Origin of the sequence: Prauserella isguenensis, assembly GCF_014191605.1 — a bacterium.
GTDB classification, from domain to species: domain Bacteria; phylum Actinomycetota; class Actinomycetes; order Mycobacteriales; family Pseudonocardiaceae; genus Prauserella; species Prauserella isguenensis.
The window spans coordinates 633,656-748,998 of sequence record NZ_JACHWU010000001.1; the positions used below are offsets into that span (position 1 = coordinate 633,656).

The following is a 115,343-nucleotide window of genomic DNA, read 5'->3' on the forward strand; positions in this document are numbered from 1 at the left end:
GCACGCGCATGCGCGGGTCGAGCGAACCCATCGGGTCCTGGAACACGATCTGCAACCGGCGTCGCAGGAATCCGAGGTCGCGGTCGCGGCGGTCGTCGACGCGCGTGCCGTCGAACGTGATCGTGCCGGCGGTGGGCCGGTCGAGCGCTGCGAGCAGTCTGACCAGAGTGGACTTTCCGGAACCGGATTCGCCGACGATGCCGAGCTTGCCGCCACGCGGCACGTCGAGTGACACGCCACGCAGCGCGTGCACGCCGCCGCGATACGTCCGTGCGAGGTCGCGCACCGCGACGATCGGGCCGTCGCCGACGGCGACGTCACCGGCGGCGCTGTCTGCTGTGGACGTCACAGTGCGGCCTCCAGGAGTCGTCGGGTGTAGTCGTGTGCGGGCGCCGACAACACGTCCGTGACGAGGCCCTCCTCGACGAGGCGACCGTCCCGGCACACCAGCACGCGTTCGCACACCGACGCGATCACGGCGAGGTCGTGGGTGATGAACAGCAGTGCACTGCCGCGGTCACGCACGCCTTCGGCGATGAGGTCGAGCACCTGCGCCTGCACCGTCACGTCGAGCGCCGTGGTGGGTTCGTCGCAGATCAGCAGCGACGGGTCGTTGGCGAGCGCGATCGTGAGCAGCACCCGTTGCCGCTGGCCTCCGGAGAGTTCGTGAGGGTAAGCACGTGCCGTCCGCTCGGGCAGGCCGACGCGGTCGAGCAGTTCCCGGGCGCGTTCGGCCGCCCTGCGACGGGACGTGCCGTGGATCGTGAGGGTCTCGGCGACCTGCCTGCCGATGCGCATCGCCGGGTTGAGCGCGGTCATCGGCTCCTGGAACACCATGCCGAGGTCCTTGCCGCGTAGCCGCGAGAGGTCGCGTTCCGGGGCTCCGAGGAGTTCGCGTCCGCGCAACGTCACCGATCCCGACGGTGACATCCCGTCGGGTAGCAAGCCCATGATCGCCGACGCGGTCAGGGACTTGCCCGAGCCGGACGCGCCGATCAGCCCGACCCGCTCCCCGGGCGCGATGTGGAACGACACGTCGTCGACCAGGGTCACGTCGCCGTTCGCGATGCTCAGCCCGTCGACGTTCAGCAGCTCGTCACGTTCGGGTTCACGGTGCAGCCCTTGATCGAGGGAAGAACCGGAGCTGTCAACGCCCCCAAGGTGCCCCTGGGGGTGGACGGGTTCGCTCATCGGCGGGCCTCCAGGCGCGGGTCGAAACGGTCGCGGAGGCCGTCGCCGAGCAGGTTGAAACCGAGCACGACCGCGGCGATCGCCAGGCCCGGAACGAGCGCCAGCCGCACGTCGACGGCCAGCAGTTCCTGCGATTCCTGCAACATCCGCCCCCATGACGGCGTCGGCGGCGCGGTGCCGAACCCGAGGAACGACAACGCCGCCTCGGCGAGTACCGCCATCGCGAACGACACCGACGACTGCACCACGACCATGCCCGAGATGTTCGGCAGGACGTGCCGCCAGGCGATCCAGGACCGCGACCGGCCACCGGCCCGGGCGGCGAGCGTGTACTCCCGTGAGAGCACCTGCATCGTGCCCGCCCGCGCCACCCGCGCGAACGCAGGCACGGTCGCCACTCCGATCGCGATCATCGCCGTCAACGTGCTCGCCCCGTAGACGGCGGCGAGCATGATCGCCAGCAGCAGCGCGGGGAACGCCAGCACAAGATCGCTGGTGCGCATGACGAACTCGCCGAGCCACCGCGGCCCCATCGCCGCCAGCACCCCCAGCGGCACCCCGACCACGGCGGCCACGCCCACGGCGACGATCCCGACGTACAGCGTCGTCTGCGCACCGACCATGAGCTGACTGAAGACGTCGCGGCCGAACTTGTCGGTGCCGAGCAGGTGGTCCGACGTCGGGCCGAGCAGCCGCACGCTCGCGTCGACGGCCTGCGGATCGAGCGGAGTCCACACGAACGACACGAGGGCCGTCACCACGACCAGCCCCACGAGTGACCCACCGACGACGAGGTTTCCGCGCATCACGACCTCCGCAGCCGGGGATCGAGCACTGTGTAGAGCACGTCGACCAGGAAGTTCACGAGCAGCACGCCGACGACGAGCACCAGCACGATGCTCTGCACCGCCAGCAGGTCCCGTGCCGCCACCGAGTCGAGCAGCATGCTGCCCAGCCCCGGCAGGACGAACACGCGCTCGATCACCACAGCGCCGACGAGCAACGTCGCCAGCTGCACCCCGAGGACCGTCACCACCGGTACCGCGGCGTTCCGCAACCCGTGCCGCACGAGCGCCGGGTACGGCCGCAGCCCCTTCGCCCGTGCGGTGCGCAGGAAGTCCTCCCGCTGCACGTCGAGCACCGCCGACCGCACGTACCGCGTCAGCACAGCTCCCTGCACCAGACCCAGCGAGACCGCGGGCAGGATCAGCCCCCGCAGCCAGGCGCCGAGGTCGTAGGCGGGAGGTGTCCAACCGCCCGACGGCAGCCAGCCCAGCTGCACCGAGAACACCTGCACCAGGATGATCGCCGCCAGGAACGCCGGCACCGCCACGCCGACCTGCGCCGCTGCCGACACTCCGACGCCGCTCGGCTTGCGGTGCCGCACTGCGGCGACGATCCCCAACGGCACGGCGATCAGTACCGCGACGAGCATCCCCGCGCCGACCAGCCACAGGGTCACGCCCAGCCGGTCGACGAGTTGCGGCCCGATCGGTTCCTTCGTCACGTACGACGTGCCGAAGTCGCCGGTCAGCAGTCCGCCCATCCAGTCGAGATACTGCGTCACCAGTGGCCGGTCCAGGCCGAACTGCTGCCGCGTCTGTTCGACGAGTTCCGGCGTCGCGTTCACCCCGAGCGCGACCTGCGCCGGATCGCCGGGCAGCACCGCCATGAACGCGAACACCACGACCGACGCGACGAACCCGCTCGCCACGAAGATCACCAGCCTGCGGGCGATCGCCGCAGCAGGCCCCGCACCCGCCGCGAGCCGTTCGGCGGTCGTCATGACGACCCCTGCCGCCGGAGCCCTGTGAGGTCGAACGCCTCGCTCACCTGGTTGGCCTGCAGCCCGCGGACCTCGTTCTTCGCGACGACGATGTTCGGGAACAGGAACAGCCAGTTGGCGGCGGCGTCGTCGGACAACGTCCTGGCGACCTCGCGCATATCGGAGATGTACTCCCGTGGCGGCGCGGTGTCGGCCTCCGAGAGTAGGCGCTGCACTCGGCGGCTGTCGTAGCCCCAGTAGAACTCGGGATCGCCGAACGTCGTGATGTCCTGCGGTTCGACGTGCTGGACGATCGACATGTCGTAGTCGCCGTCGGTGAAGACCTGCTGCAGCCACACCGCGGGGAAGTCGAGCGGTTCGATGTCGACGGTCACACCGATCTTCTTCAGGTGCGATGCGATGACCTGGGCCGACGACACGGCGTACGGCAGGTTGGCGATCCGCAGGTTCAACCGCAGCGACTCGTGTCCGGCCTCGCGCAACAACCTGCGGGCGCGCTCCGGGTCGTACGGGTACTCGCCGGAGAGGTCCTCGAACCACGGGTCCGTGGGCGGAACCATGCTGCCGATCAGCTTCCCTCGCCCACCCCATGCGGCCTCGAGCAGCGCCTTCCGGTCGATGGCGTACGTCAACGCCTTCCGCACCCGCACGTCGTCGAGCGGCGCACGGCGGTTGTTGTAGGCGAGCACGACCTCACCGTTCGTCGTGCCCTGCAGCACGCGGAAGCGGTTGTCGGCCTCGAACTGCGGCACCGAATCGGGCGCGGTCACCCCGGAGATGACGTCGATGCCGCCGGAGAGCAGTGCGTTGTTCAGCGCGGTCGCGTCGGCGTAGTACTTGAGCACGACCGTGCCGTAGTCGGGTTCGGGTCGAGGATCGCCGGGCCGGCTGTACTCCGGGTTGCGGGTGAGCACGACCGAATCGCCGCGGCGCCTGCTCTCGACGTCGTACGGACCGGTGCCGACGGGATCGTTCGCGAGGTCGGACACACCGTTCGGGTCGAACATCGCGCCGATCCGGGTCGTCATGGCACGCAGCCACGAGTTGCTCGGTCTGCTCAGCACCACGCGGGCGTGGTGCTCGCCGACCACCTCGACGCGGTCGACGACGTCCATTCCGGACTTCAGCGAAATGGTCCAGTCCCGCTGCACCCGCTCGATGGAGAACTTGACGTCCGAGGCGGTGAACGGCTCGCCGTTGCTGAACGTCGCGTTGTCACGCAGGTGGAAGTCGTACACCGTCCGGTCGTCGCTGATGTCCCACGACTCGGCGAGGCCCTCGGTGATCCGACCGTCGGAGTCGATCTTCACCAGCGTCTCGTAGACGTTGTAGAGCAGCGCCTGCGGAATCGCGGCACCGTCGGTGGTGGTGAAGTCGAAGTTCTGCGGCTCCGCGGTGAACCCGACGGCGAGCGTCGAAGGGCCACCCGCCACCATCGCCGTCGATCCGGCGGTGCAACCGGCCAGGGCGAGGGGCGCGGCCAACACCGCGGCGGACACCAGCGCCGAGAGCGCCGACGGCCGTGTCGACATCCGTCACCGCCTCCCGACCGCTCCGGAGAACCCGATCAGCAGGTGACAGTGGCACCGCGAAGATCAACGGTCAAGAGGGTCGACCACCCAGCGCAGCCGACAGGTCCCGCCACAGGTCCTCGGGGTCTTCGAGGCCGACACTCAGCCGTAACAGGCCCGGCGCCACGTGCGAGTCGCCCGGCAGGTGGGCGCGCCGTTCGACGGTGCTCTCGACCCCGCCGAGGCTCGTCGCATTATGAATGAGTTTCAAGTTCGCGCAGAGGTGTTCGGCGGCGTCGCCGTCGGCGAGGTCGAACGAGAGCATCGCGCCCTTCCCCGGGTAGCGCACCCGCTCGACGGTCGGGTTCCCGCCGAGCCGTTCGGCCAGCACCGCCGCGGTCTTCGACGCCTCGGCCAGCCGCACCCCGAGCGTGCGCAACCCACGCAGCGCCAGCCACGCCTCGAGTGCACCGGGTGTCGTGCCCGTCCGCGTGCGCGCCTCGCGCAGCGAGGTCGACAACTCGTCACGGCCGGTCACCGCCACGCCGAGGAGCAGGTCGCTGTGTCCGCCGATGAACTTGGTGACGCTGTGTACGACCACGTCGGCACCCAGACCGAGGGGCTGTTGACCGATCGGGGTGGCGAACGTGTTGTCGACGACCGTCAGCGGCGTGGCGTCACTCGAACGGGCGGCGTCCAGGATCGTGGCGAGGTCCATGACGTCGAGCGTCGGGTTGGTGGGCGATTCGAGCCACAGGACGTCGACCTCTCCCGCCGCGGCCACCCACGCATCGGTGTCGGTGGGTTCGATGCGCCGGACCGAGAGCCTGCCCTGCTGGTGGGCGTGGTCGAAGGCGCTGCGCGTCCCGGCGTAGCTGTAGACGGGCACGGCGATCGTCGCGCCCACGGGCAGGAGGGCGAGCACGGCCGTGACGGTGGCCATGCCGGAGGCGTAGGCCGTTGCGGTGCCGCCTTCGAGTGCACCGACGGCCTCCTCGAACGCCGCCCACGTGGGAGTGCCGACCTCGCGCGAGTACTCGAGGCCGAGAGCACTGGCCGACACGAGGGGGACGTTGGCCGGACTGCCGTCACCGGCGTCGGGGCGGCCGGCGAGGATGGCGCGAGTGCGCGGGGACCACGAATCGTTCACGCGGCCAACCGTAGCCGTGCCCACTGCGTGCGTCCCGTCAACGAGATCAACGCGATGTCGCATCTCCCCGGTGGCACGTGGATTCGCAACACGGTCCCCGGAACCCGCAACACGGTCCCCGGAATGCACAACACGGCGTCGTGAAGCATGACGAGGATCAAAAAAACGAAGGCGCCCCAGCGATGAGCGTGGGGCGCCTTCGATCGAGTGCGCGAGGTGGGAGTTGAACCCACACGTCCTTTCGGACACACGGACCTGAACCGTGCGCGTCTGCCATTCCGCCACTCGCGCGAGTGCCTCTCTGCGGCAGCACCAATAGCCTAGCAGGCCGTTTCAGGGGCTTTCACCGGCCCCGGTGTCATGGGCGCCAAACCCAGATACGATCGATGGACGAGGGGCGTTCACCAGGGAGGAGGTTGTCCGGATTGGGTCGTGTTCAGCGTTTTGACCGGCGCCTCGAAAGTCTGGTGGGCAACACCTTCGCCCGGATGTTCGGTGGCAACGTCGTCACGGAGGAAGTGGCGCACAGTCTGGAGCGCGAGAGTGAGGACAACGTTCGTGAGCTCGCGGGCGGGCGGAAGCTCGCTCCGAACCACTACATCGTCTCCTTGGGTGCTGCAGATCACGATCGGATGGCGGGCGATGAGCAGCGGGTCACCGGATTGCTGGCGGATGCCGTCTCACAGCATCTGTCCGAACACGGTTGGGACACCTATGGTGACGTCGTAGTTTCGCTAGAGCGCAACGAAGCGCTGCATACTGGACAGTTCAAGACCCGCTCGACCGTTGATCCCGACGTCACCGCAGCATTTGATGGCGACGGTCAAGCACGGCCGGCACGAACCAGCGACGCAGGAGACCGAGCAATGAGCCAGCCCGGCGGCTACGGCCAGTACGACCAGGGTGACCCGTACGGCCAGGGCCAGTACGGATACGGACAGGGACAGCCCGGCTACGACCAGTACGGCCAGGACCCGTACGGCCAGGGTTACGGCCAGCCCGGGTACGACCAGTACGGCCAGCAGGGCTACGACCAGGGCTACGGTCAGCCCGGCTACGACCAGTACGGCCAGGACCCCTATGCCCAGGGTTACGGCCAGCCCGGCGGCTACGACCCCGGTTACGGCCAGCCCGGCTACGACCAGGGTTACGGCCAGCCGCCGCAGCAGGACCCGTACGGCCAGGGTTACGGCCAGCCCGGCGGCTACGACCCCGGTTACGGCCAGCCCGGTTACGGCCAGCCCCCGCAGGACCCGTACGGCCAGCCTCCCGGCGGTTACGACCAGGGCTACGCGGCCCCGCCGAGCCCTCCCGGCGGCTACCCGGCGCAGGCCCCGCCCCCGCAGTCGGACCCGTACGGCCAGCCCGCACAGGACCCGTACGGCCAGCCCGGTTTCGGCGCGCCCGGCGCACCCGGTGCACCGGCGGGCGCCCCGCCGCGGCCGCTGGCGGCGTCGCTGCAGCTCGACGACGGTTCCAACCGGAACTACTCCCTCAAGCAGGGCAGCAACGTCGTGGGCCGCGGCCAGGACGCCGACTTCCGTCTCCCGGACACGGGTGTGTCGCGTCGCCACCTGGAGATCACGTGGGACGGCCAGAGCGCCACGCTCGCCGACATCGGTTCGACGAACGGCTCGACGGTCAACGGCACGCCGGTCCAGACCTGGCAGCTGGCCGACGGTGACGTGATCCGCGTGGGTCACTCGTCGCTGGTTTTCCGGACCCAGGGCTGAGCGAATCCGGGTTTCGGCCGGACCTGGGGCTGCGGAACCCGGATTTTTCGGCAATCCCGCATGGGCGCCGCGTGCTGGTCACGCATAATGGCGGCCATGTGGGGGCCTGCGGCGTGTTCGCCGTGGGGCGAGCGCGAAAAGGCGGGAGCTGACACAACAGGTGCCGGAGCTGGTCGTACAACTCACCAGAGCAGGGTTTCTGCTCTTGCTGTGGCTGTTCGTGTTCGCCGCGCTGCGCGTGGTGCGTTCGGATCTCTACGCGGCGTCCGGCCTGCGGGTGAACCTCCCCAGTCTGCGCCGCGGCAAGGACAAGAAACGCCCACGTGCAGGCGGACGCGGCGGCGGGAAGATGCCGCGGCAGCTCGTCGTCACGCAGGGTGCCCTGTCCGGCACGCGCATCGCACTCGACGGCAAGCCGATCATGATCGGCCGTGCCGACGACTCCACTCTGGTGCTCGACGACGACTACGCGTCGACGCGCCACGCTCGCATCTCCCTACGCGGAGACGAGTGGTACGTGGAAGACCTGGGCTCGACGAACGGCACCTACCTCGACCGGGCTAAGGTCACTGCACCCCTCCGAGTCCCGCTCGGCGTCCCCATCCGGATCGGCAAGACGGTGATCGAGCTTCGCCCATGACTCTCGTCCTTCGCTACGCGGCACGCAGTGACCGCGGCCTGGTGCGATCCAACAACCAGGACTCGGTATATGCCGGCCCCCGCCTGTTGGCGCTGGCCGACGGTATGGGCGGCCACGCCGCCGGTGAGGTGGCCAGCAAGGTCGTCATCGCGTCGTTGGCTCCGCTCGACGACGACGAACCCGGTGACGACCTGGTCAGCCAGCTCCGTGACGCCACCATCCAGGGCAATCAGGCCATCGCCGAACTGGTGTCGAACGACCCCGAGCTCGACGGCATGGGTACGACGCTCACGGCGGCGTTGTTCTCGGGATCGAAGCTCGGCATGGTCCACGTCGGCGATTCGCGTGCGTACATGCTGCGCGGCGGGCAGTTCTCACAGATCACGCGCGACGACAGCTTCGTCAACGAGCTGATCGAGCAGGGACGGATCACCGAGGAGGAGGCGGCGACGCATCCGCAGCGTTCACTCCTGCTCAAGGCGCTGACCGGCAGCGAGGTCGAACCGAGCCTGACGGTGCGTGAGGCTCGCGCGGGCGACCGGTACCTGTTCTGTTCGGACGGACTGTCGGGCATGGTCAGCAACGAGACGCTGGCCGAGGCGATGCAGATCCCGGACCCGCAGGAGTGCGCCGACCGGATGATCGAGCTGGCGCTCAAGGGCGGCGGTACGGACAACGTCACGGTGATCATCGCCGACGTCGTGGACGTCGACTACGGCGAGAACGCCCCGATCGTGGGTGGCGCCGCGGGCGACGGCACCGACGAGGGCCCGCAGGGCGACTCCCCGGCGGCGCGGGCGCGTGCGCTCACGGCTCCGCAGCAGCAGGCGTCCCCGGCGCAGCAGGCCGAAACGGGCCCGCCGCCGGAGGATCCGAAGGCGAAGCGGCGCAAGCGCATCCGCCTACTCGTCGGCATCGGGCTCGCGATCGTGCTGCTCGCGGCCGCGGCGATCACGACGCGGTACTTCGTGATGAGCCAGTACTACGTCGGGGTCGGGTCGAACAACGAGGTCGTCATCTACCAGGGCATTCCCGGCAGCGTGCTCGGTCTGGACCTGCACGAGGAGGCCGAGGGGTCGTGTCCCCCGTCCTCGACGCTGTGCGAGCCGCTGCGTCTGCAGGACCTGCAGCAGGACGCGCGCTCGGCAGTGTCGAACTCGGTCAAGCGCGACGACCTGGCGTCGGCGCGGGAGTACATCGACACGCTGCGCCGCAACAACATGCTGGAGATCTGCGACGACCAGCAGGAGCAGCCGCAGGGCGGCGGCATCATCGGCGGCATCGGTGACGGCGAGCGGCAGCAGAACGACAACGGCGGCACCGGCGGCACCGGCGACTCCGGGCAGGACCGGCGGAACCAGAACGACTCGGCATCGGGTGAAGCCACCACGCAGGCGGGACAGGACCAGCAGCCGGGGGTGGACTGCCGTCCGGCGCCCGGCTCGGGCGGTAACTGATGGCCGCGGCCGCAGGCAACCAGAGCGCGGTCGGGCAGCAGTACACCACGAACCCCCCTCGTGAGCTGCCGAAACGCCGCGGCACGGAGCTGATGCTGCTGGCGTTCGCGGCCGTGATCGTCACGACGGCGTTCGTGTTGGTGCAGATCAACCAGGAACAGTCACTGTCGTGGTCGATCCTCTGGTACGGCGGCGCCTACCTGGCGATCTTCAGTGCGGCACACGTGGCGGTGCGGCGCTGGGCGCCGTACGCGGATCCGCTGATCCTGCCGTGCGTGGCGCTGCTCAACGGACTCGGGCTGGTGGCGATCTACCGGCTCGATCTCGCGGAGGCCGAACGCGCGCGTTCCCTGGGCGAGGAATTCGCGGGCAGCGCGCCGCGGCAGGTGCTGTACACGGTGGTGGCGCTGGCGCTGTTCCTCGCGGTGCTGCGCGTCATCAAGGACCACCGCACGCTCACCAGCTACGCCTACACGGCAGGCTTGGCGGGCCTCATCCTCCTGGCGCTGCCCGCGATGCTCCCGGCGTCGTTGTCGGAGGTCAACGGCGCGAAGGTGTGGCTGCGGCTACCGGGCTTCTCCATCCAACCGGGCGAGTTCGCCAAGATCCTGTTGATGATCTTCTTCGCGTCGTTCCTCGTCGCGAAACGGGATCTGTTCATGACGGCGGGCAAACGGATCCTGGGCGTCGAACTGCCGCGCGCGCGGGACCTGGGGCCGATCATCATCGCTGCCGTGGTGTGCCTCGGCATCCTCGTGTTCGAGCGTGACCTCGGCACCGCGCTGCTCTTCTTCGGCATCACGCTGATGATGTTGTACGTCGCCACCGAGCGCGCGATCTGGGTCGTCGTCGGGCTGAGCATGTTCCTGGTGGGCGCGTTCATCGCCTATCAGCTCTTCACCCACGTGCAGCAGCGTGTCACCAACTGGATCGACCCGCTGGCGACCTACGACGACCCGGGCGGCGGTTACCAGATCGCGCAGGGACTGTTCGGGCTCGGTACCGGCGGCGTGTTCGGTACCGGACTGGGTGCGGGCAGGCCGGAGATGGTGCCGGAGGCGCACACCGACTTCATCAGTGCGGCGCTCGGCGAGGAGATCGGGTTCGTCGGCCTCGCCGCCGTGCTGCTGTTGTACCTGCTGCTGGCGATGCGCGGGATGCGCAGTGCGCTGGCGGTGCGCGACACGTTCGGCAAACTGCTGGGCGGTGGCCTGTCCTTCGCGATCGTCATGCAGGTGTTCGTCATCGTCGGCGGGGTCACGAAGCTCATCCCGATGACGGGTGTGACCACGCCGTTCCTGTCCGCGGGCGGGTCGTCGTTGCTCGCGAACTACATCCTGGTGGCGCTGTTGCTGCGCATCTCGGACACGGCCCGCAGGCCCATTCAGCAGAAGCCGAGTGGTGAGGCTCCGCCGAAGCAGCTGGCGCCGATCGCCGAGGCGCACACCGTGATGGTGCAGCGCCCGCCGCAGACGCCGGCCGAGGGCGGCCCTGCGTTGTCGGCTTCGGGAGGCCAACAGGGGCCGGGCCAACCCGCGCCGGGACAGCAGAACGCGGGACAGCAGAACCCGGGGCATCAGGCGGCAGGCCACCAGCCGGTGCCTCCCGCACCGGGCGGGCAGCAGTCTCCGGGCCAGGCCCGCGGGGGGCGGCAGACTCCGCCGCAGACCGCGCAACCCGCCTCGGACGGGCCACTGCCGTCAGGCCCGTCACAGACGGGCCCGCAACAGGCGGAGCCGTCGGCAGCGGCCGAGGAGCCCGCCTGGCCGACCGAGGACAGCACCGACGAACCGAACCGGCCGAAGGGGGATGACGCGACGTGAACACTCCCCTGCGCAAGGTCGGCATGGTCATGCTGGCCATGCTGACCCTGCTGCTGGCCAACACCACGTACGTCCAGGTGATCCGGGGCGACGACTACGCATCCGATTCGCGTAACTCGCGGGTGCTCTACGAGGAGTACTCCCGCGAGCGCGGCAAGATCGTCTCCGACGAGGCGGGGCAGGTACTGGCGGGCGTCGAACCGTCGAACGACAACTTCAACTTCCGGCGCACCTACCGCAACGGGCCGATGTACGCGCCCGTGACCGGCTATTACTCGATCATGTACGGCGCGGGCGGCATGGAGAACGCCGAGGACGCCTTCCTCAACGGCTCCGATCCGCGGTTGTTCGTGCGCAGACTGTCGGACATGGTCACCGGCCGCGACCCGCGCGGCGGCAATGTGCGGCTGACGATCAAGCCCGCGGTGCAGAAGGCCGCGTACCAGGCGATGACGGAGAACGGCTACACCGGCTCGGTCGTGGCGATGGACCCGAAGACCGGCCACATCCTCGGCATGGTGTCGACGCCGTCGTACGACCCCAACCGGTTGGCCTCCCACGACGGTGACAAGCAGCAGCAGGCATGGCAGGAGTACAGCGAGGCCGACGGCAACCCGATGCTGAACCGGGCCGTGCGCGAGACGTACCCGCCCGGGTCGACGTTCAAGATCGTCACGACGGCCGCGGCGCTCGAGGACGGGATGGCGCCGGACGCTGGCGTCACCTCCGACTCCGAGGTCACACTCCCGCACACGAGCACCCAGCTGGAGAACTACGGCGGGGCCACGTGTCCCGGCAACACCCTCAAGGACGCGCTGAAGTACTCGTGCAACACGGCGTTCGCGGAGATCGCGGGCGATCTCGGTCCTGAGAAGCTCCGCGCGACGGCGGCGAACTTCGGCATCGGCGAGGACGACATGCGGATCCCGCTCGGTGTCGTGCCGTCGAGCCTCGGCGAGTTGGAGAGCCCGGCCGCGCTGTACCAGAGCGGCATCGGCCAGCGGGACGTGCGGCTGACGCCGTTGCAGGACGCGCTGCTCGCGGCGACGGTCGCCAACGACGGCATGGCGATGAAGCCGAACCTGGTCAAGGCACGGTTGGCCCCGGACTTGTCGACCATCGAGGACATCGCCCCCGAGGAGCTCACCGGCGAACCGGCCATGTCGGCCGAATCGGCCGAGGCGCTGACGCAGATGATGATCCAGTCCGAGGAGAACACCGGCGGCGGTGGCAAGGACCCGGAGCTGAAGATCGCCTCGAAGACGGGTACCGCAGAGCACGGCTCCGACCCGAAGAACACCCCGCCGCACGCTTGGTACACGGCGTTCGCGCCGCACGACGACCCGAAGATCGCCGTCGCGGTGATCGTCGAGTCGGGCGGCAACCGCGGGCTGGCGGCCACCGGTGGGACGGTCGCCGCCGAGATCGCCAGGGCCACCATGTCCGCAGGGCTCGGGGGTGGCTAGATGCTGTCGACCGGACAACTGATCGCGGAGCGCTACCGCCTCACCAGCCAGATCGCCGTCGGCGGGATGGGCGAGGTGTGGGAGGCCAGTGACACACGTCTGGACCGGCCGGTGGCGGTGAAGATCCTCAAGGCCGAGTTGTCCGGCAACGCCGAGTTCCTGCACCGCTTCCGCGCCGAGGCGAAGACGACCGCGTCGCTGAACCACCAGAACATCGCCGCGGTGCACGACTACGGCGAGACCGAGGCCGGCGAGTCGGCCATCGCGTTCCTGGTCATGGAAATGGTGGAGGGTGAGCCGCTCGCGGAGATCGTGCAGCGCGAGGGCCGGATCTCGGCCGAGCGCACACTCGACATCCTCGAGCAGGCGGGCCATGCGTTGCAGGCCGCGCACGAGCGCGGGTTGGTGCACCGCGACGTCAAGCCGGGCAACATCATGGTCACGCCCGCGGGCGCGGTGAAGCTCACGGACTTCGGCATCGCGAAGGCCGCCGATTCGGCACCCGTGACGCGCAACGGCATGGTGATGGGCACCGCCCACTACATCGCCCCGGAACAGGCGCTCGGGCAGGACGCCGAGCCGGGCAGCGACGTCTACTCGCTCGCGGTGTGCGGGTACGAGTGCCTCGCTGGTCGCAGGCCGTTCCTGTCGGAGAACGCGGTGACGGTGGCGATGATGCACATCCGCGACGCGCCGCCGCCGTTGCCGCCGGACGTACCTCCCGCCGCGCGTGCCGTGATCGAAGCCACACTCGTGAAGGATCCGCGGCAGCGCTACGCCACCGGTGGCGAGTTCGCCGCCGCGGTCGCCGCGGTGAAGGCGGGACATCCGCTGCCGAGGCCGTCCGGGATGGCCGGCTACGGCACGGCGACAGGCCAGGTCACACAGGCCGGACAGCCGGTAAATCAGCCACAGCCGAATACGGTGGGGCAGGGTTCCCACCCGTCGATGCAGCCGGTGTCACCGGTCTCACCGGCTCAGAGTGGCGTCATGGGTTCCCACGGGGCCGCGTCCCACGGCATGACGCCGCCGGGCGTGGGCGCGCCGGGGGCTCACCAGCGACAGCGGCCCGCCGGGATGTGGATACTTCTCACGTTGGCCGCCGTGCTGGTCGTGGCCGTCGTCGCGGCGCTGCTGATCGTGCTGCTCGGGCAGGGTTCCGATCCGCCACCGGGACAGGTCGGCGACCAGCCGCCTCCGACCGGGGGTAACTGGTCGCAGGCGTCGGGCGACAACGGTGACGACGGGGTCATCGGCGGCGCAACCGGCGTGACCATCGCCGGTGAAACGACAACCGGTTCCGACGGCATCGCCGGGGCCCTGGACGAGAACGCAGAAGGCATGACGGGCACACCGTGGACGAAGTGGGACGGCACCGAGCAATGAGCGCACCGAGAATGCTCTCCAACCGCTACGAGCTTGGCGACACGCTCGGCTACGGCGGCATGTCCGAGGTCCACCACGCCCACGACGTCCGGCTCGGCCGCGAGGTGGCCGTCAAGATCCTGCGTGCCGACCTCGCCCGCGACCCCCAGTTCCAGGAACGGTTCCGCCGCGAGGCGCAGAACGCGGCCGCCCTGAACCACCCGGCCATCGTCGCCGTGTACGACACGGGTGAGGCCGACACCGAGTACGGCCCGCTGCCCTACATCGTCATGGAGTACGTCGAGGGCAGGACCCTGCGGGACATCGTCAAGACCGAGGGTCCGATGCCGGAGCAGCGGGCCATGGAGGTCATGGCGGACGTGTCCGCGGCACTCGACTTCTCGCACCGCCACGGCATCGTGCACCGCGACGTCAAGCCCGCGAACGTGATGATCACGCGGGGCGGTGCCGTCAAGGTGATGGACTTCGGCATCGCGCGCGCCGTCCACGACGGCCAGGCCGCGATGACGCAGACGGCCGCCGTCATCGGCACGGCGCAGTACCTGTCGCCGGAGCAGGCGCGCGGCGAGCGGGTCGACGCCCGCAGCGACGTCTACGCGGCGGGCTGTGTGCTGTACGAGCTGGTGACGGGCGACCCGCCGTTCACGGGTGACTCGCCGGTGGCGGTGGCGTACCAGCACGTTCGGGAGGACCCGAAACCGCCGTCGGCGATGAACCCGGAGGTCTCGCCCGAGCTCGACGCCGTGGTGCTGAAGGCGCTCGCGAAGGGTGCCGACAACCGCTACCAGTCGGCCGCGGAGATGCGCTCCGACCTGGTGCGCACGCTCACCGGGCAGCGCCCGTCGGCGCCGATGGTGATGTCCGACGAGGAACGCACCCAGGTGATGGGCGCGCCTGCGGGCGAACCGGACGGGAACTACGACGACGCCGACTACGCCCAGCCGTACGACGACGAGTACGAGCGCAGACGTCGTCGCCGGAAGGGCTGGCTCATCGCGCTGCTCGTGCTGCTCGGCGTGGGTCTCGTGGCGTTCGCCGCGTGGCTGGCGGGCGTGTTCGACAGCAACTCGACGACCGAACGGGCCGTGCCCGACGTCGTCGGGCAGCAGACCGCGGTGGCGACCGAGCGGCTCAGCAACGCAGGCTTCACCAACGTGCAGCAGGAAGAGGTCATCTGCCGCGCCCAGGCCGGCCGGAACGATCCGAACGCGTGCACCCCGGACCAGCGGGGAACGGTGCTGGCCGTGTCGCCGTCCGAGGGTACGCGGATGGACGTGACGAAACAGCTGACGCTGCAGGTGGGTGTCAAGCCGTCGCAGGTGCGGGTGCCCGACCTGCAGGGCCTGGACCAGGGCGAGGCCGAGCAGGCGCTGAAGGACGCCGGGCTGTCGCTCGACCAGGACGTGAACTACGAGGAGGTCGACGACTCGTCGGCCGTGGACACGGTCATCGGCCAGAACCCGGCCGCCCACCACGAGGTCGAATCGGGCACGAGCGTGACTATCACGCTGGGCAAGGCGCCCGAGAAGATCTCTGTCGAGAACATGCAGGGCAAGAAGTTCGCCGAGGCGAAGGCGAGGCTCGAGCAGCTCGGCTTCACGGTGTCGCGCACCACCACTGACAGCGAGCAGCCCCAGGGCACGGTGATCAGCCAGACGCCGAACGCGGGCGAGTTCGAACGCGGCCACACGATCCAGCTGACGGTGTCCAACGGCGCCAACCAGCAGATGGAAATGCCGGATCTGACCGGCAAGACGTACCAGCAGGCCGTGCAGGCGCTCAAGGACGCGGGCTGGAAGGGCGGCCAGCCGAGCCGGGTCGCGGACCCCGGCGCCGACGACGAGGAGGTCGGCAAGGTCACCAACAGCAGCCCGGCGCCGGGTGAGGCGATCACGAAGGGCCAGCCGGTGACGCTGTACATCGGCGCCGAGGAAGGCGAGTCCTCACCGCCGTCCAGTGGCGAGAACGGCGGCGGCGGTGACGACGACGGCGGGATCTTCGACCCGCCTGGTAACGGCCCCTGATCCCACCGCGATGAGCCGCGACGGCCGCGCCGCCCTGCCGGGTGGCGCGGCCGTTCTCGTGTGCGGCCGTTCTCGTGTGCGGGGCGTGACGCGTGAGCGGGCGTCCCGTGGGTCAGGCGGCTGCCTGCTGCAGGGACCGGGTGGCCTGTTCGAGGCTGTCGACGGTCGCGGGCGCCGTGGGGTGGCCCGCCGCTGCCATCCAGTTCGCGAGCATGCGGTGCCCGCCCTGCGTCAGGACGGATTCCGGGTGGAACTGGACGCCTTCGAGCGGCAGCTGCCGGTGCCGCATGCCCATGACGACGCCGGACTCGGTGCGGCCGGTGACCTCGAAGGTGTCGGGGATCGTCTCGGGCAGCACGGTCAGCGAGTGGTAGCGCGTGGCGGTGAACGGTGCGGGCAGACCCGCGAGCACGCCCACGCCGCTGTGCTGCACCTGGCTGGTCTTGCCGTGCAGCAGTTCGGGCGCGCGGTCCACGGTCGCGCCCCAGGCGACGCCGAGGGCCTGGTGGCCGAGGCACACGCCGAGCATCGGCACGCCGTCGGTGGCGCACCGGTTGATCACGTCGATGCTGCGGCCCGCGCGTTCGGGCGTGCCCGGGCCGGGCGAGACGAGCACGCCGTCGAACTGCGGAACCGTGTCCGGGTCGACGACGTCGCTCCGCCACACCTCGGGCTCGGCGCCGAGCTGCGCCAGGTACTGCACGAGGTTGTAGACGAAGCTGTCGTAGTTGTCGACGACCAGTACACGCATGACCGCAGGATACCGACCGAACCCCCTACTGCACCGAGACGTCGTTGAACGGCAGCATCGGCTCGAGCCACGGGAAGACGACGAACATCAGCAGCGCAACGACGGCCGCGACGAGCACGAGCGCCTCGACCGCGCGCAGGGCCACCGGTCCGGGCAGGTGGCGCCAGATCCAGCCGTACATGTCACGCCTCCCCGATCTCGGCCAGCAGGTCGTCGTAGCCGGTGCCCTGGGCCTTCTTGTACTGGTTCGTCAGCACCCCGTGGATGATCATGCGCTCGGCGTCGGAGAACTGCGGGTGGCACGTGGTGAGCGTGAGCAGCGACGCCTGCGACGCCTTCGGCAGCGGGTTGCGGGCCTTGTACGGCACGGGCGAGACGGCGTCGCCGCGGCTCGGCAGCACGATGCGCCTGCCGAACGTCTCGTCGTAGGCGTGCTGCTTGTCCTGCAGCGGGGCGACGTTGGCGCACCGCTGCTGCGTGCCCTTGCCCTCGGCCCAGCCGTCGACCTCGCCGGCCATGGGAAGCACGCGGTAGACGTAGAAGCTGTCGCCGGTCTCGATGACCACCGGGTCGCACGAGTTCAGCAGGTCCAGGTCGTTGAACGGGGCACCCTTGCCGACGCGGTGGCCGGCGACGCCCATGTTGCCGGGCTGCCCGGGCATGGCGGTGTCCTTGTAGTGCCCCGGGCCGATCTCCAGCGCCTTCGGGCCGACGCCCTCCTGGACGGTGAAGCTCCAGTCGACGCCGAACGTGGGGATGTACATGCGGGCGAACGCCTGGCCGTCGGCCGGATCGACGTGGAGCTGCCGCTCGTCCTGCGGCGCGTCGCGCCAGGCCTGCTCCAGCTGAGTGCTGGCCTCGCTCTGGAGCCTGCCGGACTTCCAGTTCGTGACGTACAGCTCGTAGACCACGAACAGCAACAGTACGAGACCGAGCGTGATGAGCAGTTCGCCGAAACCGCGGACCGCGGCGCGCACCTTGCCGCCGCGGGGACGCGGCGGTGCCGGCGGTCGGTCCGCGGTCCTCGCCGGGGGCGATTCCGCGCCTGCCGCACGGATCTGCGTGGTCTGCGGGTCCTCGTCGGACGTCGACAAGGGGGCTCCTCTCGCCCATGACTCCTGCCCGTGGTCGCGCGCGCCGGGCCTTCACGCGCAGCGTCGCCCCGACACGGTGTGCCGGGCTTCCCGCGGGCTCCTCAGTACTGCTTCGGACGCCTGGGCGCTTACGTTAACGTGTCTGGGTGACGGTGACTAAGGCACCGACACGCGTTTCGATTCGCAGAGTACGAGGGACATCAATGCCCAAGTCCAAGGTCCGCAAGAAGACGGCGTACACCCCGCCGGCCGACCGGAGAACTCCGGTCAAGGTCGCGGCGGCCGGTCCGTCGCCGCTTCCGTACAAGATCGTCATGTTCGGGTTGATGCTGCTGGGCCTGGCCTGGCTGGTCGTCAACTACCTCGCGGGCGACAAGATCCCCTTCATGTTGGAGCTGGGCAACTGGAACTTCGCGATCGGGTTCGCCCTGATGATCAGTGGCCTGCTCATGACGATGAAATGGCGTTGAGCCGATCGGCGGATCGGCTCGCTTCCGCCGCAGGACACCGGATTACACCGGTGTGATTGATCCCCACTGTGGACGCCCCTGTGGATAACTCAACTCTCAGTTGGTCGACGCATCCGGGGCTGGTGGCGATCGGCTGGGTGCTCGCCGTGGGGGCGGCTGCCGGCGCGCTCAGCGCCTCGACAGCCGCCGACCGGCCGGGCACGGTGCTGTTCGGCCTCGGAGCGGCGGCGATGGCGCTAGCGGCCGCGTACGGCACGTTCGTCCGGCCGCGGCTGACGGCCGACACCGCGGGCCTGCGGGTCCGCAGCCTCGGCGGCACCAGGCCGCTGGCCTGGCACGAGGTCCGGATCCGCCTCACGACGGTCCGCAGGATGGGCCGGGACGCGACCGCGCTGGAGATCGAACCCCTGTCGCCCGGACACCGTTCGCCCGAGACGCCCGCCGACGGCGACGCCGAACCGGACGAGGGCACCGGGCTCGTGGTCCTGGGCTGGCTGGAACTGGGTGTCGACCCTCGCGACGTCCACGACGACCTGACTGCCCTGCAGGCTCGAAGCTCAGGTCCCGGCGAGGACCGACAGGTCGGCGACTGACCGGCCGCTCGGCCACGCGCCGCGCAGCCGAGCGGCGGCGACGCGGGTGCCGGACATCAGACGTTGGTGCCCATGCACACCGCCGGGTAACTGCGGCAGATGTCGGCCGCGATCGTGGAGTCGCGGTAGATGATCAGGCCGACGCACGCGGCGGCCAGTAGCCCCACCATCGTGACCTGGTAGGCCGTACGGTCCTTCTTCGGGCCGTACAGCATCGCCACCATCACCAACGCGCCCGCTACCAGTCCGCCGAGGTGACCGAGCAGCGAGATGCCGGGGATGGTCACGGTCAGGACGAGGTTGATCGCGATGATGCCGATCGCGCCGCCGGGGTTGAGTTTCAGCCGCAGGACGGCGACGAGCAGCGCGCCCATCAGGCCGTACACGGCACCGGAGGCGCCTGCCGTTCCGACGTTCACGTCGCCGAGCAGGAACACGGCCGTCGACCCGCCGAGCAGCGACACGAGGTAGAGCGCGAGGAAACGGACCTTGCCGAGCAGCAGCTCGAGGTCCTTGCCGAGGATCCACAGCGCGAGCATGTTCATCGCGAGGTGGAGCAGGCCGTAGTGCAGGAAGCCCGAGGCGAGCAGCCGGAGCCACTCGCCGTGGACGTGGATGCCCAGCGGCCACAGCGAACCGCCGTCGAGCAGCGCCGAGTTCTGGTTGTTCATCGGGTCGCCCGCCTGCGCGGCGGTGACGACGTAGAACAGCACGTTGACCGCGATCAGCAGCGGCGTGACGACGGCCTTCGACGACACGCGCGCCCCGGCGACCGTGCGGTCGCCGGGGCGGAGCGGCTGTGGTCGGCGCTGCTGGGCACGTGCGGCTTCGACACAGTCGATGCACTGGTAACCGACGGATGCTTCGCGCAAGCAGTCCGGGCAGGCCGGACGGCCGCATCGCACGCAGCTCAAACCCGTCGGCTTGCTCGGATGCCACCAGCATCCGGGCCGGGCCCCGCCCTCGGCCCTGGCCGGTTCGTGGTCGGGCGGATACGGAGGCTGAGTCACTGCACGTGCCGAGGAGAGATCAGGAGCGTTCGATCTCGACCGACTCGATGACGATGTCCTCGAGCGGCTTGTCGGCCGGGCCGGTGGCGACGCGGCCGATCTCGTCGACGACGGCGCGCGACGAGTCGTCGGCGACCTCACCGAAGATCGTGTGCTTGAAGTTCAGGTGCGGCGTCGGCGCGACCGTGATGAAGAACTGGCTGCCGTTGGTGCCCGGTCCGGCGTTCGCCATGGCCAGCAGGTACGGCCGGTTGAACTGGAGCTCCGGGTGGAACTCGTCGTCGAACTTGTACCCCGGACCGCCGCGACCGGTGCCCGTCGGGTCACCGCCCTGCAGCATGAAGCCCTCGATCACCCGGTGGAAGATGGCGCCGTCGTAGAACGGACCGCTCTTCTCGCCCTTCGCGTTCGGCTGCGTGTACTCCTTCGTGCCCTCGGCGAGACCGACGAAGTTCGCGACCGTCTTCGGGGCGTGATCAGGGAAAAGGTTGATGGCGATGTCGCCACGGTTGGTGTGCAGAGTGGCCTTGAACTTGGTACCGACCACGCTCTCGTTGCTCTCAGTCACACGAATCATCGTGCCATCCCGGGCATAATCCGACGGTAAGGGGCAGGATGGCGGGTAGTGTGACACGCAGACAACCAACGAATAACGAGGTGGAGGCGATGACTCGAACCGCGGAGGCGGGTGAGTCCGTGAAGGACCGGCTGACCGACGGCACCGACGAGGTCGTGAAGTCCTCGCGACGCGCCCAGAAGAAGCTGGCCACGCAGGCCAAGAAGGCCAGCAAAGAGGTCTCCAAGAGCGCCAAGAAGGCCAAGCAGGTCGCCGACGATCGCCGCGGCGAGCTGACGGAACCGACGCGGAAGGCCAAGAAGGCCGCCGTGAAGGCCGCGAAGGCTGCGGGCGAGTCGAAGCGTCGTGCCAAGAAGGACTTCAAGATGGCCAAGAAGGACTTCAAGGTGGCGATGAAGGAGGCGAAGGGCGCTGCCGCCGGTGCGGAGACCGGCGAGAAGAAGAAGCGCAAGAAGCTTCCGATCGTGCTGGCCATCGCCGTCATCGCCGGTGTGGCGTACGCGCTGCGGCCGAAGCCGGAGGCCCCGGTGGCGCCGGCCCCGCCGCAGAGCACCGACAACCCGGAGACGGGTGCAGCGGCGAGCCACAACGGCCAGACGAGCGCGAAGCCTCAGTCGAAGCAGGTCTGACGGCCACCGCCACGCAGCGACGCCCGAGCGCAGCCCGGATCCCGATGACGGACACGGCCGAGCGTCGCAGAACCGAACACAGCGAAAGGGCGACCTCCCCGCATCGGGAGGTCGCCCTTTCGCGTGTGGTCGCCCGGGTCAGCCCGTGTACTTCTGGATGAGCGCGCCGAGCCGCGGCAGCGCCTCCACGACGTTCTCCTTGCCCTTCGGGCGGAGCTTCTCGTAGACCTTCTTGATGGAGTCACGCGAGGACTGCTCGGCGCGCGAGTCGGTGACCGACAGGAGCGCGTCGGCGGCCTCGTCACTCCGCGTGGGCAGGTAGGCGCCGAAGTCGCCGCCGCCGCTGGCCTTGAAGTCGGCGAAGATGGGCTCGAGCGCCGCGACGAAATCGTCGAGCAGGCTGTCCACAGCGGAACCGATGATGCCCGGCTTGATCTTCTTGACGGCGCCGTAGCCGGTCTTGATGACCGTGCCGGACACACCGCTCTTGTCGTCGACCTCCTGGTCGATGAGCGTGGTCAGGTCGGTGACGACGTCCGGACGACGGGTCGAGTCGAGCAGAGCTTCCTTGAGGGTGTCAGCCACGAGATCTTCCTTTGTCACTTCGAAATTCGGAGGGGGACCCGCGCAGAGCCGAACGGTCGATCGTCACCTGATCAGGGGAATCGGCGATTCTTGATCAACGCTGGGTGGTCTGCACGTGTGGCGCAACCCTAGTACACGGGTGTTTTCGTACTCACGTCGTGGCCCGTTCTCCGTCGTCGACCGATCACTCTGTGCGAGGAAGCCGAGGGACGACGGTGCAGAGGCGGTGGTCAGGCGGTGGTCAGGCGGTGGTCACAGCCCGAGCGTGGCGATGATGTCGCTCGCAACGGTCCTGGCCTTGACGCTCTGCGACTGGTTCGTCGTGACTACGACGGCCGTGCCCTGTTTCGCGACGGCGTAGACGGCGCCGTCGCGGTCGGCGAGGTAGCCGCCGCTCCAACCCGCGGGCTGTTCGGTGGGGTTGGACGTGTCGACGGGGGCGGCGCGGTCGACGATGCCCGTGGCGACGTCGGGCGCCCCGGTGAACACCTGCGTGGTCAGCTGCACCTCACCGTCAGGGCGGTAGAAGAAGCACGTCGGGTGCGGCTTCTCGGTGGAGGTGCGGACTTCGCTGACGCCCTGACCGTTGGCGCGTTCCGCCTCGGCTGTGGGCAGGTAGGGGCAGGCGTCGACGACCTGGGCCGGTTTCGGCTCGGGCGGCAGCTTCGGCTCGGGCTTGGTGCGTGTGACGGTACGGGTCTGTGGTTCCGCGGTGGTTCCGTCGTCGCCGCCGGGTTCCGGGATGTCGCAGCCGGCGAGCGTGACCGCCACGGCCGCGATGCCTGCGCAGGTACCGAACGCGAGAGGTCGTCGCATGGCGACCGAGTCAACCAGAAACCCGTTCCCGGCAGCCGGTGCACCCGAACGTGTCGGCCGGTGCGCATGGCCGGTTCACGCGTGGGCGGGCACTCTGGCGCCGAGGCCGGAACAACGGCCTCGGAAGTGACGACACGAGGTCGACGACATGCGAGGCGGCGACATGACTGGCGACGACGACGTCCGGGGCGGCCGGGCGACGACGGACGACGGACTCGCACTGCGGGTGGCCGAGCTCGTCGACGGCGTGGTGGTCGACGACGTCATCGGCTGTTACCTGCACGGCTCGTCGGTGCTGGGCGGCCTGCGGCCTGCCAGCGATCTCGACGTGCTGGCGGTGACGCGGCGCAGGCTCGACGACGACCGACGACGGGAACTGACACGCGGGCTGCTCGGGATGTCCGGCATCGGTGACGGATTGCGGCCGGTGGAGCTGATGGTGGTGGTCCGCAGCGACGTGGCGCCCGGTGACGCGGGTAGCGGTGGGGCGGTCGACGACACGGCCGGTCCTACGTCGGCATCGAGCGGCACGTCGCGGAGCGACGCCGAGGACAACGGTGCGACGCGAGAGGGTGACCAGCGGCGGTTCCCGCCGGTGGTCGACTACCTGTACGGCGAATGGCTCCGCGAGCGCTACGAAGCCGGTTACGTGCCGATGCCGGAGCCGATGGCGGATCTGGTGTTGGCGGTGGCCTCGGCGCTGGCGGGGAACCGGACGTTGGCGGGGCCGCCGCCCGGGGAGGTGCTGGCGCCGGTCACGCACGCGGACGTGGTCCGCGCGAGCCTGGCTGGCCTCGACGACGTACTGGCCGAGGTCGACACCGACACGCGGAACGCGATCCTGACGGTGGCGCGCGCGTGGGCCACGGTCGAGACGGGCGAGATCCTGCCGAAGGACGCGGCGGCGGCGTGGGCTGCGCAGCGGTTGCCGGAGGAGTACCGGGCGGTGACCGAGCACGCGCGGGCGCTGTACCTCGGCAGCGAGTACGCCGACGAGGTGTGGCCCGCCCACGTGCTGGCCCGGGTCCACGGTTGCGTCGACTGGATGGCGCAGGCGGCGCGACGATCGTGAAGCCCGGTGCCGGCGGACGGTATCGGGCTTGTCGGTAGGCGGTGTCGGCGGCGGTATCGGGCAGTGTCGGCCTCGGGGAGGCCCGCGCAGTGACGAGAATCGGACCACGACGTCATCGAGTGCGCGGGTCTTGGGGTCCTGCGTCGCCGGGTAGCCGACACCACAGGGACGCTCGGCACCGCAGACCGCCGCAGAGCCGGGCAGTAAGCACACCGCACCTCGGGCCGGGAGTTTGAATGCCGAACACACCCGTGGACGATCTGGACGTCAGCCTGCAGGCCGTGGGCGACGTCGTCGCCCGTATCCGCTCCGACCAGTGGCAGGGCGTGACGCCGTGCAGCGCGTGGTCGGTGCGCGACGTGACGAACCATCTCGCGCTGGGCAGCAGGCTGTTCGCCGGGCTGCTGACGGGCAGGCCCGGCCATCCGCTCGATCCCGGTTACGCCGACGCGCTCGGTGACGACCCAGCGGGCGCCTACCGCGCGTACGCCACCGACGTCGTCACCGCGTTCCGCAGGCCGGGCGCGCTGGAGCAGGTCATCGAGGCGCCCGTCGGCGCGATCCCCGGCATCGCCGCGGTGCAGCTGCGAACCGTCGAAGACCTGGTGCACGGCTGGGACCTCGCCGTCGCCACCGGCCAGTACGTCGACTACCCCGACGACATCGTCGAGCGCGCCCTCGGCTTCACCCGTGAACAGCTGGCAGGCCTGGGCGGCGGCGACGACGGCCCGTTCGGCCCGGCACAGCCGTATCCCGACGACGCACCGCCGATCGACCGCCTCGTCGCGCTCCTCGGCCGCCGCCCGCCCGGCTGACCCCGGGCAGGGTTACGCCTCGCCCGTGACCGTCAGGCTCACGCCGTCGGCCAGGCGGTACGGCGCAGGCGCCACCAGGTCACCCACGACGCGCCGCAGCCGGGACACCTCGGCCCGCGCCGTCACGGCGTGCCCGTCGTCGCCGAACAGTCCACGCCCGAGCACGGCCGCGTCGACGCCGGCCGGGCCCGCGCGGGCGATCAGCGCCAGAACCTGCGCCTGCCGCCTCGTCAGTCCCGCCGACCACGACCCGTCGCCCCCGTGCACCCGCACCACGGGGTCGCCGGACAGGTCGAGTTCGGCCTGCATCGGGCCGCGTTCCCTGCGCGGGCGCAGCAGCCAGCCCTCGCCCAGTCGTTCCGGGGTGCACAGCCCGAGGCCCGCGACCGCCAACGGCAGTCCCTCGCGCGGCACCGCCACCCGAGGACCGGCCGCGATGCCGGACCGCACCGCGACCCACCCGTCGTCGTCGACGACCAGCAGCGGTTCGCCCACGCCGCCGAGTACGGGTTCGGCGGTGCGGCGCAGCCGTTCCAGCCGCTGTTCGTGCACCCGCCACAACCCCGACTCGGCCAGTCGCACCGACGTCTCCACGAGCGCACCGATCGCCGGATGCAACGTCAGAGCCGGGCCGCTGATGTCCACCACGCCCGCCAGTTCGCCCGTCACCGGCGAATGAACCGGCGCGGCGCAGCAGTACCAGGGGTGCTGCGCGGACTCGAAGTGCTCGGCCGCCAGCAGCTGCACCGGTGCCGCCTCCACGAGCGCGGTGCCGACCGCGTTGGTGCCCACCGTTGCCTCGGTCCAGCGGGCACCCTCGGCGAACCCCAGCGCGTCCGCGTACGCCCGCACCCGGGAGGCACCGTCCCGCCACAGGATCACCCCGTCGGCGTCGGTCACCACCACCAGGAACGGCGACGTCTCCGCGGCCCGGCTCAGCAGCTGCCGCAGCTCACCGATCACCGGCTCCAGTCCCGACCGGCGCCTGCGCAGCTCCAGGTCGGGCAACGGCACCATCGCGCGCGGCGACCCCGACACGTCCAGCCCCAGGTCGAGCATGCGCGACCACGACCGCTCCACCACACCACGCGGGCGGACGGGCGGGCGCGAACCGGTGAGGACCGCCTCGTGCACCCGCTGCATCACCCGCGCGTGCTCGGACAGGTCGGCCGGCAGCTCCGACAACGCCATCTCACCGACCACGACTGCACCTCCCGACGACGCTTCCCGCCGGCCCCGGCGCGTGCAACGCGACGCAACGCTGGCCCGACCGGCAACTCTGCGCGGATCGTGTATCCCACATCACACGATGAACCACGTTGCCGCAAGGGAGGGCCCTCCGATGACGCAGACCCTCGGTTCGCCGCAGACCGACTCGCTGCCGAGCCCGCAGCGCAAGGCCGAGAACTGGCTGACCGGATTCGCCGACGCACTGGCCGCGCGCGACATTCCCCGCGCGGCGAGCATGTTCGCGGCGACCAGTTACTGGCGCGACCTCATCGCGTTCACCTGGAACATCACCACCACGGAGAATCCGGACGGCGTGGCGCGGCGACTCGAGGCCACCCTCGGCGACGTCGACCCTGCGAACTTCGCGCTCGAGGAACCGCCGGAGGAGGCCGACGGCGTCATCACGGCGTGGTTCACCTTCGAGACCGCCATCGGGAGGGGACGCGGCCTGGCCCGGCTCGTCGAGGAGGACCACGAGACGAAGGCGTGGACGTTCCTCACCACGATGTACGAGCTCAAGGGCCACGAGGAGCCGCGGGGCACGCACCGTCCGATGGGCGCCGAGCACGGCATCAACCCCGACCGCATGACGTGGGCCGAGAAGCGGGCCCAGGAAGAGGCCGAGCTCGGCACCACCGTGCAGCCGTACGTGCTGGTCATCGGCGGCGGGCAGGGCGGCATCGCGCTCGGCGCGCGGCTCCGGCAACTCGACGTGCCCGCGTTGGTGATCGACAACCATCCGCGGCCCGGCGACCAGTGGCGCGGCCGGTACAAGTCGCTGTGCCTGCACGACCCGGTCTGGTACGACCACCTGCCGTACCTGAAGTTCCCGGACAACTGGCCGGTGTTCGCGCCGAAGGACAAGATCGCCGACTGGCTCGAGTCGTACGTCAAGATCATGGAGGTGCCCTACTGGGGCTCCACCACGGCGACCTCGGCGAACTACGACCCGGCCACGAAGGAGTGGACGGTCGAGGTCGACCGCGACGGTGAACGCATGACGCTGCACCCGAAGCAGGTCGTGCTCGCCACGGGCATGTCGGGCAAACCGAACGTGCCGCAGCTGCCGGGGCAGGAGGTGTTCCGCGGCGAGCAGCACCACTCCTCGCAGCACCCCGGGCCGGACGCCTACGCGGGCAAGCGCGTCGTCGTGATCGGCAGCAACAACTCCGCGTTCGACATCTGCGGCGCGCTGTGGGAGTACGGCGCCGACGTGACGATGGTGCAGCGCTCGTCCACGCACATCGTGAAGAGCGAGAGCCTGATGGAGATCGGCATGGGCGACCTGTACTCGGAACGGGCGCTGGCCGCGGGCGTGACCACCGAGAAGGCCGACATGATCTTCGCGTCGCTGCCGTACCGGATCATGCACGAGTTCCAGATCCCGCTGTACGAGAAGATGAAGGAGCGCGACGCCGAGTTCTACGAACGGCTCGAACGCGCCGGGTTCTGGCTCGACTTCGGCGAGGACGAGTCCGGCCTGTTCCTCAAGTACCTGCGCCGCGGCTCGGGTTACTACATCGACGTCGGCGCGGCAGATCTCGTCGCGGGCGGCGAGGTCGAACTCGCCCATGGGCAGGTCGAACGGCTCACCGAGGACTCCGTCGTGCTGGCCGACGGCACCGAACTGCCCGCCGACCTCGTCGTGTACGCCACGGGCTACGGATCGATGAACGGCTGGGCCGCCGACCTCATGGGCCAGGAGGTCGCCGACAAGGTCGGCAAGGTGTGGGGCCTCGGCTCGGACACCGCCAAGGACCCCGGCCCGTGGGAGGGCGAGGAGCGCAACATGTGGAAGCCCACGCAGCAGGAGGCCCTGTGGTTCCACGGCGGCAACCTGCACCAGTCCCGGCACTACTCGCTGTACCTGGCGTTGCAGCTCAAGGCCCGGCACGTCGGCATCCCCACGCCCGTGCACGAACTCGCCGAGGTGAACCACCTGAGCTGAAACGACCGGTCACCGGAGAAAAGCCCCGGGGCACCCTGGTTGCGTCCACCGCAGTCAGGGTGCCCCCGGGGGTCGTGGGCGGGCACCGGGTGGCCCCGGGACGAGGGGGCCCGGGGCCACCCGGCGTGCCTGCCCGCACACCACTGCCTCCCTGGCACGCCCGCCGTCGGCCGGATGGTCGATGATGGAGGTGACACCGGCGAGGTGAGGGAGTGAACGTGGTGGCGGCCGAACCGAACGAGCAGCCGGACGACACCGGCCCCGTCGACGTCGAGCGCACGGAGACCGGTGGTGCCGACGAGGCGGCCCCCGGCCGGGACCCCGCAGCCGGTGCGCTCGACCCAGACGCCGAGTCGCCCGACGACCGCATCCGTCGTCGCGTGGGCCGCATCCGGTGGCTCACGCTGTTGAGCGGCGCACTGTCGGTGCTGCTGGCCATGGCGGCCGCGGTGCCGACGACCGACCGGCTGCTGTGGACGTTGCTGATCGTCACGTCGCTGCAGTTCGCGTTCGTCGCGCCCGCGTCGCTGGTGCTGGCCGAGCCGAAACGGTGGGCTCGCACCGTCCTGCTCGTCGCGCTGCCCGTGAGCGCCGTCATGTGGGTCGTCGCGCTGACACAGACGGCCTGGCTGCTGCTGCCGGGCAACATGCTGCTCGTACTCGCCTTCGTGCCGCTGCGCGACGCCGAGATCGGCGACTTCTTCCGCCGCCACGACCGCTCCCTCGCCGACATCCGCGCGGGCCGCTGACAGCCGCCTGCGGAGGACACGCACGGCTTTCACACGGCGGCTACGTCCGTCGCCGCATCATGACCTCACGGCCCCATCCCCGCACCGTGTCGAGCCCGCGCGGCCGCGTTCGCGCTGCTGCACGCCCGGGTTCGCGACGGGTCCGCCCCGGGTGAGGACCTGCGGCGGCCCTGAACTCGGCGCCTGCCAACATGGAACCGGCCGCAGGCGGCCGTTCCCGGCCCGCACGAAGGAGCCGCCGGTTCGCACGACGGAGCCGGCCGGACGAAGGAGAGAGTGTGACGACATCGCCGCAGCGCGCGGGCAAGGCCCCGGCGTGGACCAGCTACGGCATCGACGTGGTGCGCGGCGCGCTGATCGGCACCGCCGAAACGGTTCCCGGGGTCAGCGGCGGCACGGTCGCGCTCGTCACGAAGGTGTACGACACGGCGATCGCCTCGGCGGGACACCTCATCTCCGGCGTCGTCCGCACGGTGTCGGACCTGCCGCGCGGCAAGGGCATGGGACGGGCGGCCGAGGAGTTCCGCTCGGTCGCCTGGCGGACGATCATCCCGCTGCTGGCGGGCATGTTCGCCGCGCTGCTGATCATGGCCAGCCTCATGGAGGTGTGGGTCGAGGAGCACCCGGTGCAGACGCGGGCGCTGTTCTTCGGCATGGTGCTGGCCTCGCTGTGGGTGCCGTACTCGATGTCGAAGACGGCACCGGCGAAGGACTCCTCGGGCGGCCACACGCCGTGGACGTGGAAGGACGGGCTGGCGGCACTCGTCACGGCCGTCGTCGTGTACGTGCTCGTCAGTCTGCCGCCCGGTGACCTCGAAGCCACGGCACCGGTGATCATCCTGTCGGCGGCGGTGGCGATCTGCGCACTGGTGCTGCCCGGCCTGTCCGGCTCGTTCCTGCTGCTCACGATCGGCCTCTACCAGCCGACGCTCAGTGCGGTGAACGATCGCGACCTCGCCTACCTCGGCCTGTTCGCGCTCGGCGCCGTGATCGGCCTCGGGTCGATCGTCAAGGTGCTGCAGTGGCTGCTGGAGCACCGCAAGCGCATCACGCTCGTCGTCCTGACCGGCCTCATGGCGGGCAGCCTCCGCGCACTGTGGCCGTGGCAGACCGACGACCGCGGACTCCTCGCGCCCGGCGACCACCTCGGCATGGCGATCACGCTGGGCCTCGTCGGCTTCGGCGTGGTCGTCGCCGTGATGGTGGTCGAGGCGCGCATGACGCCTAAGCAGGAGACCTCCCCGGCGGCGTGACCGGCTCGTCCGGCCATTCGGTACTGGCCGTCGGTGTCGCGGAACTCGACGGCTGGGTCCGCGCCCGCACCGCGCATTACGACGCGTCGTTCGTGTCGTCCGACCCCGCGTTCGCGCACGCACACATCACGCTGCTCGCGCCGTGGCTGGCCGAACCCACACGGGCCGACCTCGACGTCGTCGCCCGCATCGCCACGGAGACTCCCGCGTTCGACACCGTGCTCGGGCGGATCGAGACGTTCCCGGACGGGCTCATCCACCTGCGCGCCGACCCCGACCGGCCGCTGCGCGTCCTGACCCGCGCCCTCACCGCGGCGTTCCCGTGGTGCCCGCCGTACGGCGGCGAGTTCGGAAACGTGGTGCCGCACCTGACGCTCGACCGCGTGGCCGACGGCATCACGCCGGACACCGTCGCCGCGGACCTGGCCGGCGTGTTGCCGGTGCGGCTCCGCGTCGACCGGATCGACCTGCAGTGGTGGGAGAACGACAATTGCCATGTGCGCGAGTCGTGGAAGTTGCGCTGACCGGCGGGAGGTGACCGGCGTGGGCTATGCCGAGCGACGGGTCGACATCCCGCGTGCCGGCGCGGTGCTCCGACCGGCCGTGGCGGCGGGCCGCACCGGATCCGGGTGACCTGCGACTGGCCGCCTCGCTCGACCGGGCCGCGCGTACGGGAGCGGCGGCGGCACGGCCGTTTCGTACAAGCGACGGCCGGGCACAGGTGCCATCGTCGGTGCATGGGTATCGACCAGGCGCGCACGTTCCTCACGGCGCACGGGCGGCAACTCGACCGGCGACGATTGGATGCGCTCACGGGGGCGGGCGACGGCCACGCGGTCCTCGCCGCGCTGGAGGCGTACCGGAACGCAGACGGCGGTTACGGCTGGGGCATCGAACCGGACCTGCGTGCGCCCGAGAGCCAGCCCGCCGGTGCACTGCACGCGCTGGAGGCGATGGCCGACGCCGAACCCGTGACCACTGCCCGGGCCGTCGAACTGCTGGACTGGCTCACCTCGGTGACCCTGCCCGACGGCGGGTTGCCGTTCGCGCTCCCGGTCGCCGACGCGACCGGCTGCGCACCGTTCTGGACGCAGGCCGACCCGCGGGCGTCGTCGTTGCAGATCACCGCGGCGGTCGCGGCGCAGGCACACCGGCTCGCGGCGTTCGACGCCGACGCGGCCACCCACCCGTGGCTCACGCGCGCCACCGAGTACTGCTTCGCCCGGATCCGCGACCTCGACGAGCGTCCGTTCGCGTACGTCCTGTCGTTCGCGGTGCAGCTGGTCGACGCGGCCGCCGACACCCGCCCCGAGGCTCCGGCACTGCTGGACCACCTGGCGACGTTCGTCCCCGCCGACGGTGCCGTTCCGGTGGAGGGCGGGGCCGAGGGCGAGACGCTGTACCTGTTGGACCTCGCCCCTCGACCGGGACGCCCCGTGCGGAAACTCGTCAGCGAGACGGCCGTTGCCACTGACCTCGACCGTGTCGCACACGGACAACGGGCCGACGGCGGCTGGACCGTCGACTTCGACAGCTACTCCCCCGCCGCGGCGCTCGAATGGCGCGGCTACACGACGGTCGGCAACACCGCGATCCTGCTACGCCACAACCTGTGGTGAGACCAACCTGTGGTGAGACGTGCCTGTGGTGAGACCGGTCTTTGGCGAGCACGGCCTTCGGTGAGAACGACTACGACATGCGCTCAAAACAAAAAATCGGCAAGGAGCCCCATCTCCCTGCCGTGCCCAATTTATAGCACACCCTCCCCCTTGCGGCAAGACCCGGCATCGGGAGCACAATTCTCCGGTCGAAACGGATCGAATCCGCAGGGGGAATTGCAGAAATGAATGATGTCGTACTGGGCTTGACCGAGGTCGGCCTCGAGGACGCCGGCCTCGTCGGGGGAAAGGGAGCCCAGCTGGGGGAACTGTCACGACTCGAGGGAGTCGACGTTCCCGCCGGATTCTGCGTGACCACGAGCGTTTTTCGCCGGGTCCTGGCCACAGCGCCGTCCTTGGACGAGAAGCTCGACCGGATCTCACGACTGGATCCCGGCGACCGCGAAACGATTCGCAGCCTCGCCGAGGAGATCAGGAACGTCATCGAAGGCGTTACCGTTCCCGGCGACGTCGCCGAGGCGGTCACCGCTCGGGTCGACGCCGGCACCGCCTACGCCGTCCGTTCCAGTGCCACGGCCGAAGACCTGCCGACGGCATCGTTCGCGGGCCAGCAGGACACGTATCTGAACGTCGGCGCCGCCGACGTCCTGCACCACGTCCGCAGGTGCTGGGCCTCGCTGTTCACCGAACGTGCCGTGACCTACCGGCTGCGGAACGGATTCGGCCGCCCCAGCGCCGATCCCAGCGCCGACCACGACGGCATCGGCATGGCCGTCGTCGTGCAGCGGATGGCCTCCCCGGACGCGTCGGGAATCATGTTCACCGCCGCGCCCACCACCGGGGATCGGACGATCACCGCCATCGCGGCGAATCTCGGCCTCGGCGAAACCGTTGTGGGCGGAATGGACGACTCCGACTCGTTCATCGTGCGCAGCGGGGAGGTCGTCGACTCGACGATCGTCGGGAAAAGGTCGGCCGTTCGCGCGGCACCGGGCGGCGGAACTGCGGAGGTCGACATCCCGCCGCAGCAGCGGCGCCTGCCGTCACTGACCGACGAGCAGGCCGTGCGACTCGACGAGCTGGGCAGCCGGATCGAGGCGCATTTCGGCAGGCCGCAGGACATCGAGTGGTGCCGCACCGGCGACGAGTTCCTGATCGTCCAAAGCAGACCGATCACGACCGTGTTCCCGATCCCCGAGGCGGCCGACGACCGCAATCGCGTCTACGTCTCGGTCGGTCACCAGCAGATGATGACCGACGCCATGAAGCCGCTCGGACTGTCGGTGTGGCTGCTGACCACGCCCGCACCGATGGTCCACGCGGGCGGCAGGCTGTTCGTCGACGTCACCGAGCGCCTGGCCTCCCCCGCGACGCGCGACGGTCTGCTCGGCGCACTGGGCGGTTCCGACCCGTTGATCGGCGATGCACTCCGCACGGTCGCCGACCGCGACGGGTTCCTCACCCCTCCCGCCGACCCGAGCTCGCAGCCCGCGCCACCACCGTCGACCGCGAGCGCCGCGGAGGCGATCGAACCGGACCCGTCGATCCCGGAGAAGCTGATCGCACGCCACGAGGAATCGCTCGCCGCCACGAAACGGCGGGTACCGGCGGTGTCCGGACCGGAACTGTTCGACGCGATCCTCGAGGATCTGCAGGAACTGAGGCAGATCATGTTCGATCCCGACAGCCACCGGGTGATCATGGCTGTGACGGAGGCGGTGTCCTGGCTGGACGAGCGGCTGCCCGAATGGCTGGGCGAACATGGTCTCACGGACGCACTGACGCAGTCGGCACCGAACAACGTGACCTCGGAGATGGGCCTGGCGCTGCTGGATGTGGCCGACGCGATCCGCCCGCATCCGGAGGCGATCGCCGTCCTGAACGACACCGGCGGCGACGAGTTCCTCGAACGGCTCGCGACCGTACCCGGCGGCGAGGAAGCGCGCCGGGCCATTCGGTCCTATCTGGACAACTACGGCATGCGGTGCGTCGGCGAGATCGACATCACCACGCCGCGGTGGAGCGAACGGCCGTCGGCGCTCGCGCCGGTGATCCTCGGCAACATCGCGGGATTCGAACCGGGAGAGGCACGGCGGCGGTTCGAACACGGCAAGCAGGAGGCGCAGCGGACGAAACGCGACGTGCTCGACCGGCTCCGGGCCCTGCCGGACGGCGACCGCAAGGCCGCGGAGACCGAGCGGATGATCGACGTCCTCCGCACGTTCATCGGCTACCGCGAGTACCCGAAGTACGGCATGGTCTGCCGCTACTTCGTGTACAAGCAGGCGTTGTTGGCCGAAGCCGACCGGCTCGTGACCGCAGGGGCGCTGACCGACCGCGAGGACGTCTTCTTCCTGACGTTCGACGAGTTCCGCGAGCTCGCCCGCACGCGGCGGGCCGACCACGACGTCATCGCCCGGCGTAAGACGGAGTTCGAGGCGTATCGGACGCTGACGCCGCCGCGGGTGCTCACCTCGGACGGCGAGGCCGTGGAGGGGTCGTACCGACGCGAGGACCTGCCCGAGCGTGCGATGGCGGGGTTGCCGGTGTCGCGGGGCACGGTCGAGGGACGCGCCCGGGTCGTACTGGACCTGGCCGACGCCGATCTGCAGGAGGGCGACATCCTCGTCACCGCCTACACCGATCCGAGCTGGTCACCGCTGTTCGTGTCGGCGGCAGGCCTGGTGACGGAGGTCGGCGGCCAGCTGACGCACGGCGCCGTGATCGCCCGCGAGTACGGTCTGCCCGCGGTCGTGGGTGTGGAATACGCGACGCGGCTGCTCGTCGACGGCGCGCGTATCCGCGTCGACGGCACCCACGGCTACGTCGAAGTCCTCGACTAGACCGGCGCCTCGGCCGGTCCGCGTCACCGCGGCAGGACGTCGGAGTCGAGCCAGGCGGTGAAGAACCGGTCCAGTGAGCGGCCCGCATGCCGGGCCGCCAGTGCGGTGAACTCGGCGGTCGTCACGGTCGAGTGCCGGTGGGTGCTCGTCCAGTCGCGCAGCAGTGCGAAGAACGTGTCGTCGCCGAGTTCACCGCGCAACGCGTGCAGCGTGAGCGCGCCGCCCTTGTAGACGCGCTCCGAGAACATCTCCGAGATGCCGGGGTCGGCGATACGCGGTCCGCTCCCCTGCTGCGCCGGGGCTCCGCGCCACCGGCGGGCCAGCGTGTCGGCGGATTCGCCGCCGGAGCTCTCGGACCAGAGCCACTCGGCGTACGTGGCGAAGCCCTCGTTGAGCCAGATGTGCCGCCAGTCGGCGACCGTGAGGCTGTTGCCGAACCACTGGTGCGCGAACTCGTGCACGACGAGTCGTTCGTGGGTGCGCCGCCCGTCGACGTGCCCGGCTCCGAACACGGCCATGCCCTGGGCTTCGATGGGGTCGTCGAGTTCGTCGTCGGTGACCACGACCGCGTAGTCGCCGAACGGGTACGGGCCGAACCACCCTTCGAGGGCGGTGCGCATGTCCGGCTGCCTGCCGAAGTCGACGAGCGCGTTCTCGCGCAGCCGCGTGGGGACGAACAGCCGGGCGCCGCCGAGGTCGACGTCGTCGTAGTATCCGATTTGGACGCTCACGAGGTACGGTGCCGTCGGTTCGGCCCGTTCGAACACCCACCTGACCGTGCTCGCCGATCTGCGCCGGTCGACGAGACCGCCCGTGGCGACGACGGTGTACGGCGCGGGGACCTTCAACGCGAGGCGGTAGGTCGCCTTGTCCGCCGGGTGGTCGTTGCACGGGAACCACGTCGGCGCGCCGATCGGCTGGCTCGCCACGAGTGCGCCCTCGGTGAGCTCGTCCCAGCCGACGTCGCCCCACTCCGGTGACGACAGCGGCTCCGGGTTTCCCGCGTAGCGCACCTCGACCGTGAACTCCGCGCCCTCGGCGATCGACCGCGCGGGTTTGACCCGCAGCTTGTGACCGCGGTGCGTGTACCGGGCGTTCGTGCCCGACACCTGTACGCGGCTCAGCTTGTAGTCGGTGAAGTCGAGCGTGAACGCCGACAGCGGCTGCGTGGCGACGGCGGTGATGCGGGCGGTGCCGGACAGCCGGTTGGCGACGGGGCGGTACTCGAGGTCGAGGTCGTAGTGACGTACCCGGTAGCCGCCGTTGCCGTGGGCGGGCAGGTAGGAGTCGCCGGAGCGGTCGGCTCCGGGTTCGGGCTGCGCCGTCACGTGTGCCCCCACCCGGTTTCGTCACCCGACCGGCGCTCCTCGCCCCACGCCGCGATCGGATTGCCCTGCCAACGGGAGTCGGCGGGCACTGTGTCGCCTCGCGTGACGAGCGATCCGGGGCCCACGGTCGTACGGTCGCCGATGCCGCCGCCGGGCAGCACGATGCCGTGCGGGCCGAGCGTCGCGCCCTCGCCGAACTCGACGGTGTCCATGCTCATGACCCGATCATGGAACAGGTGTGTCTGGACGACGCACCCGCGATTCACCGTGGCGCCGTCACCGATGCGGATGAGGTCCGACTCGGGCAGCCAGTACGTCTCGACCCACGTTCCCCTGCCGATCCGCGCGCCCATCGTGCGCAGCCACGCGGGCAGCAGCGGCGTTCCTCCGACGCCGCCGACGAACCACGGCACGGCGAGCGTCTCGACGAACGCGTCCGCCAGCTCGGCGCGCCACACGAAAGCACTCCACAGTGGACGTTCGGTCGCCCGGAACCGGCCGACCAGCGACCACTTCGCCACGGTCGAGACGGCCGCGGCCGCGACGCCCGCGACGAGCAGCACGACCCCAGAGGACAGTGCGGCCACCCACAGGCCGTACGCCGACCACACGGCCAGCAGCGCGGCGACGACCAGCACCGACAGCGCCACCGAGCACATCACCGGAACGACCCGGCACAGTTCGACGGCCGCGCGCGCCGCCTTGAGCCTGCGCGGCGGGTCGAACGTGCGGCTGGTGTCCCCGCTCTCGACGGCGCGGCGCAACGGCATCGGCGGCATGCCGAGCCAGGACGAGCCCTTCTTCGCCTTCTTCGGGGTCGAGGAGAGCACGCCGACGAGCCCCCGTTTGGGAACGGACCGGCCGGGCGCGGTGATGCCCGAGTTGCCGAGGAACGCCTGCTTGCCGATGCGCGCGGGCGCGACGTGCAGCCAGCCGTTCCCGAGTTCGTACGCGGCGACCATGGTGTCGTCGGCGAGGAACGCGCCGTCGGCGATCTTGGTCATCTTCGGCACCGCGAGCACGGTCGAGGCCTCGACTCCGCTGCCGACCTTCGCGCCGAGCAGCCTCAGCCACACGGGTGTCAGCAGGCTGGCGTACAGCGGGAACAGTGCGGAGCGCGCGGCGTCCATGAGCCGCTCCGTGGCCCACACCTGCCACGCGAGCCTGCTGTGCACGGGGTGGAAACCCTCGCGCAGGCCGATGCCGAGGGCGCGCACGCCCACCAGCACGAGCGCGGCGTACGTGCCCAGGTATGAGAGGGCCGCGACGGGTGTCAGCGCGAGCATCGGGCCGAGCGCCGCGGCGAGTCCGGACGCCGACGCGGCCGCCGAGCCGAGGACCGCGACCGCGGGCAACGCCGCGGCGGCGGGCAGCATGCCGAGCACGAACGAGGCGACGTCGTAAGCCAGCGACCAGCGCCGCTTCCGGGGTGCCGAATTCGAGGGCCAGCGCAACGCGCCCTTCGGATCGCCGGTCGCGGGCGAACCGGCCCAGCGCCTGCCCGCGGGCACGGCGCCGCGCACCGTCGCACCGGCGGCCACCTCGGCGCCCTTGCCGATGCGCGCGCCGGGGAACAACGTGCTCCGCGCAGCCACGCGCGCGCCTGCGCCGATGCGGATCTTGCCGATGTGGACGAGGTCGCCCTCGACCCAGTGACCGGACAGGTCGGTCTCGGGTTCGACGGCGGCTCCGCGGCCCAGTTTGAGCATCCCGGTGACGGGCGGCGGGGCGTGCAGATCGACGTCCGCGCCGATCTTGGCGCCGAGCAGGCGTGCGTAGTGGGTCATCCACGATGCACCGGCGACCTCGGTGGCACCCGTGACGTCGGCGAGCCGTTCGGCCGTCCACAACCGCAGGTGTACCCGGCCGCCGCGCGGGTACCGACCGGGCCGCAGGCCGCGAAGCAGCAGCCGGGCGCCCGCCGCAGACACCGCGATGCGGCCCGCGGGGCTGAACAGCACGAGCCACGCCGCGGCGAGCGCCCACCACGGCACCGTGGGGGCCCACGCGACTCCCGCGAACACGCCGAGGGCCGTCGACAGCGCGGCCGCGATGGTCGTCCACCGGAGTCCGACGACCGTCAGCAGCGGCAGCAGCACGAGGCTCTGCACCAGGCCGGTCGACGCGGGCACCGGCGAGACCCGGCGGCGACGGGTGGGCGTGCCGTCGAGGCCGTCGAGCTTCTCGGCCAGGTCGCCGAGCCGGGGATGGGTGTACACGTCGCTGACCGACACCTCGGGATACCGGGTGCGGACGCGCGAGACGAGTTGCGCCGCGGTGAGGCTGCCGCCGCCGCAGGTGAAGAAGTCCGCCTTCGCGTCGCCGACGCTCACGCCGAGAATCGAGGCCCACTCCTCGGCCAGCCACTGTTCGGTCTCAGACAGGCCGTCGTCGGCGCCGGCCACCGAGCCGGCGGGCAGCGGCCACGGCAGCGCTGCGCGGTCGACCTTGCCGGAGGTGCGCACCGGCAGGTCGTCGACCACGGCGAGCAGCGGCACCAGCGCGGCGGGCAACTGTTCCCGCAGGCGTGCGACGGCGGCGTCGGTGTCGAATCCGCTCGCCTCGCCGTCGGCCGGCAACACGTAGCCGACGAGGACCTGGTTGCCCGCGTCCGTCCTGCGCACGGCGGCCGCGGCGCCCGCGACACCGGGCAGCGACTGCAACGCGCCGTCCACCTCCCCGAGTTCGATGCGCCTGCCACCGAGTTTGACCTGCTCGTCGGCCCTGCCGAGGAAGACGAGCCCCTCGGGATCGGCGCGCACCAGGTCGCCGCTGCGGTAGGCGCGTTCCCAGCCGAGCGACGGCAGTGGGGCGAACTTCTCGGCGTCCTTGCCCTCGTCGAGGTAGCGCGCGAGGCCGACGCCGCCGATCACGAGTTCGCCGGTGGAGCCCATCGGCACGGGTTCGCCGTCGTCGCCGACCACGGCGAGCTGCCAGCCGTGCAGCGGCAGCCCGATGCGCACCTGGCCCTCGGCGGACAGCTGCGACCCGCAGGCGACGACGGTGGCCTCGGTCGGCCCGTAGGTGTTCCACGCCTCCCGTCCTTCGACGGCGACGCGTGCCGCCAGTTCGGGCGGGCACGCCTCCCCGCCGAAGATGAGCAGCCGGATGTCCTCCAGCGCTTCGGCCGGCCACAGCGCGGCGAGCGTCGGCACGGTGGACACGGCGGAGATGCGGCGTTCGAGCAGCCACGGCCCGAGGTCGACGCCGGTGCGCACGAGGTCACGCGGCGCCGGAACGAGGCAGGCGCCGTGCCGCCACGCGAGCCACATCTCCTCGCAGGAGGCGTCGAACGCCACCGACAGGCCCGCCAGCACGCGGTCGCCGGGCCCGAGCGGTTCGTCGGTGAGGAACAGCTGCGCCTCGGCGTCGACGAACGCCGCCGCGCTGCCGTGGCTGACGGCGACACCCTTGGGCTTGCCGGTCGACCCGGACGTGAAGATGATCCACGCGTCGTCGTCCGGCGATGGCGTGCCGTGCATGCCCCGCGGCTCGCCGACCCGCTCGACCGCACCGCCGTCCCGCAGGACCACGCTCACCTCGGCCTCGCCGAACACGAGCTCGGCACGTTCCTGCGGGTCGTCGATGTCGACCGGGACGTAGGCGGCGCCGGCCGCGAGCGTGCCCAGGATCGCCACGTACAGCTCGGCCGTGCCCGAGGAGATGCGGATGCCGACGCGGTCACCGACGCCGACACCTTCGGCGGCCAGCTTCGCCCGCACGGTGTCGATCTCCGCGGCGAGGCCGCGGTAGGTCAGGACGGTGGAGCCGTCGTCGACGGCGGGTGCGTCCTTGTGCCGCGCGATGGTGTCGTCGAGGACGTCGAGCAGGGTCCGGATCGTCGGCGCGGGCCCGGTGCGGAACACGGCCCGGGCGGCGGGATCGGGGGCGGGCGTCGGTCCGGCAGGTCTGTCGATCGCGATCGTCACAAGCCCTCACAGGCGCTATCCGGGCCAGCTCCGGGTGAGACGGCCGAGAACGACCGATCAGCATACCCAGCATGAACAGCAGGTATCGGAGCGGTGTAGACAGGATCACACGACCGGGGAACCCACCCGCGCGTCACTCCGCCAGCCGGTGAACCACGATCGCACCCCCGTAGGGGGCCGGTCAGCCGTCGTCGCCCGGCGGGCGGCCGTCGGGCCACACGCACGGTGACGACGCGCCGAGCGACAGGCTGCCGTCCTTGCTCTGCTGCACCGACATGCGGAACGCGTCCCCCTCGTGCTCGACGGAGACGAACCTGTCGTCGGCCGACCGCTCGTCCGCCAGCACCCGGAAGCCGCCGGACGTCCAGTGGCCGTGGAGCGTGTCGACGACCTCGGCATTGCGTTCGGCCGGGACCTTGTCGAGCCAGTACGTCCTGCCGACCTGGTAGCGCCCGCGCGGACCGTTGTCGTCGGGGTCGGTGCACTCGAGCTCGTCGTCGCGTTGCAGGGTCAGCTCGGGTGTGACGGGGAGAGCGTCGACGGCGCTGTCGATGTGCTCCTGCGCCCGCTGACGCGCCTGTTCGATCGTCAAGGTGCCCACCGGCTGCCTGCCTTCCGTTCCGCCACCGTCCGTGCCGCTGTCGTTCGCGCCGCTGCCGTCCGTGTCACTGTCCGACCCGCCTGCGCCGCAGCCCGCCAGCAACAGCGCCGCCGCCGTCACGGCGAGCAGCGTGCGCCGTGACCGCCGACGCCCGGGTTCCCTCGTCATGGACTCATGATGACGGTGACTCGCCGACCACGATGCGCCCCAGGTTGCGCAACGGTGTGGAGTTCTCGTCCCAGTACTCCGAATGGGCGTCCGGCGAGGTTCCGTACCACGAATCCGTGCCCTCGCCCGCGTCGAACACCTCGGCGCCGAAGTCCTCGTTGATGGGCTGGTTGTCGTGGATGAACGGCGGCGTGTTGCGGATGATGTCGTTCTCGGCCGTCCCTGCGTAGACGTTGGCGTCGTCGGGCAGGTCGAGTTCGGACACGTGGTCGGCGCCCACACCGGGACTGCCGATGAACACGGCGTTGTCGACGTCGAGGTGCCCGCCCTGCGCCGAGTGTCCGACCACGGTGGACCCGTAGCTGTGGCCGATGAGCGTGTTGGTCGACGGCTGTCCCTCGTGGGTCGCACGCAGACCGTCCTGAAAGGACCGAAGGTCGCCTGCGGCGTCCTCGGCGTAGCCGGCCCGCGTCGCCTCGTTCAGATCCTGCGGTGCGTCGTAGCCGACCCACGTGATCGCCGCGTTGCGGCTGCCGCGGTCGGTCTGCGCCGCCTGGTCGAGGAGCGCGTCGGCCCTGTCCAACTCGCCGCCGATGTTCGACAGGTTGGCTCCCGTTCCGGGAACCGACGTGACGACGTTGTCGGCGGTGTCGGGGTTTCCGGTGGCGACGACGCCGCGGCCGTTGCCGTCGGTGGCGAAGTCGAGCAGGTACGCCTGCGGCCGGGTTCCGGTCGGTTCCCGTTCGAGCCGCTCCTGGATGGGTTCGAGACCGTTCAACGTGCGGTCGATCTCCTCGAGCTCGGTCGCCTCCTCCGAATACTTCGCAGGGCCGAGCTCCTCCAGTTCGTCGCGACGTCCGGTCAGGTGCGTGTACTCCTCGGCGAACCGGAGGCGGTTGGCCCGGTCGCGGTCCTCCGCCGGAATCCCGTCCATCCCGCCGATCACGTCGCCGTGCGTGTAGACGGCCGATTCCTGTTCGGTAGGGCTGAGTCCGTCCCACCACTCCTTGACCTCGGCGGGCGAGGCGTCGCTCGGAATGTCGCTCGGGGTGATGACGTGGTCCGCGCCGGTGGCTTCGAGTTCCAGTCCCGCCGCTTCCGGTGTCGCCTTGGTCAACGCCGACACCGCGGTCCGGTCGGCCTCGTTGACGGCGCTGAGCGCGCGGGAGATCTTCCCGGTCAGTTCGTCCGCGAGGTCCGATGCCGCCTGCTTCTCGTCGTCGCTGCGCATGTCGCCGGGTCCGCCGGGAATCGCGCGGACGGTGCCGTCGGTCTGCACGCGCAGGTGCCCGGACGATTCGACGGTCTCGACCACACCGTTGACCGTTTTCTGCGCATCGGAGACGGCGTCGGACAAGGTGCGCAACGCCGGCGGGATCTTCTCCATGTACTCGGCGGCCGTGGCGTAGCCTCCCCGCACATCGGTGACGTGCGACCGTGCCGTGTCGGCGGCCTCGCCGCTCCACCCCTCGAGCGAACGCGCCGCCGACCCGAGGTCGGAATCGGTGGACGACAGCTCGCCCGCCAGTCGCGACCACTTGTTCGCGAGGTTGTCGAAGGCGTCCGGTTCCGCCGCCCGCAGTTGTTCGTACGAGACCACGTCACGCCTCCGAATGCAGCTCGGGGAGCGTGTCGAGGACCGCATCCTCCATCCGCCCGTAGCCGTCGGCCGCATCGCGCAGCAGTTCTCCCGCGACCGCGGTGCGCTTGTTCAGATCGTCGACGTGGTACTCCCACAACGTGGCGAGGCTTCCCGCCTTGCCCGCGGCCGCGAATCCGTCGTTGTCCTCGGCGTGGACCGCTGCCGAGCCGCTGAACTCCGCGACCGCCTCACCGGCACCGTCTGCGAGCGAAACGAACGTATCGCCGGTGCTGACGAGCGTGTCGGGGTCGACGTCGTAACCGCTCACCTCGGACCTTTCGCCGATGGGGTGGATCGAGGCGAAACGTACCGAACCGGACGTCGTCGCGTGACCGCTTTCCGTGAACACCCGGCCACGACAAGATGAGCGGTGCGGTCGGTGACGGCGCTCGTGCCCCCAGGGCACCGTGGCGGGCGTTCAACGCCCCGGATGTTCCCTTCGCCTCTTTCCCTTCGCCTCTGGTCCCTTCGTCTCCGGTCCCTTCGCCTCTGGTCCCTTCGCATCGACTCGGGCGTCCGCAGGTCGCCGGCAGGGCCTACTCGTGGCCGGCAGGGCCTACACTTCGGCGAACCCACCGCCAGGGCAGGAGGTTCCGATGCCGAGATTCGACTCGCGCATCCCCGAGGCCGGTGAGTCCGCGGGCGACCGTTTCCGGCGGTGGGTGTTCGCGCGGCACGCGCATCCGGTGAGCGCGTGGTCGCGGTGGGCCACGACGCCGTTGCTGGTCCTGCCGCTGTGGTCACGCCGGTGGCGGCACGCGGTTCCGATCGCGGCGTGGATGGCGGTCAACCCGGTCATGACGCCCCCGGTGCGCTCCGATCGGTCGTTCGCGACGCGCGCGATCCTCGGCGAGGAGCAGTGGCTGGCCGATCCGGCCCAGGACGCGCTTTCGGGCGCTCTCAACGTCGTCGGCTCCGCAGGTCTGGCCGTCGCGGCGCTGGGCGCGTGGACGAAACGTCCGGTGCCGACGGCCGCCGGGCTCGCGTGGTCCATGACCGTGACCATGCTGAGCTGGCGCCGCTACGCCGAACTCCACGACCGGCGAGCCGGGCAGCACGGCTGACGCCCGTTCAGTCCTGCGGCCCGTCCGCCGTTCCGCCTCGGGGGCGTACCGCATGCCTCGACATGAGGGATACACGGTTGAAGGCGTTGATGGTGATGGCCGCCCAGGTCACCAGCGAGACCTCGTCGTCGTTCAGGGTCGAGCGGACTCGCGCATAGGTGTGGTCGTCGGGCCGCTGCTGAGCGACCAGGGTCACCGCTTCGGTCAGTTCCAACGCAGCCTGCTCACGCGAGGTGAACAGGTCGGTGTCGCGCCAGCCGGGAAGCACGGCCAACCGCTGAGCGGTCTCACCCGCCTCCAAGGCGAGGTGGGTGTGCCGGTCCAGGCAGAAGGTGCACGCGTTGAGCTGAGAAGCCCGGACATTGACCAGTTCCAGCAGGATGATGTCCAGGCCGATCTCGCGGGCCCGGCTGCGGATCTCCGTCGCCGTCGCGGTCAGCGCCTTGAACACGGACGGGGTCTGCTTGTCGATGAATACCCTGTCGGACATCGCTCACCCGGTCCGCTCGCGCACCGCGGCCAGCGCGTCGGTGGTGACCTTGTCGACAACGTCGTCGACCTCGTGGTGGCGTTCGAGGTACTTCTTCACGAACGGGCACACCGGCACGATGCGCAGACCCGCATCGCGGGTATCGGCCAATGCCCGGCCGATCAGCGTGCTGCCCAGGCCCATTCCACCGAAGTTCTCACCGATCTCCGTGTGGTAGAAGATTCGCTGCCCGCCGCGGTCGACGTATGCGGTGAACCCCGCCGACTGCTCGCCGACGCTGATCTCGTAACGGTCTCGTTCGCTGGCCTGGGCGACTTCCGCCGCAGCGGCATTGTCGGACATGGTTTCCCTTCGACGTGATGTCGTCCGGTCGGGTCGAAGGATACGGGCTCGGTGAAGGGGCTGTCCGAATGCTGGTCGGCCAGGCGCGACACGGACCACCGGTACGCGAAAAAGGGCTCGTGCACTCGATGAGCACGAGCCCTTTTCGGCTGTGGAGCTGAGGGGAATCGAACCCCTGACCTCTGCCTTGCAAAAGCAGCGCTCTACCAATTGAGCTACAGCCCCTGGGGCCGCGAACCGTACCGTTCGCGAACGCCGGTGTCAGTTCTGGCCGGCTCCGGTGCTCGCCGGAGTGCTGCCGTTGAGGGAAGCACCGTTGACGTGCGTGTCGACCGGAGCGGTGGCCTCGCGCCACAGGTCCGCCTCGGCCTTCGCGTCCTTGTTGCGCTTGATGACGAAGAATACGCCACCCGCGACCACGGCGAACGCCAACAGCTTCTTCACGGCCGAAGCCTCCCTCTGGCACGAACTGACCCTGCCGACCCGATGCTACTGCACCCCGAGACAGCCGGTTTACGCGGTCCGGCCGCGCGGGCACCCGACGGGTGGAGCGGCCACGGGGCGGCACCGTCCCGGCCGTGGACGTAGGCACGAGAGGCACAGGAGGTTCACATGAACCAGAGGGACGAACAGCAGGAAGGCCTCAAGGGTGCCGTCGAGGACATGAAGGGCCGCGTGAAGCAGGCCGCCGGCTCCTTGCTCGGCCACGACTCGATGCAGCAGGAAGGCAACGCGCAGCAGGAGAAGGCCGAGGCCCAGCGCGAGGTCGCCGAGAAGGAAGCGCAGGCCAAGGACGCCGAGCGCAAGGCGACGGAGTCGCAGGTCAGGGAACGCTCCCAGCAGGAGTGACGCCATACGAGATCGCGGATGGTTCCACGTGGAACCATCCGCGATCTTGTGCGCGCACCCCGGGCCGGCGCAAACGAGACGACCCTCGTAAGGCTGAGCGGGTATTCGACATCTGACGAGCGCCTCTTGCGCAAGCAATTCCGGACATCTATTGTCCAGGTTGTGCGGATGAACGAGGGAGTCGAATGGGCGGTACACAGCTGCCTCAACCTGGCGTGGATAGGTGAACGCACCGTGCCCACGGCCAGGCTCGCGGCGTTCTACGAGCTGCCCGCGGCGTACCTCAACAAGCAGTTGCAGGCATTGGCTCGTGCCGACGTCCTCGCGTCCGTGTCAGGACCACGCGGGGGCTTCCGACTCGCGCGGCCACCCGAGAAGATCACGTTGATGGACGTCGTCGCCGCGATCGACGGCGACGAACCGGCGTTCCGCTGCACCGAGATCCGCCAACGAGGCAGCGCGAGCGACCCCGCCACCTACAGCAAGCCGTGCGCCATCGACGCCGCGATGCGCAAGGCCGAACTCGCTTGGCGGCGCGAACTCGCCGGGCAGACGGTCGCCGACGTCATGGCAACCGTCGAACGCTCGAACCCCGGCGTACCCGACAAGGTGCGCCGCTGGTTCGACGACACCCGCTGACACCACGAACCCACGACAGCGCGAGTCCCCGAACAGCCCACGTCCACAGCACCGCACCTCCACGGCACCACGCTCCACAGCGCCGCGCGTCCACAGCGCCGCGAAATCGACGACCCGGGCTGGTCACGCTGACTCACGCCACTATTCCGGATATTGAACGTCCAGAAAAGGAGTACCGATGCAGGGACGACTCGAGGGTCTGCAGTCCGCCGCCGCAGGCGGGTTCAAAGCCATGTACGCGATGGAGAAGTTCCTCGCCGACAGCGACGTGCCCCAGGGCTTGCTGCACCTGCTGAAGCTGCGCGTCAGCCAGATCAACGGCTGCGGCTTCTGCGTCGACATGCACGCCCGCGAGGCCGCCACCGACGGCGAGAGCACCGAACGCATCAACGGAGTGGCCGCGTTCCGCGAGATGCCTTACTTCACCGACGCCGAACGTGGCGCGCTGGAACTCGCCGAGGCGGCGACCCGGATCGCCGACAACCCGCACGGTGTGCCCGACGACGTGTGGAACGCCGCCCGTGACCACTACGACGACTCACAGCTCGCCGCGCTGATCATGGCCGTCGCGGCGATCAACGCCTGGAACCGCATCAGCGTCACCAACCGCACCGTCGCGGGCACCTTCGCCCGCTAGACCATCCGCGGGGCTTCGCCTGTCGGCCGTCAGTCGTCGACTCCGCCGTCGAGCCAGATGCACGGGGACGACGCGCCGAGCGACAGATCACCCTCGATGCTCTGGGTGACCGACATGCGGAACGCGTCGCCGCTGTGCTGCACGGACACGAACCGGTCGGCGGCGTCGCGATGGTCGGCGAGCACGCGGAAGTCGTGGGATGTCCAGTGCTCGACGAGCGCGTCGACGACCTCGGCGTTCCGGTCGCCGGGAAGGTCGTCGAGCCAGTACGTCTTGCCGACCTCGTAACGACCGCGCGGCCCGCGATCCTTCGGGTCGCCGCATTCGAGCGCGTCGTCGCGCTGCAGCGTCAGCGTGGGCTGCACGGGCAGCGCGGCGACGGCGCGGTCGATGTGTTCCTGCGCCCGCGTGCGAGCCTCGTCGTGGGTCAACGTCCGCATGGCCTGTGCCCCTTCTCCGGCCGTGGGGCGGCGCCGTGCGTCACAACGGCCCCCTGCCCAGGATGATCGCCGCGAAGTTGCGCAGCGAATCGGAATCCTTGTTCCAGTACTGCGAATGCGCCTCTGCGGACAGGCCCGCGGTGAACCACTCGCCGTCGGCTCCGGGGTCGGATTCGAACACGGTCGCGCCGAACTCGTCGTCGACCGGCTGCGGCCCGTGGACGAAATCGGGCGTCAAGCGGATGACGTCGTTCTCGGCCGTGGTGGCGAAGACGCGGCATTTCGCCGGGAGCTGCAACTGGGAGACGTGGTCCACCCCGACCCCCGGACTGCCGACGAACACGACCGCGTCGACGTCGAGCAGCGCCTCGGACGCGGCGTGGCCGACCACGGTGGAACCGTAGCTGTAGCCGATGACGGAGTTGTAGGAACGCTCCCCCTCGCGGGTAACCCGTAGACCGTCCTGAAAGGACAGCAGCAGCTCGCCGCCGACGACGGCTCGGTCGTCGCTCGCCGATTCGAGCAGGCCCTGCGGCGCGTCGTAACCGAGCCACGTGATCGTCGAGGTGGTGCTGCGACGCGACAGCTGATTGACGCGGTCGACGATCGCGTCGGTCTGGTCGAGCTCGCCGCGCACGGTTGTGAGGTTCGTCCCGGTGCCCTGCACGTTCGTCACGACGTGGTCCGCCGTGTCGGGATTGCCCGTCGCAATGATCGCGCGGCCCCTCCCCTCGAGGGAGAACCCGAGGAGATACGCCCGGGGTCGCGTGCGGGTCGCTTCACCGTCGATGTACCGCGTGATCGCGTCCATGGCCCGCACTACGGCGTCACGATCGTCGGAACCGTCGTCGGAGTCCTGCTGTTCGGCGGTGATCGCGGCGTACTCGGCGTCGAAGCACAGCCGGTTGGCGCGATCGCGGTCGACGACGGGAACCCCGTCGAGCCCACCGATCTCGGCCGGATGGCCGGTGATCGCGGCGTCGCGTTCGTCAGCCGACAAACCCCGCCACCAGTGGGCGACCTCGCCGGGGGACCCGTCCGCGGGGATTCCGTCGACCGGATCGGCCCTGCCACCCGACTCGACCGCCACTGCCGCCTCCACGATTCCCGCCGCCCGCCCGACAACGCCCTCGGCAGCGTAACGCCCCGCCGGCCGTCACCACGCCTCCGTTCGCGGGGAATTCACCGCTCCCTCGCACCGCCCAACCCGCGGTTCACACCGCCTTCCAGTGACGCTCCAGTGCGTCGACGAACGGGTCGGCGAACTCGTCCGGGAAGAACAGCCGCCCCTCGGGTATTTCGACGATCTCGGTCGCGCCGGGGATCAGTCGCTGCAGCCAGTGCGCCCACTCGAGGCCGAAGAAGACGTCGGCGGTGCCCCACACGAGCAGCGTCGGCACCTCGCACGCTTCGAGCTGTGGCCGGACACGGCCGAGTAGCTGCGGCGTCATCGACCGCAGCAGCCGCTCCATGAACCGCACCGCATCGCGGCTGGTGACGATCGGCGTCAGGTAGTCCACGACGACGTCGTCCGGCAGTCGCGCGGGATTCCGGTAGCCGACCCCGAGGATCCGCTTGGCCAGCGCGGGCCGTCGCATCACCGGTCGGGCCACGCGGAACAATCCCAGTCGCGACGCCCACGCCACGGGTGCGAACGCGCGTGGAGGCGTGTTGCCCTCGGTGTCGCAATTGGTCAGCACCCACGATGCGAACCGGTCCTCGTGGCGTGCCATCACGATCTGGCACACGGCGCCGCCGGTGTCGTTGCCGACGAGATGCACCTCGCGCAGGTCCAGCTCCGTCAACACCGTGCCCACGGCGTCGGCCATCCCCCACAGTGACGCCTCGCCGGTCGGCGGCGTGTGACCGTGTCCCGGCAGATCCACCACGATGCACCGGCGGTGGCCGCGCAGCCGCTGCACGACGTTCCGCCACAGGCGTCCGTTGGTGAAAACGCCGTGCACGAACAACGTCACGGGACCCTGTCCCACGTCGACGTAACTGATGCCCGCGACCTCACGGCGGTAGGCGGCGAGTTCATCGGTCATCGGAGGCTCCTTCCGTCTCGGTGGCGCTGAGATCGGACAGCACTCCCGCGACCCCCAGCACCGCGTAGGCACCGGTCGCGGCGGTCAGGCCGACAGCGGCACCGCGGCGAACATCGCCGCGGACGATGTGGGCGAATCCATCGGCCGTGTCACACAGGTCCACGAGCAGTCCCAGTCGGCGCCACCGACGTCGAGCCGAGCCGTCGGACAGCAGGTATCCCCAGCCCAGCGCGAGTGCCCGCGAGCCGAATACCCTGATCAGATACATCAGCTCCGGGGTCGCGTCGACTCCGGCGACACGCGTGTTCACCCTCGGTGTCACCAGGGACAGCGTTCCCCAGGCCATCCGTCCCACTGCGGCGACTCGGAACGCGGTATGGAGCACGTCGATACGGTGCGACGCGTCCCGTATCGGTGTGACGCGTGCTGGTGCGGTGTGTGGCGATGCCGTCATGCCGACCGACAGTGGCACCCGGGCAGCGGCACGTCGATTACCCCTTCGGTAATCGCCCCGCGCACCGGCGCGGTCTACCGTCGCCGTATGACGGTCGGCCCACTGCTCCGTGAATGGCGCTCACGCAGGAGACTCAGCCAACTCGAGCTGTCGACACGGCTCGGCGTGTCCGCACGGCACATCAGCTTCGTCGAGACCGGCCGATCCGGCGCGAGCCGCGCGCTGCTGCTGCAATTCGCCGAGCACCTCGACGTGCCGCTACGCGCGCGCAACGAACTGCTGCTGGCCGCCGGATACGCACCCGCGTTCGGCGAGCACCGGCTCGACGACGGGGCGATGGAACCCGTGCGGCGGGCGATCGACACCGTCCTGACCGCACACGAACCCCACCCCGCTCTCGCGGTGGACGACTGCTGGAACGTCGTCGCCGCCAACCGCGGCATCGCACTGCTCCTCGAGGACGTGGCGCCGGAACTGCTCACCGCGCCGCCGAACGTCCTGCGACTGACATTGCATCCGGACGGGCTGGCACCACGTGTGAACAACCTGCCGGAGCTGCGGACCTCGCTGCTGCGCAAGGTCGACCGGCAGGCGACGCTCAGCGGTGACCCTCGACTGTCCGAACTGTACGAAGAGCTCGCGTCCTACAGCCACGAATCCCCCGACGGGGCTCCACCTGCGGACGACCGGGTGTTTCTCCCCGTCCGACTGCGCATGACGAGCGGCACGGAGCTACGACTGGTCACGACCGTCACGACATTCGGTACCCCGCTCGACACCACGGTCGCCGGGCTGTCCATGGAATCGTTCTTCCCCGCCGACGCCGAGACGGCCGAATTCCTGCGCCGCGACGCGGAAAACGGAACCACCCGGCTCGAACGACTCGCCGCGCGGCATCCACACCTGGTGCAGTACCTCGCGGGCGGCTGACGAATTCGGCGCTGCCACGTGTCCCCATGTGGAGGTCGCCTGTGGACAGTTTGCACACTGTCACGCACGACCGCATCGCTGATAACGATGAAGGCGAGCCGCGCCGTCGAACGATCGGTTCCGTGTGACGGACGCGCGACGCCGGACGTGGAGCCGCAAGTGAGGCCGCCCGCGCGGCACACACGGCCGCGAGCTCCGCGTACCTGCACCCGCTGCCGAAGGCGACCCAGGTCCGGCACGTCCTCGGCGCGGCGGCCCACGCGGCGCGGGCGTTCGAACCCGACGCGGGTGACGACGACTCGGGCGCCGTCAGCTCGGGTGAAGTCAGCTCGGGTGAGGGTGGCGGTGGCGGCACGGACATCCGGCCGAGCGGCTCGATCACGCGTGCCGGTTGGCGACGCCAGTCGTGGTCGACGTGCTCCGGCGCTACCCCGAGGCTCCGGCCGGCGATGCCCGTCCGGGCGTGCTGCTCCTCGCTCTCGACGCCGCGTTGCGCGACCGCCGCGTTGCGTAACCGGGCCTGACCGTCCCGCGAACCCGCAACACGGCCCCCGGAATCTGCAACACAGCCCCCGGAAACGACAACACGAGCCCCGGAAACTGCAACACGGCGTCTGGGTACGAAAAAGGCGCCTCCCGCGTAGTGCAGGAGGCGCCTTCTCTACGGGTGGGCCCAGGAGGACTTGAACCTCCGACCTCATCGTTATCAGCGATGCGCTCTAACCGCCTGAGCTATGGGCCCGTGCAGCGATGAAAACTCTACCTCACCGCCACTGTCGAGGTTGACACGGGGTCACTCCCGCTCGGAGAGGGTCACCTCCAGGCCACCCGCCAGATCGGCGGACACGTTGTAGATGAACGCGCTGACCGTGGTCAGGGCCGAGATCAGCACGATATTGATCGCACCGACGATGGCGGCGATGCCGAACACCCGGGGTGCGGTGATGAACGGGTCCCCGACACCCTCGCTCGCCTCGCCCTGCACCAGCGACGTGTACGTGCCGTTGATCTGGTCCCACACGCCCATGCCTTCGAGGACGGTGTACAGCACACCGACCGCGACCAGCCAGATGAAGAACAACGCCACGCCCAGCACGAGCGACAGCTTGAGCACCGACCACGGGTCGAACCGCTTGACCTGCAGGCTCGCCCGCCGCGGACCACGGCCAGGCCTGCGCAGCGCACTGACCGGGGTCGACCGCTTGCCACCGTCACCGGAGGCCGCGCCCGCGCCGCTCGCCGTGCCGACGCCCTCGGGCGAGGCGAGCTGGTCGTCACCCTCGGGTCCGCGGCCGCCGAACAGCCGGTTCGCCGCCGTTCCGCTGACGACCTGGGTGTCGGCGTTGCTGCCCCCGTAGTCGGCACCGGCCGAACCGGTCGCGGCGTACTGCTGCGTCGGCTGGTACGACGCTTCGTCGGCGGGCAGCTCGCCCGACGACCAGCGTTCCCCGAAGCCGTCGGACTCGGAGTCCGACACGGCGTCGACATCCTTCGCGACACGCTGCCACGGCGGTGCGACCTCGTCCTCGGCAGCCGTGTCGGCGCCGCGCTTGTCGGTGTTGTCGGGTGGTGTCACAACCGGTCAGTCCCTCGTCCGCACTCGCGTCTCGTGCCTACCGCTTACTCTTGCTCGTTCCGGGGAGCGTCGCCCTCCGAAGACGCCTCGTCGTCAACGTCCGCGGCGGAGTCGGTCTCCCCCTCCGCCGAGACTGCCGCATCCGATGTAACAGCACCATCAGCCGCGCCGCCCGCGTCGTCCGGTGTGTCCACTGTGTTTTCTGTGTCCTCTGCGTACGCTGCGTCCGCTGTGTCCTCGACGGCCTCGCCGTCCTCCGCGGCCTCACCCTCAAGGACGTCCGAGGGCTTGTCGGCATTGCGGGCAACGGCCAGCAGCGTCGTTCCCTCGTCGAGGTTCATCAGCCGAACGCCCTTGGTCTGCCGCCCGGCCTTGCGCACATCGTCGGCGCGCGTCCGGATGACCCCGCCGGTGGAGGTGATGGCGTACAGCTCGTCGTCGGACTCGACCACGAGTGCGCCCACCAGCCTGCCACGCTTGCGGTCCTGCTGAATGGTGAGCACACCCTTGCCGCCGCGGCCCTGCACCGGATAGTCCTCGATGTCGGTGCGCTTGGCGTACCCGCCGTCGGTAGCGACCAGCAGGAACGTGTCGGGCTTGACCACACTGATCTTCAGCAGCTCGTCGCCGTCGTTGAACCGCATGCCCAGCACACCCGACGTGGCACGGCCCATCGGGCGCAACGTCTCATCGGTGGCGTGGAAGCGGATGGACTGGCCCTCCGCGGACACGAGCAGCAGGTCGTCGTCGGCCGAGGCCAGCACCGCGCCGACGAGTTCGTCACCCTCACGCAGGTTGACCGCGATCAGCCCGCCCGAACGCGCCGAGTCGAAGTCGGTGAGCTTGGACTTCTTGACCAGACCGTTGCGCGTGGCCAGGACGAGGTAGTCCGCGGCCTCGTAGTCCGGGATGTGGATAACGCCCGCGATCTCCTCGTCCGGCTGGAACGCGAGCAGGTTCGCCACGTGCTGGCCGCGGGCGTTGCGCCCGGCTTCCGGCAGGTCGTAGGCCTTCGTGCGGTACACGCGGCCCTTGTTGGTGAAAAACAGCAGCCAGTGGTGCGTCGAGCACACGAAGAAATGCTGGACGATGTCGTCCTGCTTGAGTGTCGCGCCCTGCACACCCTTGCCGCCGCGCTTCTGCGAACGGTACGAATCCGTCTTGGTGCGCTTGGCGTACCCGGTGCGGGTGATGGTGACGACGACGTCCTCTTCGGCGATCAGGTCCTCGACGGACACGTCGCCGTCGTAGGGGATGATCTTCGTGCGACGCTCGTCGCCCCACTTGTCGACGATCTCGCGGAGTTCGTCCCTGACGATCTGCCGCTGCCGCTCGGGCTTGGCGAGGATGTCCTCGAGATCGGCGATCTTCGCCTCGATCTCGGTCAGCTCGTCGATGATCTTCTGACGTTCCAGCGCGGCCAGGCGGCGCAGCTGCATGTCGAGGATCGCGGTGGCCTGGATCTCGTCGATGTCGAGCAGCTCGATCAGGCCGGTGCGCGCCTCGTCGACCGTGGGCGACCGCCGGATCAGCGCGATCACCGCGTCCAACTGGTCCAGCGCCTTGACCAGACCGCGCAGGATGTGGGCGCGTTCCTCCGCCTTGCGCAGGCGGTAGCGGGTGCGCCGGACGATGACGTCGAGCTGGTGGTTCGTGTAGTGCCGGATCATCTGGTCGAGCCGCAGCGTGCGCGGCACGCCGTCGACCAGCGCCAGCATGTTGACGCCGAAGTTGTACTGCAGCTGGGTGTGCTTGTAGAGGTTGTTCAGCACCACCTTGGCGACCGCGTCGCGCTTGAGCGTGACGACGATGCGCATACCGCTGCGGGAGTTGGTCTCGTCGGCGATGTCGGCGATGCCCGTGAGCTTGCCGTCACGCACCAGCGTCGCGATGTTCTCGACGAGGTTGTCCGGGTTGACCTGGTACGGCAGCTCCGTGCAGACCAGCGTCGTGCGGCCCTTGTTGTCCTCCTCGACCTCGACGACCGCGCGCATGCGCACCGAGCCACGGCCCGTGCGGTAGGCCTCCGAGATGCCCTGCGTGCCCAGGATCAGACCACGCGTCGGGAAGTCGGGACCCTTGATGCGCTGCATCATCGCGGCGAGCGTCTCCTCCTCGCCCGCCTCGGGGTTGTCGAGCGCCCAGATGACGCCGTCGGCGACCTCGCGGAGGTTGTGCGGCGGGATGTTCGTCGCCATGCCCACCGCGATGCCCGAACCACCGTTGACCAGCAGGTTCGGGATCCGGCTCGGCAGGACGTCCGGCTCGCGCGTCCGCCCGTCGTAGTTATCGGAAAAATCGACGGTTTCTTCGTCGATCTCCCGCAACATTTCCATCGCAAGTGGATCGAGACGGGATTCCGTGTACCTCATCGCGGCAGCCGGATCGTTGCCCGGCGAGCCGAAGTTGCCCTGGCCGTCGATGAGCGGGTAGCGCATCGACCACGACTGCGCCAGGCGCACGAGGGCGTCGTAGATCGCCGAGTCGCCGTGCGGGTGGTAATTGCCCATCACGTCGCCGACGACGCGGGAGCACTTGTTGTACCCGCGGTCGGGCCGGAACCCCGAGTCGTACATGGAGTACAGCACCCGGCGGTGCACCGGCTTGAGCCCGTCGCGCACGTCCGGCAGCGCTCGCGACACGATCACGCTCATCGCGTAATTGATGTACGAGTTCTGCATCTCCTGCTGGAGATCGACCGGCTCGACACGACCGTGCTGGCCGTCGGGGGGCAGGGTTTCGGTCACGGCTGGTTGTTCCTTTCAGGCCTGATCCGGGTGGCTCGCGGGTGGGTGGTGCGGGCTCCGCGGATCAGATGTCAAGCATTCCGGCGGCCTTGGCGTTACGCGTGATGAACGAGCGGCGGGCGTCGACGTCCTCGCCCATGAGGACGGAGAACAGTTCGTCGGCCGTGGCGGCGTCGTCGAGGCTCACCTGCAGCAGCACGCGATTCGTCGGATCCATCGTGGTCTCCCACAGCTCGTCCGAGTTCATCTCGCCCAGACCCTTGTACCGCTGGATGCCGTCCTCCTTCGGCAGCTTCCTGCCCGCCGCGGCACCGGCCTCGAGCAGGCCGTCCCGCTCCCGGTCGGAGTAGGCGTACTCCGCCTCGGCGCGCGGCCACTTGATCTTGTAGAGCGGCGGCTGCGCCAGGTAGACGTAGCCGTGCTCGATCAGCGGGCGCATGAACCGGAACAGCAGCGTCAGCAGCAGGGTGCGGATGTGCTGGCCGTCGACGTCGGCGTCGGCCATCAGCACGATCTTGTGGTACCGCAGCTTCGAGATGTCGAACTCGTCGTGGATGCCGGTGCCGAGCGCGGTGATCAGCGACTGCACCTCCGTGTTCTTGAGCACCCGGTCGATGCGGGCCTTCTCGACGTTGATGATCTTGCCTCGGATCGGCAGGATCGCCTGGAACATCGAGTCCCGGCCCTCCTTGGCCGAACCGCCCGCCGAGTCGCCCTCGACGATGTAGAGCTCGCACTGCTCCGGGTCGGTCGAGCGGCAGTCCTTGAGCTTGCCCGGCAGGCCGCCGATGTCCATGGCGCCCTTACGGCGCACCAGGTCACGGGCCTTGCGCGCGGCGTCGCGGGCCTGCGCACTCGAGATGGCCTTGTTGATGATGATCTTCGCCTCGGCCGGGTTGCGCTCGAACCAGTCCGAGATCCACTCGTGCGCGTTGGTCTGCACGAACGTTTTCGCCTCGCTGTTGCCCAGCTTGGTCTTGGTCTGGCCCTCGAACTGCGGCTCGCCGACCTTGATCGAGATGATCGCCGTCAGACCCTCGCGGACGTCGTCACCGGTGAGGTTGACGTCCTTCTCCTTGAGCAGCTTCTTGTCACGCGCGTAGGCGTTGACCACGCGGGTCAACGCCGCGCGGAAGCCCTCCTCGTGAGTGCCGCCCTCGTGGGTGTTGATCGTGTTGGCGAATGTGTAGACCGACGGCGTGAACCCGTTGTTCCACTGCATCGCGACCTCGACCTCGAGGCCGTCGCCCACCGCCTCGAACCCGACGATCGTCGGGTGGATCGGGTCCTTCGTGTTGTTGATGTGCTTGACGAAGTCCTCGAGCCCGCCCGGATAGTGGTAGGTGCGCTCCTTGATGCGAGCGGCCTCGCCCGCGGCGTCCTCACCGTTCTCGTCGGCCACGCGCTCGTCACGGAGCACGATCGTCAGGCCCTTGTTCAGGAACGCCATCTCCTGCAGCCTGCGCGCGACCGTCTCGGCGTTGTACTCGGTGGTCTCGAAGATGTCCGGGTCCGCCCAGAAGGTGACCGTCGTGCCGGTCTGGTCGGTGGGCCCCGCGTCGACGAGCTCGCCGGGCTCGGAGTTCTTGTAGTGCTGTGTCCACTTGCGCCCGTCGCGGTGGATCTCGACGTCGAGCTGCGACGACAGTGCGTTCACCACGGACACGCCGACGCCGTGCAGACCACCGGAGACCGCGTACGAGTCGCTGTCGAACTTGCCGCCGGCGTGCAGCACCGTCAGTACGACCTCGACCGTCGGGCGCTGCTCCTTCGGGTGCAGCTCGACCGGGATGCCACGGCCGTCGTCGACCACGCGAACACCGCCGTCGGCCATCAGTGTGACCTCGACCTTGCTCGCGTACCCCGCCATCGCCTCGTCGACAGAGTTGTCCACGACCTCCTGGATCAGGTGGTGCAGGCCGCGCTCACCGGTGGACCCGATGTACATGCCGGGGCGTTTACGGACGGCCTCGAGACCCTCGAGCACCGTAATGGAGGACGCACCGTATTCGTTCTGGTTCTCTGCCACCGGCCTGACTTCTCCTCACCATCGCCACACGCGCACGCGCGCGGGAAATCTGGGGCGCGGACACCTTGTCGGCTCACCGTCTCGCACGCGCTTACACGGGGTTTCCCGCGCGCCGATCCGGCCCACCTGTCCTAGTTTACTTGGCCAGTCTCGCTCACATGCATCAAGGACACGTCTGATTTCGCCAGAGAGCGACGATCTCGACCCTGATCGAGTCCCGGGGCTGACCCGATCGGCGACGTCGCGTGTCGGAGAAATCGGACGCCCACTCCTCGGTAGGGGTCAGCCGTACGTGTCACGGGGACCCCTGCCGGACACGTGTCGCGGTCCCTTCCGCCAGCTCGGAGCAGCCGGACCCTGAATCTTCATGCGCTTGACGACGCCGTGTCCCACACCGGAGGCGATCTTCGCCAGCAGCTGCCGCTGCAGCAACCGGAGCTGCGTGGCCCACGCGGTGGACGAAGCCCTGACCACCAGTTCTCCGTCGGTGAGGCTCACCGGCTGGGCGTGTTCAGCGACGTCTTCACCCACGAGGGTGGCCCACCTGCCGAAGACGTGACCGCCCGCGAGCCGGTCGCTCCAGCCGAACTGGGTCGCCATGCGGGCGGCGATCCGGCCAAGGCTCTGCGGGTCGCGCTCGTCGGCGCCCGCGCCCGACCAGCGGCGCCTGCGCGGGTTCTGCGACGTCTGCCCCTGTTTTCCCGGGGGCCGCGAACCCGGCTGCCGCCTGCCCGGTTCGTGACCCCGGTTCTTCGCGCGGTCCTGCGCGGCCTTCAACACCGAATGCGCCAGGTCACGGCCGCTTTCCGCCGTGTCGGACGGTCCCGGAGTTCCCGCGTCCCCGGACTGCTCGGTGCCGGTCGCGGAGTGTGCACCACCTGTGGACGGAACGCGACCGCGGTCGCCGTCGTGCGAGTCGCCGCCGATTGCGGTAGGCGACCCCGCGTCCGCGACTGCTCCGGTCGGTGCGGTACGGTCACGCTCCGTCGCTCGATCGGGCCTCTCGCGCCCGGCCCCCCCCTCGCGGGGAGTATTGACGTGATGATCATGGTCTGCAGTTACCCAGTGCGATAACAAATCCAGGGTGTTATCCACACTGTCCACAGACTTATCCCCAGTTTGGCGACGTTTAGCTGTGCCCGCGGTCACGCCGCGTCGCTGATTTCCCGTATTGCGGGTGCCGTCAGTCACGTGTTACCTCACCCTCCGCGACCGCAAAGCGGACGCCGGTCAGCTCGGCCGGCACGTCTTCATCCACAGCGGCCGTCACGAGCACCTGCTCCGCACCCAGAGCGACCTCCGCCAGTCGCGCCCGCCGTCGCTTGTCCAACTCGGCGAACACGTCGTCGAGCATCAGCACCGGCTCACCCCCTGCCTCGCCGCGCAACAACTCGTACGAACCGAGCCGCAGCGCCAACGCGAACGACCACGACTCGCCGTGGCTCGCATACCCCTTCGCCGGGGTGTCCCCGAGCACCAGGTCCAGCTCGTCGCGGTGCGGTCCGACCAGGCTTACCCCACGTTCCAGCTCCGCTGCGCGCGACTCGCCGAGCGCCACTCGCAGCACCTCCGCGAGCCGCTCCGGGTCGGCCCGCTCACCACCGGGTTCGCCGTAGCCCTCCGGCAACGCCTCACCCAGGCTCGACCGGTACGCGATGCGGGCGGGCCGCGAATCCGGCGCCACCCCCGCATACGCCTCGCCGGTGTGCGGCGCGAGATCCGCCACCAGGTTCAACCTCGCCGCCAACAGCTGCGCCCCGGCCTTCGCCAGGTGGTCGTCCCACACGTCCAACGTCGACGCCGCGTACGGATCGTCGCCGCGTTTCTTCCCCGCCGACTTCAACAGGGCGTTGCGCTGCTTGAGCACCTTGTCGTAGTCGGAACGCACCCCCGCGTACCGCGGGGCACGCTGCACCAGCAGTTCGTCGAGGAACTTGCGGCGTTCACCGGGGTCACCGCGCACCAGCGCCAGGTCCTCCGGGGAGAACAGCACCGTGCGCAGGATCCCCAGTACGTCCCGCGGCCTGCCGACGGCACCCCGGTTCACCCTCGCCCGGTTGGCCCGCCCCGCCGCGATCTCCAGCTCGACCGTCAGCTCGCGGTCCTCGTTGACGACCGCGGTCCGCACCAACGCGCGTTCACACCCCTGGCGCACCAGGGGCGCGTCGGTCGCGACCCGGTGCGAGGAGAGCGTGGCAACGTAACCGATCGCCTCGAGGAGGTTCGTCTTCCCGCGGCCGTTCTGCCCCACCAACACGGTCGGGCCCGGCTCGAGCGGCACGTCGACGTGGTCCCACGAGCGGAAATCGGTCACCTGCAGGTGACGGATGTACACGTCGTTATCCGGCTGCCTTCGTCACTCGCCGGCCCTCTTCACGCTGTGCCCGCCGAACTGGTTGCGCAGCGCCGCCACGGCACGCATCGCCGACGAGTCCTCCTGCCGCGAGGCGAACCGCGCGAACAGAGCCGCCGAGATGACCGGAGCGGGCACCGAGTTGTTGATCGCCTCCTCGAGCGTCCACCGGCCCTCTCCCGAGTCCTCGACGTAGCCTTCGAGCTCGCCCAGCTGCGGGTCCTCCTCGACGGCACGGATCAGCAGGTCCAGCAACCACGAGCGGACGACCGTGCCGCGCTGCCAGGCCTTGATCACGCCAGGCACGTTGTCGACGACGTCCGAGGCCTCGAGCAGTTCGAAGCCCTCGGCGTAGGCCTGCATCAGGCCGTACTCGATGCCGTTGTGCACCATCTTCGCGTAGTGACCGGCTCCGACGCCGCCAGCGTGGGCGAAGCCCTCGTCCCGCGGTCCCTCCGGACGCAGCGCGTCGAAGATCGGCATCGCACGCTCGATGTCCGACTCGTCGCCGCCCGCCATGAGGCCGTAACCGTTGTCCTTGCCCCACACGCCACCGGAGACACCGACGTCGACGTACTTCACGCCCTGCTCGGCCAGCACGGCCGCGTTGTGACTGTCGTCGGTGAACCGCGAGTTGCCACCATCGATGACCAGATCGCCACTCGCCATCAGGCCACCGAGCTCCGCGACCGTCACCTTGGTCGGCTCGCCCGAGGGCACCATCACCCACACGATGCGCGGCTCGTCGAGCGCCTTGACCAGGTCCGCGAGCGACGAGACGTCACTGACCTCCGGATTCCGGTCGAAGCCGACCACCTCGTGCCCGGCGGCGCGTAGCCGCTCGCGCATGTTGAAACCCATCTTCCCGAGGCCGACCAGTCCGAGCTGCACCATCGAAATGCTTTCCCTTGGTTGTCGCGTGTGCTTGCTGCTGGCTGACGTGTCTGCAGGGTGGACTCAGCCGGGCAGGCGCACAGGCATGAGCAGGTACAGGTAACCGGGCACCACGTCGCCGTTCTCGTCGGCCGGCTTGATCAGAGCGGGCCGGTTGGGCGTGGTGAACGTCAGCTCCGCACGGTCCGCGTGCAAGGCGGCGAGCCCGTCGGCGAGGTAGCCCGGGTTGAACGCGATCGCCACCGGCTCGCCCTCGAAGTCGACGGGCAGCTCCTCCTCGGCGCTTCCCTCGTCGTCGCCACCCGCCGACAGCCGCAGCGAGCCGTCACCGAACTCCAGTCGTACCTGCGTACCCCGCTCCGCGACGAGCGACACCCGCTTGATCGCCTCGGTCAACGTCGACACGTCGATGACGGCGCGGCAGCTGTGCTCGCTCGGCAGCAGCTGGCGGTAGGGCGGGAACTCGGCGTCGAGCAGCCGGGTGGTCGTGTACTTCCCGGACCCGGTCAGGCCGAGCAGTCCGTCACCGCTGGCGAGCCCGACCTGGACCGTCGACCCGCTCGTGCCCAGCGACTTCGCCGCGTCGGCGAGCGTGCGTGCGGGCACGAGCACGGAGGCGTCACCCAGCTCCTGCGCGGGCGACCAGTTGAACTCCTTCATCGCCAACCGGAAACGGTCCGTGGCGACGAGCGTGAGGTTCTCACCGGAGATCTCGACGCGCATACCGGTGAGCATCGGGAGCGTGTCGTCCTTGCCCGCGGCGACGGCGACCTGGGCCACCGCCTGCGCGAACGCCTCACCCGCGACCTCGCCCGCGAGATCGGGCTGGGCAGGCAGCTGGGGATAGTCCTCGACCGGCATCGTCGGCAGGGAGAACCGAGCGCTGCCACAGGTGATCGACGCGCGCGCCCCGTCGACGGCGATCTCCACCGGCTGGGCGGGCAGCGCCTTGGTGATGTCGGCGAGCAGCCGGCCGGACACCAGGGTGCGCCCACCGTCGGCGATCGTCGCGGGGACGCCGACCGTCGCGGACACCTCGTAATCGAAACCGGACACCGTCAGCGCATCCGACTCACCGTCACCACCGGCGTCCAGCAGGACTCCGCCCAGCACCGGTACCGGCGGCCGGGACGGGAGGCTGCGTGCCACCCAGGCGACGGCGTCAGCGAGGCCATCACGCTCGACGCGGATCTTCATGGCGCCCATCCTTTCGACGGCCCGAGCCGCCGTAGCTCGAAAGACGACAAACGACCACCTGCCGGTTCCCCTCGTGGTTCGAGGCGAGCCCGGACCGTGGCTGTAGCGGGCCCGCCAACGTACAGCGTGTCGACATGTCGATGCATCTGCGCTCCGGACCTGACACGGGCCGGAGCCGACCGACATGGAGACCCGCTGCTCGAGCGGACCGGATGTGTGGGTCTCCACGGTAGAGCCTGGGACCGCCGCGGGTCATATCGGGCCACGGGCTCGTCAGGGGTTCGTCCCCATCTTCAGGCGGCCTTCTCTTTTTCTTTTGTTCTTCTAAGAGAGATCTTTTGTCCAGCCGTAGTAGTAAGCGTTGTGAGTTGTGTGGATGCAGCTCGTTCGCCCAGGTCGGCAGGCGTGGCGCCGTGTGGAGGACAGGGTGCGGCAACCGGTGGACCGATCGGAGGCCGATGTGGGTGGTTTGAACCGTCCTCAGGCGGCCCGTAGTTGTCCCCATGGTTGTCCCCAGTTGTGGGGACGGTTGTGCCCAAGGCCTGTGAGCGACCGGCGTGAGACAGATCGCCCGCAGGGGTGACGGATTTCTTGGCACACAAGGATTTCCACACAGTGGGGATGTTTTCCCAGTTCATTCGTGCACAGGTGCGGCGCGCGCCGGACCGTTGACGTGCACCGTTGCGGTCAGGGCGTCGGTGGACATCCTGCGGACAGGGTGCGGACAACCCTGTGGATGCTGTGGACCTCCGGTGGACAACCCGGCCGGAGGTCGGGAATGAGCGGGTTTCGCGCCGTGATGAGGAAACCGACGAAGGTTGCGTGTTCACAGTGGACGGACCCGTCGAACGGTCGCCGTGACGGTGTGGGAGTCCACTTCGCGAGCCGGTTCGAAGTCGTTTCCGGCCGGTTCGACGGCGGTTCTGGCCGGTTCGAAGGCGAGGAGCCCGCCGTTCGGTGACGGTTGCGAGGCCGAGCTGGGCGGCCGAGTGGACGCCGATCGGTGCGCGCCACCACGCGATCGGGTGGCCGACCCGCCGTGTGTGATGCCCTCCCCTGCGGACGGGACGCGGAGCCGGCCTCGGTCGGGACGTGGACCGGCGCGGCTCACGGGGCCGTTCGGCGCCGCGCCGGTGGTCTGATCCCGTGCGTATCGAGTGCAGAACACGGCCTGCCGAGTGCAGAACACGCGCGGACACGGGCCCCGCGGGCGCACACGGCGCGGCGGCGCAGCCGTGGGGCGTGGGGCGTGGGGCGTGGGTTACTGGCGGGCGCGCTGCTTGATGCGGGAGGTGAGTTCCTGCACCTGGTCGTAGATACGACGGCGCTCGGCCATCTCTTTGCGAATCTTCTTGTCCGCGTGCATGACCGTCGTGTGGTCGCGGCCGCCGAAGGTCTGCCCGATGCGCGGCAGTGACATGTCCGTCAACTCGCGGCACAGGTACATCGCGATCTGCCGTGCCGTCGCGAGTGCCTTCGTCTTGCCGGGGCCGCACAGGTCGTCGACCGTCACGTCGAAGAACTCCGCCGTCACGCCCATGATCGTGGAAGCGCTGATCTCCGGTGCCTGTGAATCGGGAATCAGATCGCGGAGCACGATCTCGGCCAGCCCGACGTCCACCGGCTGCTGATTCAGCGACGCGAACGCGGTGACCCGGATGAGCGCGCCCTCGAGCTCGCGGATGTTCGCCTCGATGCGCGCGGCGATGAACTCGAGGACGTCACCGGGAACGTCGAGCCGGTCCTGAGCCGCCTTCTTGCGAAGGATCGCGATCCGCGTCTCGAGCTCGGGCGGCTGGATGTCGGTGATCAGGCCCCACTCGAACCGCGTCCGCAGCCGGTCCTCCAGCGTTTCGAGGCGCTTCGGCGGCCGGTCGGACGAGACGACGATCTGCTTGTTCGCGTTGTGGAGCGTGTTGAAGGTGTGGAAGAACTCCTCCTGAGTTCCTTCCTTGCCTTCGAGGAACTGGATGTCGTCGACGAGCAGAATGTCGATGTCGCGGTAGCGCCGCTGGAACGCCACCTTGCGGTCGTCCCGCAGCGAGTTGATGAAGTCGTTCGTGAACTCCTCGGTCGACACGTACCGCACACGCATGCCGGGGAAGAGTCGTTGGGCGTAGTGCCCGACGGCGTGCAGCAGGTGCGTCTTGCCGAGCCCGGACTCCCCCCAGATGAACAACGGGTTGTACGCGCGGGACGGCGCCTCGGCGACGGCGACCGCCGCCGCGTGGGCGAACCGGTTGGACGCGCCGATGACGAACGTGTCGAACGTGTACTTCTCGTTGAGCTTGGTCTTCGACGTCTGCGGCTGAGCGGGCGCCGTGTAGGGCTGGCCCGCGGTCGGCTGACCGGTGAACGACGGCCAGATCTCGTTGGCAGCGGCCAACGCCTCGCCTTCCTCGTCCACCTCTTCGTCCGAGTCGGCCAACGCCTCGAGGCGGGACTGGCCCGCCGACTGCGGGGCCGACCTGCCTGCGGACTGCGCCGGACCAACGGAGTTCTGCGCTCCGGCCGACGGCGAGCGTCCGTCCGAGTGTTCCGACGCACCGGAGCTTCCGCCCGCTGTCCGCGAAGCCGATCCGGACGAGGCGTCACCGGCCGCGTACGGCTGCGCCGAACCGGCCTGGCCCCGGGTGTGCTGCCTGGACTGCGGTGCACCGGCGTCGGGTGCGGGCTGCCTGCCGGGACCCGCCTGGTGCTGCCCGGGCGAGTTCGGCGCGCCGCGGTTCTGCCCACCGGGGCGCGGCTGCTGCTGCCCGGCCTGCGACCCCGGTTGCTGGGAGCCGGGCTGCTGCGGTGCGGAGTGCCGCGGTGCGGTGGAGTGCTGCGGATACGGCGTCGGCCTGCGGCCTTGTGGCTGCGCGGAATGCGGAGTCGAGGCGTTGTGGGACGGCGACTGCTCGGCCGTTCCCGAACCGGCCGTGCCCGAAGCGGTGTCGGTCGAACCGCTGGACGGGACGTCGGGTGGCGGTGGGGTGTCGTCGCGGATCGGGGGGATGGCCGGCATGACCATCGTCTCCTCGGCGGGAGAGGTCGGCGGGACGCGCGGCGCGGCCGAGGGCCCGTTCGACGAGGGCCTGTTCGCCGACGGAGCCTGCGGTGACGGGGAGCCGCTCGACGACGCGGAATCGGTGCCTGCCTGCGACGCCGGCGCACCGGCATCGCCGCCGGACGAGGCGAGCGTGCCTTCCATCCGGCCCGTCGACTGGTACGGCGTCGTCGGGGACTGCTGCCCTGCCGAGGAGTACTGGGGCGGGGACGTCGGACCGTTGGGGGCGGGCGCGCTCTCGGCGGAGTCGACCTTCACGGCCAGCGAGACTTCGCGCCCCAGCCTGCGGGACAGGGCGGCGGTGATCGGCTCGCGCAGCGCGCGCTCGATCGCTTCCTTGGCGAAGTCGCTCGGCGCGGCGAGCAGTGCGGTGCCGTCGAGCAGGCCGATCGGGCGGGTCACCCGCATCCAGGCGCGCTGTTGGGGGGAGAGCGTGCCGTCGGACAGCTCCTTGACGACCTGTTCCCACACGGATCCCAGGTTCAGCTGTTGGTCAGACACCCTGCTCTGCTCCCCTCCCCTCGACCTCGTGGCCTTGCGCGTTCAACCCTGTCGACGTTCGGGAGCACGTGCTCGCCGACGCCGGTCCGAGACGGCAGCGGTGCAGGTCGAGCGGCACTTCCGGCGTGATCAGCGCAGGAAGCGTCCCCAAGTTGTCCACAGGTGTGCATTAATGTACGGCTGCCCCACGAGCCCTCCTACCCGTGGGTCCGTGTGTCGCTCGCCCAGTCTCCCACCTACCGGCGGCGCGGCGCGTTCCCCTCATCTTCGCGGTTCGAGAAGAGGGACGCTAACAAGCGCTGGTCTGTGCCACAAGCGGTTCATTCGGGCAAGGATCCCATGGTCGACGGCGTGTCGCCATTCGAACCGCCTGCGTGAGCAGCGAGGCTGCGACAGGGGGCGGTGTGAGGCGCGGGCGGCGGGGTGCGTACCCTTGAAAGGTCTGCCGCCGACACCACGGCGTCACGGCCGTCCGGCCGACGAGGTCTCTCACGGGAGACTATCGCGCCGGTTTCCGTGGCGAACACGAGGACGGTGGCGACCCCAGACCTGTTACGTCGCCAGACCAGGAGAATGACGCCGTGAGCAAGCGCACCTTCCAGCCGAACAACCGTCGACGCGCGCGGACCCACGGATTCCGGCTGCGGATGCGTACGCGGGCAGGCCGCGCCATCGTGGCCGCCCGTCGTCGCAAGGGCCGTCAGAAGCTGTCCGCCTGACCTCGCCTGCGGCCGGGTCCGAGCGCGCGTGCTTCCCGCCGACGCTCGCCTGCGGCGCAGTGAGGAATTCCGTGCCGTCATGCGCGGCGGCGTCCGAGCCGGGCGCCGCCGCCTTGTGCTGCACGCGCTCGTCGAGTCCGGCGAGCGGAAGAAGGCAGGGTTCGTCGTGAGCAAGGCCGTGGGTAATTCCGTGGTGCGGCACCGGGTAAGCCGGCGCCTGCGCCACCTCGTCGCGGACCGCCTCGGAACCCTGCCGGACGGTTGCGCGTTGGTCGTACGAGCGCTTCCGCCGGCCGCGAAGGCGAGCAGTGCGGAGTTGGGCTCGGACCTCGACGCGGCGTTGCGGCGGTTGAAGCTAGCCGGTGCCACGAGCGCTGCACCGGAGGCCTCCCGCGACAGCAATGGACGAACGGTGTGAGTGAGCAGCAGCCGGTCGCCGAGCACCCGGATTGTGCAGGCGACCACGACGAGACGACAGATGCGGCTCCGCGACCGACCCCGGTTGCGTGGATTCTGCTGCTCCCGATCCGCTTCTATCGCAAGGCGATCTCCCCCTTCCTGCCCCCGATGTGCCGGTTCTACCCGAGCTGCAGCGCATACGCGGCCGAGTCGCTGACGAAGCACGGCGCGGCGCGGGGCAGTTATCTCGCCGTTCGCAGACTGCTGCGGTGCGGTCCGTGGACCGACCCGGGACGGGACCCCGTGCCCGAGACGTTCAGCCTCCGGCGTCAACCCCCTGGTATATCTACCGAGGAGTAGCTCAGTGCTCGACTTTATCTACTACCCTGTGTCGTTCATCTTGTGGTGCTGGCACAAGGTGTTCGGCTTCGTCTTCGGGCCGGACAACGCCATCTCCTGGATTCTCGGCATTGTCTTCCTGACCTTCACGGTGCGCGGCATCCTCTTCAAGCCGTTCGTCAAGCAGGTCCGGTCGATGAAGAAGATGCAGGACTTCGCCCCCGAGGTGAAGAAGCTGCAGAAGAAGTACGCCAACGACCGGCAGAAGCAAGCGACCGAGATGCGCAAGCTGCAGCAGGAGCACGGGGTCAACCCGCTCGGCAGCTGCCTCCCGATGCTGCTGCAGATTCCCGTGTTCATCGGTCTGAACTGGGTGCTCCGGAACTTCCAGGAGGGCAGGCCGAGCAACTACTTCTTCGACGCCGCCGAAGTCGATTCGTACGTCAACGCGAAGCTGTTCGGCATCAACATCGGTGACGCCATCAACCACTTCGGCTTCGCGGGCCAGTCGAGCGAGTGGCACTGGGAGGTCGCTCCGCTGGCGATCCCGCTGATGATCATCGCCGCGATCGCCACGCACCTCACGGCCCGTCACTCGGTGGCACGCCAGAACCCGGCGTCGGCCTCGCAGCAGACGGCCATGATGAACAATCTGACGCTGTACATCTTCCCGTTCGGTGTGCTGATCTTCGGTGCCTTCTTCCCGATCGGCCTGCTCATCTACTGGCTCGCGAACAACGGCTGGACCCTCGGCCAGCAACGCTTCGTCTACGGCCGCATCGACCGTGAAGAGGAGCAGAAGAAGCTCGAGGACAAGGAGAAGCGCGACAACCTCGCGCCGAAGCCGGGCCAGAAGCCGAAGAAGCCGCAGCCCGGCCAGAAGCCGGACCCCCAGAAGAAGCAAGCGTCGAAGGGGGCGGCCGGCTCGGCCGACAGCACGGACACCGGCACGGACAACGAGGCCGGCTCGGGTACCGAGTCCGGCTCCGAGTCGGGAAAGGTCTCGGCGCAGTCGTCCACGGGTAGCGCCAACGGCAGTGGCGGCTCGCAGAAGAGTGGCGGCACCAAGGGCGGCAGTAGCGCCAAGGGCGGCGCCTGGGCCAAGAACGGCGGCAACAAGCAGCGGCCCTCCGGTCAGGGCAAGAAGTCCAAGGGCGGCAAGCGCCGCTGACGCGCGCGGCGACCGCCTTCCGCAATCAGACCTCGCCTGAGGGGCTCGAGAGGAGAAGCGACATGTCCGAGACCGCAGAGGTGATCGGCACGGAAGAAGAGAAGGCCGCGGCCGCCGAGGCCGGGGCCGGCGAAGAGAACAAGTCGGCCGACACGCACGCGGACGACACGGCGATTAGCGAGTCCGAGTCGTCGGCCGAAGACGTGCTCGTCCGTGAAGGCGACATCGCGGGCGATTACCTCGAGCGACTGCTCGACCTGCTCGACTACGACGGCGACATCGACCTGGACGTCGAGGCCGGCCGGGCGATCGTGAGCATCGACGGTGGCGACGACCTCGAGAAGCTCGTCGGTCCGCGCGGCACGGTGCTCGAGGCTCTCCAGGAGCTGACGCGGCTCGCCGTTCAGCAGGAAACCGGATCGCGCAGCAGGCTCATGCTCGACGTTGCGGGCTGGCGTGCGGGTCGCCGGGAGGAGCTGCGCCGCATCGGCCGGACCGCCGCCGAGAACGTCGCGAAGTCCGGTGAGAAGGAGAAGCTTCAGCCGATGAGCCCGTTCGAGCGCAAGGTCGTCCACGACGCCGTTGCCGAAGTCGACGGCGTTACGAGCGAGAGCGAGGGCGAGGAGCCCAAGCGTCGCGTGGTGGTCGTGCCCGAGTAGCAGCGGTAGCGTCAGCGGAAGCGGCCCGTCGGATTTCCGGCGGGCCGCTTCTGTGTTCACGCCCGACCACTCCCCTCTCTGTAGCCGGTCCTCCTGCGTTGTTTCACGTGGAACTGGGGTGCGGGTTCCGGTGATGCTTCCGCCCGGCGGCGGGAAGGGGTGCCGGGCCGACGGATCGACTCGCGGCAGCAGCGCTACCGGCGACGGACGCAGGTTGCGTGGCGGCGCACCGGGCGGACGGCCCCGCGGCGAAGTCGACCGGGAAGCGGATGGACGTGTGTCGGATGTGCGGGCACGGGTGGACTGGCGCGGGTGCGCCTCCTCTTGCCGAATGGATGGAGCAGCCGTGGTGGTGCGCGGGCTGTGCTTGGAATGGGTGCCCGTGAGTACGGGTGCGATGGTGGGTGCTCGTGGTGCGGGTCCGGCCCGGATCGGCGGACGATTCCGGATCCGACAACGACAGCACGGCCCACGCGGAACATGGGCGAAGCGACGGACGGCCGGTTGGGAGGGTGCGGGGTGCGTGGCCACCCTCGCGGTTGTCGGCGCAGTAGGCCTGGAGCGAAGCCGGCGCTCCGGCGTGCCGACGACATCCGGCGGGGCGCCGACCCTTCCGTGTCGTTCACAGCTGCCGAGTGGCGGACTTCGGGAGAACGAAGGTGTGACGGCGTGTCAGTGTGGTGGACGCCTGGCGGTGACGGATGCGTGTCGCGGCAGTACGTGGGTCGCGATGCGGCAGGATGACCGTGGCGGTATCAGGACCGGGTAGGTGGAGCGGGAACCGGTTTTCGCACAGGCCGTTTCACGTGAAACCGCTCGCCCAGGTTGGACGGGACCGGACTCGTGACCGGGCGGCGGCACACCAGTCGCCGGCACCCCGGGGAACTGGCGCATCATCGGCCCTCGGCCGGCAAGGCCGTGGGCACGGCTAACCCACTGACCGCCGGCCCACCGACCGCCGACGCACCGACCGGCAACGCACCGACCGGCAACGCACCGACCGGCAACGGGGCGCCTGATAACGGCACCCGGAAGCACGCCCCCGAAGGAAATGAACTGGTGCCGCTGCAACCACCACTAGAACCCGCCACCCCGGCGACTCGATGTGCCGGAGGCCCACCGCGCCCCGGCCGCCCTAGGCGCCAGCACTGCCCTGTCGTGTGGAAAGTAGCTTCTGCCTACCGCGGCCGCGGCACTGCGTCGCTTCTATGATCGACGGCGACAACCGCGGGCCATCGCCCCGACGGTCGTACGAACCCGATAGGCAGTACTACGACCGACTGCCACGCGCGCCTTGTCGTCGTTCCACGTGAAACCGCGCGTGGAGTTCTCCACATCTTCGGACTGTCGACGCTGATTGCGCACAGCTTCATGGACAATCAGACGCGGGCCGTTTCACGTGAAACGCGACGCCTGCTAATCCAGTGAGGAGTTGAGTAGTGGGCCGGGACAGGCTGGAGTCCACCACCCCGACGACGGCGATCGCGGTGTTCGGTGAGCACGTAGATCGGGCCGAACGGTTCGTGGCGATGTTGCGCGAAGAGGGTGTGACGCGGGGCCTCATCGGACCGCGGGAGCTGGACCGCTTATGGGACCGCCACGTGCTCAACTCCGCGGTACTGGGCGACGAGGTTCCACGTGAAACAAGCGTCGTGGATGTGGGATCCGGAGCGGGCCTTCCCGGAGTACCGTTGGCGATCAGTCGCCCCGATCTCGATATCGTTCTCCTCGAACCTATGGCTCGTCGTGTCGAATGGCTCGAGGAAGTCGTGGAGGAATTGGACCTCGACGGCGTCACCGTGGTTCGTGGACGCGCGGAGGAGAAGGCCGTGCGCGCACAGCTCGACCCGGCCGATGTCGTCACAGCTCGCGCGGTCGCACCCCTCGCCCGCCTTGCCGGTTGGTGCCTTCCCTTGGTCGGCGAGTCCGGCACGCTGGTCGCCCTCAAAGGTGCCAGCGCGGCGGAGGAGATCGAGCGCGATCGGGCCGACGTGGCGAAGGTCGGTGGCGGCGAACCGCGCATCGCGGAGTGTGGCGGCGACATTCTCGACACGCCCACGACGGTTGTCGTGATCGAGCGGGTGGCACGGCAGCGGCCGGGGTCGCAGCGGAAGCGGTCGAAGAAGAAGGGTCAGCGGAGCGCATGACGAGCAGTTCCGAGCAAGGCATGTTCCACGTGAAACACGGCGGCGTTGGGTACGCGCCGATGAAGGGAGAGACTCGGTGACCACGCCAGCTGGACAGTCGAAGACCGGCGGATCGATGCCCATCGCCGAGGAGGCGCTCCGTGCGGCGAAGGTCCTCCACCCTGACGAGGGCTTCATGCCGCGTCCGTCGAAGCGCCGGGTGATCACGGTGGCCAATCAGAAGGGCGGCGTCGGCAAGACGACGAGCACGGTGAACCTAGCTGCGGCGCTCGCGCTGCACGGCGTCAAAACGCTCGTCATCGACCTCGACCCGCAGGGGAACGCGAGCACCGCGGTGGACGTGGACCACCGCTCCGGGACGCCGTCGGTGTACGAGCTCCTCATCGGTGAGGTGTCGCTCGTCGAGGCGGCGCAGGCGAGTTCACAGAGCGACAACCTGCTTTGCGTGCCTGCGACGATCGACCTCGCAGGTGCCGAGATCGAGCTGGTGTCGATGCAGTCGCGTGAGTCTCGGTTGAAGGAGGCGTTGACGGACGAGGCACTCGCCCAGCTCGACGTCGACTACGTCTTCATCGACTGCCCGCCCTCGCTCGGCCTTCTCACGGTGAACGCCCTCGTCACCGCCCACGAGGTGCTGATCCCGATTCAGTGCGAGTACTACGCCCTCGAAGGGCTGGGGCAGCTGCTCAGCAACATCGAGCTGGTGCAGAAGCACCTGAACCGCACACTGTCGGTCTCGACGATCCTGCTCACCATGTACGACGGCCGCACGAAGCTGGCCGACCAGGTGACGCAGGAGGTCAAGAACCACTTCGGTGAGGTCGTCCTCAAGACGATCATCCCGCGCAGTGTGAAGGTCTCGGAGGCTCCCGGGTACGGCCAGACGGTGCTGGCCTTCGATCCTGGTTCACGTGGCGCCATGAGCTATCTGGACGCCGCACGCGAAGTCGCCGAACGCGGTGTGGAGGGGAAGCAGTTATGACCGAACGCAGAGGCGGCCTCGGCCGCGGACTGGCAGCGCTGATCCCGACGGGACCGGTCGAGGACGATCCCGAGGCCGAATCGCATGTGCCTGTCCCCGACATGGCCGACGTCAAACCGCCCGCGGGTGACGACAGTGGATGGTTCGCCGCGAACGGCGCCATCGACGACGCACCCGCGGTGGGAGGCGAGGTCGCCGGTGCGGTCTATCGCGAAGTGCCGCTGGAAGCCATCGAGCGGAACCCGAAGCAGCCTCGGCAGGTCTTCGACGAGGAGGCGCTCGCCGAGCTGGAGCACTCCATCCGCGAGTTCGGCCTCATGCAGCCGATCGTGGTGCGGACCCTCCCCGAGGACAAGTTCGAGCTCGTCATGGGCGAGCGCAGGCTGCGGGCGTCCCAGCGGGCCGGTCTCGAGCGCATCCCGGCGATCGTGCGGCAGACCACCGACGACGCGATGTTGCGGGACGCCCTGCTCGAGAACATCCATCGAGTGCAGTTGAACCCGCTCGAGGAGGCGGCCGCGTATCAGCAGCTGCTCGACGAGTTCGACGTGACCCACGACGAACTCGCGTCGCGGATCGGGCGCAGCAGGCCGGTCATCACCAACACGATTCGGCTGCTGCGGCTCCCCCTCCCCGTGCAGCGGCGAGTGGCGGCCGGTGTGCTGTCGGCGGGGCACGCCCGGGCGCTGTTGTCGCTCGAGGATCCCGACGCGCAGGAGGAGTTGGCGGGTCGCATCGTCTCGGAGGGACTGTCGGTCCGCGCGACCGAGGAGGCGGTGACCCTCTACAAGAACGGCCCGCAGAAGAAGGAGAAGAAGCAGGCGCGGAAGCCGACGGAGGCGCCGGGGCTCCAGGAGCTCGCGACGCGCTTGTCGGACAGCTTCGACACGAAGGTCAAGGTCGACCTCGGGCGTCGGAAAGGGCGCATCGTCGTCGAGTTCGGGTCGGTGGACGACCTGGAACGCATCGTCGGGTTGATGGATCCGAACAAGGGCAAATCGGACGACTGATCGCAGGTCCCATCACCCCGGCTCATTACGTCACGGTGACGATTACTCGGGGTGATGCCGGAGCACCGGTCGTGAGAGACGAAGAGGCGCCCGGAGCGAATCCGCTCCGGGCGCCTCTTCGTGGATCCGGACTCGTCAGGCCGTGCCGCGGCCGGCGGCGCGGCCGATCAACTCGTCGAACACCTTCCCCAGCGAGGTGCCCGCCGCTTCGAGCGCCATCGGAACGGTCGACGTCTCGGTGAGCCCCGGCGACGAGTTCACCTCGAGGAAGTGGACCGTGCCGTCTGCGGCGACGATCGCATCGGTGCGGGAGATGTCGCGCAGGCCCAGCGTTCGATGCGCGCCGATCGCCAGCTCCCCCACCGCCTTCTCGGCGTCGGCGTCGAGCCGTGCCGGGGTGAAGAAGTCGGTCAGCCCGGCCGTGTAGCGCGAGGTGTAGTCGTAGACGCCGTTCTCCGGCACGATCTCGACCGCCGGCAGTGCCTCGGGCCCGTCGGCACCTTCCACGACCGTGACGGCGACCTCGGTGCCGTCGATGAACCGTTCGGCGAGGACGGTGTCGCCGTAGGCGAAGCAGCCGACCATCGCGGTGGGCAGTTCGGCGGCGTCACGGACCACCTGGGCGCCGAGCGCGGAACCGCCCTGGTCCGGTTTGAGGATCAGCGGCAGGCCGAGCCGTTCGACCATCGCGTCGAGTACCGACTGCGCGCCGAGTTCGCGGAATGTGCTGTGGGGTAGGACGAACCAGTCGGGCGTGGCGAAGCCGGCGCCGGACACGAGTGCCTTGGCGATCGGCTTGTCCCACGCGCGGCGGCATCCCTGCGAGTGCGTGCCGACGAACGGGATGCCGAACATCTCGAGGACCGTCTGCACGGAGCCGTTCTCGCCCTCGCCGCCGTGCAATGCGACGACGGCCGCGTCGGGACGCTGCTCGCGCAGCCTGCCGATCAGACTCGCGTCGGTGTCCCATTCCTGGACCGTGAGTCCGGCATCGCGTAGTGCGACCGACAATCTCCTGCCGGACCGCAGCGAGACGTCCCGTTCGTGGGAGAGGCCGCCCGCGAGGACGGCGACAGTACGTTCGGCCACCCGTGAAACTCCTTGGGGCTGAAGGGAAAACGTCGATCAGGCCGTGTCCGGCCCGGGCGTCTGCGGCCCGGAGACGGCACGGGTGGTGACGCTACCGAACGTACGCATCAAGTCCATTTCGGACTCGAGGACGCCCGCGAGGCGGCGAACGCCCTCACGGATTCGCTCGGGCGTCGGGTAGCAATAGGACAGTCGCATCTGTCTGCTGCCCAGACCGTCCGTGTAGAAACCCGTCCCCGAGGCGTAGGCGACGCGCGCGGTGACGGCGCGGGCCAGCATCGCCTTCGCATCGACGCCTTCGGGAACGGTCAACCACACGTAGAACCCACCCTCGGGGTGGGTCCAGCTGCAGCCTTCGGGCATGTACTGCTCGAGGGCGCCGATCATCGCGTCGCGGCGTTCGCGGTAGTTCTCGCGGAACGTCTTGATCTGCCCCTTCCAGTCGTGCGTCGCGAGGTACTTCGAGACGACGAGCTGGTTCAGTGTCGGCGGGCACAGCGTCGCCGACTCCGAGGCGAGCACGAGCTTCTCGCGCACAGCATGTGGTGCGAGCACCCAGCCGACGCGCAGCCCCGAGGCGAAGGTCTTCGAGAACGAGCCGAGGTACACGACGTTGTCCGGGTCCATGGACCGCAGGGCCGGGTAGGTCTGCCCGTCGAAGGCGAGCAGGCCGTACGGGTTGTCCTCGATGACCAGAACGTCGTACTGCCTGCAGATCTCCAGGATCTCGGCCCTGCGTTCGGCGGCGAGCGTCACGCCCGCGGGGTTGTGGAAGTTGGGGATCGTGTAGAGGAACTTGACCCGCTTCCCCGCCCTCTCACACTCGGCGAGCGCGGTGCGCAGGTTCTCCGGCACGAGGCCGTCGTCGTCCATCGCGACGTGCACGACCTCGGCCTGATAGGCCGCGAACGAGCCGAGCGCGCCGACGTACGACGGGCCCTCGGCGATCACGACGTCGCCGGGGTCACAGAACAGTCGCGTGACCATGTCCAGCGCCATCTGCGAGCCGACCGTGACGACGACGTCGTCGGGGTGGCCGGTGATGCCTTCCATGGCCATGACTTCGCAGATCTGCTCGCGCAGCGCCGGGACTCCGTGTGCCGAGCCGTACTGGAGGGCCGTGAGTCCGTCCTGCGCGATGAGCTCGCTCATCTGCTGCGACAGCGACTCGAGCGGCAGCGCGGCGAGATTCGGCATGCCGCCCGCCAGTGAGACGACCTCGGGTCGGCTCGCCACAGCGAACAGCGCTCGGATCTCGGATGCCGTCATCCCCGCGGTGCGGGCGGCGTAACGCTCGACGTGGGGGTCGAGGTTCGTACGGCTCCCCGGCTCGGCGCCGGGCTTGGTCTCGGGGAGATTCGGCTCCGCGCTCTGCGAATCCGGGACCTGGGGTTCGCTCATGGCATACTTCCGTCTGCTTTTCGTGGGAAAGCGTTCGGCGGCTGGGCTCTACCTGCGTGCTTCACCTACGGGTAGTTGTTCGAGTGTAACCACAGGTGGTAGAGCACCTCCCGCCGTTGGCGTGCTCGTCACATCGGCATATGCTTGCCGGTGTTACTCGCCCTGCGCGCGTCCGGCGTGCGGGCGGTGTCCGTCGGTGCCGGTGGCTGCGGTTTCACGCGGCTGCGCGGCCGCGTCAGCCCGGGAGGTCTGGTGCCACGTCGCATCGTGGGCGTCACGCTGGACAACCTCGAACAGTTGCCGCGCCAGTGCCGGCGTTGCGTGTACTGGGAGCTCGCCCCGCATCTGAAACAGCAGGCCGAGGAGTTCGGCGAGACGGAGGTCGAGAAGGAGGCCTGGGTCTCCGGCGTACTGCTCGAGTGGGGTTCGTGCGGGCGGATCGTCTACAGCGGCAAGTTGCCCGTCGGATTCGTGCTGTACGCACCGCCCAACGCGGTCCCCCGGTCCGACGCGTTCCCGACGTCGCCTCCCAGTCCCGACGCGGTGCTGTTGACGGCGTTCCACATCCTGCCGGAGTTCCGTGGCGGTGGACTGGGCAGGTTGCTGGTGCAGGCCGTCGCCAAGGACCTCACCCGACGGGGCGTGAAGGCCATCGAGGCGTTCGGCGACGCCGGTCCCGAGGATCCGGACTCCGAGGACGACACCGGCGCGTCCGCGGGTTCCGAAGCCGCCGCGTCCGCCGAATCCGGCACACGGGTTGTTTCCGCCGGGGGTGACGACGACGGGCACTCCTGCGTGGTGCCGGCGGCGTTCCTGCAGAGCGTCGGCTTCAAGACCGTGCGGCCGCATCCCCGCTGGCCCCGGTTGCGCCTGGAGCTGCGGTCATCGATCACGTGGAAGGAAGACGTCGAGGCGGCGTTGGAGAAGCTGCTCGGCGAGGTCACGATGACCACGGCGACCTCGTCCAGCTCGCGCGCCTGAGCGGTCGCGGCGCAGGCCTCGCGCCCGTCGGGTACCGGGCGCTCGGGATACATCGGTGGGAACCGCCAGTGCACGGAGTCGTCCGCAGCACGGAAGTTATCCACAGTTCTGTGCACAACTCACATGGTTATCCACAGATTCGCGGTGTCTTGTGCACACCCGCTCCACCGTTCGCTGCGCTGCGTCGATGTCTCGACACCATGCGTGACGAGGCGATGAGACGCGACGAGACCCGGTGAACAGGCGTCGCTCCGCGCTGGAGCGCCCGGCCTACTCGGCCTTGGCGAGTTCGTGGGCGAGGACGTCGGCGAACGTGAACGTGCCCGTGGGCTGGTCGCCCTCACCGAGCAGGTACAGCCGCTTGACGGAGATGAGCAGGCCCTCGGCGACCACGTCGCGGAACGCCGGATCGGAGAGCCGCAGTCGGTCCTGGCTGTTCGTCAGATAGCCGATCTCGACGCGCACCGCGGGGCACCGCGTCCGCGTGAAGATGTCCCACGTCTTCGGGTGCGTGCGGCAGTCGAGCAGGCCGGTGCGGGCGGCCAGCTCGCGCTGGATGTAGCCGGCGAGCAGTTCGCCCACGGTCGACGTGGTGCCGTTGCCCGTGCCGAAGTGGAAGCTCGCGACGCCCTGGGCTTGCGGCGACGAGTTGCCGTCGCTGTGCAGCGACAGGAACAGGTCGGCGCCCGCCTCGTTGGCGAACTGCGCCCGTTCGGTTTCCGACGGGCTCTGCGCGGGCCCGCGGGAGATCAGTGCCTCCATGCCGGTGGCCTTCATCCGCCCTTCGAGGCGGCGTGCCAGGTCCCAGGCGATGTCGCGTTCGGCGACCCCGCCGACGTCGACGCCCGGGTCGTCCCCGCCGTGGCCGGGGTCGATGACGATGCGCTTGCCGCGAAGCCGCGGCCCCGCCTGCCGCACCTGCTCCTGTTCACGCAGGAACACCGGGCGGCCGCCACGGGCGCGCGGAGAGAGCTGCCGGAGGGCGCGGACGGTGGACGGGCCGCAGATGCCGTCGATGGTCAGGCCGTAGTCGCGCTGGAAGTTCTTCAGCCCGCGTTCGGTCTGCGCCCCGAAGTGGCCGTCGGGCCTGCCCGCGTTGTAGCCGAGCTCGGTGAGACGTTCCTGCAGCGAGAAGACGTCGTCACCGTGCACCGGCGACGAGATGAGATAGGCCAGCGGGCGGCTGCCCAGGTGGTAGCAGGAGCCGCGCAGCGCCCGATACGTCGCGGGACCGACCACGCCGTCGGTGATCAGACCCCTGCGCTGCTGGAACGCGCGAACGGCGTGTTCCGTCCGATCGTCGAAGACGCTGCGCGAATCGTCCGGTGCGCCGTGGGTGTGGTGGTCGGTGCCACCTGCGCCGTTGACACCGTGCGCGCCGTTGGTCCCGGGAAGCAGGTCCAGGCTGACCAGCATGGACCTGATGTCGGCGACGTCCGGTCCGCTGTCGCCGCGGCGGAGTACCCGCATGCACTCCTCGCTCTACCTTGGGCATCGGACCAGCGGGCGAATCACCACCCGATCCGGTGCTTTGATGCTGTGCAAACCAATACAGGGCGCGGGGCCCTGCGCCTGACCATTGTGCCTTGTGTCCACGTGACGAGCGCGCCAGGCCCGTCTCGATGTCCGCTTCACCGACGTGACGGCCCGACGGCGGCTGCGTGACGCAGACCGCGGCCGAAAATGTGAAAGCCCGGGACACGGATGGTCCGGTCCCGGGCTTTCGCCTGCGGATGCGCTCGCGGCGCCTGTGTCAGAGGACTTCCGACAGGTCGTCGAGCAGCGCCGCCTTCGGCTTGGCACCCGTGATCTGCTTCACCGGCTTGCCGCCCTGGAACAGGATCAGCGTCGGGATCGACATGACCTGGTAGTCGCGGGCGGTGTTCGGGTTCTCGTCGATGTCCAGCTTGGCGATCTGGATCTTGTCCTTGTGCTCGGCGGCGATCTCCTCGAGCACCGGGGCGACCATCTTGCACGGGCCGCACCAGGTGGCCCAGAAGTCGACGAGCACGGGCTTGTCGTTGGCGAGCACGTCGTCGCTGAAGCTGGAGTCGGTGACCTTGACTGTGTCGGTCATGGTGCCTCTTTCTTTCCTCGTACGGGCCCGGTCGTCGCGGGCGGAAAACCGGAAAATCGGTCAGTCGGCGGCGCCGGCGGTCGCGTAACCGCCGCCGACCATCTCGGACGTCTCCGCGGCCTCGGCCACGTGCGCGTGTTCGGCGAGCCAGCGCTCGGCGTCGATCGCCGCGGTGCAGCCGCTGCCCGCCGCCGTGATGGCCTGCTGGTAGGTCTGGTCCACCAGGTCACCGGCGGCGAAGACGCCGTCCACGTTCGTGTACGAGCTGCGGCCCTGGGTGAGGACGTAGCCCGACTCGTCGACCTCGATCTGATCGCGGAACAGCTCGTTGCGCGGGTCGTGGCCGATCGCGACGAAGAAGCCCGTCACATCGAGCGTGGACTCCTCGCCCGTCACCGTGTCCTCGACCTTCAGGCCACTGACGGTGCCGTCGCCCAGCACCTCGGTGACCTGCGAGTTCAGCTGCCAGCGGATCTTGGGGTTCTGCTGGGCACGCTCGAGCATGATCTTCGAGGCGCGGAACTCCTCGCGGCGGTGGACGATCGTGACGGTCGTGGCGAACTTCGTCAGGAACGTCGCCTCCTCCATCGCCGAGTCGCCGCCGCCGACCACGGCGATGTCGTGCTCGCGGAAGAAGAAGCCGTCGCAGGTCGCGCAGGACGACACGCCGCGGCCGAGCAGTTCCTGCTCACCGGGCACGCCGAGGTACCGCGGCGCGGCACCGGTCGCGAGGACGACCGCGCGGGCGGCGTAGCGCCTGCCGTTCGCGGTGACGTACTTGACGTCGCCGGTCAGCTCGAGCTGCTCGACGTCCTCGGCACGCAGCTCCGCGCCGAAGGTCTTGGCCTGCTCGCGCATCTCCTCCATCAGGTCCGGGCCCTGGATGCCGGACCGGAAGCCGGGGTAGTTCTCCACCTCGGTCGTCGTCATGAGGGCACCACCGAACTGGGAACCCTCGAACACCAGCGGCTCGAGCTGTGCGCGCGCCGCGTACACGGCCGCGGTGTACCCCGCGGGACCCGACCCGACGATGATCAGGTTCCGAACGTCCTCTGCAGCCACTGGGTTTCCTCCGCTTCGATAACGCCTGACACCGGGTCCAACAGCATCGTAGGGCCGTCTGTTCCCGCCACGGTCCACGCCCGGATGTGACGGGGCTTTCGTCAGGTGTGCTCCCGCGATGTGGACACCGGCAGAGAAAGGCCGGCGGCGTCCGTGTCGGATCGCCGCCGGCCTTCCACCGGATCGTGCCGGTGTCGCTCGGCTCGCCTCGCTCAGCCGCCCGCGCCGACGACCCGGTCGAGCACCGGAGCCGACGTGCAGTCGGGGCTCACCGCGACCATGCGGAACTGGGCGAGCTTGCCCGTGGGGTAAAGCGCCAGGACGGCTTCCCGCCCGTCGATCGTGACCGGCCGCACCCCGACCGGCTCCTTGCTCGGGTCGGCGCCCGCCGCCTGGACGCAGGCGTCGAGACGGCTCTTGGTCTCGAGCGGGCCGTAGTCGCGCATCGTCTGGATGCTGCCGATCGCCGAGGTCAGGTCGCCGTCGTCCTTCGTCAACGCCAGCGGTCCGGAGCCGTTCGAGGGTGCACCCGCGTCGCTGTCGCCGGACTGCTCCGACGGCGCCGGCTGCGCGACGCCCGGCGTCTCGTCGCCGCCACCCAGGTTCGGCACGGCGATCGCGACCGCGGCCACCACGGCGGCCGCCACGGCGACGAAACCGGCCGCCAGGCCCTGTTTCTTCCGCCTGCTGCGAGCCCGGTCGAGGCTGACGACGTTGGTACCTGCGGCCTGCTGTTCACGGGTGCGTTGTTCGTCGGCGATCGCCGCGTCGATCCGCGCCGCCACGTGGGCCGGCATCGGCTCGACCGGCTCGTCCTGCAGGGAACCCAGGTCCGCCTGGGCCGCCTCCAGCGCCTCGATGACGGCTCGCGCCTCCGGGTCGGCGTTGACGCGAGGCCACAGCTCGGCCGCTTGGCTCTCGCTCAGCGCACCGGCGTGCAGGTCGGCGAGCACGTCGACAGACAACGCGGAACCGTCGGCGGCCCCGCCATTCCCCCTGAACTCGTCCGTCATCGTCGTCCCTCCCCGTGTTTGCTTTCGTAAGTTGGGACGCCGCCTTCCTCGGTCGGGTTCCGCAGATGACCGAGAAGTTTCGCCAGTTTGGAGCGACCTCGCGCACACCTGCTCTTAACCGTCCCGTCAGCTATGCCGAGCATCTCCGCGGTCTCGGACACCGAGTACCCCTCGACGTCGACGAGCACGATCGGGGCGCGCTGGTCCTCCGGCAGCTGGTCGAGCGCCTCTTTGATCACCAGGGACGTTTCGCGCTCGGCCATCGAGTCGCGTGGCACGGCCGGTTCCTGGTGGCCCTCCTCGGGGAGCGGCACGGTCGGCTTGGCCTGCCGCCTGCGGATGCGGTCGAGGCAGGCGTTGACGACGATCCGGTGGAGCCACGTCGTGACCTGCGACTCCGCGCGGAAGTTCGACGCCGCGCGGAAAGCCGAGATGAACGCGTCCTGCAGGGCGTCGGCGGCCTCCTCGGGATCGCGGACCGTGCGCAAGGCGACGGCCCACATGCGGTCTCGGTGTCTGCGTACGAGCTCGTTGAAGGCATGCGGATCGCCGGCGGCGTGCGCCTTGATCAGATCCGCATCCGTTGGCTCGGCGGTGGGCGCTGTCACCCGGAAGAGATTACTAAGGAGTGCCCGGGCGTGAGCACGCCCTGCTCGGATCGTCCGGGTGAGATCGTCGTGTCCGGAATGTTCAGTTCGACGCCGCAGGCTCGGCGACGGCCGGTGGGCGGGTCGTCACGCCGACGGCAGGAACTTCACTTCGCCGAACTCCGAGGTGAACTCGGGTTCCTGACCGGACAGCGCCTTGACCCACACGACCACGTGCGTGCTCTCGACGGGTCGGTCGAGCGAGATCATGGTGTTGACGCCGTCGAGCTTGCCCTGGCCGACGACCTCCGTGTCGTCGAGGGCGGCGTCCGGCGAGTCGGCCGTGCGGATCTGCACCTCGGTGCCCGGGCTGTCGGCCACGACCCGCACCTTCGACAGGTCGATGGGCCGGTCGAACGTCGCCAGCAGTCCGACGCCGCGCTTCAGGGCGGGCAGCTGCTGCTTGTACAGGTCCGTGCGCCACACGGTGGAGGGGTCGCCGTCGGTGGCCTTCGGGGCGTCCTCGGGGCTGTCGCCCTCGCCCTCGGGGTTGTAGACGGTGATCTCCGAGGGCTGCACCGGTCGGCCGGTCTGTCCCTGCTGGTTGCCGTTTCCGTCGCTTCCGTCATCGCCGCCGTTCTGGCCACCGTTCTGCCCGGCCTGCTGCTCGGCGGTCGGTTCGGCGAGGTTCACGGGCGGGCCCGAGGTGTCGCCATCGTCCTGGAAGAAGTTGATGGCCATCATGCCGAGCCAGGCGAGCACCGCGACGGCTGCGCACACGAGCGCGGTGACGCCGAGCGCGAGCTTGCGCCTGCGGGCCCTGTCCTTCGACGGCTTCTTCGTCGTCCACACGCTGCCGTCGGGCTCGGCCGGTTCGGCGGGTTGTTTGGCGCGTTCGGCGGCTTCTGCCGCCTGGTCGAGTGCCCGAAGGATCGCCGCACTGGTGCGGATGCCGCCGTGGTCGCCGTCCTCGATGGTGCGCACCGACAGTGCCGACAGCTCCTGCGGCACGCGGGGCTGCAGCGACTTGGCGGGCACGATCCTGCCGGTCGGCGACTTCGGCGCGGGCGGCAGCGCGGGCGGTCCGCCCGGCAGCGCCCAGCGGCCCGTGAGCAGCAGGTACAGCACCGAGCCGAGGGCCTTGACGTCGTCGCGGAGGGTGGCGTCGGGCAGGGGGCCGGGGAAGGCCAGGCGCAGCCTGCCGTCCGGGGTGAGGCGGAGCCGCTGCGGGTGGTCGATGCCGAGCACGAGGCCGGACTGGTGCGCCTGGTCGACCGACTCGGCCAGGGCGCGCACCATGCGCGCGGCCGCGCCGGGTTCGACGGGCCGTTCGGCGACGAGGTCGATCAGGTCGGTGCCCTTCGTCCACTCGGCCACGACGATGCCCAGTAGCCCCTCGGACGAGGAGATACCGCTGCCGAGGGACAGGACGTCGAGCACACGGGCCACGCCGGGGTGCTCGAACGTCGCTGCGTGCGCGGCGCGTTCCAGCGTGCGCCTGCCGAGCAGGGCCGCCTCGGGGTCGGCGGGATCGCCGACGAGCATGGTCAGCGCGACGTCGCGGCGGAGCTGCCCGTCGCGTGCACGCCACAGATGCGCGCCCGCGCGTTCGTCGATGCCGAACTGCGCGAGCAGGCGGTAGCGGCCGTCACCGACGACTCCGCCGGGCGCCAGCGCACCACGCTGCGCTCTCGTGCCCATCCGGCCTGACCCCCTAGGTTCGGTTGTCGCTCCCTGCTGTCTCTAGGAGAGGGTACGTGAACACGCAGTGCAAGGGCGGTGTCTTCCGCCTCTAGCCGCGTTTGAGCAACCGGGTGACCCTCCTGGTCACCGGCGTGAGCTCGTCCACCTTGAGTGCCATCAGTACCCCGAACGAGACACCCAATCCGACGATCCCCTGCAGGACGAGGGTCACCCAGGCGCCGCCGATCGCCCCGAGGAAGTCCGGGACGAGCATTCCCGTGGCGGCAGCGGCGGCCGCACCGAGCACGCTCGCCACGACGGTGAACAGGATGACACCGACGACCCGCTTGCTGCGCAGGTTGCCCAGCTTCACCCACAGCCAGACCTGCCCGAGCACCGCGCCGACGACGAACACCAGCGAGTTGACCATCATCACGCCGAGCACGACGTGGGTGGGCGACAGCAGCGCCTGCGCGAGGTACAGCAGCGGGATCTTCACCGCCGTCATCACGACCATGATCAGCGTCGGTGTGCGCGAGTCCTTCATCGCGTAGAACACGCGCATCTGCAACATGACGAGCGCGTACGGCAGCAGCCCGAACGCCGAGACCGCAAGCGCTTGCCCCAGTCGTTCCGCGTCCTCGACCGAGCCCTTGCCCAGCGCGAACAGGGCGACACCGATCGACGTGCCCGCCACGGCCATGACCGCAGAGACCGGCAGCAGCATCAACGTCGTCAGCCGTGAGCCGTAGGACAGGTCGCCGACGAGCCTGCGGTGGTCGCCGTCGGCCGCGGCCCTGCTCATCTTCGGCATCAGCGCGGTGAGCAGCGACACGCCGATGACGCCGTACGGCAGCTGAAACAGCAGCCACGCGTTCGAGTAGATCGACGCACCGCCCGCCGCGCCCGCGGTGAGCACGCGGGTGTTGATGACCATGCCGATCTGGCTGACGACGACGTACCCGAGGATCCACGCGGCCAGCCCGCCGAACTCCTTCAGTCGCTCGTCGAGGCCGAAGTTCCATTTGAACCGGAATCCCGAACTGCGCAGGGCGGGCACGAGGAACAGCGCCTGCGCGGTCATGGCCGACAGCACGCCGAGGCCCAGCACGAGGACCTGCGGGTCGGTCATGCTCGTCGGCACGATCGTCGGATCGCCGGGCACCAGCGCGAACGCGATGATCGTGACGATGATGACCAGGTTGTTGATCACCGGAGCCCACTGGGCGGGCCCGAATATCTGCTTCGCGTTCAGCACCGCCGACAGCACCGCGAACAGACCGTAAAACAGCAGGCCCGGCAACAGCAGGTACGCGAACCACGTCGCCAGCTGGGGGTTCGCCGCGCCCGAGTCGTCCATCAGCAGCGACGTCAGCCACGGCGCGGCGGCGGTCGAGACGATCGTGCCGATGCCGAGGATCGTGATCGCCATCGTGATCAGCCGCTGGGTGTACGACTCGCCGCCGTCCGGGTCGTCCTGCGATCGCACGAGCAACGGCACGACGACGCTGGTCAGCACACCGCCGAGCAGCAGCTCGTTGATGATCAGCGGCATCGTGTTGGCGACCGTGAACGAGTCGTACAGCACGCCGAGCGTGGCCACCCACGCCAGCAGCACCTTCCACAGGAACCCCGTGATGCGGCTGGTCATGGTCGCGATCGCCATGCGCCCCGTGGCCTTGGCCAGCGACTGCTTCTTCGCCGCGGGTTTCGGCTCGGCCTCCGGTTCGGCGCGGTCGTCGACGCCGACCGGCGGGATCCGTTCGCCGATGTCCGTGTGCCGGGGCCCGTCGAGGATCCGCGGCATCATCTGCGTCGCGAGCTCGTCGTACGGGCCCTGCACGTCCGGGTCTATCCCCGGCCAGCGTGCCGAACGCGGTGGGATGTAGATCGTCGCGTCGAGCTCGCGCGGCGGCGGTGGCGGTGTCGGACGTCCCTGGGGGCCGCGCGGCACCGGCCGGTCCACGGGTGCCACGGGCCGGGTGGGCTCGTGCGACGGCGCGTCGAGCGGCGGGCGCGCGGACTTGCCGTGGGCGGCTGGTTCACCCGATCGATCCGCGGGTGGGCCACCCTGCCACGGGCGCACCGGACCGCGCCGCGACGTCTCGGGAGGCCTACCACGACGTGGTGGCTTTCCGCGCGGGTCGCGCGGGAGCTGTTCGTCCGGTGGCGGCCATCCACCGGGCGGTGTACCCGGGGACACATGGGGCGGCCGGTCGTTGGGTGGCTCGGCCGTCGGGCGGTCCTGGGGCGGCCGGTGCTCCGGCGGAGGTGGGGCCGGGCGGTCACGGCGGGTGCGGTCCGGGGGCGGTGCCTGCCTGCCCGTCGGCTGCTGTCCCGGTGCTTGTGGACCGGGTGCTTGTTGTCCTGGTGCTTGCGGCGGGCCGGGCGGGCCCGCGGGCGGCGCGCCGTGACCCTGCGGGTCGGCGGGCCGCCGACGCCGCGGTGGCTCCTGGCCCGGGCGCGGGTCCGCGGGCGGCCTGCCGGGTGGCGGGCCCTGGGGTGGACCGGCCGGTGGCTGCGCGCTCTGCGCGGGCGGCGGTGTGCTGTGCCGGGGGCGCCGTTCGCCGTCGGGTGGCGGCATACGCCGGTCGCCGGCCTCGGGGGCGCGGCGACCGTTCCGTTGCGGATCGTCGGGTCCGGCTGGCGGCTGTGGCGCCGGGCCCGGCGGCGGTGCGGGGCGCGAGGGTGGCACAGGACGCGACGGGTTCGCCTGCGGTCGCCGTGGCTCGCGGGGGACGCCGTTCGGGCGTTCGGGACCGTGGCGGTCCGCATCCGCGGAGCCTTCCGGGTCCGCCGACCCATCCGACCACGCAGGATCGTCCGGCCACGCGGAGTCACCCGGCCACTGCGTTGCGTCATCCCCCTCGGATGCCGCAGGCCCCCCTGGCCTCGCCGGTCCTCCCGGCCTGCCCCCGGGTTCGGGTGGCCGGCCCGGCTGTCTGTCCAACGCGTGCCCCATCAACTCGGCGTCAAGCTCGGTTCAGGGTAATGCGCTCGCCGGTAAAACTCAGGTCGGGAACGGCTTCGGGTGCGTCGGCGTCCGGCAGCCGGTGCGGGTCAGGGCGACGGTTCGCCCTCGTCGCGGTGCCTGATCCGGCGGACGATCCGCCTGCCGGACAGCAGCACCAGCGCCACACCCGCGACGATCGTGATGACGAGGGTCACGGTCGATAGTTCCGTGGAACTGAGTTCCAGTTCGGCGGGCTCGCCGAGCGCGGTGCCGCCGGGCGTGCTGAGCGACACAGTGATCTTGAACCGTCCCGACCGGAGCGTCTCGGCGGGGACCTGCGGACTGAACGTGCTGTCGGCCGACAACGTCTGCACCGGGATGTGTGCAGGTCGCAGCCCCGCGATGTTCTCGAGCTGTAGTCGTACGCGGATCTGCACCGGCAGGTCGTTGGTGACGCTCACGGGCAGTGGAGCGGACTCGGATCCCCGCAGCACCGGCTGGGCGAGCGTGGCGACGGTGACGTGTCCCGTCAGGTCGGTGAGCTGTTCCTCGGCGTTGCGGGCGGCCGCCGTCGCCGAGGCGGGCCGGGTCGCCCAGGCCGCCGACGTCGCGCGGATGACGGCGTTGTGCAACGGCTGCAGCAGCTCGGCGGGCGGCACCTGCCGGGTGGGGTCGACGCGCATCGCGCGGCTGAGGTCGGCGGTCGTCGACTCGGTCCTCGACAGTGAATCGAGTAGCTCGGCGTCGAGTGCCGCCGAGGCGGAGCCGTCACCGGGCTCCCGTCCCGGCACGGCCTGCTGCGGCGGGGCGGACAGGACCTCGTCGAGCGGGGTCGGCGTGAGCATGTTCGCGCCGTGCAACTGTGCGTAGGCGTCGAGGAACGCGGTCAGCTCGCCGGTCGTCGCGTCGATCCGCCGCGGAGGCGCGATCACCACCGGCCCGCCCGGCTGTTCGCCGAGCCCGCCGCGCAGCGCCAGCGCCGCGATGCCGTTCTGCGTGGCGACCTCGGTGTCGTTCACGGCGGTCAGCCGGTTCCCGCGGGCCTTGCGCCCGGTCAGTGCGGTGGATACGAGCGGGTCGTAGGTGAGCGTCCGAGCCTGTCCAGCAGTCGAGACGCGGCCGATGGTGTCGGCTCCCGCCGACGCGGTCGGCGGGACCAGGAACGTCCGCGCGCCGCCCTCGGTGGCCGCCGACATCGCGTCCTCGTCGGGTGCCCCCGCGGGCCATACGACGCCGGGTCGAGGCTGCACCCCGGTGCGGCGCAGGATCGACGCCCCACCGCTGACGGCCATCCGCATCAGGTCGGTCTCCGAATCGACCTCGGCGAGTGTCTCCAGGTCGGCGTCGGCATACGGCAGCTGGACGACGCAGTGCGAGGCGACGAGTGACCGGAGTTTGTCGAGCCAGTTGCGTGCGTCCTGTGCGCCCTGGCCCTCGACGTCGCCGTCGGTGGTGCGGATCCGATATCCGCCCGCCATGGCCTCGACCGTGCCCAGCAGTTCCGGGTCGATCGCGAAGCACATCGACCCGAACAGCGCCGGGTTCTCCTGTTTGGCCAATGCGGATTCGACCAGTGCGTCGAGTCTGCCGCCAGGGGCGAGTGCCGTGGCGAGGTCGTCGTCGGCGAGGACGATCGAGCCGTCGTGGGGCTGTGACACCACGCGGGGGCGGCTCGCCGTGAGCGGCCACAGCAGCGTGGTCCGCGCGGGTGCGGCCTCGCTCGGCGGATCGATCACGGGCAGCAGCAGATTCATCGACGCCAGCCGGGCAGGCCCGCCGTACTCGGGCGTGCCGTTGACGTTGACCAGCAGCGGATAGACGCCGGGGGCGCCCAGCGGCAGGTCGGCCGCTGGGATGTCGAAGCGCACCGGAGCCGACTCGCCGGGCGCGAGCGTGTCGGCGAGGGTGACCCAGGCGGTCGTGCCCGCGTCGGCGGGCGGCGGTTCGGTGACGGCTCGCTGGAACGCCGCCGTCGACGGCACCGCCTGGCCGACCTGCAGCCGCGCCACCACCTCGGAGATCTCCCGGTCGCCGGTGTTGGTGACCGTTCCGGTGACCTGCACGCGCGTTCGGTCGGCCTCGCCCGCCGTGAGGACACGCGGGGAGAACCTGCCGATGTCGAGGCGGAGCAGGTCGGGGCCGCTGAGGCGCTGTGCGGGGTGCGGCCCGCCCTGGCCGGGCCGCAGAGGGGCGGCCCGATCCGCGGTGGCCGCCGTCGCCGAGGCCGTGGCGGCCGCGGTGGCCGGTGGAGCGGACAGCCCCTGGGTGAGGAGGAAGGCCAACGCCAGCGCGAACGCGCTGAACCTCGTCACTGCTCGCCGCCTCCGTGCCTGTCCGTGCCTGCCCGTGTGCGTGTCCGCTAGCCGAACAACTCGCGTGCCTTGCGCACGAGCTTGCGCTCATCGGTGTAGGCGAGCCGTGAATCCAGTTCGTCGAGCGGGACCCAGGCCACTTCGGTGACCTCCACGTCGTCGTCGGACAGCTCGCCGCCGTGTGCCTCGAGGAGAAAATGATGCACCGTCTTGTGGATCCGTCTGCGCTCGGCCACGAACCAGTAGTCGATCGAGCCCAGCGGACGGACCACACGTGCGACGATGCCGGTTTCCTCCCGAACCTCGCGCACGGCCGTGTCCTCGACGGTCTCACCGTCCTCGATGTGCCCCTTCGGCAGGGACCACAGAAGCCTGCCGTGCCGGTTCAGCCTGCCGATGAGTGCGGCGTGCGTGCGGGCGCGGTCGACCACGAGGCCACCGGCGGAGGTCTCGTCGACAGTCGTCATGCGCCGCCCGCGACGGCGCCGCGGCCGGCGCCGTGGTGTGGCGTCACCGGAGCGACCGGCCGATCCAGGCATGCTGCGATGCTAGATCACATGCCGCCGCCGGTAGGCTGGCTTGCTGTGTCCGTGTTGAACCGAACCCCACGCGGGCCTGCGTGGGGCGCAAACGTCGCGGAGGTCGCGCAGGCGTGAACCAGGCCGCCGTGAACACCACCGAATCCCAGCTCCGGGCGATGAAGGAGGCTCAGCGCAACGCGGTAGCCGAGTTGCTGCGCGTCTCCCCCGTCGCCGACGAGCTGGCCACGCGGTTCGCCGACGCGGGCCACCGGCTGTACCTGGTCGGGGGGAGCGTCCGGGACGCGCTGCTGGGCAGGCTCTCGTCCGACCTCGACTTCACCACCGACGCACGGCCGGAGGTGATCCAGCGACTGGTGTCCGGCTGGGCCGAGGCCGTGTGGGACACGGGCATCGAGTTCGGCACGGTCGGTGCGGCCAAGGGCGGCGTACAGCTGGAGATCACCACCTTCCGGGCGGACGTCTACGACCGGGTGAGCCGCAACCCCGAGGTGTCGTTCGGTGACACGATCGAGGGCGACCTGGTGCGCCGCGACTTCACCGCCAACGCGATGGCGATCGAGCTGTCGACGAAGACGTTCGTCGACCCGCACGGCGGCATGGCGGCGCTCGCCTCCGAGGTGCTCGACACGCCCGCCACACCGGAGGAGTCGTTCGCCGACGACCCGCTGCGGATGCTGCGCGCCGCACGGTTCGTGGCGCAGCTGGACGTCACGCCCGCCGACCGGGTCGTCGCCGCGATGCGGGACATGGCCGGTGAGTTGGAACGGATCACGGCCGAGCGGGTGCAGGCCGAGCTGTCGAAGCTGCTGCTCGGGAAGGCGCCGCGGCGCGGCCTCGAGCTGATGGTCGACACCGGGCTCGCCGACGTCGTACTGCCCGAGGTCCCCGGCATGCGCCTGGCGATGGACGAGCACCACCAGCACAAGGACGTCTACCAGCATTCGCTGACGGTGCTGGAGCAGGCGATCGATCTGGAGACCTCGCACGAACCGACGTCCGAGCCGGACCTGGTGCTGCGGCTGGCGGCGTTGCTGCACGACATCGGCAAGCCGGACACGCGCAAGTTCGAACCCGGTGGCGGCGTGAGCTTCCACCACCACGAGGTCGTCGGCGCCAAGATGGCCCGCAAACGTTTGCGCGCGTTGCGATACTCCAAGGAGATCGTGCAGGACGTGTCGCAGCTCGTGTACCTGCACCTACGGTTCCACGGCTACGGCAACGGCGAGTGGACCGACTCCGCCGTGCGGCGCTACGTCAACGACGCGGACCACCTGCTGACCCGCCTCCACAAGCTGGTGCGTGCCGATTGCACGACGCGGAACCGGCGCAAGGCCGCCCAGCTGCAGCGGACCTACGACGACCTCGAGGCCCGTATCGCACGGATCGCCGAGGAGGAGGACCTCAAGCGGGTCCGCCCCGACCTCGACGGCAACGAGATCATCCGCATCCTCGGCGTGGAGCCGGGGCCGATCGTCGGCAAGGCGTGGAAGCACCTCAAGGAGGTGCGCCTCGACCGCGGCCCGCTCGACCACGACGAGGCCGTCGCCGAGCTCCGCCGCTGGGCCGCCGACCAGGGAATCGACCCGGCGAGCTAGCCGCAGCCCGTCGCCGCGTCACCCCCCCCGCCACCCGTCCGGCCGTGCTGCGAAGTTCTCCAAGGCGCCTTAGTGGTGTTCAGCGCCTCAGTGGCGTTCAACGCCCCCAAGGTGGCCTTGGTGGCATGACGATCACCGGGACGGGCCGGTGCGAGCGGGCCGCGTGACGGCTACGCGCGCTCCAAGGCACCGGACTCGACGTGGGCGCCGACCGGACGCGGCGTCAGGTAGGCGACCGCCCCGCCCGGCAGCGGCCCCCACGGAGCCGTCACGCCCGTCAACACGTGCAGCGGACGCGTGACGACGAACGTGCGCAGGTCACCCTCGCGTTCGATCGGCAGCGACGTCTCCGGGAACGGTGTCCGATCGGGGTGCAGCACGTTGCCCTGCTCGCCTCCGAACCGTCGCAGGCGCGTCCCCGTGGGCAGCGTGACCATGCGCTTGTTGCGGAAGAACGGCAACGGTGGTTCCCCGCGCAGCGGCTGGATCGGCCAGTCCGTCGGGTGCTCCTGCTCGGCCGACGTGCCGCCGCCCATGCGCCCCGGCAGCAGCAGCAACGACCCGAGCAGCGCCTCCGCGGCCTCGTGCACCCGCGCGAAGTGGCGCGGTTCGACGGGTTCGCCGCCCGCGTACCGCGCGACCTCCCAGCCGTCGGCCGTGCGGCGCAGGCACCATGCGTCGTCGGCGCTCTCCCCGATCCGGTACGCCGACTCTGCGATGCCGTACTCGGCCAACCGCAGCCGCAGGGCCGACAACACCTCCGACGCGCGCAGCCGTCGCGGCTCCTCACCGCGCTGCACCCTCGTCAGCGTGCTCGGTTCGGCCACGTCATCCGGAGCGCGCGGTGGCCGGGGCTTGCCCAGCAGGTCGGCCTCGGCCGTGGCGCGCACCGAGCGGCTCGCGTACGGCACGGTGTACTGCTGCGCGCGGATCACGTCGAGCAACTCCGGCTCCGGCGGGACGCCGTACTTACGCAGGTAGTGCGGCACCGCGGCAGGCCAAACCCAGGTGCCGTCGGTGTGGAACGCGTCCGGCACGTCGTGCGCGCCCTGCGGAGCGAACACGTCCCGCAGCCCGCCCTGCCTGGCCAGCACCACCGGGGCGCGGAACAGGTACCCGAGCACGCGCGGAATCTCCTCCTGCGGGAGCGGCGGCCGGTTGACGACAGGCTGCTCGCCGTCGCCGCCACCGCCGTCGAGGACACGCGCGTGACGAAACTCGACGTCGAGCGGCTTGCCCGCCTTGCTCGCCAGCCATGACGGCGGTTCCTTGCGGGGGAACTGCTCCAGCTCGGCGTCGTAGGTGCGCGCGGTGCGCCTGCCCGCGGGCGGCAGCTGCCACTGCGGTTCGCCGGCCGTGTCGAAGTCGAAGTCGAAGTTGCGCTCGGGATCGAGCGCGTAGGTGCCCTGGAACCAGGTGCCGTCCTCGGGCGTGTACATCGCCGACCGCAGTTGCGACAGCAGCTGCCCCAGCTGCGGCGGAGCGGACAGCGAAACCGCTGTGTCCTCGCCGGCGTCGGCCTTGACCTCGAGTTCCGAGTAGTCGCCCACCTGGCGGAACTGCGCGGCCACCCGCTGCCACCCCGACGGCAGGAAGCCCAGCAGCGTGCGCCCGATCGCTTTGAGTAGCGCCTGCACGTCGCCCGTGCCCGGTTCGCTTCGCGGGGCGTGGGCGGCGGCGAAGTCGTGCCGCTCCTGCCACAGCGCGGTGATCGTGTCCGGGTCCTGCACGCGCGTGGTGAGGTCGGTGAGCCCGAGGTCGCGGGCGCGCTGCTCGTCGGTGCCGGTCCACCGCAGGACGAGTTCACCGTCCTCGGACGACGGTTCGACCAGATACGGTTCGTCGTCGTGGAGACAGTAGGTGTGCAGGGCGAACGTCGCCGGTGCCTCCTCGGCGGGCACGACCTTGCCGCGGCTGCCGTGGGCCTCGGTGTCGAACTCCTCGGGCGCGTCCTCGCCGGGCAATGGCGTCAGCAGCACACTGGAATCCGTCGTCGAACGCTGCGCGCGGAACATCCGGCCGTTCCACAGCGCGTACAACGCGTCCGGGCGCTCCGCCACTTCGACTCGGTGTCGCACGCGTCCTCTCCCCCTCGCCTCGGCCTTCGCTCGGATCCCCGCCCGCGGGTCGCGCGGGCTTTACTGTAACCACATTCGCCGCGCTCGCCCGCCGGTGCCGCGGTGCGGGAACGTCCGACGTCCCGGCCGCGTTCGAGCAGGTCGCACCCGCCGCGGGACGCGTCCCCGGCGTCGTCCCGAACGGCCGGCCCCAGGCCCGGCCCGCCTCACCTTAACGGGTTACCGGTGACGGCGAGGTGGGATCCGCTCACTTACAGCAAGTTGCACGCGAGGTCCAGAGGGACGTTGGCGATACCGCAAACATCCCCTCCGTTCCCTTCGTCCACCCACGTGGGTGGGATCATGGCGGGCGTGCAAGCGGACTCCGAGGTGGAACCGGGAACACTGCTGGTCGCCGCCCCCACGATGTTCGACGAGAACTTCCGGCGGACGGTGGTGTTCGTCATCGATCATCGTGACGAGGGAACGCTCGGGGTCGTGCTGAACCGGCCGAGCGAGGTGCCGGTCGGCGAGGTTCTGCCCGGCTGGGGTTCGCACGTCGTCGAGCCGGAGTCGGTGTTCGTCGGCGGCCCGGTGGAGAAGAAGACGGCGCTGTGCCTGGCCGCGTTGCGTACCGGCGAGGACGCCTCCGAACTCGAAGGCCTCATCGCCGTCCGCGGCCCCGTGGCGCTCGTCGACCTCGACGCCGATCCCGACGAGTTGGTGGCCAAGGTGCGCGGCATGCGTGTGTTCGCGGGTTACGCGGGCTGGGACGCGGGACAGCTCGCGGCGGAGATCAACCGCGGTGACTGGCTGATCGTGCCGGCGCTGCCGGGGGACGTCTTGGCCACGCCCCACCGAGACCTGTGGGCTCACGTCCTCCGCAGGCAGGGTCTGCCGACCGCCCTGCTCGCCACCCACCCCGGAGATCTCCAACTGAACTGACCCGCGACCGCCCGTGTTGCGCTTTCCGGGCCCCGTGTTGCAGGTTCCGGGGACCGTGTTGCGGATTCGGGGGACCGTGTTGCAGGTCCCGGACGCGCGCGGCCGTTCCCACCCGTCGCCCGGCTACAACCCTCAGCGACGCAGACGCGCGGCGTGTGTGCTCTCGCCGCCCGGTTCAACACCTGACCGCGCTTCCGAACGCCCGCCTGTCATCCCGGTTCGACCTCGCCGAGGAGTGCCGCGATGTCGGCGCCCGCCGCGACGAGGGCGACCGTGCGCATGCCGATGTCCGTGAGCCTGCCCTGCAGCGCCTCGACGGGGCCGTCGACGTCGCCGAGCGCGCGAACGGTGTCCAGCGTGCTCCGCACCGCGGGTATTCCGTAGCCCGCGGCCCGCAACGCGGCGGTGATGCGTGCCTCGCGAACGGCGCCCTGGGGGTACCGCCGCGCGGCGTACGACGTCACCCGCTCCGGCAGGACCAGTCCTTCGTGTTCCCAGAACCGCAACGTCGAGGTGCGTACACCGAGTGCCTCCGCCAGCTCGCCGATGGACATCGCGTCGGCGGGTGTCTCCGCGTGGTCGGACTCGGTGCTGATCGCGCGGAGGGCGGCGATGGCGTCGAGCGCCTGGGTGCGCAGCCGGGTGAGGTCGACGTGGAGCGCGCTGACAACGGCGGCGGCCTCGTCGAGCGGCAGGGTGCGGATCTCGCGCAGGGTGCGGCGCGCCGCCACGGGGCCGATCGCGGCGGCCAGTCCGCGGTAGGCGCGCAGCGCGACGACGTGCCGGTGGGCGAAGCGGCGGTAGTTGTTCGGGGCGCGGGTCGCGGGCGGGATGACGCCCAGTCGTTCGAGGTCGCGGACCTGCTGTGGGCTGTAGCCCGAGGCCGTGGCGAGTGCCGCAGTGGTCAGCGGGCGGTCGCAGGTCGTGGAACCCTCCATAAGCACTTCAATAACAGACTTGAGGCATGACCATCGACGACATTCTCGGCCACGTCCGCACCTTTCCCGGTTCGCTCGTGCTCTCCCCCGAGCCGGGTGGCGAGTACCCGGAGCTCGCGTGGGGCGACCACTTCGTCTACTACGCATCCGACGGGCGGATTCCGCAGCGCATCCAGCCCTACGCCACGATCGTCACGAAGGACTACCCCGGTGACGAGGAGTCGCGGCTCGACGCCGACGGCCGGTGGCGGATCAACATCCACGTCACGCGCGAGCGGTTCGCGGAGCTGGTCGGGCAGGAGGCCTCGACTGTGGACTTCGCAGGCGTCGACCTCGCCGCGGCCGACACGGTGTTGCCGCACCCGGTGTATGCACGCGCGGGGCTGGTGGCCGTGGTGAACCCGGGTGAGCGCACCGGCGCGCTCCTCGCGGACCTGCTGCGTGAGGCCCACGACCGCGCCATGGCGCGCGCGACACGGGCCTGACCGCCTCGCCCGGTACGACCGGCCCGAGCTACGACGGGCCCGACCGCCGCGACGCACGGCGCGTCTCTGCGGCGGGAACGGCCTTCGCTTCGCTGCGCTGCGGGCGCACACCTCCTACTGTCGGGGGATGCGCCGCCTGTTGCTTGTCGTCCTCGCCGTCCTGGCTGCCGCGTTCGGTGCGTTCGTCGTCGGAATGCGTCGCAAGTCGCCCGCCGTCCAGGACAGGGTGCGGCAGTTCAGCAAACACGTCATGACGCCGGCCGTACTGCCGACCGCCGGCACCGCTGGGCAGGGAAACGGCGTGGTGCACCACCGCGGGCGCACGAGCGGCCGCGAGTACGCCACGCCGGTGACGCCGCTTCCCATCGCGGGTGGCTTCCTTATCGGGCTGCCGTACACCGCGCGGGCCGACTGGGCCCGCAACATCCTCGCTGCGGGCAGAGCGACGGTGGAGTTCGACGGCGAGAGGCACGAGGTCACGGAGCCCGTCGTCGTGTCGTACGACGAGGTGGAGGAGCTGCTGCCGCGCGGCGTTCGGCTCGGGGCGAAGGTCTTCGCGCTGGACGAGTTCCTGCGGGTTCGCACCGTCGCGAAGGCTTGACTCGGCGCCTGTTGTGACAGTGCTTATATAAGCCCTGTTATAGTCTCGGCGTGACCGAAGAAACCCCTGATCACGATCCGACCGACGTCGGGTTCTGGCGTCCGCTGCGACGGCTCCAGGACGCCATGGACGCCGAGATCGTGCGGCTCTACACCGAGCGCGGCGTGGACGTCCGGCCGCGGCACACCATGCCGCTGATCCGACTCGGCAGGCGCGGACCGATGACCATCCGCAAGCTCGCCGAATCGACCGAGGTCACGCATTCGGCGATGAGTCAGACGGTCGCCTCGCTCCGCGGCGACGGCCTCGTGACCACACGTCCCGGCGCCGACGCCCGCACCCGCGTCGTCGAACTCACCGACGCCGGGCGCGAGCTGCTGCCGTTCCTCGAGGCCGAGTGGCGCGCCACCGAGGAGGCGATCACCGAGCTCGACGCCGAACTGCCGTACTCCTTCACGCGGGTTGTCGAGGACATGGCCGCCGCACTCGAACACCGCTCCTTCCGGGATCGCATCGCGGACCGGTTGCCGGACGCCCCGTGAGTCCGCCGGAGCCGCGGGCGGCCGGACGTCACTGCGTCCCGTCCGACGGCGGGGTCGGCTCGTGAGCCTGCTCGGCACGCTCGTCGACGTGCGGCCGCTGCGGACCAGCGCGGACTTTCGCAGGCTGTGGATCAGCACGTCGGCGTCGACGTTCGGGCAGCAGGTCGCGGTGGTGGCGGTGCTCGCACAGGCCTGGGCGTTGACCGGCAGCTCGTTCGCGGTCGGCGCCGTCGGATTGGCGCAGGCGGCCGGCATGGTGGTGTGCGGCCTCGTCGGGGGCTCGCTGGCGGACGCCGTCGACCGGCGACGACTGGTGCTCTTCACCACGGTCGGTCAGACCGCCGCGGCGACATTGCTGGCCGCGCAAGCGTTTGCGGGGTTGCGGTCGTTCGCGCTGATCGTGGTGCTGGTGGGCGTTCAGGGCGCGCTGGTCGGCCTCGGCGCGCCCGCTCGGAGGACTCTTGCGGTGAAGCTCCTGCCGTCCGGGCAGCTCAGCGCGGGGCTGGCGTTGTCGAGTCTGAGCTTCCAGGCGGCGCTACTCGTGGGGCCCGCGCTCGGTGGGGTGGTCACGGCGGCATCGGGGCCGGCCGGTGCGTACGCGCTCGACGCCGCGTTCCTGCTGGTCGCCGCTTACGGCATCGGCGGGTTGCCCGCGATCCGTCCGGAGGGAGGCGAGCGTCCTGGTCTGCGGTCCATCGGTGCGGGACTGCGATTCGTGGTGGGCGACCCGGTGCTCGGCGGGTCCTTCCTGACGGATGTGCTGGCGACCGTGCTGGCCATGCCGGTGGCATTGTTCCCGGCGGTCGCGGCGGAACGGTTCGACGGCGACCCGCGGCTGATCGGCTGGTTCCTGTCGGCCATCGCCGTGGGCGGGCTGCTCGCCGGACTGGGCTCGGGCGTGTTCACGCGGGCGCGGCGGCTCGGGGCGGTGCAGCTCGCCGGGTCGCTGGGCTGGGGTATCGCCCTGGCGTCGTTCGGGCTGATGGAACCGTTGTGGGCCGCACTGGGGTGCCTGGCTGTCGCGGGTGCGTGCGACGTGGTGGCCGTGGTGTCCCGTGGAGCGACGACGCAACTGGCGACGCCGGATTCGCATCGCGGGCGGGTGAGCAGCGTGGAGTTCGTCCTCGGCGCGGCGGGACCCGACGTGGGCAACTTCCGCGCGGGCAGCGTCGCAGGTATGACGTCGGCGCCGGTCGCGGCGGTGTCGGGCGGTCTGCTCTGCGTGGTGGGCCTGGGCGTGTTGACGTTCGCCGACCGCCCGTTGCGAACCTTCGAACGGCCCTGACAGCGCAGTACTGAAAGCCCCCGAGTGCCCTTGGTGCACTCGACGCCCCAAAGTGCCGTTGCGGACGTCGAAACCCGTCGCCTACGCCTCGTCGGATTGCGCGGCTGCCAGGGCGCCGCAGCCGCCTGCGCCGCACGCGCAACCACCGCAGCCGGCCGGCTCGGGCGCCGGTTCGGGCACGGCCTGCGCCGCCCGGTTACCGAGCGCACCACCACCCGCGACCAGCGTGAACATGCCGACGAGGCCGATCACGGCGGCGATCACCGTCCCCCAGACGGTCGGCATCACGAATCCGGCCACGCCGGCCAGTACGCCGACGGTGCCCGCAGCGACGGTCGGCAGCCCGGCGACGCGGTTCGCCACCCGGAACGCCTCGTCGCTGCGCAGCGTCGCCCGCGTGCGCACACCCGCCCCACGGTCGCGAGGCAGCTTCTCGCGCAGGCCGAGGACACCGCCCCAGCCGACGAGGAGACCGAGGACTGCGGGAATCAACGAGGCGACGATCACGACGATCACGGACCCGAGAATACGCAGTCGCGCCGGTCGTCTTGTCGACACCCGAACCGGCTGTGCGCAGCGTCATGCGCCGGGGAAACGCTCCGCCGAACGCCGGTGCGCGGGGTGACGCCGGCGGCACCCGGCGTCACCCCGGGCCGGGCGCACGGCCCCACCAGCACGCCTACGTAAACCGGGTGACATCGGGAGTTACCATGGAGGCGTGAATTCGGCGAGCCTGCTCCTTAGCCGGCCGCGCTGACCCGAGACCAGCGGTCGGCGCGGCGAACCCCTCATGCCACCAGGCTGGGGGGTCGATTGCTTTTCAGGGCGTTCAACCACATGCCTCAGGTGGCAGGCCACGAGTGCGGAAGGGTTCCGGCGAGATGACAGACGGCAGCGACACGACCCCGGCGCAGCGGTACAACGCGGCGCTGGCCGGGCAGATCGAGCGGCGCTGGCAGGACTATTGGTCCGACCACGGCACCTACCACGCGCCCAACCCGGCGGGTCCGCTCTCCGACGAGTCCGCGCCCATGCCGTCCGACAAGCTTTTCGTGCAGGACATGTTCCCGTACCCGTCGGGCTCGGGGCTGCACGTCGGCCACCCGTTGGGCTTCATCGGCACCGACGTGTTCGCCCGGTACAACCGCATGATCGGCCGGAACGTGCTGCACACGATGGGCTTCGATGCCTTCGGCCTGCCGGCGGAGCAGTACGCGGTGCAGACCGGCACGCACCCGCGCACGACGACCGAGCACAACATCGAGCGCTACCTGGATCAGATCCGCAGGCTGGGCTTCGGTCACGACGAGCGCCGCCGTATCGCGACCACCGACATCGAGTTCTACAAGTGGACGCAGTGGATCTTCCTGCAGATCTTCAACTCCTACTACGACGATCGCGAGAACAAGGCGCGCCCGATCGCGGAGCTGGAGAAGCAGTTCGCCGCCGGTGAGCGCGAGACGCCCGACGGCAGGGCCTGGTCGGAGCTGTCGGCCGCCGAGCAGCGGAAGGTCATCGACGATCACCGCCTGGTGTACATCTCTGAGGCGCCCGTCAACTGGGCCCCCGGCCTGGGCACGGTCGTCGCCAACGAGGAGGTCACCGCCGAGGGGCTGACCGAGCGCGGCAACTTCCCCGTCTTCCGCAAGCCGCTGCGGCAGTGGATGATGCGCATCACCGCGTACGCCGACCGACTGGTCGACGACCTGGCGCTGCTGGACTGGCCCGAGAAGGTCAAGTCGATGCAGCGCAACTGGATCGGCCGGTCGCGTGGTGCGAACGTCCGCTTCCCCGTGGGTGACGAGGCCATCGAGGTGTTCACCACCCGCCCGGACACGCTGTTCGGTTCGACGTACATGGTCTTGGCGCCGGAGCATCCGCTGGTCGACAAGCTGACCGCCGACGCCTGGCCGGAGGGTGCGAAGGACGCGTGGACCGGCGGGGCCGCGACGCCGGCCGAGGCCGTCGAGGCGTATCGCAAGGAGACCTCGCGCAAGTCCGACCTGGACCGGCAGGAGACGCGGGAGAAGACCGGCGTCTTCACCGGATCGTTCGCGACCAACCCGGCGAACGGTGAGTTCATCCCCGTGTTCATCGCCGACTACGTGCTGATGGGCTACGGCACGGGTGCGGTCATGGCGGTGCCCGCACACGACGAGCGCGACTTCGAGTTCGCGACGAAGTTCGAGCTGCCGATCCTGCAGACGATCGAGGCGCCCGACGGTCACCCGGCCGACGAGGCCTACACCGGTGACGGCACGGCGATCAACTCGACCAACGAGGACATCAGCCTGAACGGCCTGGGCGTCGACGACGCCAAGAAGGCCATCATCGGCTGGCTGGAGGAGAAGGGCCACGGCGAGGGAACCGTGCAGTACAAGCTGCGCGACTGGCTGTTCGCCCGCCAGCGGTACTGGGGCGAGCCGTTCCCCATCGTGTACGACGAGGACGGCACGCCGATCCCGCTGCCCGAGGACCAGCTGCCGGTCGTGCTGCCGGACGTCGACGAGTACTCGCCCAAGACGTTCGACCCGGACGACGCCGAATCCGAGCCCGAACCGCCGCTCGCGAAGGCGACCGACTGGGTCGAGGTGACGCTGGACCTGGGCGACGGGCCGAAGAAGTACCGCCGCGACACCAACGTGATGCCGCAGTGGGCCGGTTCGTGCTGGTATCAGCTGCGCTACATCGACCCGACCAACGGCGAGAAGTTCGTCGACCCGGAGAACGAGCAGTACTGGATGGGGCCGCGCGCCGCCGAGCACGGCGTGAACGACCCGGGCGGGCTCGACCTGTACGTCGGCGGGGTCGAGCACGCGGTGCTGCACCTGCTGTACTCGCGGTTCTGGCACAAGGTGCTGCACGACCTGGGATTCCTCTCGTCGGCCGAGCCGTACCGGAAGCTGTTCAACCAGGGCTACATCCAGGCCTACGCCTACACCGACTCCCGCGGTGTGTACGTGCCCGCCGAGGAGGTGACCGAGGCCGACGGGAAGTACTTCTACGACGGTGAAGAGGTCACCCAGGAGTACGGGAAGATGGGCAAGAGCCTGAAGAACTCGGTCGCTCCCGACGAGATGGCCGACACCTTCGGTGCCGACACCTTCCGGTTCTACGAGATGTCCATGGGTCCGCTGGCGGATTCGAAGCCGTGGGCGACCAAGGACGTCGTCGGTGCGCATCGCTTCCTGCAGCGGTTGTGGCGGCTGATCGTGGACGAGACCACCGGTGAACTGCGCGTTTCCGACGACGAGCTGTCCGAGTCGGATTTGAAGCTGCTGCACAAGACCATCGCGAGCGTGCGCGAGGACTACGCGGAGCTGCGGTTCAACACGGCGGGCGCGAAACTGATCGAACTGAACAACCACGTCACGAAGACGTACGGCTCCGTCGAGGCGACGCCGCGCGGGCTGGCCGAACCGATGGTGCTGATGCTGGCGCCGATGTGCCCGCACATCGCCGAGGAACTGTGGCACCGGCTGGGCCACCCGGACACGCTGGTGCACGGCCCGTTCCCCGTTCCGGACGAGAAGTACCTGGTCGACGACACCGTCGAGTACCCGATCCAGGTGAACGGCAAGGTGCGTTCGCGGATGACGGTCGCGTCCGACGCCGGCTCCGGAGATGTGCAGGCGGCCGCACTCGCCGACGAGAAGATCGCGGCGGCACTGGACGGCGGCGAGCCGAAGAAGGTCATCGTCGTGCCGGGCAAGCTCGTCAACGTCGTCGTCTGAGGGTCGTGTCGGCGCCCCCAAGGGCACCTCGGGGGCGAGCTCAGGCGACGGGGACGTCGAGGCCGATCTCCCTGGCCAGGTCCCCGAGCAGTGCGTCGAACAGCGCCTCGGGTTTGGCCAGCGGGATCGGATAGTTGCCGAACACCTCGAGTGTGACGTGGCCGTACAGGCGTGCCCAGAACTGCATCATCAGGTATGTCGTGCCCACCGTGAGCCGCTCGCGCGGCACGTCGATGCCGGCCTCGGCGAGCACGGCCAGCAGCGCGTCGCGGTAGCCGGCAAGGTCGTTGCGCAGTTCCGCGGGCACGACGTCGTCGCTGGGCAGTGCCGCTTCGTCGGAGAGCAGCACGTCCCCGGCGGCCAACAGGAACAGCCTGCCGAACGGTTCGGTGAGCTGCTGCAACTTGGCGCTGCTGCTCGTCGTCGCGGTCGCTCCCGAGGCGAACACCAGCGTGAACTCGTTGACGTGTGCCAGGGCCCAGTGTCGGAACCCGCGGCAGATCGCGAACAGTCGGCGCGGCCCGTCGGCTTCGTGCCCGGCGATCTCGTCGGCCAGCGCCTCGCCGAGGTCGGTGACGACGTCCGCGCGGAGGTGTTCGAGCAGGTCGTCGCGGGACCCGTAATAGCGGTACAGCGCAGGCGCGGTGATGCCGAGGTCGCGGGCGATCGCGCGCAGCGTCACCGCCTCGGGGCCCTGTTCGACGAGGAGTGCCCGCGCGGTTCGCCGGATGTCGCGGTCGGTGGCGGCACGTTCCCTGGCCCTGCGCCTGCCTGCCTGGTCCCGTCCGCTTCGGTGGGGCACCGGATTCGACGGCGGTGCGGGTTCCGACGGTGGCACCCGGCTCGACGGCCTGTCCATCCGCAAAGTCTAGGTGGGCCGGTCCTGCCGCGTGCAGCTCGGCCGCGAGACGCGTACCGGACGGTGGAAGCCGGCCACGGGAAGGTCGGGGCGCCGCCGGCACCGATCACTCGGGGGGCTACGTGACCGATGCCGGCGACCCGACGCCCGGTGGCACCGAGAACGGCCCCGCCGGACAACACACCGCGCGAGCGCGGCATGACTGAGAGAGTCCTCGTGGACTCGAACCATGACGCCGACGTTCCTGTGTCACCCGAAAGTGGGAACGCCTGTGCTGGGCGGCTCGCCTGATTGTCGCACTGATCGTCGCCATAGTTACAAAAACTTTCGCATCTGATCCTGCATATCTGCATCTGCAAATGCCGCCCCGGCGTGCATGGCAAGGTGTAGGGGTGACCGAAGCTGTTCTCGTCGTCGGCTCCGCGAACGCCGACCTGGTCGTCGCCGCGGAACGCCGTCCCGCAGGCGGGGAGACCGTCCTCGGCGGTGACACGCAGATCCTCCCCGGAGGCAAGGGCGCGAACACCGCCGTTGCCGCGGCCCGCCTCGGTGCCGACGTCGCGCTGATCGGTGCCGTCGGCGACGACGCACACGGCAGGCTGCTGCTCGACTCGCTCCGCGGTTCCGGCGTCGGCACCGACCGCGTACGGATCGTCGACCGGCCGACCGGGGCCGCGTACATCACCGTGACTCCGGACGGCGAGAACTCGATCCTCGTGTCCCCCGGCGCGAACCACGCGCTCGCACCCGCCGACGTCGCCGAGCCTGCGGGTGCCCGGGTGCTCGTCGCCTCGCTCGAGGTGCCCCTCGACGTCGTCGAGCACGCGATCGCCGAGACCTCGCGCGAGGGCGTCCGCACCGTGCTGAACCTCTCGCCCACCGCCAAGCTCTCCGACGAGACGTTGCAGGCGCTCGACGTGCTCGTGGTCAACGAGCACGAGGCCGCGTGGCTGCTGGGCACGGATTCCTCCGACGGCCAGGACAACGGCGGCACCGGAGCAGGTGCCGACAACGCTGCCGACGGCGCACGGCTGCTCGACCTCGGCCCGGACGCGGTCGTGATCACGCGCGGCCCCGACGGTGCGACCGTGCTCACTCGCGGCGGCGCGGGTGGGGTCGACGAGGTCATGGTTCCGTCACCGCAGGTCACCGCCGTGGACACGACCGGCGCGGGCGATGCCTTCACCGGCGCACTCGTGACGTGGCTGGCTTCGGGTGCCACAGTGTCCGACGCGGCGCGCCGGGCCGTCGACGTCGCCGCGGTGTCGGTGACCAAGCACGGCGCCCAGCCCTCGTATCCGCTGCTCGACGAATTAAGCTGAGTTTCCGATCAGTCTTGGGAGGATCAGGCACATGGCCGAGGCGAAGTTGTCCGGCGTGGGCGTCAGCCCCGGCCGCGCGAGCGGCCCGGTCGTCCGGGTCACCGACACCATCGAGGAGCCGGCGAGCACGCCGGGGCCGGACGATCCGTACGCCGAGTCCGCACTCATCGGGCCTGCCGCCGAGAAGGTCGCCGCCCGCCTCGAGACGATGGCTGCCGCGGCGACCGGGGATGCCGCGGCGATCCTCACGACGACCGCCGCGATGGCCGCCGACCCTTCGCTGGTCAGCCAGGCCGAACAGCTCGTCACCGCGCAGCGCATCCCAGCGGCCCGTGCCGTGTACGAGGCTGCGGGACATTTCGCCCAGGCGCTGTCCAACGCGGGCGGCTACATGGCCGAACGGGTACGCGACGTCCACGACGTGCGCGACCGCATCATCGCCGAGGTCGTCGGCATCGCCCCTCCCGGTGTGCCGGAGCTGACCACGCCGAGCGTGCTCGTCGCCCGCGACCTCGCCCCGGCCGACACGGCGGGCCTCGACCCCGCGAAGGTGCTCGCGCTCGTCACCGAGGAGGGCGGCCCGACCAGCCATACGGCGATCCTGGCGCGCTCGATCGGCATCCCGGCGATCGTCGCGGTGCGGGGTGCGCTGACGTTCGACGCCGAGGCCGTGGTGGTCGACGGCGACCTGGGCACCGTCGAGGCGGCCGACCCCACGGCGCCCGTCGTCACCGCCACCGCAGGCGGAGCCGCCGACTGGAACGGCACCGGCGAGACGGCCGACGGGCATCCGGTGAAGGTGCTGGCGAACGTCGGAGCCCCCACCGACGCCCGTGCCGCGGCCGACGCCGGCGCGGAAGGCGTCGGGCTGTTCCGCACCGAGTTCTGCTACCTCGACGCCGACGACGAACCCGGCGTCGACGGGCAACGCTTGGCCTACGCGGCGGTCCTCGAGCCGTTCCGCGGCAAACCCGTCATCGTGCGCACGCTCGACGCGGGCGCCGACAAGCCGTTGGCGTTCCTCTCGCCCGAGGCGGAGCCCAATCCGGCGCTCGGCGTTCGTGGCGTGCGCGTGGCGTTCGACCGGCCGGGTGTGCTGGACCGTCAGCTCGAGGCCATCGCGGGGGCCACCGCGGATTCGGGCGCCGACGTCGCGGTCATGGCTCCGATGGTCGCGACCGCCGAGGAGGCCGCCTGGTTCGCCGAACGGGCCCGTGCGGCCGGAATCGCGCGGGCAGGCGTGATGATCGAGGTGCCCGCCGCCGCGCTGAACGCCCGTGAGGTGCTGGATGCGGTCGACTTCGTGTCCGTCGGCACCAACGATCTCGCCCAGTACACGTTCGCCGCCGACCGGCAGCTCGGTGCCGTGGCGACGCTCAACGACCCGTGGCAGCCCGCGTTGCTGCGGCTCATCGGCATGGTCGGCGACGCGGCCAAGGCGACGGGCAAACCCGCCGGTGTGTGCGGCGAGGCGGCCGCCGACCCCGGGCTGGCGCGGGTCCTGGCCGGACTCGGTGTGACGAGCCTGTCGATGAACGCCGCCTCGGTGCGCGCCGTCGGCGCCGGGCTGGCAGGCGTGACGCTGGCCGAGTGCGAACGCGCCGCACAGCAGGCGCTGGCCGCCCCGAACGCGCAGGCCGCCCGCACCGCCACGAAGTAGGCGGCCGGTCGGGCTCGGCCGGTCAGGCGAACCAGTTGCGGCGCGGGTAGCGCACCGTCATCGATCCGCCCACGACGCGGCCCGTCACGACGATCCGCGGCGTGCCCGCGGCACGGCTCGAATCGGTCTTGTCGGTGAGGGACGACCACTTCAGCTCGTCGAGGCCGTTCAGGTCCACGGACGCCTGCTCGGGCACGATCAGGTTCACCGAACCCCACTTCGTGTCCAGCTCGACGTGCACGGCACCGCTCGTGAACTCCGCCGACGAGAAGTCGAGCTTCGTCTCGCCGTACTTGTTGCGCACCAGCATCTCGGGCGGCACCTGCCAACGCCCGCGCCGGACCAGCGTGCTGCCGACGCCCTTGAGCTCCACACGCCTGCCCGCTGCGGGCCGGCCCGCCAACGTCTCGAACGCCGGCTCCGCACCCCAGCCCGGGGTCGCCGCCGGCCCGGCCGGAACCGCGTCCTCGTGCCGCAGCCCCGGCAGGTCGACCAGCACCGAGTTCAGCTCGCCCCGCGTGCGCGCGCCGAGCGCCGTGTCGGTGCGCTCGGCGAACTCGTCGAGGTCCAGCATGCCGTGCCCGATCGCGCGCTGGAGCAGCTCCACGACGTGTTCGCGTTCGGCATCGGAGACCCGCAGGTTCCGCAAGCGTTCGCGTTCGGTCGCACCGGGCGTGGTGTCGGCCGCCGCATCCGTTGACGACGCCGCACTCGCTGACGACGCCGCACTCGTTGACGACGCCGTGCCGGCCCAACCCGCCGCACTCTCCGAAGCTGCAGCGCCGATCGTGTCGGTGGCGTCCGTGGTGCCCGGTCGGTCGACGGTCTGCGCGCCTGCGTCCACCTCGCCGCCGGCCGCGTCGCCGGTCCCGTCGCGCGTCCCGTCGCTGGAGTTCTCAGTCACACCGAGAACGGTACGACCGCGGCCGCCGCGCCGGATCCGGGAAACCCCTGAGAACAGCCCGGACTTCCCTGCGTGTCACTCCTGCTCCTGGTCGAGGCCGTGCTCGATGGCGTACCGGGCGAGCTCGACCCGGTTGTGCAGCTGAAGCTTGCGCAGCGTCGACTGCACGTGGTTCTCCACGGTGCGGTGCGAGATGACGAGCCGGTCGGCGATCTGCCGCGCGGTCAGGCCCTTGGCGACGAACCGCAGCACGTCCTGTTCACGCTGGGTCAACTGCGGTGGCGGGTCCCCGCCGCTCGGCGTCTCGGCCATGCGCCGGTATTCGCCGAGCACCATCCCGGCGAGGCCGGCGGTGAACACGGGATCGCCGTCGGCGGTGCGTCGCACGGCGTCGACCAGCTCGGTCACCGACGCGGACTTGACGAGATAGCCCGACGCGCCGGCCTTGACGGCCTCGAGCACGTCGGCGTGCTCCCCGCTGGCCGACAACACGAGCACCCTCGTGCCCTCCAACTGTCCGGTGATCGACCTGATCGCGTCGACCCCCGACTGTTCGCCGAGGTTGAGGTCCATCAGCACGACGTCGGGGGTGACGGTGGTCGTCACTCGCACGGCCGAGTCGACGTCCCCCGCCGTGGCGCGCACGTCGAAGCCGTGTTCACTCAGGTCCCGTGCGACGCCGTCCCGCCACATCGGGTGGTCGTCGACGATCATCACCGACACCGTCATCGGGTGTTCCTCCTCCGGTCGGCCGGTCGTGGCAGATGCATTTCCCACTCCGTTCCCGCACCGGGTGCGGTCTCGAGCCGGGCCGTTCCGCCCAGTTCGGCGAGGCGGCCCCTGATGGACTGGGCGACGCCGATGTGTCCTTCCGCGGCCGCCGCTTCGAGCCGGCCCTCGGGAATGCCGGGGCCGTCGTCCCGGACGGTCAGCACGATCTCGTCGGAGAGCTCCTCGAGCAACACCCACGCCTTCGCACCCTCGCCCGCGTGCTTGTCCACGTTGGACAACGCTTCTTTCACAGCTGTCAGCAGTTCGTCGACGGTGTCAGCGGGCAGTCGCACCTCGGAGGCGGGGCCGGAGATCTGTACGCGCGACGTCGCCAGGACGCCGAGCGAGGCGCGCAGGTCGGCGTCACCGTCGCTGGAGGCCAGCGGTTCGGTCGTCACGAGCGCCCGTAGCGCGATCTCCTGCTCACCCGCCTGCTTGGCGAGTTCCGCGGCCTCGCCGCCGAGTTCCGCGCCGCGCCTGCGCACCCGCGCGAGCACCTGGAGCACGCTGTCGTGGATGGAGCGGGCGAGGCGTTCGCGTTCGGCGGTGGCGGCCTCCGCGCGCATCGCGCGGGAGACGACGGCCTGCGACCGGCGCGCGGTCGTCGCGGCCATGCCGATGATCGTGCCGCTGGCGAAGAGCAACAGCCCGTCGCGGGCCACGTCGAGGTCGAACTTCCAGCGGGCCACGCCGGTGGACACGGCGACGATCAGCCCGCCGATCGCGCCCCCGACCGCACCGAAGCGCGCCCCCGCCGTCAGCGGCGCGACGGACGCCCACACGGTCGTCAGCAGCGGCGCGGTGATGGCGAACTGGTAGTCCGACAGCGCCAGTGGCGAGAGCAGCATGATGCCGCACGTCACCACCACGTCCGCCACGACGAGACCCGCGTAGCGGGTGCGCACGCGTACGAACGCCGTCGTCGTCACGATCGACCACACGACCATGGCCGCCCACGCGGCCCACGCCAGGACCAGGTTGCGGTACTCGTCGAAGTGGACGATCACCGCACCCAGCGCGAACGCCAGGGTCATCCACCGCAGCACGACGGTTCCCCACCACAGTGGGGTGATCGGGTCGAGCAGGTTCGGTTTGGGCGCGGTCGTCATCGGGGCCGCCTGGCTACTCCTCGGATCTGTCTGATTCGCCGGTTGTCACCGTAGTGCCGGAATCGGTGGCACGGGAGGCGGCGTTCGGGTCCTCCTGGTCCTCCTGGTCCGTACCACCGGCATCGGGCTCGGTGCCGCCGTCTCCGGTTCGCGCCGCGCGATCACCGTCACCGTCCGGGTCCTCGTCGTGAACCAGGGATTGGACTCCCGCGTTCACCACCGCCAGCAGCGGGACGGCGAGCAGCGCGCCGGGGATGCCGGCCACGGTCAGTCCGACCGTGATCGCCAGGACGACGGCCAGCGGATGGAGCCGTACCGACCGGCCGAGCAACAGCGGTTGCAGGACGTTGCCCTCCAGCTGCATGACGCCGACGACGATCGCCAGCACGATGACGGAGGCGAGGAAGCCGTTGGTCACGAGTGCGACGAGCACGGCCACGGCACCGGTGACGACGGCGCCGATGATCGGGACGAACGCGCCCAGGAAGATCAGGGTGGACAGCGGCACCACCAGCGGAACGCCCATGATCCACAGGCCGATGCCGATGAGCACCGCGTCCACGACGGCCACGGCGGCGGTCGCGCGCACGTAGTTGATCAGCGACGTGAACGCCCGCCGGCCGGCGAGGTCGACCCGGGCGCGGACGTTGCGGGGCACTCCGCGGGTGAGGTACGTCCAGATCTTGTTTCCGCTGGTCAGGAAGAAGATCAGGATGAAGAGCGTCAGCAGGAAACCGGTGAGGAACGTGCCGATCGTGCCTGCCGTGGTCAGTGCGCTCGAGGTGACCGCGGCCTGGTTCTCCTGGATGAACTGGATGCCGTTGTTGATGGCGTCCTGGATCTGCGTCTGCTGCAGGTGCAGTGGCCCGTTGATGAGCCAGTCCTCGATCTGCTCGAGGCTCTGTGACACCTGTTGCTGCAGCGCGGGCAGTCCGTCGGTGAACTGGATGATGACGAACGTCAGCAGTCCGCCGACGACACCGAGTCCGCCGATCAGCACGATGACCGCGGCCACCGTTTGCGGCAGGCCGACCCGCGCGAGCCGGTGCACCGCCGGGATCAGCAGCGCGGCGAGCAACAGCGCCACCGACAGCGGGATCACGACGACGGGGAGGTAGCCGATGACTTCTCCGACGACGTACAGCGCGGCCACGATCACGAGGAATCGCCACGCCAGTGCAGCACTGACCCGGAACCCCTTCGGTACCGATCGCGCGACGTCGGCGTCGAGGGAGCTGCCAGGAGGCGCGGTGTCGGTGGTGGTGCTCCCGGTCGTCCGGGCCGTCTCGTCGTCCACGGGATAACCGTATCGAGATCGGCGTCGCCGTGTGCGGTGAGTCGATCTACAGGCCGTGGGCGCTACGCCGCGTCACACCCTGATACGCCGCGTGATTTTCACACCTTCGTGCCATCAAGCCGCGTGGGGCGTGATTTCCGGGGTGTGGGTTTGCCACTCTCGTCGGCACGCGGTGAAAACCGCCGGAATTCATTTTCCGATTCCTCTTCACGTTTTGCGGCGCTCCCCGAGACCGGGCGGCCGTGGAACCGAGACGGCAAGGCATTTGCAGCGCGGTCCTCGACGACGAGGTGCGCCAGTTCGACATTCACGAGGAGTGTGCGTGGCAGCGACGACCCCGACACCGGACGCCCGGCGCGTCCGTCGGTGGCTGTCGCGCGTGCTCGCCGTGTCGGGAGGCGCGGCGGCCGCCACCGCGATCGCGTGGGGTGTCGGCGCGACGTCCGCGTCCGCGATGGAGAGCCCTCTCGACGTCGGCCGCGACAACCCGGCGGCGTCCGTCCCGGTCGACGCCGATGCCACGTCGCCGTCCGCGAATGCCGAATCGTCCGAATCCGACTCGTCTCACCGCGATGCGGCGCAGTCCGACGGCCGACAGGCCGGGGAGTCGCGGCCGACCGGTGGTGCAGACCACGACGGCACCGCGCACGAGTCGGCCTCGCCCGAGGACGCGGCGTCGGCGGACGGTGCGCTCGCCGAACAGTCGACTGACGGAGAGCCCGCTTCGGGTGCCGCCACGTGCGGTGAGTCCGCCGACGGCCCGACGGACGTGCGCGGCCTGTTCGACCGCGCACACGGCGACCGTTTCGACCTCGGCCGGTTCCAGGCTTCCGGTCGTGACGTGCCCGGTTCGCAGCTTCCCGCTTCCGACGACGGGGCTTCCGGCGACAAGGGCACCGACGACGACAAGACCACCGACGATGCAGCCGCCGAGGATGCAGCCGCCGACGATGCAGCCGAGGGCCAGACGGATGCCGCGCCGGAGACGTGCGCGCACGGCTCCGAGCGCCCGGGCGAGGTCGACGAGCCGGAAAGCGCCGAACACCACGCCACGTTCGTTGCGGCCGACGGTTCCGACGACGCCCGGAAGCGGGTCGAGCAGGCTTGGCAGCGGCACGTCGCGGAGCCGACGCGCGAGGCGATCCACCGTGTCGGCGACACGGTGCGTGCCGTGGCGAACCTCGACGAGTGGTCCGGCGACCGGTCGCCCTCGTGGTCCGAATTCGACCTGCCGTGGGCGGGATTCACGCCCGACCCCGCCGAGCTGCCGTCGTCGTACGACGTGCCGATGGGCGCCGGCTCGCAGGGGCACGCTCCCGAGACTTCGCCGCAGGACGCTGACGCCCGTGAGTCCGGCGACCAGCGGCATTCGACCGTGACGTCCACTTCGGACGACGGCGCTTCCGAGACGTCCGGTGTCCTCGACACCGGCTTCGACGGCGCGGGCACCGACGGTGCCGCCGTCGACCCCGACTTCGGCGAACCGACGACGCCGTCGCTGCCGGAGTTCGACCCGCAGTACGTGCCGGCCTCCGTGCCGTCGCACTCCTCGATCGCCGGCGGTGCGCACGCAGACGCACCGTCCGGTGCGGTCGTCACCACGGCCGATCCGTTCGCCGTGGCCGCCGTGGGCGCTGTGACGCGCTCCGGCTTGCTGCACAAGTCGATGTCGCCGGGTTCGCAGCCCGGTGTGACGCCCGACTGATCACTTCCGCGGGGTAGCCGGCACGCCCCTGCGGTTTTCGTTTCCGCATTTTCTTTTCTCCGTGCCGGCTTTTCCTTTCCCCGCATTTCCCGCGACGGGCCGTTCGGCGTGTTCGCGATCCGCCTCATGTCCCCGCGCGTCCGGCGGAGCGCACTGATGTCCCCTCAACAGGGAACCTAGGAAAAGGAGAACACCACACAATGCAGACCTGGGCGAAGCGTGGATTGCAGACCGCGCTGGTCACCGGTGGCATGATGATGCTGGGTACCGGCATCGCTTCCGCTGACGAGAACGTCGATCCGGACTCCCCCGCCGGTCCGCTCGATGCAGGCGTCAGCGTTCCCGTTCAGATCGAGGACAACGCGGTCGGCACCCCGATGGGCCAGCACGACCTGCCGGGTGTCGACAGGGAGATCAGCACCAAGCCCGTCACGGACAAGGTCAACGAGGCCTCCGCTCCGGCGATGGAGAAGGCCCAGCCCGTCACGGACCGCGTGAACGAGGCCGCGGCCCCCGTCACCGAACGCGTGCAGTCGGCGGCCGACCGCGGCAACACGGCGATGACCCAGACGGGTCCGCACACCGAGAAGGCCTCGCCGAGCGTGGAATCGCCGGTCACGAAGGCGACCAACGCCGGCGCCGACCGGCTCCCCGGGCCGGTGTCGGAGTCCGCTCCGCAGCCCGAGAAGGTCACGGACACGCTCACCCAGCAGGCCGGTGGCGCCGACGCGCGTCAGGTGCCCGAGCCGGGCGACGACCCGTTCATGGGCAACAAGGTCGACACCAACATCGCGCTGCCGATCCAGATCACGGGCAACGCGGTGGGCATCCTCGGTGACGCCGAGGTGCACTCGGACTCCGAGCAGTCCTACGAGCACAACTCCGACGTCAGCACCGACGGCTCCTCCGGTGGGCTCGCGGGCAACGTCGTGGCCCTCGACTGGGCGGCGCCGGTGCAGATCTCCGGTAACGCCGGCAGCCTGGGCGGTTCGGGCAAGACCACGGGCAGCGCCTCGCAGGACGCCACCACCACGGGCGACGTGGAGACCGACGGCAGCAACGGCGCAGGCGCGGGCAACATCGTCTCGCCGCAGTTCGCCACTCCGGTGCAGGTGTCGGGCAACGCCATCGCGTGGTTCCTCGGCCACTCCGAGACCGACTTCGACCCCAGCAGCTCCGCCGAGAGCGGCGGTTACCTCGCCACCAACGGCGAGGGCGGCTCCATCGCGGGCAACGTGGTGGGCGCGCCGGTCGCGCTGCCGGTGCGGGTCGCCAACAACGCAGCCACGTGGGGCGGGGACGCCGACGCCGCCGGTTCGTCGATGGTCGACGCTGCCGCGGGTGACGACACGTCGCCGGGCATGCACGACATCGAAAGCTTCATCCAGACCGAGGGCGAGAACGGCTTCGCTTCCGGCACGATCGCCCAGCCGCAGGTCGCCTCGCTGGCGTCGGTCACGGGTGTCGCGGGTTCGTGGATCGGCAACGCCGCGACGGGCGCTTCGGACGACCGGCAGGCCGGTGGCACGACGTCCGACGCGACGATGACCGCGGGCGGCGCCTCCAACACGAACGGCAACGAGGCCGCGGGTTCGGGCAACATCGTCGACGCCCCGGTGGCGCTGCCGGTGGAGATCTTCGGTGTCGGTGGCACCTGGATCGGCAACGCGCACGCCGACGACCACGTCAACAGCACCGAGGCGGTCGCGGGCGGCGACACGCTGACGCCGGGCGACGAGTCGGTCCTGTCCTCGAACACGGCGTCGGCCGCGATCGCGTCGGCCGCCGAGGTGTTCGGCGTGGGCGGCGCGTGGATCGGCAACGCCTCGGGCAGCGCCGAGTCCGACAAGCTCGTCGACGCGGGCGGCTACAACGGCACGCTCGCCAACGAGTCCTCCGGTTCGGGCAACCTGGTGCAGGTGCCGCTGGCCACGCCGGTCGAGGTCTTCGGTGTCGGCGGCAGCTGGATCGGCCAGGGCGTCGGCGAGGGCGAGGAGACCAAGGAGGTCATCGCCGGTGGTGGCGGCAGCACCATCGACGACTACGGCTTCGCGAACGCCAACCTGGTTCAGGCGCCGGTGGCGCTGCCCGCGCAGGTCTTCGGTGTCGGCGCCAGCTGGATCGGCAACGGCTTCGGCGAGGGCGAGACCGACACGATCACCGAGGCCGGCGGCGACGCGACCGCCGCGGGCGACAAGGGCACGGTTGCGGGCAACATCGGCTTCGTCCCGGTGTCGCTGCCTGCGCAGGTGCACGGGATCGGCGCCAGCTGGATCGGCAACGGTCACGGCACCAGCGGCAACCTGACCGACTCGATGGCCGGTGGCGACGCCACGACGTCGGGTGAGCACGGCTCCATCGCCGGCAACCTGGTCGAGGTTCCGGCCGGTGGCGCGGCGTCGGTGTTCGGCAACGGCGCGAACTGGATCGGCACCGCGTCGGGCACCGGCGTGAACGACGTCGTGTCCGAGGCGGGCGGCGACTCGGAGACCGTCGGCGACGGCGGTTCGATCGCGGGCAACATCGTCAGCGCCGACGCCATGCCGATCGTGTCGGCCTTCGGCAACGCGGCCAGCCTGACCGGTGTCGCGAACGGTGCGGGCGCGAACTTCGTGGACGTCACCTCCGGTGGCGACAAGGAGACGTCCGGCATGGGCGGCGCGATCTCCGGCTCGATCATCGACGTGCCGCTCACCGCAGTGGCGCAGCTGTTCGGCAACGCCGCCACGGTCGGCGGGGTCGCGAACGCCATCGGCGACAACACGACGGTGGGCGAGTCGAGCGGCACCACCACGACGGCCGGTGACCCGCAGTCGCTGTCCGGTGTGGACGTGCAGCGTCCGATCGGCGTCGTCGCGCAGGTGTACGACGTGCCGCTCGAGCTGCTCGGCCAGGCGACCACCGTGGCCAACAACGACACGGACCTGACGGTCGCTGACGCGCCGATCGACCCGATCGTCGACAAGCAGATCACCGGTTCGGAGCTGCCGGCGACGGGCATGCCGAACACGCCGTACTTCGACGCGCTGGCCAACCGCGCGCCGGAGCTGGCGTCGGCGTCCCCGATGCAGCGTTCGGCCACGCCGGCCGCGATGCCGGCCGCCCCGGGGCTGCCGACCGCGCCGGGTGCGGGCGACCTGCCCGCCGGTGACCTGCCGGTCAGCGGTCTGCTGCCGGAGGTGTCCGGTGCGGAGGCCCCGGAGCTGCCCGCGATGCCGGCGCAGCGTTCGGACGTGCCGCAGCTGCCGGCCGACCCGACGCAGGGTGAGTTCGCCGGTGCGCTGGACGGCGTGGCGCTGAACGGTGCCGAGCTGGGCGGCACGGACATGCGTGCCGCGGAGATGCCCGCCACGCCGGCCCTGCCGGGCGCGGGCGAGCTGCCGGCCGACGCCGACATGGTGAAGGGAGCCGCCGAGCAGGTGTCGCTCAACGGCTACGGCCTGGGCGCGTTCGTCTGAGCCGAACGCCCCCGCTGCCGGCCCGTGTGAGGTCGGCTGAGTGAGATTCGCGGGCCCCGGAAGCGATGGCGCTTCCGGGGCCCGCTTCCGTGTGCGGAGTCCTCGCCGATTCGGTGCGGTCAGCCGAGCTGGACAGAGCGTTTCGCGAGCCCGTGCCAGTAGCCGTCGATGACGGTGTCGGGTCGCAGTCCGTCGCCCGCGCCGAGGGAGACGAACAGTGGCGCGAAATGCTCGGTCCTGGGGTGGGCGATGTCGGCGGCGGGTGCCTTGTGCTGGAAGTCGAGGAGCGCGTCGACGTCGCCGGTGGCGAGCGCGCCGGAGCCCCAGTCGTCGAACTCCACCGACCAGGCAGGCGGTGTCCCCGCGGACCCGTCGGTCTGGCGCATCGCGATGAGGTTGTGGGTGAAGAAACCGCTGCCGACGATCAGCACTCCCCGGTCGCGCAGCGGGGCGAGGCGCCGGCCGAAGTCGTAGAGCGCGTGCGGTTCGAGAGTCGGCAGGGAGACCTGGAGGACGGGGATGTCGGCGCCGGGGTACATCTCGACGAGTGGCACGTAGGCGCCGTGGTCGAGGCCGCGCGTGGGGTCGTCGTGGACGTGGCCGCCGAGCAGTTTCCGCACGTCGGCCGCGAGGTCGGGAGCGCCCGGCGCTGGGTAGGTGACGTCGTAGTAGCGGTCGGGGAAGCCCCAGAAGTCGTACACGAGCGGCTGGGTCGTCGTGGCGCCGATCGTGGCGGGCGCCTCTTCCCAGTGCGCGGAGACGACGAGGATCGACGTCGGTTTCGGCAGGTCGGCGGACCAATCGGCGAGTTCCCGGGTCCAGGTGGCGTCGTCGGCGAGCGGCGGCGCCCCGTGGCTCAGGTACAGCACCGGCATCCGGTCGGTCATGACCCCTCCTCCGGGCGCTGGGAGTGCGACAACCATCGCATTACGTTGAACTTTCAACGACAACCATACGCCGGAGTGGCGGCTCCTGCCAGAGGCGGCTGTCACCGCAGGCCGGTCGACGTCGGCCGCTGCGGCTGTCACGTTTCGTGGACTGTCACGTTTCGCGTGGTCGTTCCGTGCACACGGGGAATACGGGCAGTGCGATCCCGGTGTCGGGCCGGATCCGAGGGTGGGGAGAACCGGTGGGGATGTCGATCCTGGTCACGGGTGGTACGGGCACGCTGGGCAGCGCCGTTGTGGACAGGCTCGCCGACGGCTACGACGTGCGGGTGCTGAGTCGTGCGTCCGCGGATGGCCGGCGAGGTGAGCGGAGGCGGTACGAGCGGATGCGGGGTGACCTGCGGACGGGTGCCGGGATCGCCGCCGCGGTCGCCGGCGTGGACGTCGTGGTCCATTGTGCGACGACCAACGGGCGCGGCGACGTGCCTGCCACGCGGAATCTGCTCGACGCGGCCCGTCGCGCGGGCGGCCCGCACGTCGTGTACGTGTCCATCGCCGGAAGCGACCGGATACCGCTGCCCTACTACCGGGCCAAGCAGGAGTGCGAAGGGCTCGTCGAACGGTCCGGACTGCGGTGGACGATTCTGCGCACCACGCAGTTCCACGATCTGATCGCGACGTTCTTCGCGGTGCAGCGGTGGCTTCCCGTCGTCGCGGTGCCCGCGGGCGTGGACTTCCAGCCGATCGACGTGCGTGACGTGGCCGAACGGCTGGCCGAGCTCGCCGCCGAGCCCGCGGCGGGCCGGGCGGCGGATCTCGGCGGTCCGCGGATCCGCTCCACTCGCGACCTCGCGCGGACGTATCTGCAGGTCACGGGCCGTCGCCGACTGGTGGTGCCACTTCCTCCGGCAGGCGGAACGTTGCGCGGCTACCGCGAAGGGCGGCACCTCGTCCCCGACAATGCCGCCGGGCGCAGGACCTTCGACGACTTCCTGGCCGAGGCGGTCGGAACGGGGTGGGGAGCGTGAACGTCAGGGTGGTGCTGCGCGGCGGGCTGGGCTTCCTCGTGGCCACCGAGCTCCTCATCGGTTGCTGGGCACTGCTGTTCCCGCGGGCGTTCTTCGCGATCCCATGGGTCGGCATGCGCATGGACTACAACGAGCACCTGATGCTCGACTACGGCGCGCTGAGCCTGGCCCTGTCCGTGGTGCTGATCGCGGCCGCCGTCGCGACCACGCGATTCCTGGTGCGGATCGCGCTGGGCAGCTACCTCGTGTTCGCGGTGGCGCACCTGGTCATCCACGCCCGGCTGTTGCACCACCTCACGCAGGCTGAGGGCACAAGCCTGATGATCGCGTTGGGCGCGGCCGTCGCCATCCCCGCTGCCCTGTTCGTCCTGACCTCAAGGATGGAGGACGGGCACGCTGCGTGAGACGCGTCGGCTCATCGTCGGCGGGCGCGGAGGACGACGTCGTGGGTGTGGTGCGTGCCTTCGGGTGGTGCCGTCGTCCGGGCGCGCGTCTCGTGGGACTCGACCGTCCAGCCGTCGTCGAGCAGTTCGGCGACGTGTTCAGGCTGGTAGTAGGCGTACACGTCGTGACTCTCGTCGACCTCGCTCGGATCGTGGCCGACGAACAGCAGCGTCCCGCCTGGTGCGACGGCGTCGAGCAGGCCGCGGACGGCGGCAGGCCCGGCGTCGAGGCGCAGCGGGAAGTAGTGGACGGACACGAGGTCGAACGCACCTGCCGGTGGTGGCATGGTCGTGGGGTCGCCGTGCCCCCAGCTCACGCGCTCGCCGATGCCGTGTGTGTGCGCGGCTTCGGCAGCACGTTCGAGTGCCACGCGGGAGATGTCGATCGCGGTGACGTGCCACCCGTGCCGCGCGAGCCACACCGCGTCGCCGCCCTCGCCGCAGCCGACGTCGAGCGCCTGGCC

The 115,343-nt window shown here is 70.1% G+C and carries 100 protein-coding genes, 3 tRNA genes and 2 pseudogenes (2 of these 105 running past the window's edge); 46 read left to right on the forward strand and 59 right to left on the reverse strand.

Annotated features, from left to right (window positions below; all coding sequences use genetic code 11):
- The 7 genes from FHS23_RS02925 to FHS23_RS02955 all read right to left on the reverse strand — a co-directional run.
- On the reverse strand, nt 1-295 hold the beginning of the coding sequence (locus tag FHS23_RS02925) for an ATP-binding cassette domain-containing protein (protein WP_183650721.1). It extends 497 nt beyond the left edge of the window; only the first 295 of its 792 coding nucleotides appear in the window; the start codon lies at nt 293-295; the stop codon falls past the left edge of the window.
- Between the two features lie 50 nt (nt 296-345).
- Nucleotides 346-1,191, reverse strand: a complete 846-nt coding sequence (locus tag FHS23_RS02930) for an ATP-binding cassette domain-containing protein (protein WP_183647284.1) — start codon at nt 1,189-1,191, stop codon at nt 346-348.
- Complete coding sequence (locus tag FHS23_RS02935) at nt 1,188-1,997, reverse strand: ABC transporter permease (RefSeq protein WP_183647287.1); 810 nt, start codon at nt 1,995-1,997, stop codon at nt 1,188-1,190. Before FHS23_RS02935 ends, FHS23_RS02930 begins: the two co-directional genes overlap by 4 nt.
- A complete protein-coding gene (locus tag FHS23_RS02940) occupies nt 1,997-2,977 on the reverse strand; it encodes an ABC transporter permease (RefSeq protein WP_183647290.1) in 981 nt (326 codons plus the stop codon). The genes FHS23_RS02935 and FHS23_RS02940 overlap by 1 nt, the downstream gene beginning before the upstream one ends.
- Nucleotides 2,974-4,509 (reverse strand): ABC transporter substrate-binding protein, encoded by a 1,536-nt coding sequence (locus tag FHS23_RS02945; protein WP_183647293.1) that lies wholly within the window; start codon nt 4,507-4,509, stop codon nt 2,974-2,976. Before FHS23_RS02945 ends, FHS23_RS02940 begins: the two co-directional genes overlap by 4 nt.
- A 70-nt stretch (nt 4,510-4,579) precedes the next feature.
- Nucleotides 4,580-5,638, reverse strand: coding sequence for a trans-sulfuration enzyme family protein (locus FHS23_RS02950; RefSeq protein WP_425501071.1), 1,059 nt, complete (start codon nt 5,636-5,638; stop codon nt 4,580-4,582).
- Between the two features lie 208 nt (nt 5,639-5,846).
- Nucleotides 5,847-5,929, reverse strand: a tRNA-Leu gene (locus FHS23_RS02955).
- A 134-nt stretch (nt 5,930-6,063) separates the two neighbouring features.
- Between FHS23_RS02955 and FHS23_RS02960 the strand changes: the two genes are divergently transcribed.
- From FHS23_RS02960 to pknB, 7 genes are all read left to right on the forward strand, one after another.
- Nucleotides 6,064-7,371, forward strand: a complete 1,308-nt coding sequence (locus FHS23_RS02960; RefSeq protein ID WP_281372339.1) for an FhaA domain-containing protein — start codon at nt 6,064-6,066, stop codon at nt 7,369-7,371.
- Between the two features lie 160 nt (nt 7,372-7,531).
- Nucleotides 7,532-8,011, forward strand: a complete 480-nt coding sequence (locus FHS23_RS02965) for an FHA domain-containing protein FhaB/FipA (RefSeq protein ID WP_183647303.1) — start codon at nt 7,532-7,534, stop codon at nt 8,009-8,011.
- On the forward strand, nt 8,008-9,468 hold the full coding sequence (locus FHS23_RS02970; protein ID WP_183647306.1) for a PP2C family protein-serine/threonine phosphatase: 1,461 nt from the start codon (nt 8,008-8,010) through the stop codon (nt 9,466-9,468). Before FHS23_RS02965 ends, FHS23_RS02970 begins: the two co-directional genes overlap by 4 nt.
- The gene (locus tag FHS23_RS02975) at nt 9,468-11,291 is read left to right on the forward strand and encodes an FtsW/RodA/SpoVE family cell cycle protein (RefSeq protein ID WP_246381283.1); all 1,824 of its coding nucleotides are present in this window, start codon (nt 9,468-9,470) and stop codon (nt 11,289-11,291) included. Before FHS23_RS02970 ends, FHS23_RS02975 begins: the two co-directional genes overlap by 1 nt.
- Nucleotides 11,288-12,757, forward strand: a complete 1,470-nt coding sequence (locus FHS23_RS02980) for a penicillin-binding transpeptidase domain-containing protein (RefSeq protein WP_183647309.1) — start codon at nt 11,288-11,290, stop codon at nt 12,755-12,757. Before FHS23_RS02975 ends, FHS23_RS02980 begins: the two co-directional genes overlap by 4 nt.
- The gene (locus FHS23_RS02985; protein ID WP_183647312.1) at nt 12,758-14,143 is read left to right on the forward strand and encodes a serine/threonine-protein kinase; all 1,386 of its coding nucleotides are present in this window, start codon (nt 12,758-12,760) and stop codon (nt 14,141-14,143) included. It abuts the gene before it with no gap.
- Complete coding sequence (pknB, locus tag FHS23_RS02990) at nt 14,140-16,167, forward strand: Stk1 family PASTA domain-containing Ser/Thr kinase (RefSeq protein ID WP_183647315.1); 2,028 nt, start codon at nt 14,140-14,142, stop codon at nt 16,165-16,167. Before FHS23_RS02985 ends, pknB begins: the two co-directional genes overlap by 4 nt.
- A 112-nt stretch (nt 16,168-16,279) precedes the next feature.
- Here pknB and FHS23_RS02995 read toward each other — a convergent pair whose 3' ends face one another.
- From FHS23_RS02995 to FHS23_RS03005, 3 genes are read right to left on the reverse strand one after another with little or no spacing between them, the layout of a single operon-like run.
- Nucleotides 16,280-16,918, reverse strand: a complete 639-nt coding sequence (locus FHS23_RS02995) for an aminodeoxychorismate/anthranilate synthase component II (RefSeq protein ID WP_183647318.1) — start codon at nt 16,916-16,918, stop codon at nt 16,280-16,282.
- A gap of 25 nt (nt 16,919-16,943) precedes the next feature.
- On the reverse strand, nt 16,944-17,099 hold the full coding sequence (locus FHS23_RS03000) for a hypothetical protein (protein WP_183647323.1): 156 nt from the start codon (nt 17,097-17,099) through the stop codon (nt 16,944-16,946).
- A gap of 1 nt (nt 17,100) precedes the next feature.
- A complete protein-coding gene (locus FHS23_RS03005) occupies nt 17,101-18,012 on the reverse strand; it encodes a class E sortase (protein WP_183647326.1) in 912 nt (303 codons plus the stop codon).
- 203 nt (nt 18,013-18,215) lie between these two features.
- Here FHS23_RS03005 and crgA point away from each other — a divergent pair, with 203 nt between their 5' ends.
- On the forward strand, nt 18,216-18,482 hold the full coding sequence (gene crgA, locus FHS23_RS03010; protein ID WP_183647341.1) for a cell division protein CrgA: 267 nt from the start codon (nt 18,216-18,218) through the stop codon (nt 18,480-18,482).
- Between the two features lie 80 nt (nt 18,483-18,562).
- Nucleotides 18,563-19,075: a PH domain-containing protein gene (locus FHS23_RS03015; RefSeq protein WP_183647344.1), complete on the forward strand. Its 513-nt coding sequence runs from the start codon at nt 18,563-18,565 to the stop codon at nt 19,073-19,075.
- Nucleotides 19,076-19,131: 56 nt separating this feature from the next.
- Here FHS23_RS03015 and FHS23_RS03020 read toward each other — a convergent pair whose 3' ends face one another.
- Nucleotides 19,132-20,085, reverse strand: a complete 954-nt coding sequence (locus FHS23_RS03020) for a rhomboid family intramembrane serine protease (protein WP_183647355.1) — start codon at nt 20,083-20,085, stop codon at nt 19,132-19,134.
- Between the two features lie 19 nt (nt 20,086-20,104).
- The gene (locus FHS23_RS03025) at nt 20,105-20,662 is read right to left on the reverse strand and encodes a peptidylprolyl isomerase (RefSeq protein WP_183647358.1); all 558 of its coding nucleotides are present in this window, start codon (nt 20,660-20,662) and stop codon (nt 20,105-20,107) included.
- 89 nt (nt 20,663-20,751) lie between these two features.
- On the opposite strand from FHS23_RS03025, the gene FHS23_RS03030 reads away from it, so the two are divergent.
- Entirely contained in the window at nt 20,752-21,291 is a 540-nt protein-coding gene (locus FHS23_RS03030; protein ID WP_183647361.1) for a hypothetical protein, read from the forward strand.
- Between the two features lie 138 nt (nt 21,292-21,429).
- Here the strand turns inward: FHS23_RS03030 and FHS23_RS03035 are convergent, their stop codons facing one another.
- Together FHS23_RS03035 and FHS23_RS03040 are read right to left on the reverse strand one after the other, a co-directional pair.
- Nucleotides 21,430-21,876, reverse strand: coding sequence for a DUF6918 family protein (locus FHS23_RS03035; protein ID WP_183647364.1), 447 nt, complete (start codon nt 21,874-21,876; stop codon nt 21,430-21,432).
- A gap of 252 nt (nt 21,877-22,128) precedes the next feature.
- The gene (locus FHS23_RS03040; RefSeq protein ID WP_183647367.1) at nt 22,129-22,692 is read right to left on the reverse strand and encodes a DUF2020 domain-containing protein; all 564 of its coding nucleotides are present in this window, start codon (nt 22,690-22,692) and stop codon (nt 22,129-22,131) included.
- Nucleotides 22,693-22,855: 163 nt separating this feature from the next.
- On the opposite strand from FHS23_RS03040, the gene FHS23_RS03045 reads away from it, so the two are divergent.
- Nucleotides 22,856-23,764, forward strand: coding sequence for an aminoglycoside adenylyltransferase domain-containing protein (locus FHS23_RS03045; protein ID WP_183647370.1), 909 nt, complete (start codon nt 22,856-22,858; stop codon nt 23,762-23,764).
- Between the two features lie 236 nt (nt 23,765-24,000).
- Entirely contained in the window at nt 24,001-24,579 is a 579-nt protein-coding gene (locus tag FHS23_RS03050; protein WP_183647373.1) for a TIGR03086 family metal-binding protein, read from the forward strand.
- Nucleotides 24,580-24,591: 12 nt separating this feature from the next.
- Here FHS23_RS03050 and FHS23_RS03055 read toward each other — a convergent pair whose 3' ends face one another.
- The gene (locus tag FHS23_RS03055; protein WP_343053603.1) at nt 24,592-25,782 is read right to left on the reverse strand and encodes a sigma-54-dependent transcriptional regulator family protein; all 1,191 of its coding nucleotides are present in this window, start codon (nt 25,780-25,782) and stop codon (nt 24,592-24,594) included.
- Nucleotides 25,783-25,921: 139 nt separating this feature from the next.
- Here FHS23_RS03055 and FHS23_RS03060 point away from each other — a divergent pair, with 139 nt between their 5' ends.
- The 6 genes from FHS23_RS03060 to rph all read left to right on the forward strand — a co-directional run bounded on the left by FHS23_RS03060 (nt 25,922) and on the right by rph (nt 34,221).
- Nucleotides 25,922-27,757, forward strand: a complete 1,836-nt coding sequence (locus tag FHS23_RS03060; protein ID WP_183647376.1) for a flavin-containing monooxygenase — start codon at nt 25,922-25,924, stop codon at nt 27,755-27,757.
- A gap of 212 nt (nt 27,758-27,969) precedes the next feature.
- Nucleotides 27,970-28,506 (forward strand): hypothetical protein, encoded by a 537-nt coding sequence (locus FHS23_RS03065; protein WP_183647379.1) that lies wholly within the window; start codon nt 27,970-27,972, stop codon nt 28,504-28,506.
- Between the two features lie 278 nt (nt 28,507-28,784).
- Nucleotides 28,785-29,759: a DUF368 domain-containing protein gene (locus tag FHS23_RS03070; protein WP_343053604.1), complete on the forward strand. Its 975-nt coding sequence runs from the start codon at nt 28,785-28,787 to the stop codon at nt 29,757-29,759.
- On the forward strand, nt 29,756-30,283 hold the full coding sequence (locus FHS23_RS03075) for a 2'-5' RNA ligase family protein (RefSeq protein ID WP_183647385.1): 528 nt from the start codon (nt 29,756-29,758) through the stop codon (nt 30,281-30,283). Before FHS23_RS03070 ends, FHS23_RS03075 begins: the two co-directional genes overlap by 4 nt.
- Before the next feature lie 213 nt (nt 30,284-30,496).
- Nucleotides 30,497-31,378, forward strand: coding sequence for a hypothetical protein (locus tag FHS23_RS03080; protein WP_183647389.1), 882 nt, complete (start codon nt 30,497-30,499; stop codon nt 31,376-31,378).
- 224 nt (nt 31,379-31,602) lie between these two features.
- Nucleotides 31,603-34,221 carry a rifamycin-inactivating phosphotransferase gene (rph, locus tag FHS23_RS03085; RefSeq protein ID WP_183647392.1) on the forward strand — a complete coding sequence of 873 codons (2,619 nt, stop codon included), beginning with the start codon at nt 31,603-31,605 and terminating at the stop codon, nt 34,219-34,221.
- A 23-nt stretch (nt 34,222-34,244) separates the two neighbouring features.
- Here rph and FHS23_RS03090 read toward each other — a convergent pair whose 3' ends face one another.
- The 5 genes from FHS23_RS03090 to FHS23_RS03110 all read right to left on the reverse strand — a co-directional run bounded on the left by FHS23_RS03090 (nt 34,245) and on the right by FHS23_RS03110 (nt 42,238).
- The gene (locus FHS23_RS03090) at nt 34,245-35,561 is read right to left on the reverse strand and encodes a M1 family metallopeptidase (protein WP_183647395.1); all 1,317 of its coding nucleotides are present in this window, start codon (nt 35,559-35,561) and stop codon (nt 34,245-34,247) included.
- Nucleotides 35,546-39,478 (reverse strand): Pls/PosA family non-ribosomal peptide synthetase, encoded by a 3,933-nt coding sequence (locus FHS23_RS03095; RefSeq protein WP_183647397.1) that lies wholly within the window; start codon nt 39,476-39,478, stop codon nt 35,546-35,548. Before FHS23_RS03095 ends, FHS23_RS03090 begins: the two co-directional genes overlap by 16 nt.
- A 181-nt stretch (nt 39,479-39,659) precedes the next feature.
- Nucleotides 39,660-40,247 carry a hypothetical protein gene (locus FHS23_RS03100; protein ID WP_221218937.1) on the reverse strand — a complete coding sequence of 196 codons (588 nt, stop codon included), beginning with the start codon at nt 40,245-40,247 and terminating at the stop codon, nt 39,660-39,662.
- A gap of 4 nt (nt 40,248-40,251) precedes the next feature.
- On the reverse strand, nt 40,252-41,847 hold the full coding sequence (locus FHS23_RS03105) for an alpha/beta hydrolase (RefSeq protein ID WP_183647399.1): 1,596 nt from the start codon (nt 41,845-41,847) through the stop codon (nt 40,252-40,254).
- 1 nt (nt 41,848) lies between these two features.
- Nucleotides 41,849-42,238: a hypothetical protein gene (locus FHS23_RS03110; RefSeq protein ID WP_246381289.1), complete on the reverse strand. Its 390-nt coding sequence runs from the start codon at nt 42,236-42,238 to the stop codon at nt 41,849-41,851.
- A gap of 247 nt (nt 42,239-42,485) precedes the next feature.
- Here FHS23_RS03110 and FHS23_RS03115 point away from each other — a divergent pair, with 247 nt between their 5' ends.
- On the forward strand, nt 42,486-42,953 hold the full coding sequence (locus tag FHS23_RS03115; RefSeq protein WP_183647402.1) for a DUF6653 family protein: 468 nt from the start codon (nt 42,486-42,488) through the stop codon (nt 42,951-42,953).
- A 7-nt stretch (nt 42,954-42,960) separates the two neighbouring features.
- Here the strand turns inward: FHS23_RS03115 and FHS23_RS03120 are convergent, their stop codons facing one another.
- The 4 genes from FHS23_RS03120 to FHS23_RS03135 form a co-directional block, all read right to left on the reverse strand.
- Nucleotides 42,961-43,443 carry a carboxymuconolactone decarboxylase family protein gene (locus FHS23_RS03120; protein WP_183647405.1) on the reverse strand — a complete coding sequence of 161 codons (483 nt, stop codon included), beginning with the start codon at nt 43,441-43,443 and terminating at the stop codon, nt 42,961-42,963.
- Nucleotides 43,444-43,446: 3 nt separating this feature from the next.
- Entirely contained in the window at nt 43,447-43,785 is a 339-nt protein-coding gene (locus FHS23_RS03125) for a GNAT family N-acetyltransferase (RefSeq protein ID WP_183647409.1), read from the reverse strand.
- Nucleotides 43,786-43,937: 152 nt separating this feature from the next.
- Nucleotides 43,938-44,010 (reverse strand) — tRNA-Ala (locus FHS23_RS03130).
- 36 nt (nt 44,011-44,046) lie between these two features.
- Nucleotides 44,047-44,229, reverse strand: a complete 183-nt coding sequence (locus FHS23_RS03135; protein WP_183647413.1) for a DLW-39 family protein — start codon at nt 44,227-44,229, stop codon at nt 44,047-44,049.
- 168 nt (nt 44,230-44,397) lie between these two features.
- Between FHS23_RS03135 and FHS23_RS03140 the strand changes: the two genes are divergently transcribed.
- From FHS23_RS03140 to FHS23_RS03150, 3 genes are all read left to right on the forward strand, one after another.
- Nucleotides 44,398-44,634, forward strand: coding sequence for a CsbD family protein (locus FHS23_RS03140; protein WP_183647414.1), 237 nt, complete (start codon nt 44,398-44,400; stop codon nt 44,632-44,634).
- 162 nt (nt 44,635-44,796) lie between these two features.
- On the forward strand, nt 44,797-45,273 hold the full coding sequence (locus FHS23_RS03145) for an RrF2 family transcriptional regulator (protein WP_484573304.1): 477 nt from the start codon (nt 44,797-44,799) through the stop codon (nt 45,271-45,273).
- 178 nt (nt 45,274-45,451) lie between these two features.
- Nucleotides 45,452-45,910 carry a carboxymuconolactone decarboxylase family protein gene (locus FHS23_RS03150; RefSeq protein ID WP_183647418.1) on the forward strand — a complete coding sequence of 153 codons (459 nt, stop codon included), beginning with the start codon at nt 45,452-45,454 and terminating at the stop codon, nt 45,908-45,910.
- A 29-nt stretch (nt 45,911-45,939) separates the two neighbouring features.
- Here FHS23_RS03150 and FHS23_RS03155 read toward each other — a convergent pair whose 3' ends face one another.
- The 4 genes from FHS23_RS03155 to FHS23_RS03170 form a co-directional block, all read right to left on the reverse strand.
- A complete protein-coding gene (locus tag FHS23_RS03155; protein WP_183647419.1) occupies nt 45,940-46,350 on the reverse strand; it encodes a hypothetical protein in 411 nt (136 codons plus the stop codon).
- A gap of 40 nt (nt 46,351-46,390) precedes the next feature.
- The gene (locus tag FHS23_RS03160; protein ID WP_183647421.1) at nt 46,391-47,440 is read right to left on the reverse strand and encodes an alpha/beta hydrolase; all 1,050 of its coding nucleotides are present in this window, start codon (nt 47,438-47,440) and stop codon (nt 46,391-46,393) included.
- 124 nt (nt 47,441-47,564) lie between these two features.
- Nucleotides 47,565-48,398 carry an alpha/beta fold hydrolase gene (locus FHS23_RS03165; protein ID WP_183647422.1) on the reverse strand — a complete coding sequence of 278 codons (834 nt, stop codon included), beginning with the start codon at nt 48,396-48,398 and terminating at the stop codon, nt 47,565-47,567.
- A complete protein-coding gene (locus FHS23_RS03170) occupies nt 48,388-48,720 on the reverse strand; it encodes a hypothetical protein (RefSeq protein WP_246381292.1) in 333 nt (110 codons plus the stop codon). Before FHS23_RS03170 ends, FHS23_RS03165 begins: the two co-directional genes overlap by 11 nt.
- A 219-nt stretch (nt 48,721-48,939) precedes the next feature.
- On the opposite strand from FHS23_RS03170, the gene FHS23_RS03175 reads away from it, so the two are divergent.
- Together FHS23_RS03175 and FHS23_RS23030 are read left to right on the forward strand one after the other, a co-directional pair.
- On the forward strand, nt 48,940-49,782 hold the full coding sequence (locus FHS23_RS03175) for a helix-turn-helix domain-containing protein (RefSeq protein ID WP_183647423.1): 843 nt from the start codon (nt 48,940-48,942) through the stop codon (nt 49,780-49,782).
- Between the two features lie 131 nt (nt 49,783-49,913).
- A pseudogene (locus FHS23_RS23030) lies at nt 49,914-50,278 on the forward strand (hypothetical protein); the annotation flags it as partial.
- Nucleotides 50,279-50,450: 172 nt separating this feature from the next.
- On the opposite strand, the gene FHS23_RS03180 reads toward FHS23_RS23030, so the two are convergent.
- The 9 genes and pseudogenes from FHS23_RS03180 to dnaA all read right to left on the reverse strand — a co-directional run bounded on the left by FHS23_RS03180 (nt 50,451) and on the right by dnaA (nt 64,128).
- A tRNA-Ile gene (locus tag FHS23_RS03180) sits at nt 50,451-50,524 on the reverse strand.
- 51 nt (nt 50,525-50,575) lie between these two features.
- Entirely contained in the window at nt 50,576-51,358 is a 783-nt protein-coding gene (locus FHS23_RS03185) for a DUF3566 domain-containing protein (RefSeq protein WP_183647426.1), read from the reverse strand.
- A gap of 44 nt (nt 51,359-51,402) precedes the next feature.
- Complete coding sequence (gene gyrA / locus FHS23_RS03190) at nt 51,403-54,105, reverse strand: DNA gyrase subunit A (RefSeq protein ID WP_183647429.1); 2,703 nt, start codon at nt 54,103-54,105, stop codon at nt 51,403-51,405.
- A gap of 64 nt (nt 54,106-54,169) precedes the next feature.
- The gene (gene gyrB, locus FHS23_RS03195; protein ID WP_183647433.1) at nt 54,170-56,134 is read right to left on the reverse strand and encodes a DNA topoisomerase (ATP-hydrolyzing) subunit B; all 1,965 of its coding nucleotides are present in this window, start codon (nt 56,132-56,134) and stop codon (nt 54,170-54,172) included.
- A gap of 282 nt (nt 56,135-56,416) precedes the next feature.
- Nucleotides 56,417-56,914: a DciA family protein gene (locus FHS23_RS03200; protein ID WP_425501073.1), complete on the reverse strand. Its 498-nt coding sequence runs from the start codon at nt 56,912-56,914 to the stop codon at nt 56,417-56,419.
- A 403-nt stretch (nt 56,915-57,317) separates the two neighbouring features.
- On the reverse strand, nt 57,318-58,469 hold the full coding sequence (gene recF, locus FHS23_RS03205) for a DNA replication/repair protein RecF (RefSeq protein ID WP_183647435.1): 1,152 nt from the start codon (nt 58,467-58,469) through the stop codon (nt 57,318-57,320).
- Between the two features lie 21 nt (nt 58,470-58,490).
- Nucleotides 58,491-59,399: pseudogene (gnd, locus tag FHS23_RS03210) on the reverse strand (phosphogluconate dehydrogenase (NAD(+)-dependent, decarboxylating)); the annotation flags it as partial.
- 45 nt (nt 59,400-59,444) lie between these two features.
- Complete coding sequence (gene dnaN / locus FHS23_RS03215) at nt 59,445-60,578, reverse strand: DNA polymerase III subunit beta (RefSeq protein WP_183647441.1); 1,134 nt, start codon at nt 60,576-60,578, stop codon at nt 59,445-59,447.
- A gap of 1,261 nt (nt 60,579-61,839) precedes the next feature.
- Complete coding sequence (dnaA, locus tag FHS23_RS23035) at nt 61,840-64,128, reverse strand: chromosomal replication initiator protein DnaA (RefSeq protein WP_183647444.1); 2,289 nt, start codon at nt 64,126-64,128, stop codon at nt 61,840-61,842.
- Nucleotides 64,129-64,709: 581 nt separating this feature from the next.
- On the opposite strand from dnaA, the gene rpmH reads away from it, so the two are divergent.
- The 8 genes from rpmH (at nt 64,710) to FHS23_RS03260 (ending at nt 71,554) form a co-directional block, all read left to right on the forward strand.
- Complete coding sequence (gene rpmH, locus FHS23_RS03225) at nt 64,710-64,847, forward strand: 50S ribosomal protein L34 (protein WP_183647447.1); 138 nt, start codon at nt 64,710-64,712, stop codon at nt 64,845-64,847.
- A gap of 28 nt (nt 64,848-64,875) precedes the next feature.
- On the forward strand, nt 64,876-65,265 hold the full coding sequence (gene rnpA, locus FHS23_RS03230) for a ribonuclease P protein component (protein WP_183647450.1): 390 nt from the start codon (nt 64,876-64,878) through the stop codon (nt 65,263-65,265).
- Nucleotides 65,262-65,606: a membrane protein insertion efficiency factor YidD gene (yidD, locus tag FHS23_RS03235; RefSeq protein ID WP_183647453.1), complete on the forward strand. Its 345-nt coding sequence runs from the start codon at nt 65,262-65,264 to the stop codon at nt 65,604-65,606. Before rnpA ends, yidD begins: the two co-directional genes overlap by 4 nt.
- Nucleotides 65,607-65,610: 4 nt before the next feature.
- Nucleotides 65,611-66,756 (forward strand): membrane protein insertase YidC, encoded by a 1,146-nt coding sequence (gene yidC / locus FHS23_RS03240; protein WP_183647456.1) that lies wholly within the window; start codon nt 65,611-65,613, stop codon nt 66,754-66,756.
- 62 nt (nt 66,757-66,818) lie between these two features.
- Nucleotides 66,819-67,415, forward strand: a complete 597-nt coding sequence (locus FHS23_RS03245) for a Jag family protein (protein WP_183647459.1) — start codon at nt 66,819-66,821, stop codon at nt 67,413-67,415.
- A 1,439-nt stretch (nt 67,416-68,854) separates the two neighbouring features.
- Complete coding sequence (gene rsmG / locus FHS23_RS03250) at nt 68,855-69,562, forward strand: 16S rRNA (guanine(527)-N(7))-methyltransferase RsmG (protein ID WP_183647461.1); 708 nt, start codon at nt 68,855-68,857, stop codon at nt 69,560-69,562.
- A gap of 115 nt (nt 69,563-69,677) precedes the next feature.
- Entirely contained in the window at nt 69,678-70,544 is an 867-nt protein-coding gene (locus FHS23_RS03255) for a ParA family protein (RefSeq protein WP_183650748.1), read from the forward strand.
- Complete coding sequence (locus FHS23_RS03260; protein ID WP_183647464.1) at nt 70,541-71,554, forward strand: ParB/RepB/Spo0J family partition protein; 1,014 nt, start codon at nt 70,541-70,543, stop codon at nt 71,552-71,554. The genes FHS23_RS03255 and FHS23_RS03260 overlap by 4 nt, the downstream gene beginning before the upstream one ends.
- Nucleotides 71,555-71,689: 135 nt before the next feature.
- Here the strand turns inward: FHS23_RS03260 and FHS23_RS03265 are convergent, their stop codons facing one another.
- Together FHS23_RS03265 and FHS23_RS03270 are read right to left on the reverse strand one after the other, a co-directional pair.
- On the reverse strand, nt 71,690-72,643 hold the full coding sequence (locus FHS23_RS03265; protein ID WP_183647466.1) for a D-alanine--D-alanine ligase: 954 nt from the start codon (nt 72,641-72,643) through the stop codon (nt 71,690-71,692).
- A gap of 36 nt (nt 72,644-72,679) precedes the next feature.
- The gene (locus FHS23_RS03270; protein ID WP_183647469.1) at nt 72,680-74,044 is read right to left on the reverse strand and encodes an aminotransferase-like domain-containing protein; all 1,365 of its coding nucleotides are present in this window, start codon (nt 74,042-74,044) and stop codon (nt 72,680-72,682) included.
- Between the two features lie 252 nt (nt 74,045-74,296).
- Here FHS23_RS03270 and FHS23_RS03275 point away from each other — a divergent pair, with 252 nt between their 5' ends.
- Complete coding sequence (locus tag FHS23_RS03275; protein ID WP_183650750.1) at nt 74,297-75,025, forward strand: GNAT family N-acetyltransferase; 729 nt, start codon at nt 74,297-74,299, stop codon at nt 75,023-75,025.
- A 270-nt stretch (nt 75,026-75,295) separates the two neighbouring features.
- Here FHS23_RS03275 and FHS23_RS03280 read toward each other — a convergent pair whose 3' ends face one another.
- The 9 genes from FHS23_RS03280 to FHS23_RS03320 all read right to left on the reverse strand — a co-directional run bounded on the left by FHS23_RS03280 (nt 75,296) and on the right by FHS23_RS03320 (nt 87,251).
- Nucleotides 75,296-76,495 carry an N-acetylmuramoyl-L-alanine amidase gene (locus tag FHS23_RS03280; protein ID WP_183647474.1) on the reverse strand — a complete coding sequence of 400 codons (1,200 nt, stop codon included), beginning with the start codon at nt 76,493-76,495 and terminating at the stop codon, nt 75,296-75,298.
- 283 nt (nt 76,496-76,778) lie between these two features.
- Complete coding sequence (gene trxA / locus FHS23_RS03285; RefSeq protein WP_425501100.1) at nt 76,779-77,159, reverse strand: thioredoxin; 381 nt, start codon at nt 77,157-77,159, stop codon at nt 76,779-76,781.
- 3 nt (nt 77,160-77,162) lie between these two features.
- A complete protein-coding gene (gene trxB, locus FHS23_RS03290; RefSeq protein WP_183647482.1) occupies nt 77,163-78,164 on the reverse strand; it encodes a thioredoxin-disulfide reductase in 1,002 nt (333 codons plus the stop codon).
- Nucleotides 78,165-78,376: 212 nt separating this feature from the next.
- Nucleotides 78,377-79,177, reverse strand: coding sequence for a hypothetical protein (locus FHS23_RS03295; protein WP_183647486.1), 801 nt, complete (start codon nt 79,175-79,177; stop codon nt 78,377-78,379).
- Nucleotides 79,174-79,785 (reverse strand): RNA polymerase sigma factor SigM, encoded by a 612-nt coding sequence (sigM, locus tag FHS23_RS03300; RefSeq protein ID WP_183647489.1) that lies wholly within the window; start codon nt 79,783-79,785, stop codon nt 79,174-79,176. The genes FHS23_RS03295 and sigM overlap by 4 nt, the downstream gene beginning before the upstream one ends.
- Nucleotides 79,786-79,911: 126 nt before the next feature.
- Nucleotides 79,912-81,465, reverse strand: coding sequence for a protein kinase family protein (locus FHS23_RS03305; RefSeq protein ID WP_183647492.1), 1,554 nt, complete (start codon nt 81,463-81,465; stop codon nt 79,912-79,914).
- Nucleotides 81,466-81,556: 91 nt separating this feature from the next.
- The gene (murJ, locus tag FHS23_RS03310; protein WP_425501101.1) at nt 81,557-83,338 is read right to left on the reverse strand and encodes a murein biosynthesis integral membrane protein MurJ; all 1,782 of its coding nucleotides are present in this window, start codon (nt 83,336-83,338) and stop codon (nt 81,557-81,559) included.
- A gap of 1,169 nt (nt 83,339-84,507) precedes the next feature.
- Complete coding sequence (locus tag FHS23_RS03315) at nt 84,508-86,712, reverse strand: DUF6049 family protein (RefSeq protein WP_343053607.1); 2,205 nt, start codon at nt 86,710-86,712, stop codon at nt 84,508-84,510.
- A 47-nt stretch (nt 86,713-86,759) separates the two neighbouring features.
- The gene (locus FHS23_RS03320; protein WP_183647497.1) at nt 86,760-87,251 is read right to left on the reverse strand and encodes an NUDIX hydrolase; all 492 of its coding nucleotides are present in this window, start codon (nt 87,249-87,251) and stop codon (nt 86,760-86,762) included.
- 158 nt (nt 87,252-87,409) lie between these two features.
- Here FHS23_RS03320 and FHS23_RS03325 point away from each other — a divergent pair, with 158 nt between their 5' ends.
- The gene (locus FHS23_RS03325) at nt 87,410-88,849 is read left to right on the forward strand and encodes a CCA tRNA nucleotidyltransferase (protein ID WP_183650755.1); all 1,440 of its coding nucleotides are present in this window, start codon (nt 87,410-87,412) and stop codon (nt 88,847-88,849) included.
- A gap of 170 nt (nt 88,850-89,019) precedes the next feature.
- Here FHS23_RS03325 and FHS23_RS03330 read toward each other — a convergent pair whose 3' ends face one another.
- Nucleotides 89,020-90,927 carry a glycohydrolase toxin TNT-related protein gene (locus FHS23_RS03330; protein WP_183647500.1) on the reverse strand — a complete coding sequence of 636 codons (1,908 nt, stop codon included), beginning with the start codon at nt 90,925-90,927 and terminating at the stop codon, nt 89,020-89,022.
- A 342-nt stretch (nt 90,928-91,269) separates the two neighbouring features.
- Between FHS23_RS03330 and FHS23_RS03335 the strand changes: the two genes are divergently transcribed.
- Nucleotides 91,270-91,851 (forward strand): YqgE/AlgH family protein, encoded by a 582-nt coding sequence (locus FHS23_RS03335; protein WP_183647503.1) that lies wholly within the window; start codon nt 91,270-91,272, stop codon nt 91,849-91,851.
- 209 nt (nt 91,852-92,060) lie between these two features.
- Here FHS23_RS03335 and FHS23_RS03340 read toward each other — a convergent pair whose 3' ends face one another.
- Entirely contained in the window at nt 92,061-92,789 is a 729-nt protein-coding gene (locus tag FHS23_RS03340; protein ID WP_183647506.1) for a MerR family transcriptional regulator, read from the reverse strand.
- Nucleotides 92,790-92,815: 26 nt separating this feature from the next.
- On the opposite strand from FHS23_RS03340, the gene FHS23_RS03345 reads away from it, so the two are divergent.
- The 4 genes from FHS23_RS03345 (at nt 92,816) to FHS23_RS03360 (ending at nt 95,702) form a co-directional block, all read left to right on the forward strand.
- A complete protein-coding gene (locus tag FHS23_RS03345; RefSeq protein WP_183647509.1) occupies nt 92,816-93,274 on the forward strand; it encodes a DUF6194 family protein in 459 nt (152 codons plus the stop codon).
- Between the two features lie 127 nt (nt 93,275-93,401).
- The gene (locus tag FHS23_RS03350) at nt 93,402-93,875 is read left to right on the forward strand and encodes a PNPOx family protein (protein WP_183647512.1); all 474 of its coding nucleotides are present in this window, start codon (nt 93,402-93,404) and stop codon (nt 93,873-93,875) included.
- Nucleotides 93,876-93,925: 50 nt separating this feature from the next.
- Nucleotides 93,926-94,417: a MarR family winged helix-turn-helix transcriptional regulator gene (locus FHS23_RS03355; RefSeq protein WP_484573305.1), complete on the forward strand. Its 492-nt coding sequence runs from the start codon at nt 93,926-93,928 to the stop codon at nt 94,415-94,417.
- Between the two features lie 61 nt (nt 94,418-94,478).
- Entirely contained in the window at nt 94,479-95,702 is a 1,224-nt protein-coding gene (locus FHS23_RS03360; RefSeq protein ID WP_183647515.1) for an MFS transporter, read from the forward strand.
- A gap of 81 nt (nt 95,703-95,783) precedes the next feature.
- Here FHS23_RS03360 and FHS23_RS03365 read toward each other — a convergent pair whose 3' ends face one another.
- Complete coding sequence (locus FHS23_RS03365; RefSeq protein ID WP_183650763.1) at nt 95,784-96,209, reverse strand: SdpI family protein; 426 nt, start codon at nt 96,207-96,209, stop codon at nt 95,784-95,786.
- Between the two features lie 374 nt (nt 96,210-96,583).
- Between FHS23_RS03365 and leuS the strand changes: the two genes are divergently transcribed.
- Nucleotides 96,584-99,436, forward strand: a complete 2,853-nt coding sequence (leuS, locus tag FHS23_RS03370; RefSeq protein ID WP_183647518.1) for a leucine--tRNA ligase — start codon at nt 96,584-96,586, stop codon at nt 99,434-99,436.
- A 40-nt stretch (nt 99,437-99,476) separates the two neighbouring features.
- Here leuS and FHS23_RS03375 read toward each other — a convergent pair whose 3' ends face one another.
- Entirely contained in the window at nt 99,477-100,295 is an 819-nt protein-coding gene (locus tag FHS23_RS03375; RefSeq protein WP_183647533.1) for a TetR/AcrR family transcriptional regulator, read from the reverse strand.
- 392 nt (nt 100,296-100,687) lie between these two features.
- On the opposite strand from FHS23_RS03375, the gene FHS23_RS03380 reads away from it, so the two are divergent.
- Nucleotides 100,688-101,617 carry a ribokinase gene (locus FHS23_RS03380; protein ID WP_343053608.1) on the forward strand — a complete coding sequence of 310 codons (930 nt, stop codon included), beginning with the start codon at nt 100,688-100,690 and terminating at the stop codon, nt 101,615-101,617.
- Nucleotides 101,618-101,648: 31 nt separating this feature from the next.
- Entirely contained in the window at nt 101,649-103,277 is a 1,629-nt protein-coding gene (gene ptsP, locus FHS23_RS03385; protein WP_183647539.1) for a phosphoenolpyruvate--protein phosphotransferase, read from the forward strand.
- 22 nt (nt 103,278-103,299) lie between these two features.
- Here ptsP and FHS23_RS03390 read toward each other — a convergent pair whose 3' ends face one another.
- The 5 genes from FHS23_RS03390 to FHS23_RS03410 form a co-directional block, all read right to left on the reverse strand.
- Nucleotides 103,300-103,926 carry a DUF1707 SHOCT-like domain-containing protein gene (locus FHS23_RS03390; RefSeq protein ID WP_183650765.1) on the reverse strand — a complete coding sequence of 209 codons (627 nt, stop codon included), beginning with the start codon at nt 103,924-103,926 and terminating at the stop codon, nt 103,300-103,302.
- A gap of 330 nt (nt 103,927-104,256) precedes the next feature.
- Nucleotides 104,257-104,910 (reverse strand): response regulator, encoded by a 654-nt coding sequence (locus FHS23_RS03395; protein WP_183647542.1) that lies wholly within the window; start codon nt 104,908-104,910, stop codon nt 104,257-104,259.
- Entirely contained in the window at nt 104,907-106,061 is a 1,155-nt protein-coding gene (gene macS / locus FHS23_RS03400) for a MacS family sensor histidine kinase (RefSeq protein ID WP_183647546.1), read from the reverse strand. Before macS ends, FHS23_RS03395 begins: the two co-directional genes overlap by 4 nt.
- Nucleotides 106,062-106,074: 13 nt before the next feature.
- Nucleotides 106,075-107,238, reverse strand: a complete 1,164-nt coding sequence (locus FHS23_RS03405; protein ID WP_221219133.1) for an AI-2E family transporter — start codon at nt 107,236-107,238, stop codon at nt 106,075-106,077.
- A 218-nt stretch (nt 107,239-107,456) separates the two neighbouring features.
- Nucleotides 107,457-107,669 (reverse strand): hypothetical protein, encoded by a 213-nt coding sequence (locus tag FHS23_RS03410; RefSeq protein WP_183647552.1) that lies wholly within the window; start codon nt 107,667-107,669, stop codon nt 107,457-107,459.
- A gap of 11 nt (nt 107,670-107,680) precedes the next feature.
- Here FHS23_RS03410 and FHS23_RS03415 point away from each other — a divergent pair, with 11 nt between their 5' ends.
- Together FHS23_RS03415 and FHS23_RS03420 are read left to right on the forward strand one after the other, a co-directional pair.
- Nucleotides 107,681-109,063 (forward strand): hypothetical protein, encoded by a 1,383-nt coding sequence (locus FHS23_RS03415; RefSeq protein ID WP_183647555.1) that lies wholly within the window; start codon nt 107,681-107,683, stop codon nt 109,061-109,063.
- A gap of 200 nt (nt 109,064-109,263) precedes the next feature.
- Entirely contained in the window at nt 109,264-112,521 is a 3,258-nt protein-coding gene (locus tag FHS23_RS03420; protein ID WP_183647558.1) for a beta strand repeat-containing protein, read from the forward strand.
- A 119-nt stretch (nt 112,522-112,640) separates the two neighbouring features.
- Here the strand turns inward: FHS23_RS03420 and FHS23_RS03425 are convergent, their stop codons facing one another.
- Nucleotides 112,641-113,408 carry a dioxygenase family protein gene (locus FHS23_RS03425; RefSeq protein WP_183647560.1) on the reverse strand — a complete coding sequence of 256 codons (768 nt, stop codon included), beginning with the start codon at nt 113,406-113,408 and terminating at the stop codon, nt 112,641-112,643.
- A gap of 248 nt (nt 113,409-113,656) precedes the next feature.
- Here FHS23_RS03425 and FHS23_RS03430 point away from each other — a divergent pair, with 248 nt between their 5' ends.
- A complete protein-coding gene (locus FHS23_RS03430; RefSeq protein ID WP_183650768.1) occupies nt 113,657-114,436 on the forward strand; it encodes an SDR family oxidoreductase in 780 nt (259 codons plus the stop codon).
- Nucleotides 114,433-114,840 (forward strand): hypothetical protein, encoded by a 408-nt coding sequence (locus FHS23_RS03435; RefSeq protein ID WP_183647563.1) that lies wholly within the window; start codon nt 114,433-114,435, stop codon nt 114,838-114,840. Before FHS23_RS03430 ends, FHS23_RS03435 begins: the two co-directional genes overlap by 4 nt.
- Before the next feature lie 11 nt (nt 114,841-114,851).
- Here the strand turns inward: FHS23_RS03435 and FHS23_RS03440 are convergent, their stop codons facing one another.
- Nucleotides 114,852-115,343, reverse strand: partial view of a class I SAM-dependent methyltransferase gene (locus FHS23_RS03440; protein ID WP_183647566.1) — the 3' portion only. The gene runs 120 nt beyond the window's last position; the window shows 492 of its 612 coding nt (coding positions 121-612); the start codon falls outside the window, past its right edge; it ends in the stop codon at nt 114,852-114,854.

Coding starts and splice junctions, on each gene's coding strand:
- FHS23_RS03335 (WP_183647503.1), top strand. CDS start 91,270: ATGGCGGGCGTGCAAGCGGACTCCGAGGTGGAACCGGGAACACTGCTG.
- FHS23_RS03320 (WP_183647497.1), bottom strand. CDS start 87,251: ATGCCTGGATCGGCCGGTCGCTCCGGTGACGCCACACCACGGCGCCGG.
- FHS23_RS03305 (WP_183647492.1), bottom strand. CDS start 81,465: ATGGGCACGAGAGCGCAGCGTGGTGCGCTGGCGCCCGGCGGAGTCGTC.
- FHS23_RS03060 (WP_183647376.1), top strand. CDS start 25,922: ATGACGCAGACCCTCGGTTCGCCGCAGACCGACTCGCTGCCGAGCCCG.
- leuS (WP_183647518.1), top strand. CDS start 96,584: ATGACAGACGGCAGCGACACGACCCCGGCGCAGCGGTACAACGCGGCG.
- macS (WP_183647546.1), bottom strand. CDS start 106,061: ATGACGACCGCGCCCAAACCGAACCTGCTCGACCCGATCACCCCACTG.
- FHS23_RS03270 (WP_183647469.1), bottom strand. CDS start 74,044: ATGAGCGAACCCCAGGTCCCGGATTCGCAGAGCGCGGAGCCGAATCTC.
- FHS23_RS02970 (WP_183647306.1), top strand. CDS start 8,008: ATGACTCTCGTCCTTCGCTACGCGGCACGCAGTGACCGCGGCCTGGTG.
- FHS23_RS03045 (WP_183647370.1), top strand. CDS start 22,856: ATGACTGGCGACGACGACGTCCGGGGCGGCCGGGCGACGACGGACGAC.
- FHS23_RS03140 (WP_183647414.1), top strand. CDS start 44,398: ATGAACCAGAGGGACGAACAGCAGGAAGGCCTCAAGGGTGCCGTCGAG.
- FHS23_RS03115 (WP_183647402.1), top strand. CDS start 42,486: ATGCCGAGATTCGACTCGCGCATCCCCGAGGCCGGTGAGTCCGCGGGC.
- FHS23_RS03345 (WP_183647509.1), top strand. CDS start 92,816: ATGACCATCGACGACATTCTCGGCCACGTCCGCACCTTTCCCGGTTCG.
- FHS23_RS03165 (WP_183647422.1), bottom strand. CDS start 48,398: ATGACCGATGAACTCGCCGCCTACCGCCGTGAGGTCGCGGGCATCAGT.
- FHS23_RS03030 (WP_183647361.1), top strand. CDS start 20,752: ATGACTCGAACCGCGGAGGCGGGTGAGTCCGTGAAGGACCGGCTGACC.
- FHS23_RS03025 (WP_183647358.1), bottom strand. CDS start 20,662: ATGATTCGTGTGACTGAGAGCAACGAGAGCGTGGTCGGTACCAAGTTC.
- FHS23_RS03080 (WP_183647389.1), top strand. CDS start 30,497: ATGGGTATCGACCAGGCGCGCACGTTCCTCACGGCGCACGGGCGGCAA.
- FHS23_RS03255 (WP_183650748.1), top strand. CDS start 69,678: ATGCCCATCGCCGAGGAGGCGCTCCGTGCGGCGAAGGTCCTCCACCCT.
- FHS23_RS03295 (WP_183647486.1), bottom strand. CDS start 79,177: ATGACGGACGAGTTCAGGGGGAATGGCGGGGCCGCCGACGGTTCCGCG.
- FHS23_RS03050 (WP_183647373.1), top strand. CDS start 24,001: ATGCCGAACACACCCGTGGACGATCTGGACGTCAGCCTGCAGGCCGTG.
- FHS23_RS02975 (WP_246381283.1), top strand. CDS start 9,468: ATGGCCGCGGCCGCAGGCAACCAGAGCGCGGTCGGGCAGCAGTACACC.
- FHS23_RS03155 (WP_183647419.1), bottom strand. CDS start 46,350: ATGCGGACGTTGACCCACGACGAGGCTCGCACGCGGGCGCAGGAACAC.
- FHS23_RS03425 (WP_183647560.1), bottom strand. CDS start 113,408: ATGACCGACCGGATGCCGGTGCTGTACCTGAGCCACGGGGCGCCGCCG.
- pknB (WP_183647315.1), top strand. CDS start 14,140: ATGAGCGCACCGAGAATGCTCTCCAACCGCTACGAGCTTGGCGACACG.
- FHS23_RS02930 (WP_183647284.1), bottom strand. CDS start 1,191: ATGAGCGAACCCGTCCACCCCCAGGGGCACCTTGGGGGCGTTGACAGC.
- FHS23_RS02945 (WP_183647293.1), bottom strand. CDS start 4,509: ATGTCGACACGGCCGTCGGCGCTCTCGGCGCTGGTGTCCGCCGCGGTG.
- FHS23_RS03260 (WP_183647464.1), top strand. CDS start 70,541: ATGACCGAACGCAGAGGCGGCCTCGGCCGCGGACTGGCAGCGCTGATC.
- FHS23_RS03420 (WP_183647558.1), top strand. CDS start 109,264: ATGCAGACCTGGGCGAAGCGTGGATTGCAGACCGCGCTGGTCACCGGT.
- FHS23_RS03350 (WP_183647512.1), top strand. CDS start 93,402: ATGCGCCGCCTGTTGCTTGTCGTCCTCGCCGTCCTGGCTGCCGCGTTC.
- crgA (WP_183647341.1), top strand. CDS start 18,216: ATGCCCAAGTCCAAGGTCCGCAAGAAGACGGCGTACACCCCGCCGGCC.
- FHS23_RS03340 (WP_183647506.1), bottom strand. CDS start 92,789: ATGGAGGGTTCCACGACCTGCGACCGCCCGCTGACCACTGCGGCACTC.
- FHS23_RS03325 (WP_183650755.1), top strand. CDS start 87,410: ATGAAGGAGGCTCAGCGCAACGCGGTAGCCGAGTTGCTGCGCGTCTCC.
- FHS23_RS03150 (WP_183647418.1), top strand. CDS start 45,452: ATGCAGGGACGACTCGAGGGTCTGCAGTCCGCCGCCGCAGGCGGGTTC.
- FHS23_RS03395 (WP_183647542.1), bottom strand. CDS start 104,910: ATGACGGTGTCGGTGATGATCGTCGACGACCACCCGATGTGGCGGGAC.
- FHS23_RS03175 (WP_183647423.1), top strand. CDS start 48,940: ATGACGGTCGGCCCACTGCTCCGTGAATGGCGCTCACGCAGGAGACTC.
- FHS23_RS02940 (WP_183647290.1), bottom strand. CDS start 2,977: ATGACGACCGCCGAACGGCTCGCGGCGGGTGCGGGGCCTGCTGCGGCG.
- FHS23_RS03040 (WP_183647367.1), bottom strand. CDS start 22,692: ATGCGACGACCTCTCGCGTTCGGTACCTGCGCAGGCATCGCGGCCGTG.
- rph (WP_183647392.1), top strand. CDS start 31,603: ATGAATGATGTCGTACTGGGCTTGACCGAGGTCGGCCTCGAGGACGCC.
- FHS23_RS03125 (WP_183647409.1), bottom strand. CDS start 43,785: ATGTCCGACAATGCCGCTGCGGCGGAAGTCGCCCAGGCCAGCGAACGA.
- FHS23_RS03000 (WP_183647323.1), bottom strand. CDS start 17,099: ATGTACGGCTGGATCTGGCGCCACCTGCCCGGACCGGTGGCCCTGCGC.
- FHS23_RS03100 (WP_221218937.1), bottom strand. CDS start 40,247: ATGACGAGGGAACCCGGGCGTCGGCGGTCACGGCGCACGCTGCTCGCC.
- FHS23_RS03280 (WP_183647474.1), bottom strand. CDS start 76,495: ATGCGGGTACTCCGCCGCGGCGACAGCGGACCGGACGTCGCCGACATC.
- dnaN (WP_183647441.1), bottom strand. CDS start 60,578: ATGAAGATCCGCGTCGAGCGTGATGGCCTCGCTGACGCCGTCGCCTGG.
- FHS23_RS02985 (WP_183647312.1), top strand. CDS start 12,758: ATGCTGTCGACCGGACAACTGATCGCGGAGCGCTACCGCCTCACCAGC.
- FHS23_RS03245 (WP_183647459.1), top strand. CDS start 66,819: ATGTCCGAGACCGCAGAGGTGATCGGCACGGAAGAAGAGAAGGCCGCG.
- FHS23_RS03375 (WP_183647533.1), bottom strand. CDS start 100,295: ATGGACAGGCCGTCGAGCCGGGTGCCACCGTCGGAACCCGCACCGCCG.
- FHS23_RS02935 (WP_183647287.1), bottom strand. CDS start 1,997: ATGCGCGGAAACCTCGTCGTCGGTGGGTCACTCGTGGGGCTGGTCGTG.
- FHS23_RS03430 (WP_183650768.1), top strand. CDS start 113,657: ATGTCGATCCTGGTCACGGGTGGTACGGGCACGCTGGGCAGCGCCGTT.
- FHS23_RS02995 (WP_183647318.1), bottom strand. CDS start 16,918: ATGCGTGTACTGGTCGTCGACAACTACGACAGCTTCGTCTACAACCTC.
- ptsP (WP_183647539.1), top strand. CDS start 101,649: ATGGCCGAGGCGAAGTTGTCCGGCGTGGGCGTCAGCCCCGGCCGCGCG.
- FHS23_RS03120 (WP_183647405.1), bottom strand. CDS start 43,443: ATGTCCGACAGGGTATTCATCGACAAGCAGACCCCGTCCGTGTTCAAG.